Here is a 115,343-nt window from a genome sequence, read left to right on the forward strand (position 1 = left end):
TAGTTTTTGCCATTTATTGGCTGTAGCCCAATGCAAAATTTCTTCTCGTGAATAGTATTTTCTTTCGGAACTGTGTGTTGTTGCCAATAAATAATCTGCTTTATGGGTGGAGTAAGCCGAATATCTTGATTTCATTAACGCCAAAGCACTTGGCGCTTTTTTGGTACCATTTATATAAGGTGCACAACAGCTTTCAAATGAATTCTCAGTACCACAATAACATTTTTTTGGAGTCATCGTTATTAAAGAAACTGTATTTAGTTATAATTGCCCGTCAAGTAAAACGATTCTTTGTTGCAATTGATTCAATAATACTTGGTACTTACTAATTTCAATTAATTCATCATCTTCTTCTGCATAATCTAGTAATTCGTCTAAATCCTCACTAACTTCAACTAATTTGTTATTAGCCGCTCTAGCATTTTTAGCAGTAATAAAATCAATTATTTCTTGAACTCCATTTTTTAATTCACTAAATTTATTCTTATCCATACTATTATAGTTTAATTATTTTCGGAAGACTTGTTGTCTTCATTGAATTTTCTAGTAATTTGTTTTAGCTTTTCTTTACGATCCATAGCTGCTTTTTTGGCTTTGTCTTGCGCTTTGTGCAGTTTGTCGTTGTGTTTCTTGATATTTCCTTCGTTGTTTCTACTCATAGTATTTCTCTTTTATATTGAAGATAACGATCTGGTTTTAAACATATCGCTATTAAAAACGAATGCAAAGTTCGGCTTTATTATTGAAATTATGATTGTTTTTATTAAGCTGAATACACGACTTTGCTCTTTAGTGTTACAATTAGAACAACCATTTCTTACTTTTCTAAATTAGAATTAGTATCTTTAGACGTGCAAAATTCTCTTTTTGGATTATTAAATAATCTTTTGAACTTTTAAGCGTGTATGGAATTTACAAAAAAATGGCTCAAATTAATCCGCTGGTCTTTGATAAATCCAAGGACTGCAGGTTTTTTTATATTTTTATTCCTTAGTAGTGGCATTGTATTTTCTATATTTCAACGGATTCAAATCATTAAAGAAAATGAACATCGTGAAATGGAAATTGCTCTTGAAGCCGTTAAACAAAACGTAAACCAATGTCTCAAAAACTGTTATACAACCACACTCACGTTGGCATTAACAATAAACGACAAAGGGATTCCAGAAAATTTTGATTCTATAAGTTCTCAACTTTTGGCGTCTAATGACTGCTTAGATGCCGTACAGCTAGTGCCAAATGGAGTAATAAAATATATTTACCCACTAAAGGGAAATGAATCTGCTTTAAATTTAAACTTATTCAATACTCCAAACGTTAGTAAAGAAGCCATACAATCCATAACAAATAAAAGTATGTATTTTGCAGGTCCTTTGATTTTAAAGCAAGGCGGACTGGGTATTATAGGCAGGCTGCCAGTTTATAAAAAAAATAAATTTTGGGGGTTTGCTGCAGTTGTAATTAAATTAAATACTTTGCTTAAAATTTCTGGAGTAAATTCAATTGATACCAATAAATATTATTTTCAATTTTCAAAAATAAATCCAAACACAAAAAAAGAAGAGTTTTTTCTCCCTTTTAGAGATGATTTTCAACAAGCCCAACAGATTTCAACAAAAATGCCTGATGGAAATTGGAAATTATATTTAACTAGATTAAAAGGAAATCACGAATACTCATCTCTAATTATTCCTTCAATTTTAAGCATTATCCTCTGTTTATTATTTGGCGCTTTTATAACTATTTTGCTAAATAAACCAAAGCGATTGGAGGAATTAATAACTATTCAGGCCGAAAAGCTTTTGAATAGCGAACTGAAATTTAAAACTATTTTTGATCGTGCACCAATAGGAATTGCACTCGTAGACAATAATACTGGAACTTTTCTAGAAATCAACAATAAATTTTGCCAACTGTTGGAATACTCTGAAAAAGAAATGAAACTCATTAATTATCAATTAATTACTCATCCACAAGATTTAATAATAAATGAATTAAATGCAAAAAATCTCAATGAAGGTATAATAAATGAATACACACTAAAAAAACGTTACATAACTAAAACAGGAAAAAAAGTTTGGGTAAATTTAAATGTAACTTCGCTTTTGAATACAGGTGAAAAAAGAAACACCAACATTGCAATTGTAGAAGACATTACTCTGCAAAAACAAATTTTAGAAAATCTTAGAAAAAGTGAAGCACAGTTCAGGAACCTATTCAAAGAATCCCCTATTCCATTATGGGAAGTTGATTTGTCATACATTAAAAATTACCTCAAGAATCTAAAACTCATTGATAAAGATCCAAAAATTGTTGAAAATTACATTAAGGAGCACCCAGAAGTAGTTCTTAAATGTTTTTCCTTAATTAAAATTGTAGCCTTAAACAATAAATGTTTAGAACTGCTTAATATTAAAGCAAAAGAAGAATTAACCAATAATTTAGAGCAGGTACTTGACAAAGAAACAATAAACGACTTTATCAAGCAATTGGTTGCTATTACGCAAAATAATTTAGAATTGATATATGATTCTCAAATTAAGAATAGTAATGGTGACTCAATTGATATTCATTTTAGATGGAATGTAATACGTGGTTATGAAAAAACATTCGAAAGAATAATAATTTCAACGGAGGATATTACTTCTCGAAAATTAAATGAAAAAGTGATTCTTAATTCACAACAAAAAATAGAATCCATTGTAAACACTATAGACGGGATTGTTTGGGAATGTGACATAACAACTTTTGCCTTTACTTTTGTGAGCAAAAAAGTAAAACAAATTTTGGGTTATACCCCAGAGGAATGGATAGATGAACCCAATTTTTGGGAAAATCACATTCATCCCGATGACAGAGTAGCTGCGATGGAGTATTGTTCTGCAAAAACCAAGGAATTATTAAATCACGATTTAGAATATAGAATGATTTGCAAAAATGGTTCTGCAATTTGGATACGGGACATGGTGAATATTGTTTATGAAAATGATAAAGCTGTAAGCTTACATGGAATAATGATTGATATAACTAAATCAAAAAATATTGAAGCTGATTTGAATAATTCATTCAATTTGGTTACCAAACAAAATGAAAGGTTATTAAATTTTTCCTATATAATATCTCACAATTTACGGTCACACACCAGCAATATTGCCTCAATTGTAGCATTAATAATGTCTGCTGAAACAAAAGAAGAAAGAGCAGATTTGATGAAATTACTAGTTTCGGTTTCCAACTTACTCAACGAAACAATGTTGCATTTAAACGAAGTTATTAATATACGGACTAATATAAGCATATCAACAGAAGATTTGAGCTTAAAAGAATATGCCGATAACGTGATGAAAGTTTTCTCTCAACAGATTATTTCAAAAAAAGTCACCATTTCCAATCAAATTCCTGAAGATTTGATAATCCATTATAATCCTGCCTATTTAGAAAGTGTACTTTACAATATGATTTCAAATGCAATAAAATACAACCATCCCGAACGAAAACTATGTATCGATTTAAAATGGATAACAAAAAAAGATAAAAAATACCTCGAAATATCAGACAATGGTATTGGTATTGATTTGGTAAAAAACGGAAAAAAAATTTTTGGTATGTATAAAACTTTTAGCAATAACCCAAATTCAAAAGGAGTTGGATTATTCATCACAAAAAACCAAATAGAAGCAATGGGGGGGACTATAACTGTAGAAAGCGAACCCAATATAGGTACAACATTTAAAATTGAAATATTATGAATCAAAAAACAATATGGGTAATAGATGATGATCCGATTTATCAAATTATCGTTGATAAAATTATCAAAAAATCAGAATTATTTTCGGCTGTTTCCAGTTTCAAAAACGGAAAGGAAGCAATAGATGCAATAAAAAATGTTTTAGAAAACAAAGAAACTCTTCCTGGTATAATTCTGTTGGATATTAATATGCCAATTATGGATGGTTGGGAATTTATGGAAGAATTGGTTCTACTAAAATCCCAAATCAATGGATCAATACAAATATACATTGTAAGTTCTTCTATTGCATTAGAAGACAAAAGCAAAGCAAAAAATTATCCCGAAATCATTGCTTATTTATCAAAACCTATAAATACTAATGATTTAATATTAATAGCCGCAAACCATTAAACGAACGCTCTTTTTATTTCATCAAGCGTTTTATTGGTAAAAATTAATTCATCGATAATTTCCTTGCGTAATACATCAATATCATCGTAATCAAAATACTTGGCCCACGAAGTAAGATCAAACAAATTCCGAATTTGTTTGATCCTTTTTGTTGTATCAAAACTCGTTCTCAGAATGGCTTTCGAGTCGTAATTCGGATTATTGCGGTGTTGATAATTGACCGTTCTTTTGTTATAATCAGCTTCGAGATAATACAATTCTTCTTCGGCATTATCAGGATAGAATTCGTTCCATGCTGCAAAACCAATTTTAAATTTTGAATCCGTTGCGGGTTGCATCGGCTCCAATCGCCATTTACTATTGGCCAATCGCCCCCAATGATTAGACAAACGGTACATCCCTTCTGGAGTATAAAAATACTTACTTCCCGATTTACTGTCATACTGCACAGGCATACCGTCAATTCTCTCTGGCAATACTTCCTGAAAAACACAAAACGTATTTTTGAATGATTTTGGACTCGGTCGAAATATTTTTTCCATAAAACAAAGGTAAACAGAAATCATACTATAGACCAAATCAAACAATAATTGATTAACTTTGTAGCCAGAATTATTTTAAAATAAACAGATTATGACCAAAGCATCAGAAGAAAGAATGTTACAAAAAGGAGTTTTTACAGGAATAATGGAACAGGATGAAAACAACAATTATTTTTGTGGTATTTATCTTTTAGATTTCAAAATGGCTCAAAAACACAACCTTGGCGATTGGATAACCATAAAAAGTATCATCGAAAACCCAAGCGATATTAGCTATAACAAATATCCAAAAAAATCTAAAAACTTTGACAAAGCCAATAATAAGCCTGAACAATAGGGTTTTATAGTATTTAATTCATTTCAAAAAAATCAAAAAAAACCTTTTTTTGATTTTTTTTTTGCTCGAAACTAAAAAGTTAAAAAAAAGTGTACCTTTGCAAAAAATTGTCGATTTTCGATTAAATAATTTTGATTGATTAGTAAAAGACAAGTAGTTACCTTATTTATGAAAAAAATAGTTGAATACCGCAAACTGCTTAACGTAGAAAAAACAGTAGAGCTAAAAGAGTTAAAAACCATTTATCGCAATGCGATGAAAGATGCACATCCTGATAAATTTCAAGGTGATGACGCAGGTTTAAAAGCTGCCGAAGAAAACAGTAAAAAAATTATTGAAGCGTACCACTTTTTAGTAAGTATCAATCCTGAAACAGTTAAACAGAATTTACCTGAATACACGGAAACAATTTCTACATCAACAATAACTGATTATAAATTTGTTGAAGGTAGATTGATAATCAATTTCTCAAACGGAAGCGTTTATGAATACATCAGTGTTCCTAAAGCAACCTATGTAAAAATGGTCAATGCAGATTCTCCTGGAAGATTTGCAAAAAGACACATCCTTAATGCATTTACTTGGAGAAAAACAATCAATCAAGATTAGTTTTACCACTATTTAATACACAAGCACTCTTTCGAAAGAGTGCTTTTTTTTTGTTTATTTTTTAGCCAAGCGGTTTAATCTCAATTATCAAAAAACTATTTTCTTCATTATTTATAAACGATTTAAAAAAAGACAGTTATCCAAAAAATATTTTTTTATTAACATGATTTTAACAAGTTTATTAATAAATTAGCTTACCAAATCAAAACTAACCAAAACAAAACATTATGAATGAACAGAACGAATCCTACAAACGGCAACATAAAAATGCTCTATTAACCCTTCAAAAGCTGCAAAAAGTAAAGGATGAAATCGATTTTAAATTAAAATCAAATCCTATATGTACACATTTGCACAAAGATTTAAGAAGCATTAATCTTGACATTAAGATAACTGTCAATGAAATTGAGCATATTGAATCTTATATTAATGAATTTGAGATGTAAATCAAAAAACAATTTAATTCTAAGGGTTTCTAATTTTGTAAACCTTTTTTATTAAGACATATTGTTTCCAATACATTCATATACTTTTTTAATGAAATTATAAAAAACCCATTTACCTCATTTTTTTATACTTGTTACAAAATAAGAAAATTATAACATAAATTTAGGGTATAATGTTATTGTTAATTTATAATTTTAAATACTTTTGTAACCTTAAACAATTAACTAATAAAAATGAAAAAAATTATTTTATTTCTTACTGCTACAGTAATGTTAACCTCTTGTAGCAAAGATAAATACACAATTACTGGAACTGCGACAGGATTTGAAAACGGAAAAACTGTAATTCTTGAGACTCAAGACGAAAAAGGAATGGGATTAGTTGCAGTTGATACTGTAAAAATTGAGAATGGTAAATTCGAAATTAAAGGAAAGACTACTGAACCATCTTTCCATACTCTACAAATAGAAGGTGTACAAGGAAAAATTCCATTTATTTTAGAAAACGGAGATATTACAATTGTAGTAAACAAAGATACAATTCAAAAATCTAAAGTTTCTGGTACTTACAATAATGACGAATATGTGAAATTTAATGAAGAAATCACTAAAGTTCAAAAGCCATTAATGGATTTCCAAACAAAAAATATGCAATTGATGCAAACAGCTCAACAAACAAAAGATACAGCTGTTATCAATGGATTGATGAAAGAGTATTCTAAAATTCAAACTGAAATTGGTGTAACATCAAAAGCTAAATATTTAGATTATGCAAACACACATCCAAAATCATTTATAAGTGTATTAATCATTCAAGGAATGAGCAATGACCCTTCTACAGAAGCAAACAAAGTAGAGTCAATGTACAATGCTCTTGATGAGTCTTTGAAAAACTCTAAACCAGGTAAAGCGGTTAAAGAAAAAATAACAGCATTAAAATCTCCATCTGTAGGTGCTACACCAACAGCTCCAGCTGCTGCTCCAGCTAAATGAAGAACAGATTTTTCTGCGCCTAATCCTCAAGGAAAAACTATTTCGCTTAAGGAAAGCTTAGGAAAAGTAACAATCGTTGATTTTTGGGCTTCATGGTGTGGTCCGTGTCGAAAAGAAAATCCAAATGTAGTAGCCATTTATGCCGAATTGCATTCAAAAGGATTAAACATAATTGGTGTTTCTCTAGATGAAGATTCTGCAAAATGGAAAGAAGCTATTGCGAAAGATAAACTAACTTGGACACAAGTTTCTAACCTTAAAGGTTGGGAAGATCCAATTGCAAAGCAATACAACGTCGAATCAATTCCTGCTACTTTTGTCCTTGATCAATCTGGAAATGTAGTAGCACAAGGTTTAAGAGGCGATGAACTAAAAGCAAAAATTATCGAATTATTAGGGAAATAATCCTTTTAAAATATCAAAAATAAAAAATCTCCCTTGTGGAGATTTTTTTATTTTATTCAATACCAATGCGTTAAAAATAATACTAAAATAAAGTGCAAAAAAAGTTTGTAGAACTAAAAACAGTCTCTATATTTGCACCCGGTTAAAGTGATAAGCATTACCAAATATGGCCTGGGGAGATACTCAAGCGGCCAACGAGGGCAGACTGTAAATCTGCTGTGTGAACTTCGCAGGTTCGAATCCTGCTCTCCCCACAAAAAAAAGCTTCAAGAAATTGAAGCTTTTTTTTTTGAATAAATTGTAAAAAAAACAATCCCATCGTATTTCTAAAAAAAGATGGGATTATATAAAATTTATTACAAACTGTTATTCCAATTTAAAACTCACACTCACATTGGCTATGATTTCAATTTCACCAATCGCAAGTGTTTCTGTTGGCGGTGCTCCTGCAACTCCATCCATTGCCATCGTTTTCATTGCATATACCGGCTGAGGATAATAGGTTTGTGAATTATCAGTAATAGTAAACCCTACTCCTACTTTTTGACCTAAAACGGATACATAGTCCTCAGCTTTCATTTTAGCTTCTTTCATAGCTTGTTTTCGTGCGTCGGATTGGTATTGTGCCAATTTTGAGGATTGAAAAGTAACATTGTCAATTCGATTGATTCCTTGGTCAACCAAACCTTCCATTAATTCATCATACTTAGACAAATCTTTCAAAAGGATTTCTATAGTTTGTGTTGCATTATATGAATGTTTCTTTTTTTCATAATCATACTGTGGATTCAAGGATACTCTTTTTGTTTTATAATCGGCTGTCGGTAAGTTCATAGTTTTGACCAATTTTAAAACGGCCTCCATTTGCTGATCATTTTGTTTTTTCACTTCTTTAGCATTCGTTCCTTTAGTTTCGACGGTTGCCAAAATGGTAACCTGATCTGGAACTACTTTAATTTTTCCTTCACCGGAAACATTAATTAGAGGAATTGGTTTAACTTCTTGACTGTGTGCCAAAACTGTAAATAGACAGATAACAAGTAAAATTGATTTTTTCATATTATTGATTTTAAAGATTAAAATTGAGGTTTAAAGTTTTCCCGCTTTTGCCATTCCAAAAAGAATAACAATGGGAATAGACAATAAAACAGTCATTAAAGTATGCTCTTGTATTAATTCTGGATTTCTTAAAAGTGTAATCAAATAACCGCCCATTGCACCTCCAAAATGGGCAGTATGTCCAATGTTATCGTTCTTGGATCGCATCCCATAAATAGAATATAATAAATAGACTATACCAAATATATAAGCCGGTATTGGAATCACAAAAAATAACCCCAACATCATATCAGGTTGCAATAATATAGCTGAATATAAAACTCCTGTAACCGCTCCAGAAGCTCCTACAGCTCTATAACTGTAATCTTCTTTGTGGAATAACATTGTCAATAAACTCCCAAATATCAAACTACCAAAATAGACCAAAATAAATGAAAAGCTGCCTAAATAGCTCAAAACCACAGGGGCGAAAAAAAAAAGCGTTAACATGTTGAATAGCAAATGAGTCATATCAACATGAAGAAAACCAGACGAAATCATGCGGATTTGTTCTCCTGCTCGAATGCTTCCCACGTGAAATTCATATTTTCTAAAAAAGGAAAAGTCATTAAACCCTTTATAACTTATCAGTACATTGGCAACTATTATTCCAATCAAAATGGCATTCATAAAATGTAGGTTTTAAAAATTTTATGTAAATCTAATTAATATTACAGTGTCAATTTATAAAGAAATCATAAACTATTTCAATTTACTGTTTAATAGTTTACATTTGAAAAAATTTAAAATGAAATTCCTAATCTACCTAATTGTTTACCCTTTTTTATGGTGTATTTCAATTCTTCCTTTTCCCCTACTTTATCTTTTATCCGATTTTGTTTTCATATTATTATATAGAATTGTTGGCTATCGAAAAAAAACCGTTCGACAAAATCTTGCTTTAGCATTACCCCATTTATCTGATAAAGAGCGATTGATTATAGAAAAAAAATTCTATCATCATTTATGTGATATCTTTCTCGAAATGATTAAAACCATGAGTATTTCAAAAACGGAAATATCCAAAAGATATGTTTTTAAGAATATAGAAGTTTATGAAGAAATGGAAAAAAAAGAAAAGAGTATTGCTCTTATGTGTGCCCATTATGCTAGTTATGAATGGGCAGTATCATTAAATTTTCATTCCAATTTTAAGAGCTTTGGTATTTACAAAAAAATTAAAAACCCTTATTTTGATAAGTTAGTGCATTCCATTCGTAGTAGGTTTAAAGCAAATCTAATTACTACAAAAGAAACAATACCAACGATAATCAATAATAACGACAACAATATTCTATCAGTATATGGTTTTGCAAGCGATCAGTCGCCTAAAGAAAACAGTGCCTTTCATTGGGCGAAATTTATGGGAATAGAAGTTCCCGTTCATACTGGTGCCGAAATGTTAGCTAAAAGATACAATATGAATGTTGTTTTTCTAAAAACTAAAAAAGTGAAACGTGGTTATTATGAGGCAACCATCGAAGTGCTCTCTGAAAACACAAGTGAAGTTCCCAACTATGAGATTACAGATCAGTTTTTGAAACTTGTTGAAAAACAAATTTACGAAGCTCCAGAATATTATTTGTGGACGCATAAACGATGGAAACACCAAAGATAATTTCAATTTAAAAAATTCAAAAAAGAAGTAAAAGTAATAATCCATAATTTTGAAATATTATAGAAAAAGATTATTTTTTTATATTTGTATAAATTTTGAATAAATGCAATACCTCGTATATTTGTTTGTATATCCAATTATTTGGGTAATTTCGATGCTTCCTTTTCGTTTACTGTATTTGTTTTCTGATTTTGTTTATATTATAGTTTATCGAATTATTCGATATCGTAAAAAAACAGTTCAGGAAAATCTTGCTCTGGCATTGCCTCATTTATCAGATAAAGAGCGATTGATTATAGAGAAAAAATTCTATCATCACATGTGTGACATGTTTTTGGAGATGGTAAAAACAATGAACATTTCCAAAGAAGAAATTTGCAAAAGATTTGTCTTTAAAAATATTGAGATGTACAAAGAGCTTGAAAAGCAAGGAAAAAGCGTTGCAATTATCTGTTCTCATTATGCTAGTTATGAATGGATAATTTCGATGAATTATTATTCCGATTTTGTGGGCTATGGAATTTACAAGCAACTAAAGAATCCTTATTTTGACAAATTAGTACATAAAATTCGTTCAAGATTTAATGCCAAATTGATTACCACAAAACAAACAATACCAACTATAATCAATAATAATAAAAACAATGTATTGTCTTTGTACGGTTTTGCCAGCGACCAATCACCTAGAGCTAAATCTGCTTTTCACTGGACAAAATTTATGGGAATTGAAGTCCCGGTGCATACCGGAGCCGAAATGTTATCCAAGAGATACAACATGAATTTGGTTTATCTCAATACCAAAAAAGTAAAACGAGGTCATTATGAAGCAACATTAGAAATTCTTTCAGACAATCCAAAAGAAATTCCAAATTATGAACTTACCGATCAATATCTAAAACTTTTAGAAAAACAAATTTATGAAGCTCCGGAATATTATTTGTGGACCCATAAAAGATGGAAATACAGACGTTAGAATTTTAGATTGCAGAATTTAGAAATTTGATAAAAAAAAATCACTTAATCAAAAAAAAACTGTTTTGATTAAGTGATTTTTTTTTATCTCTTAATTTTGATCTATAAGATTCTAAGCTTCTCAGAAGCTTAGAATAGTATTTTTATAACGAAAACCAATCTTGTACTAATTTATCTTCAATTACCTTAGCATTTTTGTGTATGAACTCATTGGTATCTTTGTTGTAATCATAATCTAAAGCCCAGGTTTTATGATTTTCGGCCAATGATTTAATGCTATTGCAAACATATTCAATTTCTTGAGTTGTCGTTGTCGGATGTATCGACATTCTGATCCAACCTGGTTTTCTGATCAAATCTCCCAAACTTATTTCGTCTATCAATTTATTCGAGGTTTCCTGATCAACGTGCAATAAAAAATGGCCATAAGTTCCAGCACAACTACAACCGCCACGCGTTTGGATTCCGAATTTATCATTCAATAATTTCACTCCCAAATTAAAATGCAAATCTTCAACAAAAAAAGAAATTACACCCAATCGGTCATGATGTTGTCCCGCAAGAATTTTTATGTTGGGGATGTTTCCTAATGAGTCAAAAACGTATTCTACAATTTCATGTTCGCGTTTGAGGATATTTTCAATACCCATTTGCTCTTTCAACTGAATCGCCAGCGCAGTTTTGATTACTTGAAGAAAACCTGGAGTTCCTCCGTCCTCCCTGTCTTCAATATTGTCTATGTACTTGTGTTCTCCCCATGGATTTGTCCAGGATACAGTTCCGCCGCCTGGACAATCAGGAACCATATTGTGGTATAATTTTTTATTAAATACCAAAACTCCAGAAGTTCCTGGGCCACCCAAAAATTTATGCGGAGAAAAGAAAATCGCATCCAAATACGACTCTGAATCTTCGGGATGCATATCTATTTTTACATAAGGGCCCGAGCATGCAAAATCTACAAAGCAAACACCATTATGCTCATGCATTAGTTTAGCAGCTTGATGATAGGGTGTTTTAATTCCAGTAACATTTGAACAGGAAGTTATCGAAGCAATTTTATAGGTTCTGTCTTTATATTTTTCTAATAATAAGGCAAGGTTTTTTAAGCTAAAAAGTCCTTCTTCACAGGAGGGTATTACCTCTACATCTGCGATTGTCTCAAGCCAAGAAGTTTGATTGGAGTGATGCTCCATATGCGAAATGAAAACAATTGGTTTTTTTTCGGCTGGAATATTGATAAAATCTTTTAGATTTTCGGGTACTTTCAATCCTAAGATTCTTTGGAATTTATTCACAACTCCTGTCATTCCAGTTCCATCAGTTATTAAAACGTCATCTGAATTGGCATTGACATGATGCTTGATAATGTGGCGGGCATGGTGATATGATTTGGTCATCGCTGTCCCGGATACAGTAGTTTCGGTATGGGTATTGGCTACAAAAGGGCCGAAGTCATTCATTAGTTTTTCTTCAATCGGACGATACAAACGTCCACTGGCAGTCCAATCCGTATATATAATTTTTTGCTGACCATACGGAGATTCAAATTCCTGATCAATTCCAATAATATTATTACGAAATTGTTGAAAATACTGCTCTAATTTTGTTGGAGTTACTGTTGTGGTCATTTTATTTTAATTAGGCACCAAATATATTGTTTTTTGTTTAAACAGAAAATATTCGAACTTTTCATTTTTGCAAATGTTTTCAATGAAAATTGTAATTATTATCATTCTTGAGTTGCTTTGATCTTATTTTTTTATCGAATAACTAAAAGCTAAACATAAACCTATCTTGTATAAGTTAAAATATTCAAAAAAATTCATCGATCTTAAAAAAAACAACAGTTCTATTTTATTTTTTTATATAAAAAAATATATTTGCAATCAGAAAAGTTCGGGATGTAGCGCAGCCAGGTAGCGTACTAGCATGGGGTGCTAGGGGTCGCTGGTTCGAATCCAGTCATCCCGACAAAGTATAAAAAAACCGACTTTAGAGTCGGTTTTTAGTTTTATATTCCAGCTACTGCTTTTATTTCGTCAATAATTCGCAGTGCCAAATCATCTGCCAATTTCTGACTGGAGGCCTCGGTATAAATACGAATAATAGGTTCTGTATTCGATTTTCTTAAATGCACCCAATTATCTGCAAAGTCAATCTTCACTCCGTCAATCGTAGTGATGTCTTCATTTTTGTATTTTTCGGTCATCGCGACAAGAATCGCATCAACATCAATTTGTGGAGTCAATTCGATTTTGTTTTTACTCATATAATATTCAGGGTACGAAGCACGCAAAGCCGAAACCGACATTTTTTTGTTGGCCAAGTGAGTCAGGAACAAAGCCACACCTACCATACTGTCACGTCCATAATGTGATTCTGGATAAATAATCCCTCCGTTACCTTCACCTCCTATTATTGCATTGTTTTTCTTCATCAACTCTACCACATTAACTTCGCCTACAGCACTTGCTTCGTAGGTCCCGTTATGTTTGTTCGTCACATCACGTAATGCTCGAGATGAAGACATATTAGAAACCGTATTTCCTGGGGTTTTACTCAAAACATAATCGGCACAAGCGACCAAAGTATATTCTTCTCCAAACATTTCTCCATCTTCACATATAAATGCCAAACGATCTACATCTGGGTCAACCACTACTCCTAAATGCGCTTTTTCTTTGACAACCAACTCTGAAATATCAGTTAAATGTTCTTTTAGAGGTTCAGGATTATGAGGGAAATGTCCGTTAGGTTCACAGTATAACTTTACTACTTCAACGCCCATCAATTCTAATAATTTAGGAATAATAATTCCACCCGATGAATTTACTCCATCAACAACTACCTTAAATTTTGCAGCTTTTACAGCTTCAACATCTACCAATGGTAAATTCAAAACTTCGTCAATATGAATGTCCATATAGGCATCATTTTGAGTAATTTCTCCCAAATTATCCACATCCGAAAAATCGAACGCTTCGTCTTCGGCAATTTGAAGAATTTTTTCTCCTTCAGCTCCATTCAAAAACTCTCCTTTTTCATTCAATAATTTCAAGGCATTCCATTGTTTTGGGTTGTGAGACGCTGTCAGAATAATTCCACCATCAGCTTTTTCCAAAGGAACAGCTACTTCAACAGTTGGAGTTGTAGATAATCCCAAGTCAATTACATCAATTCCTAATCCTATAAGTGTATTGATTACCAAATTATGAATCATTGGTCCCGAAATACGGGCATCACGACCTACTACAACAGTTAGCTTCTCTTTTTTAGAATAATTTTTCAGCCAGGTTCCATAAGCAGAAGCAAATTTCACAGCATCAACTGGGGTCAAATTGTCCCCTACTTTCCCTCCTATTGTTCCTCGAATTCCGGATATTGATTTTATTAAAGTCATTTTTTTGTATTAATGGTTATTTAATACAAATATAAAAAAGTTGCCGAGTTTCTTAGGTGCACAGATGCTAAGTTTTTATAAAAACAGGATCTTGAATCCTTGAGTTTCTGAGAATATGAAAATTATACATTTACTCTGATGTTTTAATTTATGAAATAATCAATAAAAAAGTTTATACATTTACGAATGTAAACTTAGAATCTCATTATCTAAGAACCTTAGCAACTCAATAAAAATGAACTTTCTAGCCCACATTTATTTATCTGGAGATAACGATTTGATAAAAATTGGAAACTTTATGGCGGATGGAATTCGTGGGAAACATTTTGAAACCTATCCTTCGGAGATACAAAAAGGCATTATTTTACATCGTTTTATTGATACGTATACTGATGCTCATCCTGTTTTTAGAGATAGCACCAAACGTTTGCATCAAAACTATCATCACTATGCGGGTGTTATTGTAGATGTTTTTTATGATCATTTTTTGGCCAAAAACTGGAATACTTATTCAGATGAAAATTTGATCGATTTTACAAATAATTTTTATCAATCTTTGCGGGACAATTTTGATTTTTTATCCGAAAGAGCCAAAGGAATGATGCCTTATATGATCGAATACAATTGGCTTGTGAGTTATCAAACAGTTGAGGGAATCAGTAGAATTTTGACCCAAATGGATAGCCGAACCAAAAACGAATCTAAAATGCGATTTTCTCCAAACGAACTCGTTGAATATTATTCCGAATTTGAAAATGAATTTATTGTTTTCTTTGAAGATTTAAGAGTACAATCCCATCAAAAATTAATTTCTCTATGAAAAAAATTACCATTCTATTTTTTATTGTAAGTCTAAATTGTCTGTCACAAACCAAAATTAAAGAAACAACAGGCCTAATTGCTGAGAAAGCAATGGTAGTTTCTGCACGAGAAGAAGCATCCAAAATTGGAGCAGAAATTATGCAAAAAGGCGGAAATGCTTTTGATGCTATGGTGGGCACCGAATTGGCTTTGGCAGTAGCTTATCCGTATGCAGGAAATCTTGGTGGTGGCGGGTTTATGGTATTTCGGAAAGCCAATGGAGAAGTTGGTTCTTTAGATTATCGAGAAAAAGCACCTTTGGCGGCTACCAAAAATATGTATCTGGACAAAGACGGAAATGTTATTAAAGGAAAAAGTACAGAAACTCCTCTTGCGATTGGTGTTCCAGGTACCATTGCCGGAGTTTTTGCCGTTCACCAAAAATATGGTTCTATGCCAATGTCCGAAATTTTGAAACCTGTTATTGCATTGGCCGAAAAAGGCTTAATTGTAACACGAAGACAAGAACACCGACTCGATGACTATAGAGAATCCATCATAAAAGCGAATGGAATAAACACAAAATTTGCCACAGTTTACAAACAAAATGATACTATCAAATATCCTGTTTTGGCTGAAACATTAAAAAGGATTGCCAAGAATGGAAGAAATGAGTTTTACAAAGGACAAACCGCAAAAATTTTGGTTAAATACCTCCAAAAAAATGGTGGAATTATTACAATGAAAGATTTGGCAAAATATGAAGCCAAATGGCGAACTCCCCTATCTTTTACTTATAAAGATTTAAAAGTGATTTCGATGGCTCCTCCAAGTAGCGGTGGCATTTGTTTGGCTCAAATCCTGAAAATGATTGAACCCTACGACTTATCCAAAATGGGACACAATTCAGCCGAATCTATACAGCTAATTGTCGAAGCCGAACGAAGAGCTTATGCAGATAGAAGTTATTTTCTAGGTGACCCTGACTTTGTAAAAATCCCTTTAAAGGCATTGATGGCCGATGATTATCTAAAAGAAAGAATGTCAAGTTTTAATGTAGACAAAGCAACTTTATCGTCTGAAATTAAAGAAGGTAAAATAACTTATAAAGAAAGTACCGAAACGACCCACTACTCTATTATCGATCCTTTCGGTAACGCAATTGCGGCAACGACAACCCTAAATGATGGGTTTGGATCGAAATATTATTGTGATGAATTGGGCTTTTTTCTCAATAACGAAATGGACGATTTCAGTTCAAAACCTGGTGAACCCAATATGTTTGGATTAGTAGGAAACGAAGCCAACAGCATCGCTCCCCAAAAAAGGATGTTAAGCTCAATGACTCCAACTATTGTAGAAAAAAACGGCAAACTATTTATGATGGTGGGATCTCCGGGAGGATCAACTATTATTACTTCGGTTTTGCAAACGATACTAAACGTTTATGAATACAATTTAGGGATGCAGGAAGCTGTGAATGCTTCTAGATTTCATCATCAGTGGTTACCCGATGTCATTACATTTGAACCCAATACTTTCGATACAAATACATTTGATAAATTAAAAGCCAAAGGATATATCATCAACGAAAAAACGACTCCTGTTATCGGAAAAGTGGATGCTATATTAGTCCTTTCTGATGGGAAAATTGAAGGTGGTGCCGATTTTAGGGGTGATGATAAAGCCGTAGGTTTTTAATTTTTATTATAGCTATTGAAATTGCCATTGTTTTTTTATTATATGAATTTTATATCCTCTTTAGAAAAAGCATTTATGGATAATAGTAATAGCCAAAATGCTGTTGCCATGTCAAAATACATGAAAAATAATTTTGTTTTTTTTGGAATTAAAACAGAGGAAAGAAGACGAATTTTTAAAACTATTTGGACAGAAAATCAAAAAGAAGTTTCTACTAGTACAAGAGAAATTGCTTCGTTATTGTTTTCAAAAAAAGAACGGGAATTGCATTATTGTGCGGTAGAAATAGTAATGAAAAATCTCAAAAACAATTACATAAAAGAAGATATTCTGCTTATCGAAAAACTTGTAATCACCAACTCATGGTGGGATACAGTTGATGTTATTGCCAAATTTATTTTAGGGGATTATTTGCTACAATTCCCTTTGGAAACAGATGCTGTTATTGCACGTTTTTCTAATTCAGAGAATATGTGGCTCAATCGAACTGCTATACTTTTTCAATTGGGTTATAAAGAAAAAACAAATTTTGATTTGTTAAAATTCATTTGTGAGAAACATAAAACATCAACCGAATTTTTTATTCAAAAAGCCATTGGCTGGGCATTGCGGGAATATGCAAAAACAAATCCAGAAGCAGTCAAAGATTTTGTTTCTAAATCCAGTTTAAAAAAATTGAGCGAGAAAGAAGCCTTAAAAAATTTATGACAAGGATTCATTTATCATCACAAACGACTGATAAACAATATTTTATTCAAAATAAAGTAAATTATTTCAATTAAATCAAAAGACCTTATATTTAGTACGTTTTGTTTTATTAAATTTGCTTACAAAAATCAAATAAAATGGCGGATAATAGAGCTTCAGAAGAAAATAACCCAAATGCATTTCAAACCAATAACAAAGCAAGAAATAAAAAAATTGCGTTAATAGCCGGAATACTATTTGTTCTCGGTTTAATTGTTATCCCAAGGGTTTGGGCAAAATTCCATAAGAAAGAAGTAGTCTGTCTCAATAATCAAACTGAGATTTATGAAAAATACAAAGATGCAGTTGTGCTTGTAAAACATACTTATGCTTTACAAATTTCCATCAAAGGGTCGGAGCCTTTTCAAATCACAGTAGATGATAGCTCGTTTGAAGATAAAACAATCTCTGGAACCGGATTTTTTGTTTCTGATGATGGAAAAATTGTCACCAATCATCATGTTGCAGAACCTTGGAAATACACTGAACCCAAAAATGACGATTTTAGCGATTTAAAAGACCACATCGCTGCCGTTCTACCCGACTCTATTGACAAAAAAGACTATAAAACCTATCTCGAATCGCATTGGAATGACTATTATCAAAATGAAGGCGAAGAAGATTATTCTGAAGAAGATGCTCCTGTAGCTGAAACTGCACCAGTCGCAAATGTGGATTCTACTAGTGTAAACAGTGAAGTGAATGATTTGATAGCTGACAATCAATCAGAGGAAAAAGCAGTAACAAGCCAAATTACTTATACAAAAATCGAAGACATCGAAATTGTTCCTAAAACCGTTGAAATAAGTGTGGCATTACATGGTTCGAAAGACGATTGGTTAGAATGTAAAGTTTTCAAAATAGCCGATGGTGATGAAGTGGATGTTGCTATTTTACAACTCACAAGTGAAAAATTACCTGATTCAGTATCTGATATTGTGGATTTAGAAAATGCCGTAAAAGATGACGCTACTTTAAAACCGGGTACCAATGCCATTTTGATAGGTTATCCAATGGGTTTACAATTGGCAAATACTCGCAGAGGAATAAAAGTTCAGGTTTATGAAGGTCAAATCAATAAAGAATCTGATGGCGTAAGTGTACAATACAATGTCACATCTACACATGGAGCCAGTGGATCGCCGGTTTTTAATGAATGTGGGCAACTCATTGCAATCAATTATGCCGGATATGACGAAGCTCAGGGATATAATTTTGGTATTGTTGCCAAACATGCCATGTCTCTGATGCAATAAATCACTTTTTTTAAATAAAGCAAGAGGAACCGTTTAAATCTATTCTATGATTTAAACGGTATTCTATTTACTAAAATATTATTTTTCAAAAGATTATAATAATTTTAGATAATCATCAAAATAAAAAAGCTAACTTCATAAGTGAATTTAATTTTTCAAAAAAAATAAATTCTAATACTTTAAATCAACTCCATGTATTCCGATATAAAAAGATTATTCGATATTCCTGTTTATCAACAAAACAATAAAGCTTTGCTCCATGCCTTCAACACAAAAGAAAATGGAGTTTGGCAAAGAGAATCTACAAGCTCCTTTTTAGATAAAGTCCAAATTTTGAGTAAAGCATTATTAGAAATTGGAGTACAAAAAGGTGAAAAAATAGCTATAGTTACACATATAAATTGCACACAATGGCATCTTGTTGATATGGCCGTGCAACAAGTAGGAGCTATTTTGGTGCCAATCTATCCAACTGTCTCGAAAGCTGATTTTGAGTATATTTTGAATCATGCAGAAGTTAAATTTTGTTTTGTATCTGAAGAAGAATTATTTGATAAAATTGAAGAAGTAAAAGTGTTGGTTCCTTCACTACAGGAAATTTTCGGATTTGGCGAATTCAGAAACTGCAGAAGTTTAGCCGTTTTGCATCAAATTGGCGAAAAAAGTTCTCTTGATGTGGTTTTAGAAGATATAAAAAAATCGATTCAAACTGAAGATTTGGTGACCATTATTTATACATCTGGTACTACCGGAAAACCAAAAGGAGTGATGCTATCGCATGGCAATTTGATTTCAAACATTATATTTATTTCGGATTGCATGCCAAAAAATGTACAAAGAGCTTTGAGTTTTTTGCCCATTTGTCATGTTTTTGAGCGAATGGCATTGTACCGTTTTCAACTGGATTCAGTCGAAATTTATTTTGCTGAAGCAATCGATAAAATAGGAGAAAATGCTCAGGATATAAAGCCGGAAATAATGACAGTTGTTCCTAGAATGATTGAAAAAATTTATGACAAAATCCTTTCTAAAGCCAATGAATTAGGAAAAATAAAGCGATTAATTTTTAATTGGTCCTTGCACTTAGCCAACCAATATGAACCTTTTACAGAACAATCATTTTGGTATCATTTTAAATTAAAAATAGCTCGAAAATTAATATTTCAAAGATGGAAAGATGCTCTTGGAGGTGAAATTAAAGCTTTAATTTGTGGCAGTGCGCCATTGCAAACAAAATTAATCCGAATTTTTGATGCTGCTGGTATTCCAATTTTGGAAGGCTATGGAATGACTGAAACATCTCCAATAATTTCCGGACCGCAGTGGAAAAAAGGAGAATATAAAGTGGGTACAGTTGGAAAACCACTTAAGAATATGCAAGTTCAGATTGCCGAAGATGGAGAAATCCTGGTCAAAGGCCAAAATGTAATGTTGGGTTATTATAAAGAAAAAGAATTAACTGCCGAGAACTTTACTGCAGATGGATTTCTTAAAACTGGTGATATCGGACATTTAGATGAAGAAGGCTTCATGAAAATTACCGACAGAAAAAAAGAAATGTTCAAAACTTCTGGAGGAAAGTATGTAGCTCCGCAAGTTATTGAAAACAAACTGAAAGCATCCAATTTTATAGAAGAAGTAATGGTTGTAGGCGTTGGAGAAAAAATGCCATGTGCTTTGATTGTTCCGGATTTTGATTTTATTAAATCATGGATTATTGCAAAAAAAAATCACAATATTGATGTTTCTTCTTTTAAAAGCATTGTTGAGAATAAAATTGTAGAGGAAAGAATTAATGAAGAAATAGAGCAAGTAAACTCAAGTTTAGGAAATTGGGAGCAAATTAAAAAACATACTTTATTACCTCAAGTTTGGTCTATTGATACTGGAGAATTGACACCAACTTTAAAATTAAAAAGAACAGTTATTATGGAAAAGTATAAAGTGGTTTACGAAAAAATGTATGGTCGTTGATTGATTTTATTAGTAACTGTCATTATTGTTTTTTTTATTAAATTTATAAAAGCCTATTTTTGTGTTAAACAATCTTCAAAAATAAAATGTTTAAAAGATATATTTCAAAATTAGAGAACATTATTGCTTTATCACAATCGTTATTATCTCCGAAGCAATTTATATTTTTATCAAGTGTTTTGGTTGGAATATCCTCAGCTATTGCCGTAATTGTTTTAAAGACATTTGCTCACTGGGTATTCCGGTTTGCCACTTATGTTACAATACATGCTAATTTTTTTAAGTTGGGGATCTTAAAAGTAATGTTACCCGTTATTGGAATTGTGTTGACTGTTTTTGTCATAAAAAAATTTCTAGGTGGTTCTATTGAAAAAGGTACTTCACAAATCTTATATGCTGTAGCCAAAAAGGCAAGTATTATTCCAAAAAAGCAGATGTATGCTCAGATTCTCACTAGTTCACTCACGGTAGGTTTGGGAGGTTCTGCTGGTCTTGAAAGTCCAATTGTGATTACTGGAGCTGCGTTTGGATCCAATTATGCCCAAAAATATAAATTGCATTACAAAGACAGAACTTTGCTTATTGGCTGTGGAGTAGCAGCAGGAATAGCAGCTGCTTTCAACGCCCCGATTGCAGGAGTTTTGTTTGCTATTGAAGTTTTATTGGTTGATGTCAGCATTTCGGCTTTTACACCAATAATGATAGCTGCCGCAACTGGGGCTTTAGTTTCGGCAATCGCATTGGACGAAACCATTTTATTAAACTTCACAAGCAGACAAACCTTCAATTATCACAATATTCCTTATTACATACTTCTGGGAATCTTTACTGGATTTACAGCAGTATTTTATGCTCGTAATTTTCAAAAAACTGAACATTTTTTCAGTCATGTTCGTTTATCCCCTTACAAAAAAGCACTTTTTGGAGCATCTATTCTGGCACTTTTAATTTTTATTTTTCCGACACTATTTGGAGAGGGATATGAAAGTATCCGAACATTGTCCGATAAAGACCCGGGTGAATTACTAGAAAATACCCTTTTTAGAGGATTTAGAGATAATAGTTGGGCATTATTGGCTTTCGTTGGATGCTCTTTTATGCTAAAGGCATTTGCTACAGGAATCACTTTGGGAAGTGGCGGTAATGGTGGAAATTTTGCTCCATCACTGTTTTTAGGTTCTTATGTTGGTTTTTTCTTTTCGAAATTATTAAATTTAACAGGCTTGACTAATTTGCCCATCAGTAATTTTACAATGGTTGGTATGGCCGGTATTTTGAGCGGATTGTTTCATGCACCATTGACGGCAATCTTCTTAATTGCAGAAATTACAGGAGGTTACGGTCTGATGATTCCACTTATGATTGTGTCTTCTATCAGCTTTGCTATATCGAAACGATTTGAAGTACATTCATTGGATGTTAAGGGATTAGCAAAAAAAGGACATGTATTTACCAGTAATAAAGATGCCAATGTACTTTCAACTTTAGACACAAACGCCATTATACATAGAGATTATTTAACCATATCACCAGAAGAGAATCTAGAAAAATTAGTCGATCTAATATCGCATTCCAATCAAGTTATTTTTCCTGTAGTTTCAAAAGAAAATCAGCTTTTGGGAATTGTCCATTTCAATGATATTCGAGAAATAATTTTCAATTCGTATCGTGTAAAATATACTTTGGTAAAAGAAATTATGGTTCAGCCCGTTGCCATCATTTATCCATTCAATAATATGGAAGTTGTCATGAATAAATTCGAGTCATCCAAAAAAGCCTTTCTTCCGGTTATAAATGATGATAAATACTATGGTTTTATATCCAAATCCGAAGCTCTTGAAGCCTACAGAACCAAGTTAAAATCGATGACCATTGAATAGCTTATTATCGGATAGATTAAAATTTTAAAGTATCCGATAATAAATGTATCTTTGTGGTCTTATGTGGGATATCAATTTAACATACCGAGAAGAACTTCAATCAACCTTTGATAGATTGTATGAAAAAAGACAAGATTTGCAGTCCAGCAGACCATTGCCTACCATTGCTTTGCATAAAATTCGTGAAAGCCTTTCGATAGAATGGACTTATAATTCGAATAGTATTGAAGGAAATACCATGAGCTTACGGGAAACTCAAATGGTCATACAAGAAGGGATTACTGTAAAAGGAAAATCACTTCGAGAGCATTTTGAAACACATAACCACGATAAAGCCATTGATTATTTGTACTCAATCGTAAATGAAGATTATACTTTACGCAGTATCGATATTTTATCGTTGCATGGATTGGTTTTACGTTCTATCGAAGAGGATTTTGCAGGGCGCATTCGTAATGCGGGTGTCCGAATTACAGGTGCCAATTTTACACCGCCGAACGCCAACAAAGTACCCGATTTATTGGATGAATTGATTGATTTTATAAATACAAATCCTTTAAACCTAAATGAGATTGAGTTGGCTACTGTGTTTCACCATAAATTGGTATGGATTCATCCCTTTTTCGATGGGAATGGTCGCACTGTCCGATTGGCTATGAATCTAATATTAATGCGCTGTGGTTTTCCACCTGCTATTATTCTTAAAAATGACCGAAAGAAATACTACGAAGCATTGAATCAAGCCAATGGTGGTAATTATCAAAAATTAACTTTATTGATGTGCCAAGCACTGGAACGAACCTTAAATATTTACAAAAGGGCGATGCCTGATAATTACACAGAATATAAGGAAATTTCAGATATCATTCAAGAACCTAATTTCCCATACGGTCAGGAATATATTAGTTTATTGGCTCGTCAGGGAAAAATTGACGCATACAAAGAAGGCCGAAACTGGCTTACTACTAAGGAAGCGATTGAAGATTATATGGAAACCCGAAAAAGAAAACGCTAGCTTTAAGTTAGCGTTTTTTTATGCTCTTTTTTAACACAATCTTCCATAGTGTTCTATCAAAAGTAGCAATCAAAATGGTAACTTTGCTTTTTTGCAAAAATTATGCTAGATACAAACAATACGATTGAAGTTCAAGGTGCCCGAGTTCACAATCTGAAAAATATAGACGTTTCCATTCCTAGAGAAAAACTGGTAGTTATTACCGGTCTTTCTGGCTCTGGAAAATCCTCTTTGGCATTTGACACAATCTATGCCGAGGGACAACGCCGTTATGTAGAGACGTTTTCTGCTTATGCGAGACAGTTTCTTGGTGGCTTGGAGCGTCCCGATGTCGATAAAATTGACGGCCTCTCGCCTGTTATAGCTATCGAACAAAAAACAACAAGTAAAAGCCCGCGTTCTACTGTAGGGACCATCACCGAAATATACGATTTCCTGCGTTTGCTTTATGCTCGTGGTGCCGATGCCTACAGCTACAACACAGGAGAAAAAATGGTTTCTTACTCGGATGATCAAATTAAAGATTTAATTATACAGGATTTTACTGGAAAACGAATTAATATTCTAGCACCGGTTATCCGAGCGAGAAAAGGACATTACGCAGAACTTTTTCAGCAAATAACCAAACAGGGATTCCTGAAAGTTCGTGTCAACGGAGATATTTTGGACTTGGTTTCGGGAATGAAATTAGACCGTTACAAAACCCATGATATCGAAATTGTTGTCGACAGAATGGTTATCGAAGATACACCAGACAACGATAAACGTTTATCCGAAAGCATCAATACAGCGATGCATCATGGCGAAAACGTATTGATGGTTCTGGACCAAGACACCAATGAAGTGCGCTATTTCAGTCGAAATTTGATGTGCCCAACTACTGGAATATCTTATCAAAATCCCGAACCGAATTTATTTTCTTTCAATTCCCCAAAAGGAGCTTGCGATAATTGCAACGGACTGGGAACTGTTAATCAAATTAATATTGACAAAATAATTCCTAATCCAAAATTATCTATTAAAGCGGGAGGATTTGCACCTTTGGGTGAATACAAATCGTCTTGGATTTTCAAGCAATTGGAAATTATTGGAGAAAAATATGGTTTTAAACTGACCGATGCTGTCGAAAAAATTTCTGCTGAAGCCATGGAAATGATTTTGAACGGTGGGAAAGAAAAATTCACCATCAATTCTGAAGTTTTAGGCGTTGCTCGAGATTATAAAATTGACTTTGAAGGGATTTCTCATTTTATAAAAAACCAACACGACGAAAGTGGTTCGACAACTATCAAACGTTGGGCAGCAGCCTTTATGGATGAAGTAAAATGTCCCGTTTGTGAAGGTTCGCGTTTGAAAAAAGAAGCGAACTATTTTAGAATAAATGAAAAAAGCATATCCGAATTGTGTGATATGGACATTTCGGATTTGACCGCATGGTTTTTGGAATTAGACCAACATTTATCCGATAAACAAAAACGAATTGCAACTGAAGTAATTAAGGAAATAAAAGACCGATTGGCATTTTTGATGAACGTAGGCTTGGATTATTTGGCTTTGAGCCGAAGTTCCAAATCACTTTCGGGTGGTGAGGCGCAACGTATTCGATTGGCGACGCAAATTGGTTCTCAATTGGTAGGTGTTTTATATATTTTGGACGAGCCAAGTATCGGTTTGCACCAAAGAGACAATGACAAACTGATTCATTCATTAGAACAATTACGCGACATTGGTAATTCAGTAATTGTAGTCGAACACGATAAAGATATGATTGAACGCGCCGATTATGTGATTGATATTGGACCAAAAGCAGGAAAATATGGGGGTGAGATCATCAGCATTGGAACTCCTGCTGAAACGTTGGCATCCAATACGATTACGGCTCAGTATTTGAATGGAAAAATGAAGCTTGAAATTCCTAAAAAACGTCGTGAAGGAAATGGAAAATTCCTAAAACTCACTGGTGCTACAGGTAATAACCTGAAAAATGTTACGATTGATTTGCCTTTGGGTAAAATGATTTGCGTCACAGGTGTTTCGGGAAGTGGGAAATCGACCTTAATCAATGAAACCCTCTACCCTATTTTGAACGCTTATTATTTTAATGGCGTTAAAATTCCGAAACCATATAAAAAAATTGAAGGTTTAGAACATATCGACAAAGTGATTGATATTGACCAAAGTCCGATTGGAAGAACACCGCGCTCGAATCCTGCAACCTATACGGAAGTTTTTACCGAAATCAGAAACTTGTTTACGATGACTTCCGAGAGTATGATTCGAGGTTATAAAGCGGGACGTTTTAGTTTCAATGTAAAAGGCGGGCGTTGCGAAACCTGTGAAGGTTCTGGAGTGCGAACCATAGAAATGAATTTCTTGCCCGATGTATATGTAGAATGTGAAACGTGTCAAGGAAAACGCTTTAACAGAGAAACATTGGAAATTCGATATAAAGGAAAATCCATTTCGGATGTGTTGAATATGACGGTTGATGAAGCGGTTCCTTTCTTTGAAATGATACCAAAGATTTATAGAAAAGTAAAAACGATTCAAGATGTAGGTTTGGGTTATATCACGCTTGGCCAACAAAGCACCACACTTTCGGGTGGTGAGGCACAACGCATCAAACTGGCCGGAGAATTGTCTAAAAAAGATACGGGAAATACATTCTATATTCTGGATGAACCCACAACAGGTTTACATTTTGAAGACATTAGAGTATTGATGGATGTTATAAATAAGTTGGTGGACAAAGGAAATACCATCTTGATTATCGAGCATAATATGGATGTCATTAAACTAGCCGATTACATTATCGACATTGGTCCAGAAGGCGGAAAAGGTGGCGGACAGCTTGTAGCCAAAGGAACTCCCGAAGAAATAGCAAAAAATAAAAAAAGCTATACAGCACAGTTTTTGAAAAAAGAGTTATCTTAGATAAACATCTTTTGAAAAGATTAATTTTAAAACAAAAGTTGAATTGAAAACGGATTCCCTAGCCCCGATAGAAGTGGAAATCCTTTTTATTTTTCCTTTAAAAATAAAAAGATTGAAACGCATAGCGGGAAATAGCTCCAAATAAATACATTAATATGAGATTAGAAGATTTTGACAACGACGAGGACAAAGTAATCCAAGATAAGCTGAAACAGAAAACTTGGAACGAGATACGAAGCAATGATAGTTGGGGGATTTTTAAAATCATGTCCGAATTTGTAAATGGATATGATACGATGGGACGCATTGGCCCTTGTGTGACTATTTTTGGATCGGCTAGGACAAAACCAGAAGATAAATATTATTTGCTGGCCGAGAAAATTGCTTTCAAAATCAGTAAAGCAGGCTATGGAGTAATCACGGGTGGTGGTCCTGGAATTATGGAAGCGGGAAACAAAGGAGCGCATTTGGGAGGTGGAACTTCGGTGGGACTGAATATCGAATTGCCTTTTGAACAGCATTTTAATCCATATATTGACAGAGATAAAAACTTGAATTTTGATTATTTCTTTGTTCGAAAAGTAATGTTTGTAAAATATTCGCAAGGATTTGTAGTAATGCCAGGTGGATTTGGAACTATGGACGAGTTGTTTGAAGCCATAACTTTAATTCAAACTAAAAAGATAGCCAAATTCCCAATTATATTAGTGGGAAGTGCATTTTGGTCTGGTTTGATTGATTGGATAAAAACGGTTTTGGTTGAAAAAGAACATACTATAAGCCCAGGTGATTTGGATTTATTCAAAGTGGTTGATACTGAAGATGAAGTGGTGGCTGTTTTAGATAAATTCTATAAAAAGTACGATTTGAGTCCAAATTTTTAATAATCAGAGCTGTCTTATTTTTTGGGGAACGAGACGGCTCTTTTCATTTGACGTGTTTTGATGCATTTTGACAATTTAATACTGAACTTTTCTTAATTTTTTGTAACTTGTTTTTAGTTTTATACTTTTTCAGTAAACTTATACGTCCCCAAATTGAAAACTTACGGTAAAATTATCCTTTTACTTATTGTTTTGTTGGTTTCCCATAAACAATATGCACAGCATCACTCCAAGATGGCTGTTGAAGTGGATATGGATACCAATAGCCTGACTATTGATCAAGAAATTATCTTTTACAATCAAAGCAATGACACTTTGACTTCGATTATTTTAAACGATTGGAATAATGCTTTTTCAGAAAAAGACAGCCCGCTGGGAAAACGCTTTTCAGACGAGTTTTATAACAAGTTTCACATGGCATTGGAAGAAGATCGCGGGGGAACTTTTAATCTAACCATTGAGGATAAAGAAAAAAATGCTTTTAGTTGGGAAAGAACCAAAAAAAATCCCGACTTCATAAAGGTTCTATTGCATCGAGTATTAATTCCAAACCAAAAAATTAAATTACACCTTACCTATGTTTCCAAAATTCCTAGTGATAAATTTACCAAATATGGCCATTTTGAAAACTATGGTATGCATCTCAAAAATTGGTTTCTTACGCCTGCCCGTTACGAAGATCATCAATTTGTAAAATACAGTAACGAAAATCTTGATGATATAGCCAATGGGGTTTCAGATTTTGATATTGATTTGAAAATCTCAAATAAAAATGCAATAACTTCGGATTTGGCAATTTCTAATTTAGGAAAGACTGAATTTGAAACCCATGTAAACCTTAGCGGTAAAAACCGAACTGATGTTGATTTAATTATAGAAAAAGAATCAACTTATAAAAGTTATAAAATTGGAAATTTGGAAGTCATAACCAACCTAAGATCCAGCGGAAAAGTGAGTGATTCTGTTAGAACGGAACTAATCAATAGAATCGCAAATTTTATAAAGGAAAATATTGGTATTTATCCCTATACTAAAATAATAATTTCCCAAGCCGATTATGACCGAAATCCATTTTACGGACTGAATCAATTGCCCAAATTCATGAGACCGTTTCCGGATGATTTTCTTTTTGAAATTAAATTTCTGAAAACCTATTTGAATGTTTTTCTAAAAAACAGTTTGCAATTGGACTCCAGAAAAGACAATTGGATTTATGACGGGATTCAGGTGTTTACCATGATGGATTATATAGATCAATATCATCCAGAAAGTAAAATGATGGGATCTGCCTCTAAATACTTTTTGCTGAGAGGATTCAAAATGGCACAGACTGATTTTAACGAGCAATACAGTTATTATTATATGCTGATGTCTAGAAAAAATTTGGATCAACCGCTTAACGCTCCAAAAAATTCGCTGATAAAATACAATGTTCAAATTGCAAATAAGTATAGAGCTGGATTGAGTTTAAAATATTTGGACGATTATCTTGGAAATGATTTCGTCACTTCTGGTATTCAGCAGTTTTATATCCTGAATACAGAAGGGCAAACATCCAGAAATGATTTTGAAAAAATATTGAGATCAAAAACTTCAAAAAATATTGACTGGTTTTTTGATTACATTATAGATAGCCGAGAAACCATTGATTATAAATTTGGTGATGTATCAAAAACCAAAGATAGTGTGACTTTTACTGTACAGAACAAAGGAATTCCATTGGTTCCTATGCCGGTATTCGGAATTAAAAACAAACAGATTATTTTTAAAAAATGGCTTGAAATCAATCAAATTGACACTACACTAACATTCGAACGCAAAAATGTAGATAAACTGGTGCTTAATTATAATAATGAAGTACCTGAATTTAATTTGAGAAACAATTGGAAATCATTGAACCCGTTTTCACTAAATCGACCTTTAAAACTCACTTTCTTTGAAGATTTAGAAGATTCTCATCGTTCTCAATTGTTTTATGTTCCTACTCTGTTTTATAACCTTTATGATGGTTTTGCACCGGGAATCAGTTTTTACAATTATAGTTTCTTCGATAAGCCTTTTATTTTTACATTAAATCCGATGTATTCGTTCAACACTAAATCGATTGTAGGCAGTTATTTCTTTGGAATTAACCAATATCTGCGTGAAGGAAGATTGTATAATATTCGTTATTTCTTAAGCGGTTCCTATTTTCATTACGCTCCCGATGCCGCCTATTTGAAATTAAATCCCAGTTTATCCTTTTTCTTTCGGGAGCCCAGCTATCGAGACAACAGAAAACAAGCTATATTTATAAAATACAATATCATAAACAAAGAGCCTTCCTCCATCGTGATTGACAGCACTGACAACTACTCTATTTTGGATCTTAAATATCAAAATATAAAGACAGAAGTTGCCAGCCATGTAAAATTTGTTACCGATGTTCAATTTTCGGAATATTTTGGAAAAGTATCCGCTGAAGTGGAATACCGAAAACTATTCAATGACAAACGTTATTTTAATATTAGAGCATTTGCAGGAACTTTTTTATACAATACCAATAATACCCAAAATTATAATTTTGGAGTTTCGAGAGTAAATGATTATATGTTTGATTATGCCGTTTATGCACGTTCTGAAACAACAGGCATACTAAGTCAGCAATATTTCTTCGCTCAAGGTGGTTTTAAATCTTTTTTAAATCCTCCTCAATCAAATCAGTGGTTGGCTTCAACCAATATGAGTTATACCATTTGGAATTGGATAGACGCTTATGCCGATTTTGGTTTTGTAAAAAATAAAGGATTCCAAAACACCTTTCTTTATGATAGTGGTATTCGGCTCAATTTAGTTCAAGATTATTTTGAATTGTTCTTTCCTGTGTATTCATCAAATGGATTTGAAGTGACTCAAAAAAATTATAACGAAAAAATACGATTTATCTTTGTTTTTAACCCTAAATCATTAATTAATCTTTTTACTAGAAAATGGTTTTAATCCAAAACAAAAACTTTAAATTATTGAATTATTCTCTATAAATAGTCAATAAAAAAATATTTATCATAAAAATACATCTCATTTACTAAAAATTATTTGTTAAAAATTTAGAAAAATAAAGAAATGAATAATGATATATAGATAGTTTTTGATTAAATTTGCCGCATTAAAGCTATACTTTTAAATTATGATAAAAGAGAAAGTCAATACTGATCTAACATTTGAAGATTTTAAAACCGAAGTCTTAAACGATTACAGAATTGCCATAATAAGCAGAGAGTGCAGTTTATTGGGTCGGAAAGAAGTATTAACTGGAAAAGCCAAATTTGGTATTTTTGGAGATGGCAAAGAAGTTCCGCAGCTTGCTATGGCTAAGTTCTTCAAAAATGGAGATTTCCGTTCTGGTTATTATCGCGATCAAACTTTTATGATGGCCATAGGAGAATTGACTGTTCAACAATTTTTTGCGGGTTTATACGGTCATACAGATATTGATATAGAACCGATGTCTGCAGGAAGACAAATGGGTGGTCACTTTGTAACCCACAGTTTGAACGAAGACGGAACTTGGAAAAACTTAACACAACAAAAAAACTCGAGTGCCGATATTTCTCCAACAGCAGGGCAAATGCCTCGTTTGTTGGGATTAGCACAAGCTTCAAAAATATATAGAAATGTTACCGGAATTCCTAATGCAGAAAATTTCTCCATTGATGGAAATGAAATTGCCTGGGGAACAATAGGAAACGCCAGTACCTCTGAAGGATTATTTTTTGAAACAATTAATGCCGCAGGTGTATTACAAGTACCTATGGTAATGAGTGTTTGGGATGATGAATACGGAATTTCGGTTCATGCCAGACATCAGACCACCAAAGAGAGTATATCCGAAATATTAAAAGGATACCAAAGAGAAGAAAATACAAATGGTTTTGAAATCCTAAAAGTAAAAGGTTGGGATTATGTCGATTTGATCGCTACTTATGAAAAGGCTTCTGAAATTGCTCGCGAAAATCACATTCCTGTATTGATTCATGTTAATCAATTGACCCAACCGCAAGGACACTCCAGTTCGGGTTCACATGAAAGATATAAAAATGCGGCTCGATTGGCATGGGAAAAAGACTTTGATTGCATTCGTCAAATGAAATTATGGATGATTGCTATCAATATTGCTTCCCCAGAAGAAATTGACGCGATTGATTTGGAAGCTAAAAAAGAAGTTTTTGAAGGCAAAAAAGCCGCATGGAACGCCTTTATTGGCCCAATCGTGGAAGAACAAAATGAGTTAATCGCTATTTTAGAAAGAATAGCCATAACTAGCATCAAAAAAGATGAAATTCTTAAAACTATTTCTAGTTTAAAAAGCATTAAATCTCCTTTGAAAAAAGAAATATTAGTAGCAGCGCGTAAAACTTTACGTTTAATTATCAATGAGGAAGACAAATTAGAGTTATCTCGTTGGATCACTAATTATATTAAAAAAACACAACCGAAATTCAGCAGTAATTTATTTTCTGAATCTGATAAAAATGTGTTTTCTGTTAAAGAAGTTTTACCTGTTTATTCAGAGAATGCTATAGCAGATACAGATGGTAGAATGATCTTGAGAGATAATTTTGATGCTATTTTTACTAAATATCCTGAAGCATTAATTTTTGGCGAAGACGCCGGAAATATTGGTGATGTAAACCAAGGTCTTGAAGGAATGCAAGAAAAATATGGAGAGCTGCGTGTTGCCGATGTTGGCATTCGTGAAGCTACTATATTAGGACAAGGAATCGGAATGGCATTAAGAGGATTACGCCCAATTGCCGAAATTCAGTATTTGGATTATTTATTGTATGCGATCCAAATTATGAGCGACGATTTGGCAACATTGCAATATAGAACGGTTGGTAAACAAAAAGCCCCCCTTATCATTCGTACTCGTGGGCATCGATTGGAAGGTATTTGGCATTCTGGTTCCCCAATGGGAATGATTATAAATGCCATTCGAGGAATTCATGTTTTGGTACCAAGAAATATGACTCAAGCCGCTGGTTTTTATAATGCTTTATTAGAATGTGATGAGCCTGCTTTGGTTATCGAATGTTTGAACGGTTACCGATTGAAAGAAAAAATGCCTGAGAATTATGGTGACTTCAAAACGCCAATTGGTGTTGTAGAAACATTGAGAAAAGGAACAGATATAACGCTAGTATCTTATGGGTCTACTTTAAGATTAGTAGAACAAGCTGCCAAAGAATTATTTGAAGCTGGTATTGATTGCGAGGTTATCGATTTGCAATCGTTACTCCCATTTGACATTCATAGTGATATTGTAAAAAGTATTTCAAAAACCAATCGATTATTGGTTATTGATGAAGATCTTCCTGGAGGCGCCTCTGCATATATTTTGCAACAAATTGTTGAACAACAAGATGCGTACAACCATCTAGACAGCAAACCTCAAACCTTGACTGCCAAAGCACACAGACCAGCTTATGGAACAGATGGTGATTATTTCTCTAAACCTTCTACTGAAGATATTTACGAGAAAGTATATGAAATGATGCATGAAGTAAATCCTTCAAAATTTCCAAGTTTGTATTAAGCTAAAAAATAATATTCAAAATCCCATTCACTCGTGAATGGGATTTTTTTTTATCTTTATTGAAACTTATCACCGTTCTTGAATGACACCACTAGAAACTTTATTTTTGGATTTAAAAGATATCAAAGTTATCGACAGCGCTATCCCCTATTCGAAATATACTCCGTTAGATTTATCCCCTTCCAATCCAGATTTGAACCAACTGAATATTTCTAGTGCAACAGATTTTGAAAATTACATAGAGCAATTTATACTTAAGAATAAAGCCAGTGTCGCCTACGGCGGTTATAATGAAGTTCGCAATTTGTATAAAAGAAGCACCGTTTTTAATGATTCGAATACAGAGGAACGCAATATTCATATCGGTTTGGATTTATGGATAAAAGCTGGAACGCCTGTTTTGGCTGCACTAGATGGAAAAGTCCACAGTTTTCAATACAACAATAATCTAGGTGATTATGGACCGACCATAATTCTGGAACATCAATTAGGTCACCATGTTTTTTATACTTTATACGGGCATTTATCTTTAGAAAGTATTAATTCTCTCAAAGTAGGTGATTTTTTTGCTAAAGGTCAGCAATTGGCCAAACTAGGAGACATTATAGTAAATGGAGATTATGCGCCACATTTACATTTTCAAATTATAAAAAACATTGAAGAAAACTTCGGAGATTATCCAGGTGTTTGCAACAAAAATAAACTGGCACATTATTTAGAAAATTGTCCAGATCCTAATTTATTATTAAAGATTTAATAATGAATCTCATATTTTTTAAGTTTACTACATCAAAAAACTAAAAAAAATTTGATTAATTCTATAAGCGTCCTTTGTACTATACATCAGCTTTATTATTGTTATTCAACAAAATAACCAAACAATATTCCATACGATTTAAAAAGATAGGTACCATATTAATAGTTATTGGTGTTTGTTATAACTACATTTGATATGGATATATCCTATTTAAAGGGTGTATTAAAAAGAATACTTCTTTTTAATACTACTGTCCAAAGTAAATATTGGTACAATGAAATCAATTTCGACCATAGAACACAATGATTTACTTGATCCTATTGCCGACAATAAATTTAAAACAAAAAAAGAAATCACATTCTCAAAAACGCCTACAAAAAAGCATCATGTTTCAAAAAAGGAAGAGAAAAATAAATCTTTTACTGTCGTAGCTATTGGTGCATCTGCAGGCGGTCTTGAAGCAGTAAGCCAATTATTGAAAAACCTTTCTTCTACAACAGGTATGGCTTTTATTTATGTCCAACACCTAAGTCCAGATCATAAAAGTTTACTAGATGTGCTTCTATCAAAAGTAACTCAAATGGAGGTTCAGGTGATTGACGATATGGAAAAAATGGAACCCAATAATGTTTATGTGATTCCCAATGACAAGGAAATTGAGGTAACAGATGGTCACATCAAACTAATTCCCCGATCCAAACACAGAATTTCAAACTTCTCCATCGATTTACTTTTTTCTTCTTTGGCCGAAACGCACCATGAAAATGTAATTGGAATTATTTTATCGGGATCTGCCAATGATGGCACTCGAGGATTGAAAGAAATAAAACAAGCTGGTGGTATCACTTTTGCCCAAGATGAATCGGCTAAGTTTAGCAGTATGCCCAATTCAGCCATAGCAGAAGGTATTGTTGATTTTGTTTTATCTCCAAAAGAAATTGGAATCGAATTAACGCGCATCAGCCAACATCCTTTACTTATAAGATATCCTATAAAGAAAGCCCCTGAAACAGAAATAGATAATAGCAATCCAGAATTAAAAACTATTCTTCAACTTTTGCATCAACGGAAAAATGTAGATTTCAGCCATTATAAAATGAACACTATAAAAAGGCGAATGCTACGTAGGATGCTAGTTCATAAGATTAAAACTTTAAAAGAATATGCCGAATTGCTTTCCAATCAAAGCAATGAAGTCGATTTACTTTATCAGGATTTGTTGATCAATGTAACTGCTTTTTTTAGAGATGAAGAGGCCTTTTTACATTTAAAAAATATAATTCTGCCCAAATTACTCGAAACCAAATCAACAGGAGAAACACTTCGTTTATGGGTTTCTGCTTGTGCCACTGGCGAAGAAGTGTATTCTATTGCTATGTTAATACTAGAAATACAAGAAAACAATTCAAACAGCACACCTTTCCAAATTTTTGCTTCAGACCTCAGTGGCGAAGCCATCAGAATTGCCCGAATTGGAGAATATACTGCAAGTCAAGTACTAGCAGTTTCTCCGGAAAGACTGCAACGTTTCTTTACAAAATCGAAAGACAACTACAGAATTGTAAAAGAGTTGCGGGACGTCTGTGTCTTTGCAAAACATAACATTTTGCGAGATCCTCCATTTTCAAGAATGGATTTTATCAGTTGCCGCAATATGTTAATTTATTTAGACACAACAGCCCAAAAAAAAGCTATTTCTACTTTTCATTATGCATTAAATGATGGAGGGTGTTTGATGCTTGGTAAATCCGAAACGATTGGAACAACTACACAACTTTTTACAATTCTAGATAAAAAATTTAAAATTTATTCCCGAAAAAAAAATTCAGGATTACGTACTATCCCAGATCTTACTTCACAACTTTCCCATTCTACCATGTCTGATAAAAATAAAATACCAACTTCAACATTCAAAAAAACAGCTACATCAGTAAACGGTACCATTGAGATGGCTTTTGATACCGTTTTGCTCGAAAATCATGTACCTGCCAGTGTCATTATCAATTATGATTTGGAAATCCTTCAATTTAGGGGATCTACTTCTTTATATCTCCAACATTCCCCAGGTAAGGCCAGTTTTAATATTTTGAAAATGGCACATATCGAAATCACATTTGAGTTGCGAAATGCCATCCATCATGCCATAAAAACAAAACTTCCTATTCGAAAAATGGGGATTGAAATGAATCGGAATCCTATAGACAAAACCATTCAGATAGTAAATATTGAAGCCATTCCGTTGAATATTGAAGGAGAAGAACCGCTATTGATCGTCATTTTTACAGGATATGTGCAACACGAAACCGAAGAAGAATCGATAAAAGGACAAGAAAACAATACGATTGCCAAAGACCGGAGAATAAAAAAACTAGAAGAAGAGCTTGCCTCCGCTAGAGCAGATATGGGTTCTATCACACACGATCAGGAAGCTGCCAATGAAGAATTGCAAAGCGCCAACGAAGAGATCGTCTCGAGCAATGAAGAATTGCAAAGCTTGAATGAAGAACTGGAAACATCTAAAGAAGAAATTGAATCGACCAACGAGGAATTGGTTACCAGTAATCAGGAATTGCATTCCAGAATCCAACAAGTTGAAGAATTAAATCAATACAATGAAGCCATACTTTCGACAGTTCATGAGCCTGTGCTTATTCTCGATAAAGATATTAAAATCAAATCGGCCAACAAATCATTCTGCAAAACATTTCACGTAACCGAAGACGAATGCGTCGGAAAATCATTATATAAATTAGGAAATAACCAATGGAACATTCCAAAATTAAGAACACTCATAGAGGAAATAGTTTTAGAAAATAAGCATTTTCATGATTTTGAAGTAGAACATATTTTTCCGACGATTGGCAAAAAAATAATGTTGCTCAACGCACACCGCATCATCCAAGCACGAGAAAACGAAGAATTGATTGTGCTTACAATTATCGACATTACCGATGTTCGAAATCTGGCAATTGAGCTCCAAATCAAAGAGAAAAAAGTACTGGAAGTTCAATTAGAGATAGGAAAAAAAGCACTCCAATCTACAGAAGACAGTAATAAACGTTATAGTATGATGCTGATGAATTCGCCTTTTTCTTTTGTTATATTAAAAGGAAAAGAGATGGTCATCAAACTTGCCAATGATAGTATTAAAGAAATTTGGGGAAAAGGAAATGATATAGAAGGCAAATCAATTCTTACTATTTTACCCGAATTAAAAGGAGGTCCAATCCCAAAAATGCTCGAAGAAGTTTACTCAACAGGTATACCACAAGTAGGATATGAACTTCTAGTACCTTTAAAACGCAATGGTCATTTGGAGGATGTTTATTTTAATTTTGTGTATCAACCTTATCTCGATGCTGATGAAACCATCATGGGAGTTACCATCATTGCTTATGAAGTTACTAATCATATTAATTTAAAAAACGAATTAATTGAAGCCAAACATATTGCAGAAGAAAACACCAAAATTGCCGAAAACGCTTTAAAATCAAAGCAACAATTTTTATCGAATATGAGTCATGAGATCAGGACTCCGATGAATGCCATAATTGGATTTACCAATGTGGCTTTGAAAACCGATTTGAACAAAGAACAACGAGAATTTATTACCGCCATTAAATCTTCCGGAAATGCATTGATTGTATTAATTAATGACATTTTGGACCTTGCCAAAGTAGATGCTGGAAAAATGACATTCGACAAAAAAACATTTAACATATTTGAATCTATTGCCGACATCTTTTATTTATTTGAATCCAAATGTTTGGAAAAAAATTTAAAACTGGAACAACAATATGATACTCGAATTCCAGAATATATTGTAGGTGATTGTATGCGTTTGCGACAAATTATTTTGAATTTAATAAGCAATGCCATCAAGTTTACTGCCAAAGGAAAAATAATTTTGAATGTTCGAATGTTGAATGAAGATTCTGAAAAAACCACAATAGAATTTACCTTGACAGATACAGGCATAGGAATCCCTAAAAATAGACTGACACACATTTTTGACAATTTCGAACAAGCCTCTACCGAAATTTCGAGATTGTATGGAGGAACCGGTTTAGGTCTTGCCATTGTAAAACAATTAGTCGAACACCAAGGTGGTTCATTAATTGTAAAAAGTGAAGAAGGGAAAGGTTCTACTTTTGGATTTGTCATGGATTTTGAAAAATTCTGTACCGAAACTCCATCCGAAACAGAAAATATCATCCATACGATTGAAGGAATAGAAAATATAAAAGTTTTGGTAGCCGAAGACATACCACTGAATCAACTTTTGATAAAAATCATTTTGGAAGAATTTGGTTTTCAATGTGATATTGCCGAAAATGGTAAAGTTGCCATAAAAAAACTAAAAGAAAACAATTATGACATTGTTCTAATGGACATACTGATGCCCGAAATGAATGGGTTTGAAGCTACAGATTACATTAGAAATACTATGAATTCAAAAATTCCAATTATTGCACTTACTGCCGATGTGACTACGGTTGATGTCCAAAAATCTAAAACAATCGGGATGAACGATTATATCTCTAAGCCAATTGACGAAAAGCTTTTGTATAACAAAATCATCAAACAGCTTAAGAAAACACTTCCTAAGAAATAGAGAATGGTGAAGAGAATGGTGAATAGTGAATGGTGAATAGTCTTCATTCACTTCTCACTATTCACCATTCACTACTAACTATTCACTACTAACTATTCACTACTAACTATTCACTACTAACTACTCACTATTCACTTTATATAATCAGTGAATTATACAACAAAATAGCAAAGTTGTATAACATCTATTTTTGACTTCCTGACGACCTTTACTTTATCCATTAAATAATAAACAACTTGAAATTATATATCAAATACATGGTTAGCAATCGCTGCAAAATGGCGGTGAAAGATGAGTTAAAAAAACTTGGTCTGCACTTTATTGTGGTTGATTTGGGCGAAGTAGAAATCATGGAAACTATTTCTATGTACCAACGCGAACAACTCAAATTGGCCTTGTTGGATTCGGGTCTCGAATTGATGGATGACAAAAGAGCCATGCTTATCGAGAAAATCAAAAATGTAATTATTGAACTAGTTCATCATACCGACGAAAACATTAAAATCAATTTTTCGGACTATTTGCATGAAAAATTAAATCACGACTATACCTATATGTCCAACTTATTTTCTGAGGTACAAGGAACAACCATTGAGCAATTTATAATTTCGCATAAGACAGAAAGAATCAAAGAATTGATTATTTATGGTGAACTCAATATTACCGAAATTGCCTGGAAAATGGGATACAGCAGTGTAGCACATTTATCGAGCCAGTTTAAAAAAGTAACTGGATTATCCCCTACTCACTTTAAACAATTGAAAGATAAAAGGCGAAGTCCTATTGAAGAAATTGGGAATTAATAGATTCTCTTTTTGAAAGCACAACCATAAATATCACAAACAATACCACGCCTCCCAATGCAAGAATCACAATACGCCAGAAGTTTAATAGAAGCCAGTTTAGATCCTTTGGTAACCATAAGTACCGAAGGGAAAATTACGGATATGAACGAGGCGCTGACACATATTACTGGAATATCACGTGAAGAATTGACAGGGACTTACTTTGAAAATTATTTTACAGAGCCTGACAAAGCCCATGATGTCTATCTCGAAGCCTTTGCCAATAATTACGTTTCTGATTCTCCACTTACGCTGCGCCACAAAAACGGTAAACTTACCGAAGTCCTGTTTAATGGTTCTGTATATCGCGACAATCATGGTAATATAAAAGGAGTAGTAATTGTAGCTAGAGATATAGCCGAACAAAAATGGGCCCTTGAATTGAGAAAGGCCAACAAAGAATTAGCCTTTCAAAATGATGAAAAAGAAAAAAGAGCCGATGAATTAGGCATCGCCAATAAAGAATTAGCCTTTCAAAATGAAGAAAAAGAAAAACGAGCTGCTGAATTAGGTATTGCCAACAAGGAATTGGCTTTTCAAAATGATGAAAAAGAAAAAAGAGCCGACGAATTAGGTATTGCCAATAAAGAATTAGCTTTTCAAAACGAAGAAAAAGAAAAACGTGCCGCCGAATTGGGTATTGCCAACAAAGAATTGGCTTTTCAAAATGTTGAAAAAGAAAAACGTGCAGACGAATTGGGCATTGCCAATAAAGAACTAGCTTTTCAAAACGAAGAAAAAGAGAAACGTGCAGACGAATTGGGAATTGCCAATAAAGAACTAGCTTTTCAAAACGAAGAAAAAGAGAAACGAGCAGACGAATTGGGAATTGCCAATAAAGAACTAGCTTTTCAAAACGAAGAAAAAGAAAAACGTGCCGATGAGTTGGGTATTGCCAATAAAGAATTGGCTTTTCAAAACAAAGAAAAAGAAAAAAGAGCTGCAGAGTTGATTATTGCCAATGAAGAACTTGCTTATCAAAATATAGTAAAAGAAAAAAGAGCTGCAGAATTGGTTATTGCCAACAAAGAATTGGCTTTTCAAAATGATGAAAAAGAAAAAAGAGCAGACGAATTATACATTGCCAACAAAGAACTTCTTTTTCAAACGGGCGAAAAAGAAAATAGAGCAGCCGAACTAGTAATTGCCGATTTAGAACTCGAATTTCAAAACAAAGAAAAAGAGAAGCGCGAGATTGCCAACAAAGAATTGGAAGCCCATAGTTATTCCCTTAAATTGGCTTCCCAATACTCGTTGAGTTTGATTGAAGCCAGTCGTGATCCTTTATTTACAATATCCCCCAACGGAAAAATTACGGATACTAATGATGCAACGGTTCGTGTTACAGGAGTTTCGAGAGTACAACTAATAGGTTCTGATTTTATTGATTATTTCACAGAGCCTCAAAAAGCTCGTGATGGGTATAAAAAAGTTTTTTCTAAAGGTTTTGTTGTTGATTACCCACTTACTATAATGGACGGAAAATTTACCGATGTTTTGTTTAACGGTTCGGTTTACAAAGATGATTTAGGAAATGTTGTAGGTGCTGTTGTGGTGGCCAGAGATATTACAGAACAAAAAAGAATTGCAACCGAATTATTGGAAGCAAAAGTCTTTGCAGAATTAGCGACAGCTTTAGCAGAAGTAGCAAAAAGTAAAGCAGAGTCTGCAACACAAATTGCCGAAAATGCGGTAAAAGCAAAACAGCAATTTTTGTCGAATATGAGTCATGAAATTCGGACTCCGATGAATGCTATTATTGGTTTTACAAAAGTGGTCCTAAAAACCGAATTATCTGCCAAGCAAAAAGAATATCTGATGGCAATAAAAATGAGTGGCGATGCATTAATTGTACTTATAAATGATATACTAGATTTGGCAAAAGTAGATGCCGGAAAAATGACTTTCGAGAAAACTCCTTTCAAAATGAAAAAATCATTGTCGTCAATGCTTCATCTATTTGAAACCAAAATTCAAGAAAGAAACTTAAAATTAGTTTCAGATTACGATGATAAAATTCCCGAAGTGTTAGTGGGAGATCCGGTTCGTCTGCATCAAATAATTTTAAATTTAGTTAGTAATGCCGTGAAATTCACGACAGAAGGATTAATCACAGTAAGTGTTCATTTGATGTTTGAAGATGATGAGAAAGTTATAATCGAATTTGCCGTTAATGATACAGGAATTGGCATTTCCGAAGATAAAATAGACCGAATTTTTGAAAATTTCCAACAAGCATCAAGTGGCACTTCTAGATTATATGGAGGAACTGGTCTTGGACTTGCCATTGTAAAACAATTAGTAGAATCACAAGGAGGCAGTATTAGAGTCAAAAGTAAAATAAACAAGTATTCCCGTTTTAGTTTTACTTTACCTTTCTTAAAAACAAAAGAGAATGCAGCTTTAGAAAATGAAATAATGGAATTAGATAATGAAATTAAAGGTGTCAGAGTATTGGTAGTCGAAGATATGGCGCTTAATCAATTATTGATGAAAACGGTATTGGATGATTTTGGATTTGAACGCGATATTGCCGAAAACGGAAAAATTGCCATCGAAAAACTCAAAACAAATCAATACGATATTGTGTTGATGGACTTGCAAATGCCAGAAATGAACGGTTTTGAAGCCACAGAATATATTAGAGAAACATTGAATTTGACCATTCCAATTATTGCTCTAACCGCCGATGTTACTACGGTAGATTTAGAAAAGTGCAAAGCTGTTGGCATGAACGATTACATTGCAAAACCTATTGACGAACGAGTATTGTACAGCAAAATCGTAGGTTTAATTAAAAAACCAGAAATTTTGAAATCAAATAAAAAAGTCAAAACGGAAGTTTCTGAGGTTGAAAAAGTGAAATACACTAATCTAGACTATTTGAACCACCGCACCAAATCAAATCCAAAATTGATGATTGAAATGATTGGACTATATCTCGAACAAACACCTCCTTTGATCGATACTTTAAAACAGAGTTTTGTAAATCAAGATTGGAATTTACTCAATGCGGCTATACACAAAATGATTCCCTCGTTTTCAATTGTGGGAATTCATTCTGATTTTGAAAATATGGCAAAAAAAATTCAGGAATTTGTTGTGATACAGCAACAAAATGATGAAATGGAAAATATGGTATTGAAACTTGAAGATGTTTGCTTGCAAGCTTGTAAAGAATTGGAAATAGAGTTAGTAACATTAAAAAAATCCTTAAAATGAATACCACAACCAAAATAAAACTGTTCTTAGTTGACGATGATGCTTTGTTCCTAAAATCTCTTGAAATAGAATTTCTGGATCACGCCGATTTCGAGATAGAAACCTACTCTACCGGTGAACTTTGCTTGGCTAATTTATCCAATACTCCAGATGTAATTATTTTGGATTATCATCTAGATGGTATTGATTTGAATGCCATAAACGGTATTGACACTTTGGATAAAATAAAAGCATTCAATCCCGAAATTGACGTTATCATGTTGTCTTCTCAAGACAAAATAGAGGTTGCAATTGATTGTATGCACCATCAAGCCTATGATTATGTGGTAAAAAGTGAAACGGCATTTGTTCGTTTGCAAAAAATAATATCATCTCTTTTCGAATTTAGAAAAATGAAAAAAGAACTGAATTGGTATATGGAAAGAATGTAACCATAAAAACTTTAAAAATAGTAATGATGGAAAATAAAGATCCAAACGCAAAAGAAAAAAATTTGCACAGAGCAAATGAAAATGATCCATATACACTATCAGATTATCCTGAAAGTGAAGATATTTATAATCAATTGCACAAAGAATCTGATATAAATCCAGAGGATATTTCGAAAATGAAAGAAATCCTTAAAATCCAACCTGTCGAAAAAAGAAACGAAAAAGATTTTGACGATGATAGAACAGGTGGCGATTTAGACATTCCAGGTATAGATAATCAAGAAGAAATTGGCTTGGGAGATGAAGAAAATGACTATTACAGTTTAGGCGGTGATGAGCACAATGATTTGGAAGAAGACATTCCAGAATAAAAGACAAATTACATAACATTATAAATTATTTAAAATAGAAATTATGAATATCAAAAGAATCTTTGGGGCATTACTTACGGCTTTAGGAATAGGAGGCCTTATATACGATGCGGTTATATTTACTAATACTTCAGGCAGTGACAGAGACATTCGATCCCTAGTTATTTATGGAGTTTTGGGTGCGGTTTTCTTTATTGCAGGAATTAGTTTAATACGAACTACAAAAGACGAATCTTAGATTTGTAAATTGTAATCCAAAAGCTATTTCAAAAAAATAGTTACCAATAAAATAGTACTTTTTCTGATTTGCCAGGTTGGCGCAACGGCATCAAGAACATAGAAGTTTTCCAACCTTCCGTCTATGACCAACGAAAAGGTACACGAGCTTGATACCCGTTAATCAGTAAACAGTATTAATTTTTTGAACATTCATCAGTATTTATTTAGACTGCTGTTTACAAATAATTCACACTCTTTATCTTTAGATCACCCTCAAAAACATACTGCCTTGGAGAACCTGTAGGAATTTCAAAACTGACAATTTCTTTTTGGTCAATCCCTTCCAAATACATAACTAGCGCTCGCAGACTATTGCCGTGTGCTACTATCAAAACATTTCGACCCGATTTGAGTTTTGGTTCTATTTCTTTTTTATAATACGGAACTACTCTGTCATAGGTATCGGCTAGACTTTCGCCATCTGGCGGTCGAATATCATAGCTTCTTCTCCAGATTTCTACTTGTTGAGCACCATATTTATTGGTAACCTCGTCTTTGTTTTGCCCTTGTAAATTTCCATATCTTCTTTCATTTAATGCTTTATCAGCAACAATTGGAATTTTGGTTTGCTGTATAACTTGCAAAATTATTTGCAAAGTTTCCTGAGCTCGTTTAAGCATCGAAGTATAAGCAATGTCATATTTATAATTCTTTAACTTGACACCTGCTTTTTCGGCTTCTTCTTTTCCAAACAATGTGAGTTCCACATCTGTATTTCCTGTAAAACGATTTTCAAAATTATAGGTCGACTGTCCGTGTCTGATAAGTGTCAGAATTGCCATATTTCACTTTTTATTCTATTTTTTTTAAATCCGAAACACTAGAGAATCTAATGAAAAATTCAATACTCTAATGTCCGAAAAATTGTGATGTAATGATGCATAAATAAATTTTATTTTTTTTTATAAATTACTGATTTTAAATTAATTAAAAATAAACAACATCTGTAAATTCTATAATTATTTTCAAAAGTTATGTAACCCAATTTAACTCTCATATTGTCACCTTTGTATTATAACGATTTCAGAATTTGGAAAAAACAGATTAGAAAATCAAAACGGATAATTGTAAAAAAACAAAAAATTATGGAACCACAAATTGGAATCAGCAAACAAAATTTACAAAAAAGCATTGCATTTCTATCTTCAGTTTTGGCAGATGAAATGACATTATACATTAAAATAAGAAAATTTCATTGGAACGTTTCGGGTAATAGTTTTATGGAATTACATAAATTATTCGAAAATCAATACAAACAATTGGAGGCTTCAATTGATGAAATTGCAGAGCGTATCAGTAAATTAGGTGGAAAAACAATTGGTACTATGAAAGAGTTTTCAGAGCTAACAAGGCTTAAAGAAAACCCAAATAAATATCCATCGCAAAAAGATATGATTCTTGAGCTCTTAGAAGATCAAGAAACTGTTATTGTACAATTGAGAAAAGACATAACGGTCTGTGCTGAAGAAAATAACGATGCAGGTTCGGCCGATTTTATGACTGGTTTGATGGAAGATCATGAAACAATGGCTTGGATACTTAGGCGATACTTGAGTTAAAAATAAACCCAAAAAAACTATAAGATGTATAAAGTAGCAAAAGAATTAGTATCTAGTTCCAAAAGTCATTGCAAAGTAGGAAAAATAATTTCTCTCAAAAAAGGGGCAGGAGATTCTTGTGCTATTCAAATTGATTTTAAAACAGAAGCTTTTAAAAAATCGAATGTTCTATTTACAGAAAAAGTAAGAAGTCTTTAGGGTTGATTTCAATATAAAATTTCAAAATTAAAGCTATGTATCATATTTCAATTATATCATCTAGCATACGAACGGGTCGAAAAAGTCATAATGTTGCTGTTTACTTGCAAAAGTATATGACCAAAAACAAATTGGCCACAGTCGGAATATTAGATTTGAAAAGCTATAATTTTCCGATTTTTGAAGAACGATTGCAATTTCAAGAAAAACCTACTGCAGCAACACTTGAGTTTGCAGAGAAAATTAAAGCTTCTGATGGAATCATTATCGTCACTCCTGAATATAATGGTGGTTTCCCTGCAAGTTTAAAAAATGTTATTGACCTCTTGTATGCCGAGTGGGAACATAAACCTATTGGAATTTCTACTGTTTCAGAAGGAGGCTATGCAGGATCTCAAGCTTTGATTTTTTTACAATTTATGCTTTGGAAAATAAAAGCATTTACAATTCCAGCTACATTACCAATTGCAAAAGTACAAGAGGAATTTGATGATTTGGGAAATGCAATTCATAAAGAAGAAACAGATAAGTTAGCTTCTGCTTTTATAAAAGAATTACTTTGGTCCATAAAATTAACTAAAAAAGAGTCTTATCCATCGGATGTGATCAGTTTTTAAAGGAAATAATACCAGTAATTCGAGTGTTTTTTTGTTGGACCTTTTCCGCATAAATACACTCGAATTGATATTTTGGGTAACTCTCACTGATAAATTATCTACATAAAAAGCAAAAAATGACGACATCATCTGCAACCGTTATTAAGAAACTAATTCTATTTTTTCTTGTTTTTGCTGGTCTATATTATGGTCAGGTATTTTTTATGCCATTGGTGATAGGAGGAATTTTGGCAACTTTATTTTTACCTTATTGCAATTGGATGGAAAAACATAAAATTCCAAAAGGATTGGCTGTATTTCTTTGTCTTTTTACATTAGCACTTTTTATTTCGGGCCTAATTGCACTATTAAGTTGGAAAATATCCGATGTAGTAAATGACATTACACTGCTGAAAGAAAAAGCGATAGATACTGTTGACTATATTCAAAAATACATTTTTAACCATTTTAATATTTCAATAGAAGAACAATACAAAATATTGAAAGAGGAAAAACCTTCGTACACGAGTATGATGAAAATGGCATTGAGTTCGCTAGCCACCATCTTGACCAACCTTATTTTGGTTACCGCATATTTCTTGTTTTTATTGTATTATCGTTCGCATATCAAACAATTTATTTTAAAACTTACCGCTATTTCAGAGCAAAAAGCTATGGAATTAATTTTGCATAAAATAGCAAATGTATCGCAACAATATTTGGTAGGATTATCTAAAATGATTGCTTGTTTATGGATTATGTACTATGCCGGCTTTAGTTTTATAGGCTTAGAAAATGCATTCTTTTTTGCCATACTTTGCGGATTTCTAGAAATAATTCCTTTTGTTGGGAACATCACCGGAACGGCACTTACCATTTTGATTGCAGCAATGCATGGAGGAAATCTTGCTCTTTTGGGTGGAATCGTTTTAACTTATGGAATTGTTCAATTTATACAAGGTTGGTTGCTAGAACCATTGATGCTGGGACCTCAAGTAAAAATAAATCCCTTGTTTACAGTTATTGCATTGGTGTTGGGAGAACTTCTTTGGGGAATACCAGGAATTATTTTGGCAATACCACTTACTGCTATGCTAAAAATTATTTGTGATCATGTCGAATCATTAAAAGCGTATGGGTTTTTAATTGGTGAAATTGAAGTCAAAGGATCTAAAAATTTTAGTTTTATAAAAAAAATAAAAAGGTTTGTAGGAATTCATTAAAACCACAAAACATAACTAAATTTCATTATATCTAATGAAACTTTTGCAAATAGAGATCACTTATAATGTTGCATTTTTTCATACGTAAAAAAATGTTTATCAGTATTTTGTAAAATTAAAAAAAGTGTGAATCATATAACTTATTGCAAAAGTTATATAACAACTTAACCAAATTTGTTAATCACCTTTGACATAACTGTTAAATAATCACAAAATGAAAAAATTTATATTATTATGTACCTGCTTAGCATTTACATATTGCTACTGCGCAGAAGCCAAAGGTTTTAAAAGGAGTTTTGAAGTGTTTGATAGTATAGTTTGCTATAATGGAGAATTAGGTATAGAATTTTATAAAATGGATACGTCATTTTATGGAATTGAAAGTTTTACAGCATCACTTATAGAATTAAAAAAAGATACCGATAATGATGGCGTAGCCGATAAAAATGATAAATGCCCAGACACACCAGCAGGTGTTGCAGTAGACAAAACAGGTTGTCCGCTTGACAAAGATATTGATGGAGTTGCTGATTATAAGGATGAATGTCCCGATGTATTTGGTTTAGGAACCTTGAATGGATGTCCAGATAGAGATATTGATGGTATTGCTGATGCTAAAGATCGTTGTCCTGATGTTGCAGGAACTCAAGCTTTAATGGGATGTCCTGATGTTGATAATGATGGTGTAGCAGATATTGATGATAAATGTGAAAATACAACTGCAGGATTCAAAGTAGATGCAACCGGATGTCCTTTTGACAATGATAAAGATGGTTTGGCCAATGAAATGGATTTGTGCCCTGATGCATTTGGACCATTGGCTTTAAAAGGCTGTCCAGATTCTGATGGTGATGGTGTTACTGATGATAAAGACCGTTGTCCGACCGAAAAAGGAAATATTGCGGACAAAGGTTGTCCTATAATTAACCCTGCAGATGCAAAAAAAATAACGGATATAGCTGGTAAACTTTTTTTTGAAAATGATAGCGCTACCTTAAAATTTTCTTCTTACCAGCAACTCGATTATTTGGTTGCTATTTTAAACCGTTACAATGGAACCAATATACAAATTGAAGGATATACAGACAGTAATGCCACAAAAGAATACAACATCGACTTATCTCGTGAACGAGCTGTTTCTGTAAAAACTTATTTGATGAACAAAGGTATCGCTGGTGAAAGATTGTTTGCTGTAGGATTTGGAGATGCTAAACCAATTGAAAGTAACAAAACAGCTTCTGGTAGAGCCAAAAACAGAAGGGTCGAATTGAAAACATCTTATTAGAAAAAGTAAATTAATTGGTTGTTAGTTCTCTTTAAAGGAGAGGTTGTTGCAAAAACAACCTCTCCTTTTTTTTTCTAAAATCGAAAAAATATCTCAACAATTTTTAGCATAAAAACTAATTTACTTTTTTCTTTTGTATTTGTAAATCTCAGTATTTAAAAGCAATAAGGTGTGAATGATACAACTATTAACAAAAGTTTTGTAACTCTTAAACTCCATTTGTTAATGACCTTTGACTAAATAATTTAACAAAAAACAAAATGAAAAAATTACTATTCTTATGTACGTGCTTAGCATTTACATTTGTTACGAATGCACAAACCGAAGATCGAAAATGGAATATTGGAATATTTGGAGGTGCAACACAGTATAATGGAGATTTGGGTAACGATTTTTATAAAACAGACATGACGTTTTATGGAGTTGCCGGTCTATCGGTTTCGAGATATTTAGGAAAATATTTTGATTTGAACATGGCGGCAAGCAAAGGAACAGTTGCCTACAACCGAGATAATGGTTATTTCAACAGTGAGTTTTCATCACTTGCCCTGAATTTAAAAATCAATTTTTTAAACCCAGATTACATCGTTAGACCTTATGTCTTTGGTGGATTAGGAGCTATGCTTTTTGACAAAAAATTTGATGTTAACAGCAAAAAAATTGACTATCTTTTGCCAACCGCAGGGGGTGGATTGACTTTTAGACTGAGCCCAGTGGTAGTACTTAATTTGCAAGAGACTTTTATGTTTACAGATGGTGATGACAGAGATGGAGTCACTGGAGGAAGCAAGGACGCCTTCTTAACGCATACTTTGGGTTTGTCCTTTAACTTAGGAGAAAAAAAAGATGCCGATAAAGATGGTGTTTCAGATAGAAATGACAAATGCCCGGATACACCAGCAGGTGTAGCAGTAGACAAAAACGGTTGTCCTCTTGACAAAGACAATGATGGTGTTGCAGATTATCAAGACGAATGTCCAGATGTGGCAGGTTCTCCAGCCCTAAATGGTTGTCCAGATAGAGACAAAGATGGTGTAGCTGATGCAAAAGACCGTTGTCCTGATCTTGCTGGTCCAGTAGCCTTAAAAGGTTGTCCAGATTCTGATAACGATGGTGTTGCAGACATTGATGATAAATGTCCAAATACCATAGCAGGCTATAAAGTTGACGCTTCAGGATGTCCTTTGGATAATGACAAAGATGGAGTAGTAAATAATGAGGATCGTTGTCCTGATGTTGCTGGACCAGTAGCTCTAAAAGGTTGTCCAGATACCGATGGTGATGGTGTTGCCGATATTGATGACCGTTGCCCTACCGTAAAAGGAACAATTGCAAACAAAGGATGTCCAGACATATCTCCACAAGATGTGAAAAGAATTGCTTATATAGCTGGTAAAATTTTCTTCGAAAATGCAAGTGCGAAGTTAAAAGGTTCTTCATTTGTTGAACTAAATGAGTTAGTTCTAATCTTAAACCGTTACAGCGGAACCAATTTGCTAATTGAAGGCCACACTGATAGTAATGGTAGTGATACATACAATTTGAATTTATCTCAAGAACGTATGGAATCTGTAAAAAAATATCTGGAAAGCCAAGGTATTAACAGTACTAGATTGACAGCAATAGGTTATGGCGAAAGCAAACCAATCGCAAATAACAAAACGTCATTGGGTCGTGCCAAAAACAGAAGAGTTGAATTGAAAACAACATACTAAAGAGTTTATTTAATTGGTTTTGATACTCTTTTGAGAAAGAGGTTGTTGCAAAACGACCTCTTTTTTTTTGACTATTGAATTTTAAATTACTGACTCTGGAGTGCCGAAAACATTGATTTTTTTTTTAAACTCAAAACTGTAAATTGTGTAAGTAAAGGATAAAATATTGTAACCCAGTTTGGAACTATAATTCGACCTTTACACAACAAGGAGATACAGAAAATTTAAAATAAAAAATATTCTGAAAGAATATTCAAATGAAAGTAGACATATAAAAAATATAGGTAAATGGTTTGGGTGAAGGGGGGCTGTCGGAAACGACAGCCCTTTTTTTGTGTTTTTATTTGGCACAGGTATAAACTTATTTAGAACACATTAATAAAAATAGTTTTAAAAAAAAAACTGTAACTATCTGAATTTCTGTAAATAATGTAAATTATTCAAAAAGTATTGCAACATTTTTAAGCTTTATAAATTGACCTTTATAGATGTAATTTTTATTAAAAAAAATAAAATACAATACCATGGTGACATTAAAAAAAGAAGGAGTTCTTATTCAAAAAACAGCTCTGGTTTTTGAGAACGAAGGGGTTCTAAATCCAGCTGCAATTAAAGAAGGTGATTATGTTCATCTTTTTTACAGAGCTGTAAGTACAGGTAATTACTCCAGTATTGGATATTGTAAATTGAAAGGGCCTTTAACTGTAAAACACCGTGATCAGGCTCCAATTCTTGTATCCGAATTTGATTATGAATCCCATGGTGTTGAAGATCCCAGAATTGTAAAAATAGAAGACACCTATTATCTATCCTATACTGCCTTTGATGGTGTAAATGCTCTGGGAGCAATGGCAACATCAACCGATTTGGTGCGGTGGAACAAGAAAGGAATAATTGTCCCTCAAATTACCTACGATGAATTTGATGCCATTACAACAAACAATAAAAAAGTAAATGAAAAATACTTTCGCTACAACAATCACGAAGCTGTAACCGAAATACTAGATGAAAAAGTATTGATGTGGGACAAAAACATCATTTTATTTCCAAGAAAAATTGATGATAAATTTGTTTTTCTGCATCGTATTAAACCTGACATTCAAATTGTTGTTTCTGTAAAAAATTTAGAGGAACTGAATTCTCAATTTTGGGCAAACTACTTTACCCATTTTGATGAATGTATTGTAATGAAACCCAAATACGAACATGAAGCCAGTTATATTGGTGGAGGATGCCCCCCTGTCGAAACAAAACTTGGTTGGCTCATTATTTATCATGGTGTCCAGGATACCATAAAAGGATATGTTTATTCTGCTTGTGCAGCTCTATTGGATCTAAAAAACCCCATGAAGGAGATTGCCCGATTGCCCTATCCCCTTTTTAAACCCGAATTAATATGGGAATTAAAAGGCGAAGTCAATAATGTGTGTTTTCCTAGCGGAACCGCCTTATTTGATGACACTCTTTACATCTATTATGGAGCTGCCGATGAACGTATAGGAACTGCCTCTGTGAGTATAACTGAATTATTAAATGAACTAATGCTTAATACTGTTAAAAATGAGAAATAGAATCACCACCCAAAACCCAAATATCTTATCAGCCGGAATATTAAAAACGGAGTTTAATGCTCCTGTTTCCAATCATTTAATTTCTGATACAGCAATAAAACTGCCTGAAATATTGTTTATCACCACTTACCCTCCAAGAGAATGTGGCATTGCAACTTATTCTCAGGATTTGATTAAATCTCTAAATAATAAATTTAAAAATTCGTTTAAAATAAAAATTTGTGCTTTAGAATCAGATACAGAGAAACATCATTATAACGAATCTATAAAATACATTCTCAATACCGATCAACCAAATGGCTTCTATGATTTGTCGGAGAAAATTAACGCCAATAATTCAATTCAGATGGTATTGTTGCAACATGAATTTGGGCTTTTTAGAAAAAATGAAGCCAATTTTATACAGTTTTTATATAAAATTAAAAAACCTATAATTATTGTATTTCACACAGTATTAAAAAATCCTGACAATTCATTTAAAGTAAACGTGCAAGTAATAGCACAGCTCGCACACTCTATAATTGTAATGACTAATTCTTCAGCCAAGATTTTGAAAGACGACTATGGAGTTGATCCAGAAAAAATATCTGTAATTGCCCATGGAACACATCTAGTACCTCATTCTGACAAAGAATTTTTAAAAGAAAAATATAATTTATCCGAAAAAAAAGTGCTCTCAACTTTTGGTTTATTGGGTTCTGGAAAAAGTATCGAAACAACGCTTGATGCCATGCCCAACATTATCAAAGAAAACAAAGATGTTTTGTTTTTAATAATTGGAAAAACACATCCATCAATAGTAAAAGTTGAAGGTGAAAAATACAGAACAATGCTCGAAGCAAAAATTAAAACCTTACAATTACAGAACCATGTTTTGTTTATCAATACTTTTTTACCGCTACCCCAGCTTTTAGACTTTTTGCAACTGACAGATATCTATTTGTTTACTTCAAAAGATCCGAATCAAGCCGTGAGCGGAACATTTTCATATGCCATAAGTTGTGGTTGCCCCATTATCTCCACTCCTATTCCGCATGCTAGCGAAGTGTTGAGTGATGGTGCAGGTATTATAATTGATTTTGGAAATTCAGAACAACTAGCCAAAGAAGTCAATCATTTACTTAAAGACAACCATTTAAGAAAAAATATAAGTTCAAAAGGATTGCATAAGATCGCACCAACTGCATGGGAAAACTCGGCAATTGCTCATGCGCTTTTATTTGAAAAAACCGGTAATAAAAATTTTAATTTGAACTATAAAATTCCAGAAATCAATTTAGATCACATCAAAAAATTGACTACCGATTTTGGGATGATTCAGTTTTCAGTTATCAATAAACCCGATCTAGAATCTGGTTATACTATAGATGACAATGCGCGTGCCATGGTGGCAATGTGCGAACATTTTGAATTAAATAAAGACAAAACCGATTTAGATTTAATCAAAATATACTTAAATTTTATAACAAATTGTTTGCAAGACAATGGCTCGTTTTTAAATTATGTTGATGAGGATGGTGATTTTACCAATCAAAATAACGAAACCAATCTAGAAGATTCTAATGGAAGAGCCATTTGGGCTTTGGGCTATTTAATTTCTTTAGCTTCAATTTTGCCTATAGAAATAGTCGAAAAAGCAAAAATGACTTTGCAAAAGACTACAGTTAATTTACATAAAATTCATTCGACTCGTGCCATGGCATTTATTATAAAAGGGCTCTATTATGCCAATATAAAAGAGAAATCGCCTCAAAATACAGCAATAATAAAAAAACTAGCCAATAGAATACTTCAAATGTACAAACACGAATCAAATCCCAATTGGACTTGGTTTGAAAGTTACTTGACTTACGGCAACAGTATTTTGCCCGAAGCGATGCTTTGTGCATTTTTAAGTACAGGAAATGCAACTTATAAAGCGGTTGCTAAAACGTCATTTGACTTTCTTTTGAGTAAAATTTTCTTAGGCGATAGCATTAAAGTCATATCAAATAAAGGGTGGTTACTCAAAGAAAACGCAACTAAAAGTCGAGAAATTGGAGGCGAACAGCCCATTGATGTTGCCTATACTATTTTGGCTTTAAGCAAATTTTCTATAGCCTTCAAAGATGAGGAATACACCAGAAAAATAAAAATAGCATTCAACTGGTTTTTGGGTAATAATCATCTACATCAAATCATTTATAATCCTTGTACAGGTGGATGTTATGACGGATTGGAAGACACATATGTCAATTTAAATCAAGGAGCAGAATCTACCGTAAGTTATTTAATGGCTCGATTATGCATCGAAAAAAACAGTAGACACTCTTTTAAATTACATGCTACAAATGAAGCAGAAAAAGAATTCTATTTGAAATTAAGTCGCAAAAAAACATTGGTTTAATATGTGAATAATATAAAATTTATATAAAGTTTTGAAACAAATTTTGATTCTACATCATTCACCTTTGCTCGTTGAGTTTTTTACATTTTTAGAAACAATATTAACTTCATTTTAAACCAAATCAAATGGATAGGACAAAATCAATAGATGCCTTAAATAACTTAATCAGCATCAATAATAATCGATTTGAAAGTTACGCAAAAGCTTCAAGACAAACGGATGAATCAGATTTGATAATGCTTTTTATTGAATTTCAAGAAAAAAGTAAAAAATGCAAAACAGAACTAGTTTCTGAAGTTCATAAATTGGGAGGAAAACCAATAAATGATTCAAGTATTTCTCTTCCTTTTATGCAAGTTTGGATAAAAATAAAGTCAAAATTTAAAAGTAATGACAGAGAAGATATTCTTAATCGTTGCGAGCATGACGATGATATTACTATAAAAACATACAAAAATGTTTTAAGTGAAAATTCAGAAAATTTAACAGAAATACAGCAAAACATGTTGACAGCCCAACATCAATCCATAAAAATAGACCATGACATTTTAAAAGATCTTGGAAATGTATTGGTTTCTTGTAGAAAATTCACCTTAGATACTTAATATTTTTTTTGATTCGGTATCTACTTAATTCTCTGTTCAAATCCATATTAAAAATCATGAATAGTTCTGAAAATACTATAAAAGCAACCTTTGATAAATCGTATCTGAAAAATATTTTTGAAGACATCGGCAAAGCTACATTGTTTACAACTCGGTTTTTTAAAGAAGTTATAAAACCTCCCTTTGAATTCAAAGAATTTCTATGGCAGTGCTATGCTATTGGTTATAAATCATTGCCATTGGTAAGTATAACTGGTTTTATAATGGGATTGGTACTTACTATACAATCCCGACCAACAATGGCCAAATTTGGTGCAGAATCCTGGTTACCCAGCATGGTTGGTCTTTCGTTAATTCGAGAAATTGCTCCTGTAATTACGGCCTTGATTTGTGCCGGAAAAATTGCATCTGGAATTGGAGCCGAATTGGGTTCTATGAAAGTAACTGAGCAAATTGACGCCATGGAAGTTTCGGCTATAAATCCTTACAAATACTTGGTGGTTACCCGAATTATGGCAACTACAATTATGATTCCTATTTTAGTTGTTTTTGCCGACTTTATTGGAGTTTTTGGTGGCTACATAGGATACAATATTCATGAAAACATGAATTTTTACCGTTATTTCTCCAATGTGTTAGAACATCTGGAATTTCTGGACATACTGCCCGCTGTACTAAAAACTTTTTTCTTCGGATTTGCTATTGGTTTTGTTGGCTGCTATAAAGGATTTAATGCTGAGAATGGAACCGAAAGTGTTGGGAAAGCGGCAAACACGGCTGTTGTTGCTGCTTCGTTGGCCATCTTTATCATTGATATGATTGCCGTACAGATAACCGACTTATTTTACTAAAATCATGATAAAAACTAAACCATTGAAGGAAAAAAAGACAACAACACTTCCATCAGAAACGATCATAGAGCTAAAAAATGTTTGCAAATCATTTGGTGATAATACCGTTCTAAAGGGCGTTAACCTTTCGGTGAAAAAAGGTGAGAATTTAGTGATTTTAGGACGATCAGGTTCTGGAAAATCAATCACCATAAAATGCGTGGTTGGTTTAATTCATGCTGATGAAGGTGCAATTGCTATTTTTGGCACAGATATCACTAAATTAAATAATGCCGGACTAAATGATATCAGAGTTCGAATAGGTTTTCTTTTTCAAAATGGTGCTTTGTACGATTCCATGACAGTTAGACAAAATTTAGAATTTACTTTAAAACACCATTCGCCACAAGTATCTTCTACTGAAGTTGATGCAGCAATTCTTGATGCCCTTGAAAGTGTAGGATTGGAAGAAGCCATTGACAAAATGCCATCCGAATTGTCTGGAGGAATGAAAAAAAGAATAGGTCTGGCAAGGACGCTTATCATTAAGCCAGAAATCATATTATATGACGAACCAACTACGGGATTAGATACCATAACCTCGAGAGAGATTAGCGAACTGATTTTATTTGTACAAAAAAAATACAAAACAACCTCTATTATTATCACACATGATATGGCTTGTGCCAAACTAACAGGTAACCGAATTATGATTTTGAATGACGGTGTTATCCATGCCGAAGGTACCTATGAAGAATTAGAAAAAAGTAAAGACGAATGGGTTCGTTCTTTTTTCATTTAATAAATATAACACTCAAATTATGTATAAAGAATCAGGGTTTACTTGGAAACTAGGGATGTTCGTAGCAATTGGATTAATTCTCTTTATTGGGACTATATATTTTGTTGGAAAACAGAAAAATTTATTTGGCACCACTTTTACTTTACAATCACAATTCAAAACTGTGACTGGACTAAAAATAGGAAATAATGTTCGTTTTTCAGGAATAAATGTGGGAACCGTAAGTGAGATTGAACTCATTAACGACTCGACTGTCGCAGTAAAATTAGTAATCAAAGACGAAGTAAGAAAGTTTATAAAAACAGATGCCAAAGCAAGTATTGGTTCCGATGGTTTAATGGGAGATAAAGTACTTACCATTTCTCCTGGAACAAAATCAAAAAGTAGCGTAAAAGACAATGCAAGGATTGCTTCAATAAGTGCAATCGAAATAGAAGACATAATGAAGGGCGTAAAAACCACAGTTGACAATGCGTCTGTAATTACAGATCAGCTTGCAGAATTTAGTTATAAAATAAATAATGGAAATGGAACACTGTCCAAACTCTTGATGGATGAAAAAATGGGACAAAAGCTTGATGCCACTTTATCCAATTTAGAGATCGGCACAAAGGGATTTAGCGAAAATATGGACGCCGCAAAACACAACTTTTTACTGAAAGGCTATTTTAATAAAAAAGAAAAAGCAGCAGCCAAAAAGAAAGAAGAGATTCAAAAAGAAAATGAATCAAAAACCAAAGCTGCAGCAAAAAAACAAGAGGAGACTCAAAAAGAAAAAGACAAAAAATCCAAAAATGATAATCAGTAAATTATGAAATCTTTATAATTTATAGTATAACAAAACTAAACAGTTTACGTTTCATCTTTGCTGTATCAAACCTACAGGAGAACAGAAGTACTTTCTCTATTAAGTAATTAATGTTGTATAAAAGCTTCAAAATTAAAAAACAATGAAAACAGTAAAACTAATTGCCCTCGTCCTATTCTTATTTGCTTCAACAACAAATCATGCCCAAGTTTCAATTAATGTAAATTTTGGAACGCCACCACAATGGGGACCAACAGGGTATTCAGAAGTATCCTATTATTACTTGCCAGATGTGGAATCCTATTATGATATACGTCAAGAACAGTTTATATTTCTCAGTAATGGTGTTTGGATAAGATCTCATAATTTACCAAATCGCTATAGAAATTATAATTTATACAATGGGTACAAAGTAGTCTTGAATGATTATCATGGAACCAGACCTTATGGACATTACAAAGAGCATAAAGTAAAATATTACAAAGGTTATAATGGAGGTCATCAGGAAAACTACAGAGGAGCTTCTCAACATAAAAATGATAACCATGAAAATCACAATAATGAAAGTCATGATAATCATGATAATGGAAATCATGATAACGGAAACAAAGGCAATAAAGGTCATAAAAACGGCAAACACTAATAGCTAATGATATGAAAACCGAAAAAGAACTTAACGAAAAAATCCTGAAGACGACTTTGTTAATAAAAACGGAATATCCCGAATTATCAAAATATCTGCTAGAAATGCCAGAAACCATTCCAGACGTAAAAAACCCTGAAATGGATATAAAAGTGCTGAAAGAATATCTGAATTCCTTAAAAGAAATTTTAGATAAATATGCACCAAATCACAAGATTGATATTTCATAAACTTAATAAAAGAAAAATGAAAACAAGAAAAAAATTAGGCATTTGGATGGATAATTCCATAGCTCACATTATCGAATTTACTGATCAATGGGAAGAATTGCAAACTATTGAATCCAATTTTACTCATCAAGACAGAGTTAGCAGCCAAAGTAAAAGTGAAAACATAATGCACAATAAAGAACAGCAATCACAAGCTGAATTCTATAAAAAACTGGAGGACATTATTGTAAAGTATGACACTGTATTGCTTTTTGGTGCAACCAATGCAAAAACAGAACTGTTTAATAAGACGCAAAAAGACCATCGGTTTGAAAATACAAAAATTGAGGTTAAAGAAACTGACAAAATGAGTAAAAGTCAACAAATCAGTTTTTTAACTGACTATTTTGAGACTGCAAAAGCATAAATTTCTTTAAAAAAATTAAATTTAAGGCAACGGGAACGTTTGTTAAAAATTTAGGATAAGCCCTGCTATTAAATTGGTAGGGCTTTTATATTATTTCTAAAAATAAAATCACATGAACAAAATATACAGCCATACCGAAAATCTTTTTGAAAAATTAGTTTCGGTTGCAACAACAATATTAGGTAATTCCATTTCGTTTATAATAGCATTAGCCTTAGTGCTATTTTGGTGGATTAATAGTTTATTCATAAACAATGACATACATCTTCTTATTGGTGATATCATTTTTGGCGTTACTTTCTTGAGTTTATTTATAATCCAAAAATCTTTCAATCGATTCTCAGCTTCTCTACATCTAAAAATAAACGAATTGGTTTCTTCGCACGAACCTGCAAGCAATTCAGTAATGAACGCCGAAATCAAAACAGAAAGGGAAATCACAGAATTATCAAAAGAGTATTCTGATCTGGCTGAACAAATTAAAGAGATTGATGAAGAACTAAAAGGAGGCTTTAATAAAGAACTTGACAAAGCTTTGGATGACGAAGAAAATCACATCAAAGACTGATTAAGTTGATACATTATAATGTAAAAACCGTAAATCATATAACTCTTTACAAGAATTTTGTAACCCTTATATGTCAGAATCAATGCACCTTTGTAATGTTGTGAAAATGATTTCACACTTAATTACATCAAAATGAACACAACAGAACTAAAAGGAAACTGGGAAGAACAAAAAGGGAAATTGAAACAAAAATTTGCTGCCTTAACAGATAATGATTTATTATTTGCCGAAGGAAAGAAAGAAGAAATGATGGGGAAACTTCAAATCAAATTGGGAAAAACCAAAGAAGAACTTCATAAAATTATTCAAGGACTGTAAATAGCAATTAAAGTTGTATCCATTTGATCTCCACATCTGTTTAAATGGATATAATTTTTATCAAAAAAAATTAAAACCATAAATTTATTAGATATGAAAAAATCAATTTTAACCCTTGCTGCAGTAGCTTTTGTAATGGGATCAATCATTACAAGTTGCAAACCAAATACCGAAAAAGTTCAGGATGCTCAAGAAAATGTAGACAGTGCAAAAGTTGCTGTAACAGAAGCCGAAGACAATTTGGACGAAGCCAAAAGAGTGGCTACAGATGAAGAATGGCAACAATTTAAGGAAGATACCAATGCCAAAATAGAGGAAAACAACGCCAAAATTGCTGAGTTGAAATCGAGCATCAAAAAAACCGGAAATGATATTGATAAAACATATCAAAAAAATATCGACGCTATGGAACAAAAAAACAAAGAGCTTAAAATAAAAGTGGATTCCTATAAAAATGATGCCAATAGTGATTGGAAGTCTTTTAAAAGAGAATTCAACCATGATATGGATCAACTTGGCACAAGTTTGAAAGACTTTGCCGTGAACAATAAAAATTAACAAACAACCAAACAAATTTTATTTCAATTAACATTTAAAAACAAAAATCATGAGCAATCTTCTTTATACAATCGCAGTAATACTAGTCATTTTTTGGGCAATCGGATTTTTTGCATACAGTGCAGGATCTATCATACATATACTACTTGTAATTGCATTAATCGCAGTAGTTTTAAGAATAATTCAAGGTAGAAAAGTTTTATAATTAATCATAAAAAATAAAGACATGAAAGCAAATAAAATCGCATTAGGAGTTTTGGGTGGTATTGCCACAGGAGCTATATTAGGAATATTGTTTGCACCTGCTAAAGGGTCAGAAACAAGAAAAAAAATTCAAAAAAAAGGCAATAATTATGCCGATGAATTTAAAGATAAATTAGACAATCTATCTGGAACAATAAAAAGCAATTATGAAAAAATGTTCCAAAATGGTAAAGAATTAATTGCAGATGGCAAATCAAAATATGATGATGTCAAAAATGAAATTAAAAAAGGAAGTATTTAATTTTTGAATATAATGGCAACAATAGGTATAATTTTTTATAAAGATAGGACCTTAATCAAGTAACTTCCCAATCATTTGTATTAAGTACTTTTGATAAATCGCTTGCTTCAGATTTTATTAGACTCTCAAATTATCATGCCTATTGTTGTTGTTTTATTCAATTTATAAATTAGTTTAAACATTTTTTTTATGATTTGAAGTTCATCACTTTTTTACGTATTCAGAGAATGTAGATTAAATTTTAAAAACGCAAATTTGATGGATGCAAATAATAAAAATGATTTGATTATTGCCAACAAACAATTGGCATTTCAAAATCAACAAAAAGATAATAGGATATTGCAATTGGTTACTGATAACAAAAAATTAGTTATTCAAAATGATGAAAATAAAAAGTGCATTACAGAACTAAAAAATAACAATAAAAAATTGACGCTTGATTATCTAAAAAACAAAAAATGCCATGAAGATTTGATTATAGTCCATGAAAATCTTATATCACAAAATAAAAATAAAGAGAAACAGAGTGCAATATTGTCAAAAACGAATGATAAACTCAAGAATGCAAAAGAAACTCAAAATGGATATATAGAAGGACTTGAGTCAATTTTATTTATGACCTCACACAAAATACGTCAACCAATTGCAAATATTCTGGGCTTGTCCTCTTTATTAAATGATGCTAAAAATTCAAATGATGAGACCAAAGTCTTTATCGAATTCATAAAACAATCTGCATTGGTACTCGATGTTTATACGCAAGAATTAACAGCTTACACTTTTGATTTAAAAAAGAAAGTATATTTAGAAAACAATAAATAAAATATTAAAGATTAAAAAAAAACATAGAAATTGCTTCGAAAGAGAACTTCAAAAGCCGAATTGCACAAAAGCAATTTGGCTTTTTTTATGTAGTTCTGTCAATGAAAACATGATTTTATTTGTAAAATATTTTACTGCGAATTATACAACTAATACCTTAAATTATGTAATACACTTTATAAATAATCAATCAACCTTTGTGAATTAAATAATCAAATCTAAAAAAAATGAATACTAAAAACCTATTATCAACAATTGCATTGGCTATCGTTATTGGACTCTCAGGATGTTCAAAAGATGATGTTCAGGAAATTACTGGTGAATCTCCCACCGTAGTATCGGCTAATCCTGAAAATGCAACTATAAATGTTCCTTTGGACAAAACCATTTCTGTAGTTTTCAATCAAGATATGAAAGCATCCACTATAGATGGAACTTCTTTTACTGTGCAGGGAAGAACATTAGTAACCGGAACAGTAAGTTTTAGCGGAAAAACTGCTACTTTCAAGCCAACGACTCCTCTTGCAGCAAATACTACTTATACAGTAACGATAAAAACTACTGTCAAAAACCTATTGGGAAAATCCCTGGATGCTGATTATGTTTGGACATTTAGTACAGGTACTATTCTAAATCCAACAGTAATTTCCTCAGACCCAGTAAATAAATCTACAGATGTATTTCTTAATAAGGTAATCTCAGCCAAATTCAATATGGCAATGACCCAAAGTACCATAAATTCAAACACATTTACGGTAAAACAAGGGACTACAGCTGTTGCTGGAGCAGTAACCTACTCAGAAACAACGGCCTATTTTACACCAAATACTCCATTAGTGGCCAATACTCTCTATACAGCAACAATAACTACAGGAACCGAAAATATTCAAGGAACTCCATTGACTTCTAATTATGTTTGGACTTTCACCACAGGTGCGACTATAGCCCCAAAAGTAATTGCTACTGATCCTTTAGATAATGCAAAAGCAGTACCTTTAAATAAATCTATTTCGGCTAATTTTAGCGTTGCAGTAGATCCGAAAACTATTAGCACAGCAACATTTACTGTAAAAAATGGTACAACAGTATTATTAGGAGTAGTTTCCTACACTGGCACAACAGCCACTTTTAATCCAAGCAGTGACCTTTTGCCAGGAACAATTTATACCGCTACCCTATCCGGAGTAAAAAATGTTGCGGGAATTCCTATTGCCAATGATTATGTTTGGAACTTTAGCACCAGTTCAGCATTAACTGGAAATCTAGTAAATCTGGGTTCTGCTGAACGATTCGGTATTTTATCAGGCGTTGGCGTAAGCAATAATGCCGGTTTTAGCGAAATTAGAAATATGGATGTAGGTATATATCCTGGTGTACGTTCATCGGTTACTGGATTCCCACCTGCAATCATCGTCGGAGGTGCCATTTATGCATCAGATGATATTGCTCCTCCTGGAATAGGCACTATGCTAATAAAAGCCAAACAAGATTTAACAAATGCTTATCTTTTTGCCGAAGGTGCTTCTACGCCAGCTCCTGCAACTGTCTCTGGTGATCAGGGTGGAAAAACACTGGCTCCGGGGATTTACAAGTCGACTTCAACACTTTTAATACAATCTGGAGATTTAACTCTGGATGCACAAGGTGATGCCAATGCAGTTTGGATTTTTCAGGTAGCTTCAGACTTTACAACCGTTGGAGGAGCAGGCGGAAATGTAATCTTGAGCGGTGGTGCTCAAGCAAAAAACATCTTTTGGCAAGTTGGAAGATCTGCAACAATTGGAAATTATACAATTTTTAAAGGAAATATATTGGCCTTAACATCCATTACTCTTAATTCACACGCTACTGTTCAGGGCAGAATGCTTGTCCGAAACGGAGCTATCGTTATGACGGACACGAATATTATTTCAAAACCATAAAAATAAATAGTACAGACAGTATAATAATAAATTAAAAGGATAGGTAAATAAAAGCCTATCCTTTTTTTTATGAAAAAAAATACTATTTTTACTTTCTAACTTCATTAAAATGAATGCAAACGAACAACTAATTCATAAATTCTATACTGCTTTTGCAAATGCTGATGCGAAAACCATGTGTGAATGCTATCATACCAACATACAATTTGAAGACCCAGCTTTTGGAATCCTAAAAGGAAATGATGTTTGTAAAATGTGGAAAATGCTGATCGAAAAAAGTAGAGGCAATCTCAAAATTGAATTTTCTCAAATAAAAGCTGATACATACGCTGGTTCTGCACAATGGATAGCTACCTATAATTTTAGTAAGACCAATAGAAAAGTAATAAATGTTATTCAAGCGCAATTTCAGTTTCAAGATGACTTGATTATAAAACACAGCGATTATTTTGACATTTGGAAATGGTCTAAGCAAGCATTTGGAATCAAAGGATTATTGTTTGGCTGGACTGGCTTTATGCAGAAGAAAATTCAGGAACAAGCATTGTTATCACTCAAAAACTATAAAAAATAAACTCTATAATGTCTTTAGAAATAGTTAAAAACTTATTCAATCGAGATTTGAATAAATTAAAAAAAGAGATCGAATCGTATCAAAACGAAAACAAAATTTGGTGCATTGAAAAAGAAATTTCTAATTCTGCTGGGAATCTTTGTCTGCATTTAATAGGCAACCTAAATACATATATTGGTGCTGAAATAGGCAAAACAAATTATATAAGATATAGAGAATTGGAGTTTTCCCAAAAAGATATCTCTCAAATCGAATTATTAGCCAAAATTGAATCAACAAAGCAAACTGTCAGTGATGCACTTGAATTATTAGCCGATGAAGATTTAAAAAAAGAGTACCCTCTTTTGGTCTTTGAAACTAAAACTTCTACAGAATTTCTATTAATTCATCTTACTACACATCTGGCTTACCATTTAGGTCAAATAAATTACCACAGAAGATTACTAGATAATTAACTTTAAATACTTATTTGCCACAATATCAGATATTTAATATTCAATACTTCCTTTTGGCTGATTTACTATTCCTTTAAAATGAGGAATAAAAAGTATTTCTTTCCACGTTAAATTCCTCTCCTTTCTGATAAATTTGTCAATTCTTAGACGATTATAATTTCAAATACATATTTAATAATACAAAACTTATTAAAAATTTTAATTATTTTAAATTTCTAAAACGTAATAGTTTAAAAATAAATCAGTAAAATTAATAAAAACCTAAAAAACAATTGCTTTTAAAAGGAATATGTAAATAAAATTCAAAACTTTAGCCAAACTTACTATTTATCTTAAAAATTCTTAAATTTACTGATATAAATTATTTTTATAAAACAGTAACAGTTAATTAAATATTTTGAATAAAATGAAAAGTACAACTGAAACAATAAATTTTAAGACAGGAAATTGGAACACATCAATTGATGTTTATGACTTTGTATTGAAAAACATCGTTCCGTATGAAGGAGACGCAAATTTTTTGGTTGGTCCATCTGAAAAGACTAAAACATTGTGGGATATTTGTAAAGAAAATTTACTTCAAGAACAAAAAAATAAAGGATGTCTTGCCATAGATACCAATGTTATTTCAAACATCACCTCTTTTGGTCCAGGATACATTAACAAAGAGAATGAAGTAATTGTTGGTTTACAGACCGATATGCTTTTAAAAAGAGCAATGAAACCTTTTGGAGGTATTAAATTAGTAGAGTCTGCAGTGGCTGAAAGAGGTTTGAAAGTATCTGATGAAGTAGTAAAAATATTCAACTATGCAAAAGATCACAATCAGGCCGTTTTTAATGCATATGATAGCGAAATTAGAACATACCGTTCCAAACACTTATTGACTGGTTTACCAGATAATTATGCCAGAGGCCGTATTATTGGCGATTTTAGAAGAATTGCACTTTATGGAGTAGATCGTTTGATTGAAGCAAAGAGAGCCGATTTTAATGCTACTACTGGTGAAATGAGTGATCACAAAGTACGTTTGAGAGAAGAAATTTCAGATCAGATTAAGGCTTTGCAAGACATGAAAATAATGGCCAATTCTTATGGTCTTGATATTGCCAATCCTGCAACTACTGCGCAAGAAGCAGTGCAGTATACTTATTTGGCTTATTTAAGCGCCGTAAAAGAACAAGACGGAGCAGCTATGTCGCTGGGTAATGTATCTTCATTTTTGGATATTTATATCGAAAATGATTTAAAATCTGGACTTATCACTGAAGAAGAAGCACAAGAATTTATTGATCAGTTTGTAATGAAGTTGCGCTTGGTGCGTCATTTACGTCCTGGAGCATATGACACTATTTTTGGTGGAGATCCAACATGGGTAACCGAAGCCATCGGTGGACAACTTAATGATGGAAGAACAAAAGTGACTAAAACATCTTTTAGATTTTTGCAAACACTATACAATATTGGTCCATCTCCAGAACCGAATTTAACTATTTTATGGTCTCAAAAATTACCAAAGGGATTTAAGGATTTTTGTACTCAAGTATCTATTGATACTTCATCGTTGCAATATGAGAATGATGATTTAATGCGAACTAACAGAGGATCTGACGACTACGGTATTGCATGTTGCGTGTCTTACCAGCATATCGGAAAAACAATTCAGCATTTTGGGGCACGTGCCAATTTACCAAAAGCCCTACTTATGGCTTTAAATGGTGGTAGAGAGGAAGACAAAGGCTCTGTTGTTATAAAAAACATTCAGCAAATAGAAGACACTGTTTTGAATTATGACTCCGTAATGGCGATGTTCAAAATCACATTGGCTGAAGTGGCAAGAGTGTATGCAAAATCAATGTACATCATACATTATATGCATGATAAGTACTATTATGAAAGAGCTCAAATGGCCTTGATAGACAGTGATCCAAACATTGATATCGCTTATGGAGCAGCAGGAATTTCTATTATAGCCGACTCTCTTTCAGCCATAAAATATGCAAAAGTAACTCCGGTAAGAAATGAACTTGGATTGACGGTAGATTTTAATATCGAAGGTGACTTTCCTCAATTTGGAAATGACGACGACAGAGTTGATGGTATTGCAAAAGAAATAACAAGCATCTTTATTGCCGAATTAAGAAAGCACAACACTTATAAAAATGCAACTCCTACCCTTTCATTATTGACCATTACTTCGAACGTTATGTATGGTTCAAATACAGGCGCTACTCCTGATGGACGAAAAAGCGGAGAAGCTTTTGCACCTGGAGCAAATCCAATGCATGGCAGAGATATAAATGGAGCAATTGCTTCACTAAATTCGGTCAGCAAATTAAATTACGAAGATGCTCAAGATGGGATATCCTACACTTTTACAATGGTTCCAAAATCTTTAGGATCTGATAAAGAAGAGCAAGTATCCAATCTGACAACAATTTTAGATAGTTATTTTGGGCGAAATGCACATCACTTGAACGTAAACGTTTTGGATAAAGAAACTTTACTAGATGCATACAATCATCCAGAAAATTATCCTCAATTGACCATTAGAGTTTCTGGATATGCAGTTAATTTTGTTAGATTATCCAAAGCACATCAACTGGAAGTAATAACAAGAACTTTTCATGAAAACTTGTAATAATCAATAACTATAATTTATAATTAAACCACTTTAACCTGTCTAGAAATGTAAAATAATTTTAGACAGGTTTTAATTTTTATACTAATGTATTTTCCACAGCAAAAATCAAAAGCCGATTCAATTGATATATTGAATTCTGACTCATTACGGACTCATTCCATTGAAACATTGGGTACCCATGATGGGCCTGGGATTCGTATGGTCGTTTTTGGCCAAGGATGCCAGTTCCGATGTTTGTATTGTCAAAATCCAGATACACTAGATATAAATGGAGGTACTTTTATTCCAATTGAAGATCTGGTAGAAAAAGCGATGCATCAAAAATCTTATTTCAGTAAAAAAGGAGGTGTTACGGTTTCTGGCGGAGAACCATTACTGCAACGAGACAAATTGATTCAGTTTTTTGATCGATTGCATGAAAATGGAATCCATACTTGTTTGGACTCAAATGGTAGAGTTCTGGACGAAAAAACAAAAATACTTTTAAGCAAAACCGATTTATTGCTATTGGATGTCAAACACATCAACAAAGAATGGCATAAAAAATTGACGGGTTTAAAAAACAAGACAACATTAAGCGTCGCCGAATATCGAGAAAGTACCGGGAAGCCAATGTGGCTAAGATATGTACTCGTTCCGGGTTGGACCGACCAAGAAGAATACCTACACGAATGGGGACAATATTTTACCAATTATCAAACTATCGAAAGAGTAGAAATTATTCCTTTCCATCAATTAGGAAAACACAAATGGGAAATCTTAGGTTTTGACTATCAATTAGAAAACACGCTTCCTCCAACAACAGAAGAAATAAACAAAGCAGCTGATATTTTTAGACTTTACTTCAAAAATGTAAAGATTAAATAATGTCAATGTTTTAATTTTTAAATACAATAACTATTCAATTATGTCAAAAAACAAATATCTGATCGTATTGGCAGGAATGATAATGCAACTGTCGATTGGATCTATTTATGCTTATAGCAAATGGATTGAACCATTATCAAAAGAATTAAACTGGGATGCGCATGATACCAAAACTGCTTTCAGTCTGGCAATCTGCTTTTTAGGATTAACAGCTGCATTCATGGGCAAATTTGTTCAAAAAATCGGACCAACAAAGGCGGGAATGCTTGCCACTCTGTTTTTAACTATCGGATTGTCTGGGAGTGCCTTGGCCGTCAATATGGGTTCAATTTATTTGTTTTACTTATCATTTGGTGTTTTGCAAGGTATCGGCTTAGGTTTTGGGTATATCGTTCCTGTTTACACAGTTGTAAAATGGTTTCCTGATCGCCCAGGATTAGCTTCGGGTATCATTATTATGTCATTTGCTTTAGGTTCTTTACTAGCTTCTTTTTTAATTGGACCATTATATACTTCTATGGGATTATCAGGGGCGTTTCTAACTTTAGGAATTGGTTATGGAATTTGCATGTTATTGAGCGCTTTGTATTTAGCCAACCCCATAAATACTAATGCAAATCAACCAATTCATGTCGATTTGACTTCAAAAGAAATTATAACCGACAAACGTTTTATAGCATTATGGTTGTTGCTGTTTTTTAATGTATGTGGTGGTATTGCCATAATCTCAAAAGCAGCAATTTTAGGAGAAGAAGTAGTAGGAATGACAGCTACTCAAGCAACAATGTTTGTAGCAATTATAGGTTTATTTAATGGATTGGGACGTTTGTTCTGGTCAAGTATATCAGATAAAATTGGCTGTTGGACTACATTTATGATTTTTATTGGCATAAACGCTGTTTGCTTTGCTTTAATTCCAACTTTTTCAACCAATCAAACCTCATTTCAAGCTTTAACTTTTATTATTATTGCGGGTTATGGTGCAGGTTTTGCAACAATGCCTTCCTTTGTAAAAAGCATATTTGGTACTGAAAACTACGGACAGGTACTTGGTTACACATTAACGGCATGGTCTGCCGCAGCATTTGTTGGTCCATTATTGTTAGGCTTAAGTACAGAAATTACTATTTTCTACCTTTTTGCTATCTTACTTGTTTTGGCTTTGTTTGTCGGATTATGGCTAAAGAGAGTATTACTATTAAAACCACATACTATTGCAAAATAGTACAATCCAAATTTTGTCAAACTAGGTGCAATCGAGATGTATAGTTCATTCTCCAGAGCGAAGCCGATTGCATTTAAACTTGTACAATTAGAATACTTTTATAAATTATTGATACAATACCAATTCAAAAATATTTGAGAATTATTAACAAAAAAGCCTGTAAAACTAAATTTACAGGCTTTTCTATTTTATTCTAAATATAGACTAATTAAAATCATTTTCACTTTCCAAACCAAAAAGCTTTCCGGTTTTCCAAAGTTTTAAGTCTTTTTTCAAATTCTTTTTATTGCGATTAGTCAATTCTTTTGAATCTAAATCCTCCAAATTTGGCTTTCCTGCATTTACCCAAGCCGTGTACCAAAAATTGGATGTTGCCACAATGGCTTTTCGCATTTGGCTTTCCACCATTCCATTCATAGCTTCATGTAATTTTGTTGCATATTCTTTGGAATAGATCAAATCACCAAACTTGTTTTTTGCAATATTACCTTTCTCATCCTTTTCAAACATTGTCTCTGCAGTAAAAGTGGCACGTAGATTTCTATCAATCAACAACAGAGGTTCTACTTGACTGTGTGTGTCTTTCAACATGTCCCAAGTTGCTTTTTCAACATTATCCACATACTTAGCTTCTCCTGTATAAAAATTATAATTTTTACCAAACATTTCAGGGAGACGGGATTCCCACAAAGAGTGAATACCTTTTTGATTGGTCAATTGTCCATCGTGATTTGCGGAGGTATGCAAAGGCATGTGTGCATCACCTATGTAATGCGCCAAATCTCCTGCTAGGAACAAAATTTCAGTCTTTCTTTTATCCTTAAATGCTTTGGTCAACTTGGTCATAATTTCCTGAATGTACCAAGGAAGTATTCCATTACTAGACAAAAACTTCTCATCATACTTTTTCTTAGCTTCTTCAAATGGAAGTGGAATAGAATCTACAGCACCAAAATTCTCCATGTCCATAAAATGACGCGGATTTTCGGCTTTATCGCGTAAAGTATATTTACGCAAATCCGGAACCGTTGATTCTTGAGTTATAAAATCAAGATGATTGTAAAAGAAAGTTTGCATAGGTTTTGGCAATGCCATAACTGCAGCATTATTAATATGTTCGTGGCCAAAAATACCCCAAGACAAAGTAATAAAAGCAATACTAATTACCGAAAAAGTAATGAATGTAGGTTTAAATTTAAAATTTTTCATTATATTTATTTAATTGAAGTACAAAAGTATTTTTTTTAAAGATAATTTAAACGATTTGAGTTTAAATTTATGTTAATCCAAAGAAAATAAATTAAAATGTTTAGACATCAAGGGAAAAATAGAACTTCCAAACACAATTTACGTCTTGCCATACTATTATCGTTCGTAGCAGGAATTGTAAATGTAACAGGAGTTTTAGCAGTAAAAACATTAACTACAAATGTTACTGGACATTTTGCCTATTTTGCCGAAGAAGTAACCAAACACGATTACAAAGCAGCTATTGTATTTTTAATTTATACATTATTCTTTTTGGCTGGAGCTTTTACCTCTAATTTTTTAGCAGAGTTGGTATCCGAAAAGAAACAAGAACTTTCGCATTTGCCAGCAATAGCCATTGAATTTCTTATTTTGGTCACTTTAGGTTTTTTGGGAATGAAACCTGATTTAAATTTATTAGATGGAAAGTGGATTGCCTTTGGTCTGCTTTTCGCCATGGGAATCCAAAATGCATTAGTGACGAAAATTTCGCAGTCAACGGTAAGAACAACCCATCTAACAGGACTCTTCACCGATTTGGGGATCGAATTGTCGCAATTGTTTTTTTATAAAAGACCCGAGGAACGAAAAGCCTTAAAGACTAGAATTTACTTAAGATTGTCCATTATTACATTCTTTTTTCTGGGTTGTTTCATTGGTGGATTCATCTACGGTCATTTGGCTCTTAAAACACTATTTGTTGCAGCTGCTTTTCTATTGATTGCATTCTACTACGATTACATCCGACTGCATTTTATTGCCATCAAAAGAAAGCAAAAATCCTTTTTAGAAATATAGAATTGCTAATAAAGTTCCAATCGCGATACTCACCCATAGCAAAACACCTTGTAATAAAGGCAATAAACCCAACGATTTCAAAACAGAACGGTTAAGCCCCGCTCCTATCAAAAATAAGGTAATCGTAAGACCTATTTTCGAAATTGAAACCAAATGCGGTGCAACATTCGCAACAGAAGTAAAATAAGTATTGCAAACCATCGCCAAAATAAACAATCCGATAAAATAAGGAATTTTCACTTTGCTCGTTTTATTTTTAAAAGCGATTGCCGTAATCAAAGCCACAGGAATAATCCATAAAGCTCTTGCTAATTTTACAGTAGTAGCCACTTGCAAAGCTTCTGCTCCATATTTATTGGCTGCCCCAACAACAGAACTCGTATCGTGAATGGCAATGGCGCACCACAACCCAAAATCATTTTGAGACATATTCAATAAATGTCCCACAAAAGGGAATACAAACAAAGCAATCGAATTGAGTATAAAAATCACTCCCAAAGCCACCGAAGTTTGCTTTTCATCTGATTGGATTACGGGAGCAATCGCTGCAATAGCACTTCCTCCACAAATAGCCGTCCCGCAAGAAATGAGATGAGATGTTTTCTTTTCAATTTTAAACCATTTCCCAAATAAAGTTCCCAAAACAATTGTCACAATTATTGAAGCAACAGTAAAGAGAAAACCTTCTTTTCCAGCTGCTACCGCACTATGCACATTCATTCCAAATCCCAATCCCACAACCGAAACCTGTAATAAAATGTTAGTAGCCTTGTGATTCAAATGCAAAAATGGATGCCCAGAAAGATTGGCAACAATTAAACCCAACAACAACGCTATCGGAGGTGAAATAATTGAAAACAAACAAAGAAGCAGAAGCAAAACAAAAATAACCTGTTGTACTGTAGTATTGATGTTAAGGAAATTTGAGGTATTAACGCTTTCAGTTTTCATTTGTTTTGTAGATTTTAACACTACAAAGGTCGATATAAAACCAAGTCGACGCCAATCGTTAAAAACAATCTACTATAACTTTAAATTATAATAACTTGAAATGTTTTTTATAAATAATTCAGAAAGAGAGTCGGATTTTCCTTGTAAAGTAACGATATAGAAATAACGTTCAATCGTCAAATTATCGACGTCTAAAATTTGTAATTCTTTATTTTTCAACTCTTTATCAATAGAATGTATTGATAAAAAAGCAACGCAATTCGAATTCATCAGATACGATTTTATACTTTCTGTGCTTCCTAATTGCATTTCAATTTGTAAGTTCTCCATTTTGATATGGAAAGGTTTCAAAGCATATTCAATAACTTCAAGTGTTCCAGAACCTTGTTCGCGTACAAGAAACCGGAGCGATTTAAGATCGGCAGGAGCGATTTCTTTTTTATGGACTAATGGATTATTAGAATTACAAACCAAAACCAACTCATCTCTAATAAATTGAGTGTATTTTATGGATTGATTTTTAGATTGCCCTTCCACAATTCCAATTTCAATTTCTTTATTCAACAAAGCATTTTCTATTTGTTCTGTATTTCCGTTAAGCAAATTCACTTTTACAGCTTCCAGTTTTTGATGAAAACGGGCCAAAAGTGGCGGAATAATATATTGAGAAATCGTGGTACTCGCTCCCAGTCGCAACAAACCTTTGCGTTCATTGATAAAAGTGCTCATATCAAAGTCGATTTCTCTATAAATTTCAAAGATGTTCTTAGTATGCTTCAACAACACTTCCCCCGCGTTGGTGAGGGCTATTTTTGAGCCGTTTCTTTCAAAAAGTTTGATTTTGTATTCTTCCTCCAATTCTTGAATATGTTTGGAAATAGCGGGCTGTGTTATGAACAACTCGGAAGCCGCTTTGGTAAAGCTCAACCGGGTGGCTACAGTGAAAAACACTTTTAGTCTAAAATCCATAGCTTTATTTTTATCTAAATTACGGTTTACAACATCCCATTATACTTTCGAACAAACCATTCGGTAGAAAGAAATACAGCAATCAAAACCAGCAACCACTTCCAATCAATCAAAGGCGATTTGGTTACCACATCTTTCTGAACGGCTTTGTATTCCTCATTCTCTAACAATGTTTTTATCAAAGCATCGATTTGATTTGGATAAAAAGCTGCCCCTTTCGTTTGCACTGCCAATTGTTCCAATTTTTGAACATCTGGATTTACAAACTGCTTTTCAATATCAAAATCCAGAATCTCAAAATGTCCAGAATACGATGTTTTGGAATTCAGTTCCTTTACAGAGAAATTATAGCTTCCTGCTGCAAGTCCGTCAAGATTAACTTTATACGTATTGTTTCCTTTTAAAAGGTCGAAGTTCTTGGTTTGTTTTGTTTTGATATTGGTCACAGCAATGGTCAAACGTGCTTTTTCATCAAAATCATAATTCTTGTTGAAATATTGAGCTGTAATCTCGATAGCTTCACCTGAGTTGTAAAATCTTTCGTGATTGACAACCAATGATTTTTTGGCATTATTGGAAGCCAAATATTGTATTATCTTATTGATGAAAACATCATATTTTTCAAAGGATTGATTGTCGATATGGCTTTGCAAACTCCATTTCCAACTGTTTTCGCCAAACAAATAAGCCGTTCTCTTTCCTTGATTCTCCGTAAAACACAACAGAGGTGCTTTGGTATCAATGTTTCTGATTTTGGCAGAAAGCAATACATTGACTTCGCCATTAATTGCAATCGTTCCGAAACTATTTTGCAAAGGCGGCAAATTTTCGAATCCTAAATTATCCACCGCAAAAAGATTAAACTGTGAATCAAAGTCAGCCAAATAATCTTCTTCCTGACCACTCATTTTAAAAATGAAAGTATTTTGCTTCTGGTTTAAAAATGAAAAGTCAGTACTCGTTCCCGTTATGATAAACGTATTCAGATTGGCTTTTTGGTTCGCCTCAAAAACCGATTTAAATGCCGCTGTTGGCTGATACAAAATAAGCACATTATAATCCTGTAAAGACTTTATTTCGTTTGGCTTAACTAATACTACTTTATGTTGTAAATTAGATTCAATTGCTCTTTTTAAAACAGCAATATCAGGATGATTTATTGTTGAAACAATTGCAACTGTTGTTTTCTGATCAATAACTTCAACAGCAAAATTCTTGATATTATTAAAGGTATTTTTTTCAATTTCTTTTGAATCTATTTTAGCTTTATAAATCTGCAATCCCACTTTATTGGCAGGCAAAAGCACATTTAGAACAGCTGTTTTTTTTGATGGAGAAAAAGAAACGCTTTCTTTATGCAAAACTTCATTTCCTTGTATAATACTAAAATTTGTGGTTACACTTTTATCTCCGGAATACTGCAAAAACACTTCAACTGGGAATTTATTTTTTAGAAATGCATATTTATTGACATTCAACTGATTAATTTTCAAATCCAACACTTTGGTTGTGTCACCCAAAATCAAAGGATAAACTTTATTGTTTTCGTCAAAACTATACACATAATCATTGCCAGAAGTTTGATTTCCGTCCGTAATAATTACCGTTGGATAAAACGCATTTTTATAAATACTCTTCAAATTTTTGGCAACCAAATCCAGATTGGTTTGAGTTCCCGTAAAAGTTAAACTATCCGATTGTCGAAAATCAGTATCAAAAAGATACGATTGCACTTCAAATTTTTCTTGAAGCGCCTTATTTGACTTTAACTTTTGGGCTAATTCCAAAGCTTTTTCTTTCGCATTCAAAAAAGAAATAGAACTAGAGTTATCAACCACAATAGGCAATGGTGTTTTGATAATTTCGAGCTTACTAGTTGTGATAATGGGATTTATCAGAAGCAACAGTATCGAAAAAACACTAAGAAAACGCAAAAAAGTCAAAAACAAATACACCTTCGATTTGTTTTTGACTTTATATAAATATTGAAAAAACGACAAACCACCCGCTATTAATACAGAAAGTAGTAGTAATAGAATCGTGTTTACAGTCATATTTTTTTATTTTAAATGATGAATTCTGAATTGTTTGCACATTTATAATTCATCATTTATAATTCATAATTATTTTAAGTCAGCATTCCTCCGCAAACATTCAAAACTTGGCCTGTTACATACGCACTCATATTCGATGCAAAGAATAAACAAGCATTGGCAACATCATCCGTAGAACCACCACGTTTCAAAGGAATTCCATCTCTCCAACCTTTTACAACATCCTCGCTTAATTTGGCTGTCATTTCAGTTTCGATAAAACCTGGTGCAATTACATTACAACGTATATTACGAGAACCCAATTCCAACGCTACAGATTTCGAAAAACCAATTACACCTGCTTTTGAAGCCGCATAATTTGTTTGACCCGCATTTCCTTTTACGCCAACCACAGAACTCATATTGATAATAGAACCTGAACGTTGTTTCAAAAATGTTTTCTGAATCGCTTTGGTCATATTAAAAACTGACTTCAGGTTAACATCAATAACTTGGTCAAAATCAGCCTCTGACATACGCATCAATAAATTATCTTTAGTGATACCGGCATTATTTATCAAAATATCAACTGTACCAAAATCGGCTAGAACTGCATCTACAAATTTTTGAGCTTCATTAAAATCGGCAGCATTAGATTGGTAACCTTTGGCTTTTATTCCCAAAGCATTCAATTCATTTTCCAAAGCTTGTGCAGACTCAACAGATGAGCTATAAGTAAAGGCAACATTTGCTCCATTTTTTGCAAAAACTTCGGCTATTCCTTTTCCAATTCCACGACTTGCGCCAGTAATAATGGCTACTTTTCCTTCTAGTAATTTCATATGTAAATATTTATTGCTTATTATTTGTCATATGTAATTAGCATAACTTCTGTTAATCTGTATTACCTATTTACAGAGATGCTCATTTCATATTCTAAAATTAGTTTATTTTTTTTATTAGGAGCTAATCCTGCTATCCGCTGCAATCTTTTGTGTTAAAAAAAAACACAAAAGGATTTCCACTGCTATCAGGGCTAGTTTACAAAGGTCAAATATAATAATAAAATACGGATAGAAAAAAATTACAATTCCAATTTGATTTCACAGAGATACCCAAAGGAAAAAACACAAAGTTGCACAAATAAAAATTTATAAAACTTTTCGAATCTCTGTGCTAGTTTTTGTGACACTTTGCGAAATAGCATAATTTAGAAATTTTAATTTGATTGTGATGCCACAATGAAAACAATAGCAAGCAAAGCCAGACAAAGACCTACAATGTTTAGTTTCGTAACTTTCTCCTTGAAAACAAAAACACCTACAAGACTACCAATCATTATAACTCCCATATTCATGCCTGCAAAAACGGTAGAGGGATTTTGGGCAAATGCCTGATGCGCCTTTAGATAGAATAGGATGTTCCCAAAATTAAAAATCCCAACCAAACCTCCGAAAATAATACTCTTAAAATCTATTTTAGTCTTTCTAAAAAGTATTTCATAGACATTGAAAAATATCATTATTACAAGCGCTACCGAAAAAATCACAAATAACGAAATCGTAAAAGGCAGGCTTGAAGTCAGCGCAATTTGTTTAAAAAGAAGATCGATTACTCCAAAACCAAGCAATACCAAAGCAGGATAAATCCATTTGTTTTCCTTGTTTTCAGCAGGTTTATTCAGAATAAGTAGTATCGCCGGAAATCCAAACAAAAGAGCCGTTAGCTTGAGTGTGCTGAATTGTTCTCCAAAAAACAGCCAAGCTCCTAATATAGAGAAAATCAGTGATAATCGTTGGGCAGCATCGGTTTTTACAATACCCATATATTTTATAGAAGTAGCCAAAAAAAGAAATACTACAGGCAATAAAATTCCTAGTGGAATAAGAATTCCCCAAGGAGATGAAGCATCCAAGGCATTTAAATCAGGGCTAAAAAAGAAATAACAAAAAAATAAAGCAAATACATAATTGTATGCCACAATCTGTGTAGCTGACACCTGATAACGACGAGCTAGTTTAAAAATCACGCCAACAGTCACACTGCAAATAACAGACAGAATAAGAAATAACATAATTCTATTTTTTCATGCAAAAATACTATTTAAACCAAGAATTCACATTAAATTCTTCTTCGAACAACTGCAAATCCGATTTATTACAAATATTTTTAATCAACTTTATACTATTTTTAATATTATTTAAGTTCTATACAACTAAATTGCACTAAAATAAATTGAATATGGAGAACATAAAAATACTTTGGGTCGACGATGAAATCGATTTACTCAAACCACATATATTATTTCTGGAGAAAAAAAATTACAGCGTTACCACTTGCAACAATGGACGCGATGCCATCGATATTTTTGACGAAAACAATTTTGACATTGTTTTTCTTGACGAAAATATGCCCGGAATGAGCGGTCTGGAAACGTTATCGGAGATGAAAGAGAAAAAATCTTCTATCCCGATGATAATGATTACCAAAAGTGAGGAAGAATATATAATGGAGGAGGCGATTGGTTCCAAAATTGCCGATTATCTTATCAAACCCGTAAATCCCAATCAGATTTTGTTGAGTTTGAAGAAAAATCTAGATCATTCCCGATTGATTTCTCAAAAAACGACTTTGGATTACCAAAAAGAGTTTCGAAAAATCACTATGGAAATGGCAATGGTCAACTCCTATGAAGATTGGGTTGAATTGTACAAAAAACTAATATTTTGGGAACTGGAACTCGAAAATATAAATGATCAAGGAATGGTAGAAATTCTGGAATCCCAAAAAGTGGAAGCCAATTCCCAATTTGGTAAATTTATAGAACGCAATTACGAAGATTGGTTTGCTCCAAAAGCGGATAAACCGATACAATCGCATACCTTATTTAAAGAATTGGTTGTGCCAGAAATTCTCAAGAAAGACAAGCCTGTACTTTTTGTTGTGATTGACAATTTGCGCTACGATCAATGGAAAGCCTTTGAAAGCGTGGTGGGTAATTATTATAAATTAGAGAAAGAAGTTCCATATTATGCAATATTACCAACTGCTACACAATATGCAAGAAATGCCATTTTCTCTGGATTAACTCCTCTTGAAATGGAAAAACAATTTCCACAGTATTGGAAAAATGACCCAGAAGAAGGAGGTAAAAACCTATTTGAAGCTGAATTTCTAACGGCTCAAATTAAGCGTTTAAGACTTGATATAAAAGAAGATTATTTTAAGATCACCAATTTGGCAGGAGGGAAAAAATTAGCAGAAAACTTCAAATCACTAAAAGACAACGACTTAGTTACTATTGTTTATAATTTTGTCGATATGCTATCGCACGCCAAGACCGAAATGGATGTCGTAAAAGAATTAGCTTCTGACGATAAAGCGTATCGTTCGCTGACATTGAGTTGGTTCAAAAATTCACCTCTATTGGAAATTATTCAACAAGCACAAAAATTAGGTTTCAAATTAATTTTGACAACCGACCACGGAACCATTAATGTGAAAAATCCATCAAAAGTAGTAGGAGATAAAAATACCAGTTTGAATTTACGTTACAAAACTGGACGTAGTTTGACTTACGAACAAAAAGATGTATATGCTGTAAAAGAGCCTAAACTTATTGGTTTACCAGCCATAAATATGAGCAGCTCGTATATTTTTGCAAAAAATGATTTGTTTTTGGCGTATGTAAACAACTACAATCATTATGTGAGTTATTACAAAAACACGTATCAACATGGCGGAATCTCATTAGAAGAAATGATTATTCCTTTTCTAGTTTTTAATCCAAAGTAGAGAAAAAGAATATAGAAAGCAGTTTTCAGGAATCTGTTATTAAACTGTCAAAAAAAAATAGAAACTGCATTAATACTAGGCACAAAAACAAAAAACGCATAACTGAATAAAAAAATGACGATTACATTTTCTATAAACCAACTTGGAGCAGTTGCTCAACAAATTTTAGACGAAAATCCAAATAAAGTTATCCTTTTTAATGGGGAAATGGGCGTTGGAAAAACAACTTTAATCAAACAACTTTGCAAAACATTGGGTGTACAGGATGCCACCAGCAGCCCAACTTTTTCTCTGGTGAATGAATATCAAACCGATACGAATCAAATTGTGTATCATTTTGATTTTTATAGATTAAACAAGGAAACCGAGGCACTCGATATGGGTGTTGACGATTATTTATACTCTGGAAATTGGTGTTTTATAGAATGGTCAGAAAAAATTGAAAATTTGATTCCAGATCAACATACCATAATTACAATTGAACTTCTTCCCAGCGGTGAGCGTTTATTAGAATTAAAGTAATTTAGAATTATGAGTTTAGACACCAATAAAGTCAAAATCATTCCTTTTTCAATCGAATTGAAGGATGCCATCAAAACATTAAATTTGGAATGGCTTCATAAATATTTTAAGGTTGAGCCTAAAGATGAAAAGGTACTATCTGACCCTCAAGGTGAAATAATTGACAAAGGGGGATTGATTTTTTATGCCCAATACAACAATCAAATTGTTGGTACAGTTTCTTTATTAAAAGTTGACGCAAACACATTTGAATTGACAAAAATGGCAGTATCCGATGAAAATCAAGGACTTGGTATCGGTAAAAAACTGATGGAACATTGTTTGACTGAGGCAAAGCAAAAAGGAATTCAAAAATTGATTTTGTATTCTAATCGCAAATTAAAACCGGCAATACATCTATATGAAAGTTTTGGCTTTATCGAAATCCCAGTTGAAGAGGGCGTTTATGAAAGAGCCGATATCAAAATGGAGAAAGTACTTGTCTAAAACTAATCCTATTAGGTAACATTTAAATAAAAAAAGTTACAAATCTTTTTTGTAAATTGTACCACTTAACACAATTTTCTCAATGTCTATAAGTCCATTTACAAAAGAACAACTACTGCCTCAAGAAGAAAAACTAGAAATAGCTAGACACAAAAGCCAACTTTTTATAGGAATTCCAAAAGAGACCAGTTATCAGGAAAGACGCATTTGTTTAACACCAGATGCGGTGAATTCGCTTACCTATCAAGGACATAGAGTAATGATTGAAGCAGGAGCTGGCGTAAGTTCCAGTTACACTGACAAAGAATACAGCGATGCAGGAGCAGAAATTACTCAAGATACTAAAAAAGTTTTTGGCTGTCCAATGCTTTTAAAAGTAGAGCCTCCAACAATCGCCGAAATTGAAATGATGCATGCCAAAACAATTGTTTTATCAGCCATTCAACTAAAAACTAGAAAAAAATCCTATTTTGAAGCTTTATCTCGAAAAAAAATAACAGCACTTGCTTTTGAATATTTAAAAGATGAAGATGGCTCCTACCCTGCCGTAAAATCATTGAGTGAAATTGCGGGAACAGCTTCCATACTCATTGCTGCTGAATTAATGATTACAAATGAGTTTGGAAAAGGACTCTTATTTGGAAACATTACAGGAGTTCCTCCTACCGAAGTTGTCATTTTAGGCGCCGGAACTGCAGGAGAATTTGCGGCCAAAACTGCAATAGGACTTGGAGCAAGCGTCAAAGTATTCGATAATTCGATAACCAAGCTGCGTCGTCTGCAAAACAACCTAAACCAACGTATTTTTACTTCTACCATTCAACAAAAATCATTACTAAAAGCGTTAAGACGTTGTGACGTTGCTATTGGTGCCATGAGAGGAATAGAACGTTGTCCCGTAGTTGTGACCGAAACAATGGTCGAACACATGAAAAAAGGTGCCGTAATAGTTGATATAAGTATTGATACTGGCGGATGTTTTGAAACTTCCGAAGTGACAACTCACGAAAAACCCACTTTTATAAAAAGTAATGTTTTGCATTATTGTGTACCCAATATTCCTTCCCGATATTCCAAAACGGCCTCGCTTTCCATAAGCAATATTATCACTCCATATTTATTGCAAATTGCAGAAGATGGTGGTATCGAAAGTGCCATCCGTTGCAATGCAGGACTAAAAAACGGTGTTTATTTATACCACGGCATTCTCACCAACAAAGCCATAGGCGATTGGTTTGATTTACCGGATAACGATATTAATTTAATTGTTTTTTAACTAAACTTTCCCATACCTTTGCGCAAAAATTAAAATATGAATTTCGTACAACGTTTTGCATACTACTTAGTAGGTTTGATAATGGGTTTATTTGTGGTAGCAGCAATATTTAGTGGAAAAGATACCCGATGTAATTATTTTCCAAATGCAAGAGTTTTAAATAATTTAAGCACAAAGCCTTTCTCTTATTCTGATAAAGCTTCCTTGATTTTATCACAAAAATGGGTAGACACCACCGATATTAAGAACACTTTAAAATTGGGAGATGTAGATTTTGACAAAAGTAATATACCGTACAAAAAAGGGAAATTATATGTAATTGAAGGCAAAACCAGAAAAAACCAAGAAATCATAATTAAAGTAACTAATTACGAAAACAAAGCAGTACTTGAAGACATAATCAAGAAATAAACATACTAAACTCTTCCTCGCGAAGAGTTTTTTTATTGCTTTTTTTGGAGCAAAAAAAGAGGAATAATCAGGAAACATGGTACCCGCTATTCGTTGCAATCTTTTTATTTTTAAAGAAAAAACAAAAAGGATTTCCACTTCTATCGGGGCTAAAATCAAACATAGTGCCTCTTTGTTATTATTTACAATCAAAACTAAAAGCAAAAAACCATAACTCAAATCAATGAATTATGGTTTTATTTTTAGCAATATTATCCTAATTATCTTTGTGCTAAGTAAGCCAAAACGTTTTTCTCAATTCTTTCATTAATATTCGAAATATCTGCTTTTACAAATTTTTCGCCTAGAATATTTTCGTATAATTCGATATATCTATCCGAAACCGTTTCGATATATTCATCTGTCATATCAGGAATACTTTGCCCTTCCAAGCCTTGAAAACCATTCTGGATCAACCAGCGTCTTACGAATTCTTTTGACAATTGTTTTTGTTCTTCGCCTTTGTCCTGTCTTTCCTGATATCCTTCAGAATAGAAATAACGAGAAGAATCTGGAGTATGAATTTCATCGATCAATACAATAACACCATCTTTTGTTTTTCCAAATTCGTATTTAGTATCGACCAAAATCAAACCACGACTGGCTGCAATCTCTGTTCCTCTTTCAAACAAAGCACGAGTATATTTTTCTAATACTAAATAATCTTCTTCAGTAACTATACCTTTAGCCAAAATGTCTTCATGAGAAATATCTTCATCATGAGAACCATTATCCGCTTTGGTAGTTGGAGTGATTATTGGTTCTGGAAATTTATCATTTTCCTTCAAACCTTCAGCCATTGTTACACCACAAATTTGTCTTTTCCCAAGAGCATATTCACGAGCAGCGTGACCTGAAAGATAGCCACGAATCACCATTTCTACTTTAAAAGGTTCACACAAATGTCCAACAGCAACACTTGGATCCGGAGTAGCAATTAACCAGTTGGGTACAATATCTTGAGTCAATTCCATGAATTTTGTAGCAATCTGATTCAAAATTTGCCCTTTGTATGGAATTCCCTTTGGCAAAACGACATCAAATGCCGAAAGCCTGTCTGTAGCGATCATTACAAGTAAATCGTCATTGATATTGTAAACTTCTCTTACTTTTCCTCTATAAACTGATTTTTGATTGGGAAAATTAAAATTGGTAGTGGTAATTGTATTGCTCATCAGTAGTGTATTGTGTTATTGTTTTTATGAATGCAAATTTAAAACTAATTAATAGAGAACGCAAGTAGTAAGCAAAATAGGAATTAAAAAAAGGAAAAGTAATTCAAAAATACTTATTCATTGAAATCCATTCTTTAGAGATTCAAAATTATAACTGCATAATATTCGATAAATACTTGGCAACCCCATCTTCATCATTGGATGAAATCACTTCCAAATGAGATAATTTATTTTTTAAATTTTCTGGTGCATTCCCCATAATTAATCCTATTCCAGCAGCACCCAACATTTTTTCATCATTAAATCCATCACCAAAAGAAACCGATTCCTCAAAAGAATAACCTTCCATTTCGAGAATTTTAGCAATCGCTACACTTTTATCAACCGATTTGTCCATAAATTCCAAACAAATAGGCAAACTAAAAGCATGACTAAACACATCCGAATGATTTTCAAGAATTTTGTCTTTTAAATCCACTAATTTTTGATGATCATCATGCGTAAAAAATATTTTAATAGCACTAAAATTATCTAATGTTGCAAAATCAACCACTTCGGGTGGATAGGCCAAATCTTTTTGAAAAGCATTTAACTTTTTATTCGTTTTTGAGGTTTGCCAGACCGTTTCTTTAAACAAAACCGTTGTTATTTCTGGGTCGATATCCAATGACAGAATTGATTTGACAGCATCTCCTTCTAAATTAAAAGAATATAAAAGTTCTTTTTGGGGTGAATGAATCCTTGCTCCATTTGAAGTTACCAGATAAACAGGAAGTTCCAGACTGCTGATTATTGCCATGGCATCCATGTGATGACGTCCTGTTGCAACGATAATTAAATAATTTTGTTCATGTAGCTCTTTAAAAACTGATTTGGTATAGGCAGATATTGTATGGTCTGAGTTGAGTAATGTCCCGTCTAGATCGCTAATTACTACTTTAATTTTTCTTTTCGACATTTTTTATTTCAAATTCATTTATAACACATTCCAAATTTATTGCATTTCAAGAAGATACCCAAAAAGTTGATCACTTATAAAACGCTTTTAACTTAATTATATCGATATGTTAACTTTAATTGGCAAATCAAATCCAGAACTGACAATCACCCACTTTTTAAACAAAAAAAAAAGAGAAACTCAGCAATTGAGTTTCTCCTTTGTATTTTTTGCGTTTGAATATAATTGTTAAAAACAGTGATTTTTCAACTTAATAATCATTGTTTTCAATTTGTTTGTAAGCATCAATAACTTTTTTGACCAATCGATGACGTACAATATCTTTGTCATCGAGATAAATAATACCAATTCCGTCAACATCTTTTAAAACCAATATCGCTTCTTTCAGTCCGGAAATGGTTCTTCGCGGCAAATCAACTTGGCCTGGGTCTCCGGTTATCATAAACTTAGCGCTTTTTCCCATGCGGGTCAAAAACATTTTCATTTGCGAATGTGTCGTATTTTGAGCTTCGTCCAAAATCACAAAAGCATGGTCTAGTGTTCGTCCGCGCATAAAAGCCAATGGTGCAATTTGGATAATTCCTTTTAGGATATAGTCTTCCAATTTCTCATTGGGAAGCATATCCCGCAGCGCATCGTATAAAGGTTGCATGTATGGATCCAGCTTTTCTTTCATATCGCCGGGAAGAAAACCAAGGTTTTCGCCAGCTTCAACAGCGGGACGGGTAAGAATAATTCGTTTGACTTGTTTTTCCTTTAGTGCTTTTACGGCCATGGCAACTCCTGTATAGGTTTTCCCTGTTCCGGCAGGACCTACAGCAAAAACCATATCATTTTTCTCCATTGTATCGACCAACAACTGTTGATTGGGAGTCATCGGTTTAATGATTTTTCCTCCTACGCCATGAACCAAAATTTTATCATGACCAAAAGCTTTTTTATCATCCTGGTCGTTGCTTTGAATAACACGTTCTATTACATTATCATCAATTGTATTGTATCTTGTAAAATGCAACATTAATCTCTGAAACCGCTTTTCGAATTCATCTAAAATTTCTTTGTCGCCAAAAGCTTTAAGGGTTGTTCCCCGAGCGACAATTTTTAATTTTGGATAATATTTTTTAATAGACTCCAAATGTGAGTCCTGAGTACCCCAAAAATCTTTTGGAGCAATGTCGATGAGCTCGATGATTCTTTCGTTCAAAATAAGAAGTTTTTAAGTTAATTAATTTAGAAACAAATCAATTCTAATATTTACGCTGTGATACTTTTACATCACAGTTTTAAATTTTTAAATAGGTAAATAATACTAAAAAACATCTTTCTAGAAATTATGGGATTTTTCTAGTTTTAAAATTATACGTTGGCTAACAATTTTTTTAGCATCGATTCATTTAATAAATCAGATACTTTTATGGTACTAAGATCGCAAAGATTACCTGTATAAATCAGTACGATCTCTTTTTCATTTGATTGTTGCACTTTTACAACCTCAATTTTTTCTTTTTTAAGTTCATTTTTAATGCCTGAAAAATCATCGCTATTTATTATTGAATTGGACGATCCTTTCTGACTAAATGAATATAGACTACAAAAGAAAAGAAATAAAATAAAAATTGACTTTGACATACATTTTGTTTTAATTCAAATAAAAAATCTATTCAAATAAAGGTTAAAATACTTTAGCTTTGCATTTCTCAAATTTAGTAAAAAATAAGTTTCGGCACCGATAAACGTCAATAGTTATAAACAATTTTATGTCAATAATTACCCTTACAACCGATTACGGCTTAAAAGACCACTTTGTAGGTGCGTTAAAAGGGAAAATAATATCTGAGTATTCTGACGCCACAATTATTGACATTTCTCACGACATAGACCCATTCAACACTGTCGAAGCAAGTTACATTATTTCGGCATCATATGCAAGTTTTCCAAAAGGGACTGTTCATATTATTGGAGTTGATTTGGAATCCAACAAAGAAAATCAGCATATTGCCATGCAATGGAACGATCATTTCTTTATTGCAGCTGATAATGGCATCTTGAGCATGCTTTCGCAAAAGATAATCCCACAAAAAATAGTCGCAATAACCATCCATGACCGCTTGCATACCGATGCTTCCGATCTGGATGTTTTTGTAACCGTAGCTTGTCATATTGCCAAGGGAGGTGTCCTTAATGTGATTGGAAAGGAAATCAACAACTTAAAACAAGTGACGGATTTGCAAGTAACTTTATCAGATGACGGAAGTCAATTAAAAGGGAATGTAATTTATATCGACCATTTTGGGAATGTCGTAACCAATATTTCCAAAAAACAATTTTTAGAATCTGCCAAAGCGAGGGATTATGAAATTATATTCAAAAACCAAACAATAAAAACAATTCTGCCATATTATTCTGCCATTGCCAATTCAGAAAAATATCCCGTAAAATATTATGAAGGGCAAAAATTGGCGATTTTCAACGAAGCCGGTTTTCTCGAAATTGCTCTTTTTAGAAGCAATCCTTTAACTGTAGGTTCGGCGAGTACATTATTGGGGCTCAATTATAGAGATGTGGTTTCGGTACAATTTAAGAATTAAGATTGCAGATTTCAGAATAAAGATCTTAAAGAAGAATACAGATTTTAAATTGCCATTGATGTTCATATTGCTTTTACATTAAATAAAATATAAAAATGTTTGTACGAATAGTAAAACTGAGTTTTCATGAGGAAAACATTCCTGCTTTTTTGGAAAATTTCGAATTAATGAAAGATAAAATACGGAATGCTCCCGGAAATCGTTTTCTGGAATTGTATCAGGATAAGGACAACAAAAACATTTTCTTTACCTATAGTTATTGGGAAACCGAAGCAGATTTAGAAAATTATCGAAATTCTGAGCTTTTTAATACCGTTTGGACATTTACCAAACAATTATTCAATGCAAAACCTGAGGCTTGGAGCGTTGATAAATTAGTAAGTTTACAGTAAGCCTATTTTAGATTTCAGATAAAAAACTTAGTATATTTGCGCCTTTGTGGCAAATAAAAGATCAAAAAAATCATCTATTAAACAAAAAAATAAATGAAGTCAATCGTATTTCGCGAAATAAAATCCTTTTTTGGTTCACCAATCGGATATTTGGTAATTGCCCTTTTCTTGATTGGAAACGGCTTATTCCTTTGGGTATTCGAAGGGGATTATAATATTCTAAACACTGGTTTTGCCGATTTAACACCCTTTTTCACACTGGCTCCATGGATTTTAATTTTCTTGATTCCTGCAGTAACTATGCGCAGTTTCTCTGATGAAAAAAAACAAGGCACTCTTGAATTATTACTCACAAAACCAATTAGTCTTTGGGAGATTGTAAACGGAAAATTCTTGGGGGCTTTTCTATTAATTGTAATGGCTATTATTCCAACTTTTATTTATGTAGAAGTGATATGGAATTTGGGTGCTCCCGAAGGAAATCTGGATTTAGGAAGTACACTTGGTTCTTATTTTGGATTATTGTTTTTAATTGCGGCATATTCGGCTATTGGAATTTTTACTTCATCTGTTTCCGAAAACCAGATTGTTTCTTTTATCATTGCCGTTTTTCTATGCTTCTTTTTCTATTTTGGATTTCAAGCATTAGCATCTGTTTTGCCAAGCTTTTCCAATTTCATTTCTTATTTCGGAATGCAAGATCATTACAAGAGTATGAGCCGAGGAGTTATAGACACAAGAGACGTTATTTACTTTGCAAGTATTACGGTTTTGTTCCTTTCTTTCACAGTCTTTAATTTAAAATCTATTAAATCGTAATGAGAGCATTCAATATAAAAAACGCCAAATCATTATTGATTACTATTGCAGTAGTATTACTTTTAAATATTGTTAGCAATTTCTTTTTTCATCGTTTTGATTTAACTCAGGATCATCGCTATACGCTATCTCCTACTACTTTAAAGATTCTTAAAGACGTAAAGAATCCACTATCCATAAAAGTCTATCTGCAAGGGGAATTACCTGCAGAATTCAAGCGATTACAACTGGAATCCCAACAACTTTTGGAGGAGTTTCAAGCCTATAATTCTAATATTATCATCGAATTTGTAGATCCGCTGGAGAACAAAGACGAAACTATGGACAATATCAAAGAACTATATAGAAAAGGCTTAACTCCAATAAATATTACTGTTGACGACAAAGGAAAACAGTCCCAATCGATGGTTTTTCCTTGGGCAATTGCTGTTTATAACAACAAGGAAGTAAATATTCCGCTGTTGAAGAATCTGATGGGAGCTTCTACAACACAAAAAGTAATTGGATCTGTTCAACATCTTGAATATTCTATTTCGGATGGAATCAATAAAATATCCAAAGACAAACAAAAGAAAGTTGCTATCATCAAAGGAAATGGAGAACTTCAGGAACGACACATTGCTAAATTCCTAATGCAAGTGCGTGAAAGTTATTTCATCGGGCCTTTTACGTTGGATTCGGTTGTCAAAAATCCAGAAGGAACTTTACAATCATTACAGAATTATGATTTGGCAGTCATTGCCAAACCAACCGAAGCTTTTACCGATGAAGAAAAACTAGTTTTAGATCAATTCATCATAAATGGCGGAAAAACCCTTTGGCTTATTGATCAGGTCAATGCCGAAATGGACAGCCTTTATAATCCATCGGGAGCAACATTAGCATTTCCAAAAGACTTGAATTTAAACGATATGCTCTTCAAATACGGAGTACGTATCAATCCTGACTTGGTCAAAGACGAACAAGGAAGTCCAATAAAACTGGCTAGCGGAGAACAAGGAAGTGCAACACAATACCAGGATTTTAACTGGAAATTTGCACCTCAGGTATATCCTATCAGCAAACATCCCATTGTGAAAAATTTGGGCGGCATCAAATTTGATTTTGCCAATGCGATGGATACTTTGAAAAACGGCATTAAGAAAACAGTATTGTTGCAGTCTTCTCCTTATTCAAAAAAAATAGGAACTCCTGTTGAAATCAACCTGAATATTGTATCGGAACAAACTTCTCCAGCTGATTACCTCAATAAAGGAAATATTCCAATGGCAGTATTATTAGAAGGTAAATTCCATTCTATGTTTGAGAACCGTGTTTTACCTTTTGAAGACAAATCATTCGAAACTACCGGAAAAGAGAGCAAAATGATTGTGATTTCGGATGGAGATATTATAAAAAACCAATTGGACAAAACAGGACAACCGGTTGAATTGGGCTATGACCAACGCTCAGGGAATTTATACGACAACAAAGATTTTATGATGAATTGTGTGAATTATCTACTGGATGATACGGGACTTATTAACATTCGTAGCAAGGATCTAGATTTACCATTGTTGGATAAAGAAAAAGTGTATGAAAATTATACCTTTACACAGTTCCTAACTATCGGACTACCACTTCTAATTTTGTTCTTATTTGGTATCGGATTTACATTCCTTAGAAAAAGAAAGTACAGTAAATAGATGTTAATAAAAAAGTTGGTTTTCTAGAATAGTTTACAATATATTTGTAAAGTGTATTTCAATTTTTAATTCAGAAAAAGCACACCATTAAAAACAAAACAATACAGATGAAATTTATAGTATCGAGTTCGTACTTATTAAAACAATTACAAGTTTTAGGTAGCGTTATCAACAATAACAATACTTTACCAATCTTGGACAACTTCTTGTTTGAATTAAATAATAACGAATTAACGGTTTCTGCATCCGATTTGGAGACTACAATGTCAGCCACATTGGCTATAGACTCTACCAGTAAAGGAAGTGTTGCAGTACCTGCAAAATTATTATTGGAAATTCTTAAAACCTTTCCAGAACAACCCTTAACTTTCACAGTTGAAGAAAACAGCACTATAGAAATCAGTTCAAACTCAGGAAAATATGCTTTGGCGTATGCTCCGGGAGAAGAATTCCCAAAATCAGTAAACTTAGACGAACCATCGGTAACGTTAGTTCCCGCAGATGTTTTAGCAACTGCTATTAGCAAAACCATCTTCGCAGCAGGAAACGACGATTTGCGTCCGGTAATGTCTGGCGTATTCTTCCAGTTTTCGCCAGAAGGTCTGATTTTTGTGGCAACAGACGCTCACAAATTGGTAAAATATGCTCGCACTGATGTAAAAGCATCTCAAGTAGCTGAGTTTATTATGCCAAAGAAACCTTTAAACATTTTAAAAAGTATCTTAGGCACATCAGATGCTGAAGTAAAAATAGAATACAACGATTCAAATGCTACGTTCTCTTTTGACAACTACATTTTATTGTGTCGTTTAATCGATGGAAAATATCCAAATTACGAAGCAGTTATTCCAAAAGAAAATCCAAACAAATTGATGATGGATCGTTCTCAATTCTTGAGTTCTGTGCGTCGTGTTGCGATTTTCTCTAACAAAACAACGCACCAAATTCGTTTGAAAGTCGCTGGAGCAGAATTAAACATTTCTGCCGAAGATATAGACTACTCAAACAAAGCCGAAGAAAGATTGACTTGTGATTACCAAGGAGACGATATGCAAATAGGTTTCAACTCTCGTTTCTTAACCGAAATGTTAAACAACCTGCAATCTGACATGATTATGCTCGAAATGTCATTACCTAACAGAGCTGGAATTCTAACTCCTATAGATGGACTAGAAGAAGGCGAAACCGTAACTATGCTTGTAATGCCAGTCATGCTTAACAGCTAGTAACCTCAAAATACTAAACTAACCAAAACCATTTTTTTATATTTGAAAAAACCAAAATTCCTAACCAGAGTTTTGGTTTTTTTTTGACTTATCCAACATTTATTGTTTATTTCTCGCTAAGTGGCAAAAACGCAAAGTTTAGGGCAACATTTTTTGCGTCTTAGCAACTTTGTGTGAACTTATCTCACTAAACTTAAAAACTTATTTCTAAATAACTCCCATTTTCTTCATCAAGAAAGTAGCGCTTTTGTTTTTGCAAATACCGTCACGAAGTGTGTAATCAAAATGCAATTCGTTATTACTAATCTCAACTTCAAAGCATTTGTTGGTTAAAATATTTGGGTATTCATTTGTAGTTAAACAAACTTCAATATCGTGCGTAGCGATGGCGCCGATTGCTTTTTTGGCAATTACTTTTTTGACCACTTCAATCGTTCCGTTGCGTTTATCATCGGAATTGGTTCCTCTTAGAATTTCGTCCAAAAGCACAAAGGCGGGATTGGCTTCCAATTCATCCATAATTTGCTTTAAGCGCTTGATTTCAGCAAAGAAATAGGATTCACTATCGGATAACGAATCAGAGAGTCGCATCGAGACCAAAACGGGCAATGGATGCACATTGGCCTGACTCGCACACAAAGGTGCACCCATTCCCGAAAGTACCATATTGATTCCTAAACTACGCAAAAAAGTACTTTTGCCCGACATATTCGACCCTGTAAGAATCATAAACGATTGTGGCTGGAACTCTACCTCATTCCCTACTCTAGTTACCGGATTTAATAAAGGATGACTTAGATTAGAAAAAGAAATTTCATAATTCGAATTCAATTCAGGATATACAAACTCCGGATTGTTATACGAGAAATTGGCCAAACTATTGAGCATTTCAAACTCTCCAATAACTTCTAACCATTCTTCTAAAACTTCAGCATGTTCCTTTTTCCAAGCAATCATCGATTTTAGAACGTGAAGGTTAAAAAGAAATGTTCCGTTAAATAATAAAGCAGTAACAAAATTCCCAATAGTTTCCATATTAGAAAATAACTCCGCTAATTTTTGAAGATGAGCGCTAGCCTTTTGGTTTTTAAAGTTGAATTTTTGTTGCAAATCTTTCAGTTTTTCGGACTTAAAACTTTCGTTTTCAATTTTTTGAACCAATAAACTGTATTGACTGATTATTGTATTTATATTTTCGGATTGTGCAATTTCCATTTGAATTCGCTTTGTGAAATTCCCCAAAATACCTAAATTAATTACAAACAAAAAAGATGAATATGTCAAGAAAACCGTGTTTGAAGTCACAAAATAAGCGATAAGACAACATACAAAAAGTGCTGGAAATAAATATGAAATTACCACAGCTGCTTTAGAAAGTGGTTTGCTATTGTATAATCTCCATTGCAACAAGGTTTTATAAAATGATTCATTGTCTTGTCCTACTTTGGCAAGAGCCAAAAACTCCTGACGCCAATTTAACTTTTCTTTTAATTCCTGTACAGCTTTATGATTCTTTAGTATTTCCTCATTTGGCAAAAGTGTCAATAACTGTTTGGCTAAGGTTTTTTTTCCAATAAAAGTGGCTGTTCTATTTAAATTTTGGAACAACGAATGCGCACCGAAAATATCCAAATCATAGGCATACGGATGATGAAAATCGTTGAACTCAGTACCATTTTCAAAAGGGATTGATTTGCGTTCTAAATAAGCGATTTCATTTTCATTGATTTGGATCAATGCAGTTTTTATCTTTTTTTGAAAAGATAATTTCGAATGGATTCGCATCAAAAAAAGAAAACCAGCAAAGAGTATAATTGCTGTTATGACAAATACTGATTCGCTGGTTTTTATGTAATAAAATAGGCTTCCTAAAAAAAGTAAAATACTAATAAACCTCAGAAAACTAATGCTATTGTATTTTGAATTAATTGCTTTTAACTCCCCCGAATAGTTTCGACTATTGCTTTTGTATATTTCCATTGTTCGTTTTAATGATATACAAATGTAGGCAATCACAATTTCAATGGCAATTTCAATGTCAATAGAAAAATCTAAAAAATCAAATTATACATTCGTAAATGCGCAACCTATTCCTCGTGCATGGCCAAAACCGGAACTGTTGATATATTTGAAAATTTTTGGGTTAAACTCGGTTTGAACAACTCAGAGAAAAAATTACGCTTGTGGGTAATCATCGCCAAAATGTCAATATTTTTATGTGATATAAAGTCCAAAATAGTTTCTTTAACAAGATCACTGTTTATTATTGAAAATTGGACGGGTTCGTTTTCGAACTCAGTTTTCCATTCGTTAATTGTTGCTTCTGAAACATCAGATTTACTCGTTTTGACATACAAACATTTTACAACAGCATGCGTTTTTTTGGCTATCTTAATAACTTGTCTTAAAGCTGATTTGTCTTTTTCTCTAAAACGGGTAGTAAAACCAATGATTTCGATTTTGGTAAATTGAGCTTCCAAGGGAATGCTTAGAACTGGAACATCTAATGCTGTGACTACTGCTCCAGTGTTGGAACCTATGAAAAATGATTCCCAACCAGTGGCTCCTGAAGTTCCCATTACGATAAAATCTATTTTTTCTTCTCTGATGGCTTTTTTTATACTGTAAATCAAGTCCCCATCCATCAGTTTGTGGCTAAGTTTGATGTTTTCAAGATGATTTTTTTGTGCGAGTTCACGAAGTTTTGGGATTTCATTTTTGAACATATCAAACTGTGCCAATTGCAGAGAATCAAAAATTGCATAGTAATTGTCGGGAGTGAACTGATTGTCAATAATGGGCAATTCGAAAGTATGTAGTAATATGAGTTCTGCATTCACCACTTTTGCAAAATGTAATGCATGGACAAATGCATTATTGGCGACTTCGGAAAAATCTGTGGGGAATAAAATCTTTTTCATTGTGATAGTTTTTTAATTGATGAATATCATTATTTCATTAGAATGATTACTGAATTGATAAAATTGGAATTTTACTGTGAAATGCGAGTTTTTTGGAAAGACTTACCTCAAATAATTTTTGAAAAAAACTTCTGTGTTGTACGTGAATGGCAATCATATTTATGTTGTTTTTTTCAATAAAATCCAAAATTTCACCCTCAACATCGTTGCTTAATATGGAATGAAAAGCTACATTTTGGTTTTTAAAAACGTTTTTGAAATCGACAATAAAATCGTCTTTGTAAACCGTGTGTGGTGGTTTTACATTCAGGCAATCAATGTGGGAATGAAATATATTGGCTAAAGTTTGTACTTTTTGCAAAGCTTCGATATCTTTTATGTCATATTTTGTGGTAAACAATATTTTTTCAATGGGTTTAAATTCACATTTTTCGGGTATAGCTAGAACGATAGCTTTGGATTCATTCATAATTTTGGTAGCGATAGTTCCCAAAAATATTTCACGCAAATGGGTAGCTCCTTTGGTCCCCATAACGATGAAATCGATGTTTTCTTTTTTGGAAAGTTTGACTACTTCTTCTACCAAAGAACCTTGTAGGAGCACATTACTGATTTTTATATGTTCCAAATTATTGGCTTCGGCTATTTTTCGTAAAACAGGAACCTCGTCTTTGTAATTTTCGAAATTAGTTAATTCTTCATATTCATAAATCTCCTGCAAATAGATAGAAACATCTAAATAAGCGGGTGAGTCCAATTGATAAACGTGCAACGTAATAATTTCAGCATCAATCGCATCGGCTAGCTTTAAAGCGTAAATAAAGGCGTTTTTTGAAACGTCTGAGAAGTCTGTTGGGAACAATATTTTCTTCATAGCTACTAATAATTTACTGTATATCAATATTTTATCTAAAGTTACGAAACTTCTTAAAATAAAGCATGACAATTGTCATTTTGATGCTTTATTTAATAAAAAAATAACACAAAAAGCATTGATTTTGAGAACTTGCAAGGTGGTAAGTTTTGCTTACTTTTGCATAAATTTTTTGTTATGATCCAAAACGATTCTATAGTTGCTTTAGCTACTCCTTCGGGAGCCGGTGCCATTGCCATAATTCGAATTTCTGGCGAAGATGCCATTGCAATTGGTCATACGGTTTTTCGATCTATAAAAAACAAAGATTTAAGACTGCAAAAAACGCATACGTTGCATTTGGGACATATTGTTGATGACAAAAAAACACTGGACGAAGTTTTGGTTTCAGTTTTTAAAGGCCCAAACTCTTATACTGGAGAGAATACAATTGAGATTTCGTGTCACGGTTCTACATATATCCAACAGCAAATTATTCAGTTATTGTTACGAAAAGGCTGTCGAATGGCCGACGCGGGCGAATTTACCCTTAGAGCTTTTCTGAATGGCAAACTCGATTTATCACAAGCCGAAGCTGTTGCTGATTTGATTTCCTCCGATAATGAAGCGTCACACCAAATTGCAATGCAGCAAATGCGTGGAGGTTTTTCGAACGAAATTGCCAAACTGCGTGAGGAACTATTAAATTTCGCCTCGCTTATTGAACTTGAATTGGACTTTGCCGAAGAAGATGTAGAATTTGCCGACAGAACCCAATTTCATGAATTATTGAACCGAATTGAGTTTGTACTGAAAAGATTAATCGATTCATTTGCTGTCGGAAATGTAATAAAAAATGGAATTCCAGTAGCTATTGTAGGCGAACCCAATGTTGGAAAATCAACTTTATTAAATGCTTTGTTGAATGAAGAACGCGCTATTGTTTCTGAAATTGCGGGTACAACCCGTGATACAATTGAAGACGAATTGGTGATTGGCGGAATAGGTTTCCGATTTATTGACACAGCCGGAATACGGGAAACAGCTGATGTAGTGGAAAGTATTGGGATTAAAAAAACATTCGAAAAAATAGAACAAGCACAGGTTGTCGTTTTCCTTTTTGACAGTTCCGAGTTTAAGATTTCTGGTTTAAAATTAAAAGTAGAATTAGAGAAAATTAAAAATCAGTTTCCCCTAAAACCTTTGGTTATAATCGGCAACAAAGCGGATAAACTAACTGAAATTGAAATACAAAATATCAAAGCGGAGATACCAGAAATTCTATTAATTTCGGCAAAAGAGAAACTAGGTGTTGAAGATCTTAAAAGTCAATTGCTATCGTTTGTCAACACAGGTGCTTTGCGCAATAACGAAACCATTGTTACCAACACCAGACATTACGATTCGTTGCTTAAAGCATTAGACGAAATTCAGAAAGTAAAATACGGTCTTGAAACCAATCTTTCTAGTGACCTTATGGCGCTCGATATAAAAGAGGCTTTGTACCAATTTGGGATGATTACTGGTCAGGTTACGAATGATGAATTGTTGGGGAATATCTTTGCAAATTTCTGTATCGGCAAATAAGTTTCACAAAACATCACAAAACAAAACAAAGAATCCCAGTTAAAATGTCATAAAACGGCATTTTAACTGGGATTCTTCTTTCTGTTAATTTAATTTTATTTACAGATAGTTTGTTCCTTTTTGTACCATTATTGTACCACGAAAAAAAAATCTGCATCAAGATTTTTTTTTGGTGAGATGATGACACAATCTGACACACATAGACACAATGGGACACAAAATTAGTCACATTATGAGTTCTAACATTGAGGTTATCAGAATTTGTGAGCACTGCAAAAAACAGTTCACAGCCAGAACAACTCGGACACGATATTGTTCACCCATTTGCAACAGTCGGGGTTATAAAGCACTAGTACGCAGCGGAAAAGTAGAAAAAAGCAATAACGAAACCTTTCAGCTATTAAACACAGATTTGGAAAAAATAAAGCCGCTTGAGTTTCTAAAAATTACTCAAGCCAGCCTTCTTTTCGGGATCAGCAGGAGTACCATTTACAGGTTAGTTAACAATGGATATCTCGACATTGCAAAGTTTGGCAAACGAACTGTTATCCGCAGATGCGACCTAGAAGCTTTCTTTGCTATTCCCATCCAGGATGTTACTTTGAAGACTGGACAGCAATTTCCTGGTTTTGACAATTGCTATACTATCACGCAAATTCAGCAGAAGTACAATATTTCTTCAGGAGCACTCTATCTATTGATTCAACGGCAGGGCATTGTAAAATATTCCGTTGGAAAATTCACCTGTGTAGCCAAACAGGATATTGATATAATTTTTAATGCTGTTGGAAGATGAAAAATATAAATGTTACATTAAGAAAAAGGACGCTGCCAAGTGGAAAGATTACATTATATCTTGATTTTTTCCCTCCAATCTATAACGCTAAAACTCGTGAATTTTCGCGCAGAGAGTATTTAGGTTTATATCTGGTTTCAAAACCAAAAAATAATATTGATAAAGCAATGAATTCAGAAAATTTGCACAAGGCCGAGGTGATTTGTGCAAATAGGCGTAATGAATTGAACAAGCAGCAAATCTATACACCATTTGAACAAGAGCGGCTTCGTCTGCAGGAAATAGGAAAAAAATCATTCCTGCAGTATATAAAACAGACAGCAGAAATCAAGACCGGCAATAACGCTGAAATCTGGAAATATGCAATTATCCATTTTGAAAAGTTTCTTAAGAACGAGGACATATTAATGGAGGAAATTGATGTAACAGTTGTTGAGGATTTCAGGGAATACATTTTGAAGGCAAAATGTTTAAAGAAAAAAGACCAGTTTTTGGCTCAAAACACTGCCCTATCCTATTTTAATAAGATCAAGGCCACCTTGCGAAAAGCTTACAAAAAAGGATTACTACAAACGGATGTTAATGCTGCGGTCGAAAGCATCAAGGAACAGGAGTCCCAAAGGAACTTCCTTACTATGGAAGAAGCTACAAGACTGTTTAGGACACCTTGTAAAAAAGAAATTGTCAAACGCGTCTGCATGTTTTCTCTGCTAACAGGAATACGCTATTCCGATGTTGCAAAACTTACATGGGCAGAAGTGCAGTATAGTAAAAGTGAAGGATATTACATAAGATTTAAGCAACAAAAAACGGACAGACCGGTAACCCTTCCTATTTCTCACGAAGCTTTCGAGCTCCTAGGTGAAAAAGAGGCGCTAAGTAAGAGAGTCTTTTATGATTTAAAAAAATGGGACGTAGACCGACTGCTACCTATTTGGGTTAAAGACGCATCAATTGAAAAACATATTACGTTTCACTGCTTTAGGCATACCTATGCAACATTGCAGATGGCGGCAGGTACCGACATATTTACGGTATCGAAAATGCTGGGACACAAAAGCATAAAGACAACGCAGATATATACAAAAATCATCGACGAGAAAAAAAGAGAAACAACTAATAAAATTTCATTTAAATAAGAAGTTTTCAATACTGGAAAATAGCAATTAAAACAAATAGTCATAAAAGATCGAGCAGCCCTAACTTTAAATATAAAAAAACATAAAAATGTGTGTTATTATGAACATAAATACTAGATTTTGTTCATAATAATGAACGTTTTAAACCATGAGCAGAAGGAAACAAACCATTTTTCCTAAGCATCAAATGACATTAGAGCAGTTGGGAGAAAACATAAAAGTAGCCCGGAAAAGAAGAAAGCTAACTGCTGTTCAGGTAGCAGAAAGAGCAGATATTGTTAGGACTCCTATATCAAATAGAAAAAGGTAATCCTAGCGTTGCTATTGGTGCTAATTTTAATGTGCTAAGAGTATTAGGACTTCAGGATGATTTTTTTAAACTCGCTGCAGATGATGAACTGGGAAGAAAACTCCATGATCTTGAACTCTTAAAATAATAGTATCATAACGAAAACCGTCAATTAAACTCTAAACATCAAAAACCAAAACCATGCCTAATGTCCACCAAAAAAACACGATATAAACCGTTAATTCTTAATATATTTTATTTTTATAATAACAATTGGCACACTCTTTTGAAAATATTTAAAAAATACTATAAATTCTAACTTTTGAAACTTTTCTGGTGTTTTAAAAAGAATAAAAGTTATATTTTACGTAAAAAGGTATTGCGAATAATATTTTTATATATTTGTTCACTATTTATTAAAACAAAAGCTCAAAAATAAGAATATCCTTATTATAAGCCCAAAAAATTAAAGGGTTAATAAATAAATGTCAACAGCAAACGTCCATAGCGAAAAATTATTGGTAAGTGAACTCAAAAATGGCAACGAAAAAGCTTTTCGTAAACTATACGATTTCTATTACCAAGATATCTATGGTTATAGCATCAGTCTTTTAAAATCAAAAGAACTTGCCGAAGAAAATGTTCAGGATGTTTTTTTGAAGGTGTGGTTGCATCGGGAAAATCTAAATCTAGATCAATCGTTTAAATCCTATCTTTTTACCATTGCCAGAAACCAGGCTTTTAATCTTTTGAATAAAGCCGCAAATGATGCGCTTTTGAAAGAGGAAGTTTTCTATACCAGTCAAAAATCACATGTTGAAGGAGATTATTCCATTCGGGAAGCCGATTGCAAAAAACTAAAAAAACAAGCCATAAAACAATTGCCACCCAAACGCAAACGCATTTTTAAAATGTCTAGAAAACAGGGAAAAACATACGAGGAAATAAGTCTCGAACTCGGAATTTCTGTCAGTACCGTCAAAACTCAAATGAGCAAAGCACTCGAATCCATGCGGCTATTTTTTGAGGTTCATGATGAATTTACTTAAATTTAGAAATCCATTCACAACATAATCACTCCTAGCGGGTGATTTTTTTTGCTTTTAATTCAAAAATATTTTTATATGTAAAATATTGAAAATCAAATATTTGTATTATTTTTTATTTTTTATTATGTTAAAATTAAAAAAATTACAACGTTTGAGTAGTACTCAACTGCCTTTCAACTGTATTATATAAAGAGCAAACAAAAATCGATTCACAATGAATGACAATTCGGAAATACAAGCATTACTTCATAAGTTTATTTTAAACCAATGTTCCGCCGAGGAAATCAATGAAGTAATTGACTATTGTCTAAAAAACAAGCTCACCACCGATTTTCCAACGGTTGAAGAAGTAAAAGCTTTATTGGACGAAGTTCCAGCAATGGACATCGCTACTGCCGACAAAATTTTCTCCAAAATTTTAGTTCAGGCCCAAGACATTGAAGAAACAGAGATGGAACCAAGAAAATTCCCATTCAAGAAATACATGGCTATTGCAGCCTCCATTATTGTATTGTTATCGATAGGTCTTACTTATAAAAACAGTTTAAATACTCCAAAAACAAATCCCGTTATCAACAGTAATGACATTACCCTGCAACTGGAAAATGGGGAAATTCAAGTTATTTCGGAAGGTAAAAAAAGTCAGGTTACCGATGCTGAAGGTCATGTGGTAGGAAACCAAGACGGAAACAAAATTGCTTACGATACGGAAACATCTATCGAAAAGCTAGTATACAATACTTTGAAAATCCCGAATGGCAAACGATTTGAATTGCAATTATCCGACGGAACTATTGTGCATTTAAATTCGGGTACTACTTTGAAATATCCTGTAAAATTCATCGCTGGCGAAAACCGACAAGTATTTCTGGACGGAGAAGCCTTTTTTGATGTGTCAAAAGACAAAAAACATCCTTTTGTTGTCAATGCCGACAAATTGAATGTTCGCGTTTTGGGAACTCACTTTAACGTTTCCAGCTATCCCGAAGATGATTTAACCGATGTGGTTCTGGTAGAAGGTTCTGTAGGTTTATATACTGCAAACGAAAAATTTGACGCTGATAAAAATACCATTCTAAAACCAGGTTATAAAGGAAGTTTCAATAAGTACAACAACCAGATCGATACCAAAGAAGTAAATACCGACATGTATACTTCCTGGATGAATGGAGGGCTAATGTTCCGTGATATGAGTTTTAATAATATCTGTAAAAAATTAGAGAGACGCTATGATGTAAGTATCATCATCAAAAACAACAAATTGGCCAATGAAAAATTCAATGCCAGTTTTGGAGACAAACCTTTAGAAAAAGTGTTAACCTATTTTCAAGATGTGTATGGATTCGAGTACACCACCAAAAACGATATAATAACTATTAAATAATCTTTAAAACCAAATAAAAAAATGAAAACCTGAATGCCCAAGAATAAAAAAATCGGAAAGAGCTGCGAACAATTTCCGATTGAATAAGTGATTGAACCTAACAGATTAAATACAATCAATTAACAAAATTATGAAAAAAAAATTAAAGAATGACGGAATGCAATTTTCGTTGTTCAAAATTGACCTAAAATTGAAACTAACTACGCTATTACTTTTAGTTGCTATTTTTAATTCCCGAGCCGATACTTATGCCCAAAAGACAAAAGTAAGCTTGGAATTGAACAATACCACCGTTGAAAAGGTTATTGAAACCATTGAACAAAAAACAGACTTCAAGTTTATTTACAAATTAAACGACATCGATTTAGATCGTGTGGTTTCTATTCATGTAAAAAATCAAAACATAACGGTCGTCTTAGATCAACTTTTTAAAGGTGTCCCAACAGAGATTATTGTCAGGGACACCCAAATTATGCTCAAAAAGCCAGTATTCATCCCATCCGAAAATTTACCTTTTCTGCAACAATCCATAAAAGGAAAAGTAATTGACGAAAATCGTATGCCAATGTCTGGCGCAACAGTTACTGAAAAAGACACCAAAAACAGTGTGCTTACAGGTTATGATGGAAGCTTTCAAATTACTGTACAAAGCAATACAGCCATGCTGGTTGTAACCTATATGGGTTATTTCTCAAAAACAGTTTCGGCAAGCCAAGAAAATATTACCATACAAATGGTACCAGAAACTACATCTCTAAAAGAAGTAGTGTTAGTGGGATACGGTTCTTTGGCCAAAAAAGATGTAACCGGTGCGGTATCTTCTATCGCTGCAAAAGACATGAACCAAGGTCCTATTGTAAATCCCTTGCAACTGATTACGGGTAAAATGGCTGGGGTAAGCATCAATCAAATAGGAAGCGAACCCGGATCTACACCAAGTGTTAGGATTCGAGGATTAACTTCTTTAATTGGAGGAAATGATCCACTGGTAGTAATCGATGGTGTACAAGGGAATCTTGATTTATTAAACCAGATACCACCGAGCGAAATTGCTTCTATGGACGTATTGAAAGATGCATCGGCTTCGGCAGTGTATGGATCCAGAGGTGCTGCAGGGGTAATTATTGTAAGTACCAAAAAGAGTAAGGCAGGCAAAACAACAGTAGAATATACAGGAACAACAGCTGTAGATTACATCCCAAATCCGCTTGAAGTTCTTAATGCAGATCAATGGTGGCAACAAGCCCAATTGGTTGGTGTACCGGCTTCGGCAAATCATGGTTCAAGCACCGACTGGTTTAATATTTTGACACAAAGAGGACTTACCCAAACACATGCTTTGGCCTTTGGTGGTGCAACAGATAAATTTAATTATAGAGCTTCTATCACTGCTATTTTACAACAAGGTGTGGTAATAAATTCGAGCAGTAATAAATACATTGGACGTATTCAAGCCACTCAATTGGCGATGGACGACAAGTTAAAATTGACTTTTAATCTGAATAGTGGCGTTATCAATACAGAGAATAGTATTCAAAGCATAGGAAGAGCAGCTTTTACTTCTAATTTGATTACGAATTCTTATTTTGTAAGCCCGACAAATCCTGTTTACAATACAGATGGCACTTACTTTACCGATCCAAATGTATTTCATTATTTAAATCCCTATGCTGCTGCAGAAACCGTTACCAATCAAACTGAAAATGACAATTTATTTGGCAGCTTAAGAGCCGATTTGGACATCATTAGTGGTCTTACTGCGGGTTGGTTTGGAAGCTGGAGAAACACCAATACTTCTAATGGTTTTTATCTTCCGGTAGAATCAACCGATGCAGGTGCTATTGACCAAAAAGGTTTTGCTGACATCTATAATAACAAACAAAACGAAAGATTGATGGACATAAGTCTTACTTACAAAAAAGTAATTGGCGACCATAGTCTTAATGCATTGGCATTGTACGAATGGCAAAATCAAACGTATCAAGGAAATGAAGCACATGCAAGAGGTTTTATAAATGATATTGCTACCTACAATGCATTGCAATTGGGCGACTTTTCGAATGCTAAACCAGGTGATGTTAAATCTTATAAAAATGACAGAACATTAATTTCCTTTTTAGGACGTGTGAATTACACCTATTTGAACCGTTATTTGGTTACAGGTAGTTTTAGGAGAGATGGTTCTTCTGTATTTGGAGAAAATAATAAATGGGGAAATTTCCCATCTGTATCTTTGGGATGGTCCATCGACAAAGAACCTTTTATGGCCAATCAAACTGTTTTCAATGAATTGAAATTGCGCGGAGGATATGGAGTAACAGGTAACCAACAAGGATTAGGACCACAAAATTCTCTTTCATTAGTAGGTGGTTCTGGAGTTACCTATTTTGGTGGTTCTCAAATTACCAATTATGGCATCATCCAAAATGCCAATCCAGATTTGCAATGGGAGACCAAAAAACAAACGGATATTGGTCTTGATTTTGCTCTTTTAGACCATAGACTTAGAGGTACTATTGATGCATACACAGCAACCACAGATAATTTATTGTTTAACTATACCGTTCCACAACCTCCTTATCCATTCGGAACCGTTATGGCCAATGTTGGAAGTATCTTGAACAAAGGTATAGAAGGCTCACTTAGTTATGATTTAATAAGTACCGAAAACACTACCCTTACTTTGGCCGGGAATGTTTCGTTTATGAGAAATGAGGTTTTAAATTTGAGCGGAAGCATAGACGGAGTACCATTGAACACAAATTATGTTGGATGGGGTGCACCAAATGCTTATTTAGTAAAAGGAAAACCCGTAGGTGCTTTTTATATCTTGGAACATACTGGGAAAGACAATGTCAATGCTGAGACAGTATTGGATCGTGATGGAAATGGAATTATCGATCAAGGGGCAACAAGTCCTGACAGAGCTTACGAAGGATCTGCGTTGCCTACCTATACATTTGCTTTCAATCCAACTTTTAGATATAAAAAGCTTGACGTTTCTATGCTTTGGAAGGGTTCTGGAGGAAATAAAATCTATAATAGTTTGAACAAAAGTTTAAGCTATCAAGAAAGTATTGGTAAATCAAATGTATTGACAAGTTCTATTCCACTAGGAATGTACACTACACAATATGTTTCAGACTTATGGCTTGAAGATGGTTCTTTTATACGATTTGATAATTTTACCTTGGGCTATAACTTTTTATTTACAGACGTTAAATACATAGAATCACTTCGTCTTACCCTTACCGGAAATAACTTAATGTTGTTTACTAAATATTCAGGAATGGATCCAGAAATCAATTTAAGTGGAGAAGGCACCAATTTTGGAAATGATATAGGTATATATCCTCGTACCAGAAGTTTTGGCCTAGGTTTAAGTGTTAAATTTAAATAGTAAATGAAAATGAAAATCAAAAATATAGTATTGATAGGAAGTTTAAGCCTCTTATCTTTTGCAAGCTGCACCAATTTAGATGAAAATGTATACGATAAATACCAATCCGAAGACTTTTATGGTACACCAGAAGGTGCAGATGTAGCGCTAGCAGGTGTTTATGCCCAAATTGGCGGTAACTGGGGTGGTGTTGGTTATGCCGGTGCAGATAATGGTTGGTATGACCTGAATGCGATGAGCAGCGATGAGCAAGTGATTCCACATAGAAATACAGGTGACTGGCAATTGGATTTTGCACAATTGTATAAACACGAATGGTTACCAACAAGTTTTATAGTAGGAAACACATGGAATTGGTTGTACAAATCGATCTTTAATGCCAACTTGGCTGTAGATCAATTGGAAAAAGCAAAAGCAGATCCTTCAAAAATTGCCGAAGCCAAAGTTTTGAGAGCTTTTTTCTACTATCTGTTAATAGACGATTATGGAAGTGTTCCTTTTTATACCCAAAACAATATCACTGTTGACAAAATTCCGCAGGCAAGTCGTACCGAAGTGTATAACTTTATTGTTGGAGAATTGAATGACAATGTTGAATTGCTTTCGGGTACAAAAGGAGGTAACTATTATGGCAGATTCAACAAATGGGCTGGTTATATGTTATTGGCCAAAGTTTATTTGAATGCTGGTGTGTACACAGGTACTCCTAAATGGGCAGAATGTCTTGCCACTTGCGAAAAAATAACACAAGGCGGTTTCTCTCTACATTCTGGAAGCGACAATGCTTCTAGTCCACTGGGCAATAAATATTATGAATTGTTTGGAGATGTACTTCCAGATGATGAAACTATTTTTGCTATTTATGCCACAGTAGATGTAGTTTCCCGTAATATTTTCACAGTTCGTAGTCTTGGAGGAGCCAACGCATTTGCTTTGTTTGGGTACAATGGATGGAATGGAACTATTGTTCCTTCAGATTATTTCTTGAAATATGCCGATGCCGATGTTCGTAAAAAACAATTTCTTGTGGGTGAACAAGCCGGAGGCATTAATTACACGCTTGAAGTTAGTTCTTTGGACAATCCTGGAGCGCCTCCGCAAGCTGGAGTTCGTGACACCAAGTTTTTTCCTGCTGGATTGAATAATGGAGGTGGAGCTTCTAATGATTTCCCGATTTACAGATATGCCGACGTACTCTTGATGACTGCCGAATGTAATGTTCGTCTTGGAAATGCCGGAGCTGCAAAACCATTTGTTGACGCTGTAAGACAACGTGCGGGACTAACTGCTCTTACTGCAGACCCAACACTTGTTGATGTGTACAATGAAAGAGCACTTGAATTGAACTGGGAAGGACACAGAAGACAAGACATGATTCGTTTTGATACTTTCTTATTGCCAAATCAATTTAAAGCGGCTTCTCAATCGTACAGAAAACTGTTCCCGATACCTACTTCTGCATTAGATGCAAATCCAGGTTTAAAACAAAATCCAGGTTACTAAAAAAGAACTATCATGAAAAAACATATATATAAGTTACTCGTACTTTGCGCTGTTGCTCTGTTTGGCGCATCCTGTGAAGACACTGCTGAACTAACCACTTTACAAGCCGTTAGTTTTACATCGGCTGTAGAAGCTTCACCAAGCACTATAGTGATTTCTGATGATAATGCATCAGAATCCGTGGTTACCCTTTCTTGGCCAGCGGTGGTATACCCTATTCAAGCTCCAGTTACCTATGCTTTGCAATTTGATATTCCTGCTGATACCACTGGAGAAAAAGCTTGGAATAAAGCCATCCGAATTATAGTTGGCGAAGACGTATTGAGCAAATCAATATTAGGAATAGACCTTAATAAAATGGCAATTACACTGGGTTTACCTATTGATGTAGCAGGGAAAATTGCTGTTCGTGTAGAGTCTACTATGGATCGCACCATTTATTCTGCGCCTGTAGTTTTGACCGTTACTCCTTATGAAAAACCCGTTGTTTTTGGTGCAATCTATATGCCTGGTAGCTATCAAGGAGAATGGAATGTAGATACAGCCGCAGCTCTTTCGGCCATAGACGCAGGAGTATACCAAGGATATGTGACCATTCCTGTCGGAACCGGTTTAGGATTCAAATTGAATCAGGAAAGAAATTGGGCTCAATTTTACGGGGCAGGAGCTTCCAATTTTGATTTGAAAAACATGAGCGACACTGATTTCCAAATGCCTGGAGCAGGTTCGTATCAGATTACAGCAAACCTTAAAACCTTAAAATGGAGTTCAGTCCCATACGCTTGGGGAATTGTAGGTGATGCTACACATGCCGCAACACCTGAAGATGCCAATTATGGATGGAATAATTCTATACCTATGAGTTATGACCATGTAAATAAGGTTTGGAAAATTACAGCCGATTTAATTCCCGGAAATGTAAAATTCAGACTTAATAATGCCTGGACAATAAACTACGGAGCAAAAAACAATACCGATGGAATAATGTACCTGGATAATTCAGGAGCTTATTATGTTGGAGAAGCGGGTACTTATGAAATCACATTCACGATAAATGATGTTAACCCGGCTGTTAATGGATATCCGGTAACTGCAACTTACACCGTTACAAAACTCTAATAAATAAATAGTCACGTCAAAATAAAAATGGTTTAATTGGTTAATTAATGTGCATTCCTCTTTATTGAAGGAAGAGGGATGCAACCATTTTTGAAGTGATCCTGATTATTATTTAAAAATCAAACAAATGAAATCGCCATAACAAATAGTTGGTGCAAACACCAATGAAGATCTGGCGATACAATATTCATTAAAAATAAATATTATCTACGTATGAAATTATATATCAACATCGTTTTTGCACTTATCTTTTCTTCGGTGCTAGCAGCCTGCAGTTCCTCTGATAATGAGTCAACTCCAGTATCGCCTTATCCACAATATGGAACACGGTTTGAAAAAATGCCTAAAAAAGAAGATGCCGTAATTTATCAAGTAAACATTCGTGCATTTAGTCAGGCAGGAAACTTAAAAGGAGTTCAGGATAAACTAACATATATTCAGGAACTTGGAGTAAATGTTATTTATTTAATGCCTATTTATCCAATAGGTGTTGTAAAAGGGGTAGGTTCTCCATATTGCGTTAAGGATTACAAAGCGGTGAATGCCGAATTTGGCACATTGGAAGATCTTCGCGTTTTGGTAGACGAAGCCCACAAAAAAAATATGGGGGTTGTCTTGGATTGGGTTGCCAACCATACCTCTTGGGATAATGCCTGGATAACTGCTCACCCAGAATATTATCAAAAAGATTCCAAAGGAAATATTATTATACCTCCCGGAACAAATTATAATGATGTAGCGCAATTGGATTTTACCAATCAGGACATGAGAACTGCCATGATTGACGCTATGTCTTACTGGGTTTACAATGCAAACATTGATGGTTTCCGTTGTGATTATGCCGATGCCGTTCCTAAAAGTTTTTGGTCTGATGCCATTACTTCATTACGAAAAATTAAAAACCAAAATTTCCTAATGCTTGCCGAAGGATCAAAAGTGAATCAGTTCTCAGCTGGTTTTGATTATACATTTGGCTTTGGTTATTTTGGTGCTTTGAAAAAAGTATTCAGCGAAGGAAAAGCGGCAACTACAATTCAAGATGCAAATGCGACAGAATATGCTACCAATTATGACAACTCACAACGAATTGTGAGATACACTACAAACCATGACGTCAATTTATCTGATGGTACGCCACTAGAATTGTTTGGCGGGAAAAAAGGATCTATAGCCACTTTTGTCGTAGCAGCTTATATGAAATCGGTTCCAATGATTTACAACGCTCAAGAAGTTGGTTACGCAAAAAGAATTGATTATTTCTCTCATACTCCTATTGATTGGAGTACAGCTGATCTGGATATGTTAGCAGAATACAAGAAAATTGTTGCTTTCAGAAATTCAAGTAATGCGATAAAAAGAGGAAATTTCAAAGGATACAGTAGCGATGCCGTAAGTGTATTCACTATGGAAACCGATACCGAAAAAGTGTTAGTTCTATCTAATTTAACCAGTAGTCCAGCAAAATATATTGTCCCTATACCTCTTAAAATTGCTTGGAAAAATGCTTTTGGTGGTGCTGCGGTAACTCTAACTTCAGAAATCACCTTACAACCGTATCAATATATGGTTTTGAAAAATTAGTCCCAAATTAGTTTTCCTATAGTTATTCAGAGTAGTAACTATACATAATTATGTCCAATCCAGCTCCACCTTCCAGATGTAAATCCGGATCGAAATGGAGCTCGATTGAGGCTATCTGTATCATTATATTTAGTACAGCAAAGCCACAAAGGCATCAAAGATTTAGTTCATATAACTTCTTGTTTACAAGTAATTGTATGGGTTTGTTTAAATTTTTAATACTTCGAAACTATTTGTCTTTGTGCGTCTTTGCTTTATTATTTTAATTCAAAAAAAACAAAAAAATGATTTTTAAATTTAATAAAAAACATCTCTATGCGTTATATCTATTTATTTGCCTTGTGCCCTTTTTGGTACAAGCGCAAGAAATAAATTCACCCAATAAAAATCTTATTTTAAAATTTGAGCTTGCCACAAATGGTGCGCCAACCTATCAATTATCCTATAAAGGTAAAGCGGTAATCAAGCCAAGTACTTTGGGATTGGAAGCAACAGATGTTCCTTCGTTTATGGATGGATTTTCGATCACAAATACCGAACAAAAATTGGTAGATGAATCCTGGAATCCTGTTTTGGGCGAAGAAAAAACCATTCGAAACAATTACAACGAGCTGGTAGTTACTTTGGCACAGGCCAAAAACAACAACCGTTACATCCGCATTCGTTTCCGTTTATTCAACGACGGATTGGGTTTTCGATATGAATTTCCAAAACAGGATGGTCTGAAATATTTTATAATCAAGGAAGAACACACCGAATTCCAATTGGCCGGAAATCATAAAATTTTCTGGATTCCAGGCGATTATGATACTAATGAATATGCGTACACCACTTCGAAAATCTCGGAAATTCCGTTGCTGATAAAAAAAGCCACGCCTTTTATGAATGCGCAACAACCCATCAAAGAATTGGCGGTGCAAACCCCTTCGATGATGAAATCCGATGATGGTCTTTATATCAATATTCACGAAGCTGCCTTGATCAATTATCCCTCCATGTCCTTGAATGTGGATGCTACAACTTTCAAAATGAGCAGTCATCTGACTCCCGATGCTGTTGGCAATAAAGGCTATATGCAAACGGATGCCCAAACGCCTTGGAGAACCATAGTCGTGAGTGATAAAGCAACTGAAATCTTAGCTTCCAAATTAATCCTAAACCTCAACGAACCTACTTCATACAAAGATGTTTCCTGGATAAAACCCGTGAAATACATCGGAATTTGGTGGGAATATTTTGTGGCAGGAAAAAGCACTTGGGCTTACGGAGTGGAGAATAACGTAAAATTAAACCAAGATTTTACCAAGCTTACGCCAAACGGAAAACACGGAGCGACGACTGAACATGCCAAAGAATATATTGATTTTGCTTTCGCAAATGGTTTTGACGCCATCCTTATTGAAGGTTGGAACATTGGTTGGGAAGATTGGATTGGCAATTGGAAAGAAGAAGTTTTTGATTTCACAACCGCTTATCCCGATTTTGATGTCAAAGCCGTTCAGGAGCACGCCGCCGCCAAAGGGGTAAAAATCATCATGCACCACGAGACTTCTGGTGCTGCCACCAATTACGAACGCCGTCTGGATCGCGCTTTTGAGTTCATGAATGCCAATGGATACGATGCTGTAAAAACAGGTTATGTGGGACAAATCATTCCGCGTGGCGAGCATCATGACGGGCAATGGATGGTCAATCATTACATACACGTAGCCGAGCGCGCCGCCGATTATAAAATCATGATTGACAGTCACGAAGCAGTTCGTCCTACCGGTTTAAATCGTACCTATCCTAACTGGGTCGCACAGGAATCTGCCAGAGGAACCGAGTTTGAAGCGATGGGTGGTTTAGCTCCTGAGCATACAACCATTTTGCCATTTACCCGATTGATGGGCGGACCAATGGATTTTACTCCAGGGATTTTCCAGACCGATCTTACCTATTACAAAACGGGTGGGAATCAAAGAGTAAATACCACTTTGGTCAAACAACTGGCGTATTATGTAACTATGTACAGCCCACTACAAATGGCGGCTGATATTCCAGATAATTACAACCGTTTCCCCGATGCTTTTCAGTTCATCAAAGACGTGGCGGTAGATTGGGACAACAGCTACATTCTAGAAGCAGAACCAGGAGATTATATTACTATTGCTCGTAAAGCCAAAGGAAAAGAGGCTTGGTTCGTAGGTGGCATCACCGATGAAAACTCCAGAACGGCAACTATTGCTTTCAATTATTTGCCTGCCGGAAAAAAATACATCGCCACTATTTATGGCGATGCCAAAGATGCTAGTTGGAACGAAAAGCCTCAAAGCTATGTTATTTCTAAAGTGATTGTAACTTCTAAAACCGTGCTCAAACAATACATTGCTCCCGGTGGAGGTATTGCCATTAGCATCAAAGAAGCAACCGACTCAGAAATGAAAGGATTGAAGAAAATATAAAACAAACCTTATTACAAAACAACTGTGTTTATAAAAGGGTTCATTAAACAGAAAAACAAACATTAATATTAACTAAAAAACCAAAAACTATGAAAAAGAAAATACTCTTTTTTATTCTTTGCCTTTTGACAATTAATTTTGCAAATGCAACAAAGCCGCCACTGACTTCAGTGGAATACAGAAATTCAGCTTTTCTAACAGTAAGTATCTTTGGGGATGCCACTCCTGGAGGTTGGGTTACCGATACAGATATGACAACCACTGATGGAACCACTTATACCATTAATGCCGTTGCATTGGTTCCTGGTGCATTAAAATTTAGAGGGAATCATTCTTGGGATTTGCCTTATAACTGGGGAGGGACAGCCTTTCCCTCAGGAACAGCAGTAGTTGATGCCAATGGAATTCCGGTACCAACTGCGGGTAATTATGATATTACTTTTAATATAACTACAGGGGTTTATTCTTTTGTGGTTTCCCAAGTAATAAGTATATTCGGAGATGCAACACCGGGAGGTTGGGTAACCGATACGGACATGAAAACCACAGACGGCACTATCTATACCCTTAAAAACATAGCATTAATTCCAGGGGCATTAAAATTTAGAGGGAACCATTCTTGGGATCTCCCATACAATTGGGGCGGAACTGCTTTCCCATCAGGAACTGCGGTAGTTGACGCCAATGGAATTCCTGTACCGACTGCGGGTAATTATGATATTACTTTTAACAAAATAACTGGAGCTTACTCCTTTACAGTTTCTCAAATAATTAGCATCTTTGGCGATGCCACTCCGGGAGGATGGGTGACTGATACCGATATGACCACTGCAGACGGTACAAATTATTCCCTTAAAGGAGTTTCGTTAATCGCTGGAGCATTAAAATTTAGGGGAGATCACGCCTGGACATTACCTTACAACTGGGGCGGAACAGCTTTTCCTTCAGGAACTGCAATAGTTGATGCGGGTGGTATTCCCGTTCCGACCGCTGGAAAATATGATATCTCTTTTAATAAAACATCTGCAGTTTATTCTTTTACTCCAACTGTTGTAACGTATCAGGTAATTAGTATAATTGGTGATGCAACACCGGGTTCTTGGGATACAGATACTGACATGGTCACAACTGATGGAATTATTTATACGTTAAATGCCGTTTCGTTAAAAGCTGGCGGATTAAAATTTAGAGGAGATCATGCTTGGACATTACCTTATAACTGGGGAGGAACGGCTTTCCCATCAGGAACAGTTGTTATTGATGCTGGTGGAATTCCTATTCCAAGTGATGGTATTTACAATATCACTTTTAATAAAACAACCGGGGTTTACAGTTTTACATTTCAAACCATCAGTATATTTGGAGATGCAACTCCTGGAGGTTGGGTAACTGATACCGATATGCTTACTTCGGATGGTATTCATTACCGTCTTAAAAATGTTTCATTAGTACCTGGCGCATTAAAATTTAGAGGTGATCACGCTTGGACATTGCCCTACAATTGGGGAGGAATAGACTTTCCAGCTGGAATAGCGGTAGTTGATGCCAATGGTATTCCGGTGCCAACTGCAGGAATTTACAATGTTACATTTAATAAAATAACTGCAGCTTATAGCATTCTTGTGCCATCTGCACCAAGTGATTTAAATTATACTACTCCTAATGTTTTTGTTGCCAATACAGCTATTACAAGCTTAGTACCAACTGTAGATGCAGGTCTTGGAAATATTGTTTATACTGTAAATCCAGTACTGCCACAAGGCCTGCAAATCGACGCTGTTACGGGTATTATCAGTGGTACGCCTACCAGCATTCAGACAGCAACAGTATATACAGTATCTGCAACGAATAGTTATGGCTTTTCTTCTAAAGCAGTTAGTATTGAAATACAAGGAGTGCCAACAGATTTAATGTATCCAAGTACTCTTAAACTTGAGATTAACCTGGTAATGGAAACGGTAACCCCAACGGTAACTACAAATCCATCGGCTACTTTTAGCATAACTCCTACTTTACCGATCGGAATGGTTTTAAATACTACAACTGGAGCACTGTCCGGAAGACCAGCAGTTGAGACAGCGGCCATAAATTATACCGTAAAAGCTACTAATTCAATTGGTGCAGCAACCAAAAGCATTACTATCGAAATATTTAATGAAGATCATGATTTTGATGGAATTTTGGATATAAATGACAACTGCCCTACAACCTACAATCAAAATCAATCGGATGTTGACCATGACGGTATTGGCGATGTTTGCGATTTGGACGAAATAAATGTATCCGAAGCATTTACTCCGAATGGAGATGGTATAAATGACACTTGGTTTATAAACAATTTAATCAATCATCCTAATTCTTCTGTTCGTGTTATAAACAACACAGGATCTGAAGTGTATTATTCCAACGATTACAAAAATAATTGGAATGGAGAATACAAAAACACAGGTACAACAGTCGCTGTAGGATCATACTTCTATCAAATTGATTTGGGTAATGATGGTTCTATTGACAAACAAGGGTGGATTTACATTACTAAATAATTTATAAATAAAAAGTAACATGAAAAAAATACAGTATATATTGGCAAGCGCACTACTCTTAATTTGTAGTTCAGTTTTTGCTCAACAAGAAGGCTCATTCGCCTTTTATCCCTATCAAATGAGTCTTGTCAATCCCGCTTATGTCGGGGTTGATGGTCAAACGATAATCACAACTTCCGTTCGAAATCAGTGGAGCGGAGTGGCAGATGCACCAAAAACTCAGGCACTTTCTTTTGGAATGCCTTTGGTAAACAACCTTGGATTTGGCGTTGCTGTTGTCAATTCGTCCACTTTTATAGAAAAACAAACCGTTGTAAATATTGATTTATCCTATACAGTAAAAATGAATGAAAACACCGATTTGTATTTTGGCGTAAATGCGGGAGCAAATGCATTTAATGTCAATACGGCAGGATTGGAAATGTATAATATGGAAGTAGATCCTGCTTTGGGTTCAATTCACACTTTTAAACCCAATTTTGGCGCAGGGGCATTATTAAAAAATGAGAAGTTTTATGTGTCTCTGTCGGCTCCGCAATTATTGACTATAGAAAGCGCAAAAAATGATAATGGATATGCAACTGTAGAAGACAACAGGCCTAGTTTTTACTTAGGCGGCGGCTATAATTTCAATTTAAATACAGAAGGAACATTGATTTTAAAACCTTCTCTATTGGCCAGATATGTTACTGATGCTCCTTTTACAACCGCTTTCAGTGCGCAGTTGCAAATACATAATAATTTTGAAGTGGGCGCATTATACAGAACAGACAATGCCTATGCTGCAACAGCAAATTTTATTCTTAAAGAAAAATTCATCATTGGATATGCGTATGAAATCAGCACCGTTCCAACAATGGCAAGTGTAAAAAACACCAATGAAATTTTATTACAATATAAATTTTAAAAAATCAATATTATCAGGCTGTCTATTCATTTTAGACAGCCTTTTTTTTAAAATCATTAATACCTACAATTACTATTGACAAAAACTACTATTAACGATGTAATCAAATAACCAAACTATAAATATTATGAATAAAACTACCAAATTACTAAACCGATGGTGTAGCCAAATTAATGATCGGCTACTTTCGATGAGCCAGACCATCATGCTGCTGCTGGTATTGTTTGCCAGTTCCCTTTATGCACAAGACCCTGCTCAGTATGGAACTCCATATACAGGAGTACCCGACCCAAGAGATGCCAATATTTATCAGGTGCATATTCGTCCGCACAGTGCAGCAGGGAATCTTGCTTCAGTCACTGCCGATTTAGACCGAATCAAATCACTCGGTATTAATGTTTTGTATCTGATGCCTATTTATCCGTATGGCACTGATCCACGAAGCACCAATTCCCCTTATTGTATAAAGGATTACAAATCGGTAGGCTCAGAATACGGAACCCTATCCGATATGCGCAACCTAGTAGATGCAGCTCACGCCAAAGGTATGGCCGTAATGTTGGACATTGCCGTAAACGGAACTTCGTGGGATCATCCTTGGACTATTTCTCATCCGGACTATTATATGAGAACGGGTACAACAATCAATCAATTGGCCAATTTTGGTGATATTGCAGCACTCGATCTTAACAATGCGGGGCTTCGTGCAGCGATGAAAGACGCCATGCGCTATTGGATTTTTGCAGCCAATATTGATGGATACCGTTGTGATTTTGCCAACAATCCGCCTCTTGATTTCTGGACAGAAATCATTGGAAATTTAAGAGGGATTACTTCTCATAATTTATTGATGCTTGCCGAAGGAGATCGTTTACAAAATTTCCAAGCCGGATTTGATTTGAATTTTGGAGATAAATGGTTTTATGACGCCTTAAAAAATGTGGCTGGTGGAGGACCTGTTTCTACACGATTCCAGACTACCAACGACATGGAATATACGTATGCCACAGGAAGCCAGCAAGAAGTAAGATGGACAGCAAACCACGACTCCGAAAACAATTCGGATACAGCGCCTTTTACCGTTTTCAAAAGTAACGCAGGTGTTGTTGCCAATTTCTTGGTTTCGGGATATATGAAAGGGGTTCCATTCTTGACCAGCGGACAGGAAGTAGCCTTCAACCAAGTTATTCCATGGCCTTATACAGGAGTAAAAATCAACTGGAGCAATACTGGTGCGACACCCGAATTTGCAAAAATACTTAACTATAGAAATAGCAGTACGGCCATTAGA

At 33.8% G+C, this 115,343-nt stretch carries 101 protein-coding genes and 2 tRNA genes (2 of these 103 only partly in view); 81 read left to right on the forward strand and 22 right to left on the reverse strand.

What is annotated here, in order from left to right:
- The 3 genes in view from OLM57_RS13630 to OLM57_RS13640 are tightly spaced (at most 24 nt apart) and all read right to left on the reverse strand, a layout consistent with a single transcriptional unit that may run on beyond the window.
- Positions 1 to 237, reverse strand: the 5' portion of a protein-coding gene (locus OLM57_RS13630) for a YchJ family protein (protein WP_264564243.1). 144 nt of this gene lie to the left of the window's left edge; the window shows 237 of its 381 coding nt (coding positions 1–237); the start codon lies at positions 235 to 237; its stop codon lies off the left edge, out of view.
- Between the two features lie 24 nt (positions 238 to 261).
- Complete coding sequence (locus OLM57_RS13635; protein ID WP_264564244.1) at positions 262 to 492, reverse strand: hypothetical protein; 231 nt, start codon at positions 490 to 492, stop codon at positions 262 to 264.
- A gap of 11 nt (positions 493 to 503) precedes the next feature.
- The gene (locus tag OLM57_RS13640; protein ID WP_264564245.1) at positions 504 to 659 is read right to left on the reverse strand and encodes a hypothetical protein; all 156 of its coding nucleotides are present in this window, start codon (positions 657 to 659) and stop codon (positions 504 to 506) included.
- Positions 660 to 905: 246 nt separating this feature from the next.
- On the opposite strand from OLM57_RS13640, the gene OLM57_RS13645 reads away from it, so the two are divergent.
- Together OLM57_RS13645 and OLM57_RS13650 are read left to right on the forward strand one after the other, a co-directional pair.
- On the forward strand, positions 906 to 3,749 hold the full coding sequence (locus OLM57_RS13645; RefSeq protein ID WP_264564246.1) for a PAS domain S-box protein: 2,844 nt from the start codon (positions 906 to 908) through the stop codon (positions 3,747 to 3,749).
- Positions 3,746 to 4,141: a response regulator gene (locus OLM57_RS13650; protein ID WP_264564247.1), complete on the forward strand. Its 396-nt coding sequence runs from the start codon at positions 3,746 to 3,748 to the stop codon at positions 4,139 to 4,141. The genes OLM57_RS13645 and OLM57_RS13650 overlap by 4 nt, the downstream gene beginning before the upstream one ends.
- Here OLM57_RS13650 and OLM57_RS13655 read toward each other — a convergent pair.
- A complete protein-coding gene (locus OLM57_RS13655) occupies positions 4,138 to 4,683 on the reverse strand; it encodes a hypothetical protein (protein ID WP_264564248.1) in 546 nt (181 codons plus the stop codon). The two genes, OLM57_RS13650 and OLM57_RS13655, sit on opposite strands and share 4 nt — an antisense overlap.
- Positions 4,684 to 4,774: 91 nt before the next feature.
- Here OLM57_RS13655 and OLM57_RS13660 point away from each other — a divergent pair, with 91 nt between their 5' ends.
- From OLM57_RS13660 to OLM57_RS13685, 6 genes are all read left to right on the forward strand, one after another.
- Positions 4,775 to 5,020: a hypothetical protein gene (locus OLM57_RS13660; protein WP_264564249.1), complete on the forward strand. Its 246-nt coding sequence runs from the start codon at positions 4,775 to 4,777 to the stop codon at positions 5,018 to 5,020.
- 168 nt (positions 5,021 to 5,188) lie between these two features.
- Positions 5,189 to 5,629 carry a KTSC domain-containing protein gene (locus OLM57_RS13665; RefSeq protein WP_264564250.1) on the forward strand — a complete coding sequence of 147 codons (441 nt, stop codon included), beginning with the start codon at positions 5,189 to 5,191 and terminating at the stop codon, positions 5,627 to 5,629.
- Between the two features lie 227 nt (positions 5,630 to 5,856).
- On the forward strand, positions 5,857 to 6,075 hold the full coding sequence (locus OLM57_RS13670; RefSeq protein ID WP_264564251.1) for a hypothetical protein: 219 nt from the start codon (positions 5,857 to 5,859) through the stop codon (positions 6,073 to 6,075).
- Positions 6,076 to 6,309: 234 nt separating this feature from the next.
- The gene (locus tag OLM57_RS13675) at positions 6,310 to 7,068 is read left to right on the forward strand and encodes a DUF4369 domain-containing protein (RefSeq protein WP_264564252.1); all 759 of its coding nucleotides are present in this window, start codon (positions 6,310 to 6,312) and stop codon (positions 7,066 to 7,068) included.
- Between the two features lie 39 nt (positions 7,069 to 7,107).
- A complete protein-coding gene (locus OLM57_RS13680) occupies positions 7,108 to 7,473 on the forward strand; it encodes a TlpA family protein disulfide reductase (RefSeq protein WP_264566909.1) in 366 nt (121 codons plus the stop codon).
- 173 nt (positions 7,474 to 7,646) lie between these two features.
- Positions 7,647 to 7,727, forward strand: a tRNA-Tyr gene (locus OLM57_RS13685).
- Positions 7,728 to 7,839: 112 nt separating this feature from the next.
- Here the strand turns inward: OLM57_RS13685 and OLM57_RS13690 are convergent.
- Positions 7,840 to 8,532, reverse strand: a complete 693-nt coding sequence (locus OLM57_RS13690) for an SIMPL domain-containing protein (RefSeq protein WP_264564253.1) — start codon at positions 8,530 to 8,532, stop codon at positions 7,840 to 7,842.
- Between the two features lie 30 nt (positions 8,533 to 8,562).
- A complete protein-coding gene (locus OLM57_RS13695) occupies positions 8,563 to 9,201 on the reverse strand; it encodes a rhomboid family intramembrane serine protease (protein WP_264564254.1) in 639 nt (212 codons plus the stop codon).
- 118 nt (positions 9,202 to 9,319) lie between these two features.
- Here OLM57_RS13695 and OLM57_RS13700 point away from each other — a divergent pair, with 118 nt between their 5' ends.
- On the forward strand, positions 9,320 to 10,189 hold the full coding sequence (locus tag OLM57_RS13700) for a lysophospholipid acyltransferase family protein (RefSeq protein ID WP_264564255.1): 870 nt from the start codon (positions 9,320 to 9,322) through the stop codon (positions 10,187 to 10,189).
- 103 nt (positions 10,190 to 10,292) lie between these two features.
- Positions 10,293 to 11,162, forward strand: a complete 870-nt coding sequence (locus OLM57_RS13705) for a lysophospholipid acyltransferase family protein (RefSeq protein WP_264564256.1) — start codon at positions 10,293 to 10,295, stop codon at positions 11,160 to 11,162.
- A gap of 142 nt (positions 11,163 to 11,304) precedes the next feature.
- Here OLM57_RS13705 and OLM57_RS13710 read toward each other — a convergent pair whose 3' ends face one another.
- Positions 11,305 to 12,792, reverse strand: coding sequence for an aminotransferase class V-fold PLP-dependent enzyme (locus OLM57_RS13710; protein ID WP_264564257.1), 1,488 nt, complete (start codon positions 12,790 to 12,792; stop codon positions 11,305 to 11,307).
- A gap of 269 nt (positions 12,793 to 13,061) precedes the next feature.
- On the opposite strand from OLM57_RS13710, the gene OLM57_RS13715 reads away from it, so the two are divergent.
- Positions 13,062 to 13,135 (forward strand) — tRNA-Pro (locus tag OLM57_RS13715).
- Positions 13,136 to 13,175: 40 nt separating this feature from the next.
- Here the strand turns inward: OLM57_RS13715 and glmM are convergent.
- Complete coding sequence (gene glmM, locus OLM57_RS13720) at positions 13,176 to 14,564, reverse strand: phosphoglucosamine mutase (protein ID WP_264564258.1); 1,389 nt, start codon at positions 14,562 to 14,564, stop codon at positions 13,176 to 13,178.
- 235 nt (positions 14,565 to 14,799) lie between these two features.
- Here glmM and OLM57_RS13725 point away from each other — a divergent pair, with 235 nt between their 5' ends.
- From OLM57_RS13725 to OLM57_RS13810, 18 genes are all read left to right on the forward strand, one after another.
- Complete coding sequence (locus OLM57_RS13725; RefSeq protein WP_264564259.1) at positions 14,800 to 15,384, forward strand: acyl carrier protein phosphodiesterase; 585 nt, start codon at positions 14,800 to 14,802, stop codon at positions 15,382 to 15,384.
- Positions 15,381 to 17,066, forward strand: a complete 1,686-nt coding sequence (gene ggt / locus OLM57_RS13730; protein ID WP_264564260.1) for a gamma-glutamyltransferase — start codon at positions 15,381 to 15,383, stop codon at positions 17,064 to 17,066. The genes OLM57_RS13725 and ggt overlap by 4 nt, the downstream gene beginning before the upstream one ends.
- 75 nt (positions 17,067 to 17,141) lie before the next feature.
- Entirely contained in the window at positions 17,142 to 17,774 is a 633-nt protein-coding gene (locus OLM57_RS13735) for a DNA alkylation repair protein (RefSeq protein WP_264564261.1), read from the forward strand.
- Between the two features lie 137 nt (positions 17,775 to 17,911).
- Positions 17,912 to 19,069, forward strand: a complete 1,158-nt coding sequence (locus OLM57_RS13740; RefSeq protein ID WP_264564262.1) for a S1 family peptidase — start codon at positions 17,912 to 17,914, stop codon at positions 19,067 to 19,069.
- Between the two features lie 192 nt (positions 19,070 to 19,261).
- Positions 19,262 to 21,043, forward strand: coding sequence for an AMP-dependent synthetase/ligase (locus OLM57_RS13745; RefSeq protein WP_264564263.1), 1,782 nt, complete (start codon positions 19,262 to 19,264; stop codon positions 21,041 to 21,043).
- Positions 21,044 to 21,129: 86 nt separating this feature from the next.
- Entirely contained in the window at positions 21,130 to 22,923 is a 1,794-nt protein-coding gene (locus OLM57_RS13750) for a chloride channel protein (RefSeq protein WP_264564264.1), read from the forward strand.
- A 61-nt stretch (positions 22,924 to 22,984) separates the two neighbouring features.
- Positions 22,985 to 23,938 (forward strand): Fic family protein, encoded by a 954-nt coding sequence (locus OLM57_RS13755; protein WP_264566910.1) that lies wholly within the window; start codon positions 22,985 to 22,987, stop codon positions 23,936 to 23,938.
- Positions 23,939 to 24,040: 102 nt separating this feature from the next.
- Positions 24,041 to 26,872: an excinuclease ABC subunit UvrA gene (uvrA, locus tag OLM57_RS13760; protein ID WP_264564265.1), complete on the forward strand. Its 2,832-nt coding sequence runs from the start codon at positions 24,041 to 24,043 to the stop codon at positions 26,870 to 26,872.
- A 155-nt stretch (positions 26,873 to 27,027) separates the two neighbouring features.
- Positions 27,028 to 27,756, forward strand: a complete 729-nt coding sequence (locus OLM57_RS13765; RefSeq protein ID WP_264564266.1) for a TIGR00730 family Rossman fold protein — start codon at positions 27,028 to 27,030, stop codon at positions 27,754 to 27,756.
- A 153-nt stretch (positions 27,757 to 27,909) separates the two neighbouring features.
- Positions 27,910 to 30,735, forward strand: a complete 2,826-nt coding sequence (locus OLM57_RS13770) for an aminopeptidase (RefSeq protein WP_319800249.1) — start codon at positions 27,910 to 27,912, stop codon at positions 30,733 to 30,735.
- A 187-nt stretch (positions 30,736 to 30,922) separates the two neighbouring features.
- The gene (locus OLM57_RS13775; protein ID WP_264564267.1) at positions 30,923 to 33,331 is read left to right on the forward strand and encodes a thiamine pyrophosphate-dependent enzyme; all 2,409 of its coding nucleotides are present in this window, start codon (positions 30,923 to 30,925) and stop codon (positions 33,329 to 33,331) included.
- Positions 33,332 to 33,413: 82 nt separating this feature from the next.
- Positions 33,414 to 34,088: a peptidoglycan DD-metalloendopeptidase family protein gene (locus OLM57_RS13780; RefSeq protein WP_264564268.1), complete on the forward strand. Its 675-nt coding sequence runs from the start codon at positions 33,414 to 33,416 to the stop codon at positions 34,086 to 34,088.
- Positions 34,089 to 34,362: 274 nt separating this feature from the next.
- Positions 34,363 to 38,703: a chemotaxis protein CheB gene (locus OLM57_RS13785; protein ID WP_264564269.1), complete on the forward strand. Its 4,341-nt coding sequence runs from the start codon at positions 34,363 to 34,365 to the stop codon at positions 38,701 to 38,703.
- 257 nt (positions 38,704 to 38,960) lie between these two features.
- Positions 38,961 to 39,506, forward strand: coding sequence for a helix-turn-helix domain-containing protein (locus OLM57_RS13790; RefSeq protein WP_264566912.1), 546 nt, complete (start codon positions 38,961 to 38,963; stop codon positions 39,504 to 39,506).
- A gap of 57 nt (positions 39,507 to 39,563) precedes the next feature.
- Complete coding sequence (locus tag OLM57_RS13795; protein ID WP_264564270.1) at positions 39,564 to 42,770, forward strand: PAS domain S-box protein; 3,207 nt, start codon at positions 39,564 to 39,566, stop codon at positions 42,768 to 42,770.
- Positions 42,767 to 43,201 carry a response regulator gene (locus OLM57_RS13800; protein ID WP_264564271.1) on the forward strand — a complete coding sequence of 145 codons (435 nt, stop codon included), beginning with the start codon at positions 42,767 to 42,769 and terminating at the stop codon, positions 43,199 to 43,201. Before OLM57_RS13795 ends, OLM57_RS13800 begins: the two co-directional genes overlap by 4 nt.
- A 23-nt stretch (positions 43,202 to 43,224) precedes the next feature.
- Positions 43,225 to 43,572, forward strand: coding sequence for a hypothetical protein (locus tag OLM57_RS13805; RefSeq protein WP_264564272.1), 348 nt, complete (start codon positions 43,225 to 43,227; stop codon positions 43,570 to 43,572).
- A gap of 43 nt (positions 43,573 to 43,615) precedes the next feature.
- Positions 43,616 to 43,810 carry a hypothetical protein gene (locus tag OLM57_RS13810; protein ID WP_264564273.1) on the forward strand — a complete coding sequence of 65 codons (195 nt, stop codon included), beginning with the start codon at positions 43,616 to 43,618 and terminating at the stop codon, positions 43,808 to 43,810.
- Between the two features lie 217 nt (positions 43,811 to 44,027).
- On the opposite strand, the gene OLM57_RS13815 is transcribed toward OLM57_RS13810, so the two are convergent.
- Positions 44,028 to 44,633 (reverse strand): 2,3-bisphosphoglycerate-dependent phosphoglycerate mutase, encoded by a 606-nt coding sequence (locus OLM57_RS13815; protein WP_264564274.1) that lies wholly within the window; start codon positions 44,631 to 44,633, stop codon positions 44,028 to 44,030.
- Positions 44,634 to 44,936: 303 nt separating this feature from the next.
- Here OLM57_RS13815 and OLM57_RS13820 point away from each other — a divergent pair, with 303 nt between their 5' ends.
- From OLM57_RS13820 to OLM57_RS13965, 27 genes are all read left to right on the forward strand, one after another.
- Positions 44,937 to 45,410 carry a Dps family protein gene (locus OLM57_RS13820; protein WP_264564275.1) on the forward strand — a complete coding sequence of 158 codons (474 nt, stop codon included), beginning with the start codon at positions 44,937 to 44,939 and terminating at the stop codon, positions 45,408 to 45,410.
- Positions 45,411 to 45,434: 24 nt separating this feature from the next.
- Positions 45,435 to 45,608: a hypothetical protein gene (locus tag OLM57_RS13825; RefSeq protein ID WP_264564276.1), complete on the forward strand. Its 174-nt coding sequence runs from the start codon at positions 45,435 to 45,437 to the stop codon at positions 45,606 to 45,608.
- A 35-nt stretch (positions 45,609 to 45,643) separates the two neighbouring features.
- The gene (locus OLM57_RS13830) at positions 45,644 to 46,225 is read left to right on the forward strand and encodes an NADPH-dependent FMN reductase (RefSeq protein WP_264564277.1); all 582 of its coding nucleotides are present in this window, start codon (positions 45,644 to 45,646) and stop codon (positions 46,223 to 46,225) included.
- Positions 46,226 to 46,341: 116 nt separating this feature from the next.
- Entirely contained in the window at positions 46,342 to 47,427 is a 1,086-nt protein-coding gene (locus OLM57_RS13835) for an AI-2E family transporter (protein ID WP_264564278.1), read from the forward strand.
- A gap of 214 nt (positions 47,428 to 47,641) precedes the next feature.
- Positions 47,642 to 48,712 (forward strand): OmpA family protein, encoded by a 1,071-nt coding sequence (locus OLM57_RS18690; protein ID WP_319800250.1) that lies wholly within the window; start codon positions 47,642 to 47,644, stop codon positions 48,710 to 48,712.
- Positions 48,713 to 48,972: 260 nt separating this feature from the next.
- Complete coding sequence (locus tag OLM57_RS18695) at positions 48,973 to 50,427, forward strand: OmpA family protein (RefSeq protein WP_319800251.1); 1,455 nt, start codon at positions 48,973 to 48,975, stop codon at positions 50,425 to 50,427.
- A 524-nt stretch (positions 50,428 to 50,951) separates the two neighbouring features.
- Positions 50,952 to 51,998: a pesticidal protein Cry7Aa gene (locus tag OLM57_RS13865; RefSeq protein WP_264564279.1), complete on the forward strand. Its 1,047-nt coding sequence runs from the start codon at positions 50,952 to 50,954 to the stop codon at positions 51,996 to 51,998.
- A complete protein-coding gene (locus OLM57_RS13870) occupies positions 51,988 to 54,384 on the forward strand; it encodes a glycosyltransferase (protein ID WP_264564280.1) in 2,397 nt (798 codons plus the stop codon). Before OLM57_RS13865 ends, OLM57_RS13870 begins: the two co-directional genes overlap by 11 nt.
- 125 nt (positions 54,385 to 54,509) lie before the next feature.
- Positions 54,510 to 54,989 (forward strand): PA2169 family four-helix-bundle protein, encoded by a 480-nt coding sequence (locus OLM57_RS13875; protein ID WP_264564281.1) that lies wholly within the window; start codon positions 54,510 to 54,512, stop codon positions 54,987 to 54,989.
- Positions 54,990 to 55,045: 56 nt separating this feature from the next.
- On the forward strand, positions 55,046 to 55,840 hold the full coding sequence (locus OLM57_RS13880) for an MlaE family ABC transporter permease (RefSeq protein ID WP_264564282.1): 795 nt from the start codon (positions 55,046 to 55,048) through the stop codon (positions 55,838 to 55,840).
- 4 nt (positions 55,841 to 55,844) lie between these two features.
- The gene (locus OLM57_RS13885; protein WP_264564283.1) at positions 55,845 to 56,621 is read left to right on the forward strand and encodes an ABC transporter ATP-binding protein; all 777 of its coding nucleotides are present in this window, start codon (positions 55,845 to 55,847) and stop codon (positions 56,619 to 56,621) included.
- Between the two features lie 19 nt (positions 56,622 to 56,640).
- A complete protein-coding gene (locus OLM57_RS13890) occupies positions 56,641 to 57,429 on the forward strand; it encodes an MlaD family protein (RefSeq protein ID WP_264564284.1) in 789 nt (262 codons plus the stop codon).
- Positions 57,430 to 57,571: 142 nt separating this feature from the next.
- Positions 57,572 to 58,072 carry a hypothetical protein gene (locus OLM57_RS13895; protein ID WP_264564285.1) on the forward strand — a complete coding sequence of 167 codons (501 nt, stop codon included), beginning with the start codon at positions 57,572 to 57,574 and terminating at the stop codon, positions 58,070 to 58,072.
- 11 nt (positions 58,073 to 58,083) lie between these two features.
- Positions 58,084 to 58,302, forward strand: a complete 219-nt coding sequence (locus OLM57_RS13900) for a hypothetical protein (RefSeq protein WP_264564286.1) — start codon at positions 58,084 to 58,086, stop codon at positions 58,300 to 58,302.
- 16 nt (positions 58,303 to 58,318) lie between these two features.
- Positions 58,319 to 58,708, forward strand: a complete 390-nt coding sequence (locus OLM57_RS13905) for a hypothetical protein (RefSeq protein WP_264564287.1) — start codon at positions 58,319 to 58,321, stop codon at positions 58,706 to 58,708.
- Between the two features lie 112 nt (positions 58,709 to 58,820).
- Positions 58,821 to 59,276, forward strand: coding sequence for a low affinity iron permease family protein (locus tag OLM57_RS13910; protein ID WP_264564288.1), 456 nt, complete (start codon positions 58,821 to 58,823; stop codon positions 59,274 to 59,276).
- A gap of 132 nt (positions 59,277 to 59,408) precedes the next feature.
- Complete coding sequence (locus tag OLM57_RS13915; protein ID WP_264564289.1) at positions 59,409 to 59,594, forward strand: CsbD family protein; 186 nt, start codon at positions 59,409 to 59,411, stop codon at positions 59,592 to 59,594.
- Positions 59,595 to 59,687: 93 nt separating this feature from the next.
- On the forward strand, positions 59,688 to 60,152 hold the full coding sequence (locus OLM57_RS13920) for a hypothetical protein (RefSeq protein ID WP_264564290.1): 465 nt from the start codon (positions 59,688 to 59,690) through the stop codon (positions 60,150 to 60,152).
- Positions 60,153 to 60,201: 49 nt separating this feature from the next.
- Positions 60,202 to 60,357 (forward strand): lmo0937 family membrane protein, encoded by a 156-nt coding sequence (locus tag OLM57_RS13925; RefSeq protein WP_264564291.1) that lies wholly within the window; start codon positions 60,202 to 60,204, stop codon positions 60,355 to 60,357.
- Positions 60,358 to 60,378: 21 nt separating this feature from the next.
- On the forward strand, positions 60,379 to 60,657 hold the full coding sequence (locus OLM57_RS13930) for a YtxH domain-containing protein (protein WP_264564292.1): 279 nt from the start codon (positions 60,379 to 60,381) through the stop codon (positions 60,655 to 60,657).
- A 258-nt stretch (positions 60,658 to 60,915) separates the two neighbouring features.
- The gene (locus OLM57_RS13935) at positions 60,916 to 61,479 is read left to right on the forward strand and encodes a hypothetical protein (protein ID WP_264564293.1); all 564 of its coding nucleotides are present in this window, start codon (positions 60,916 to 60,918) and stop codon (positions 61,477 to 61,479) included.
- A gap of 227 nt (positions 61,480 to 61,706) precedes the next feature.
- Positions 61,707 to 63,401: an Ig-like domain-containing protein gene (locus tag OLM57_RS13940; RefSeq protein WP_264564294.1), complete on the forward strand. Its 1,695-nt coding sequence runs from the start codon at positions 61,707 to 61,709 to the stop codon at positions 63,399 to 63,401.
- A 109-nt stretch (positions 63,402 to 63,510) separates the two neighbouring features.
- Entirely contained in the window at positions 63,511 to 63,975 is a 465-nt protein-coding gene (locus OLM57_RS13945; protein ID WP_264564295.1) for a nuclear transport factor 2 family protein, read from the forward strand.
- Positions 63,976 to 63,983: 8 nt separating this feature from the next.
- Positions 63,984 to 64,430 carry a DinB family protein gene (locus OLM57_RS13950; RefSeq protein WP_264564296.1) on the forward strand — a complete coding sequence of 149 codons (447 nt, stop codon included), beginning with the start codon at positions 63,984 to 63,986 and terminating at the stop codon, positions 64,428 to 64,430.
- Positions 64,431 to 64,836: 406 nt separating this feature from the next.
- Complete coding sequence (gene pflB / locus OLM57_RS13955) at positions 64,837 to 67,071, forward strand: formate C-acetyltransferase (RefSeq protein ID WP_264564297.1); 2,235 nt, start codon at positions 64,837 to 64,839, stop codon at positions 67,069 to 67,071.
- Between the two features lie 87 nt (positions 67,072 to 67,158).
- Positions 67,159 to 67,941: a pyruvate formate-lyase-activating protein gene (pflA, locus tag OLM57_RS13960; RefSeq protein WP_264564298.1), complete on the forward strand. Its 783-nt coding sequence runs from the start codon at positions 67,159 to 67,161 to the stop codon at positions 67,939 to 67,941.
- Positions 67,942 to 67,981: 40 nt separating this feature from the next.
- Complete coding sequence (locus OLM57_RS13965) at positions 67,982 to 69,166, forward strand: OFA family MFS transporter (RefSeq protein WP_264564299.1); 1,185 nt, start codon at positions 67,982 to 67,984, stop codon at positions 69,164 to 69,166.
- A gap of 204 nt (positions 69,167 to 69,370) precedes the next feature.
- Here OLM57_RS13965 and OLM57_RS13970 read toward each other — a convergent pair whose 3' ends face one another.
- Positions 69,371 to 70,375 (reverse strand): zinc dependent phospholipase C family protein, encoded by a 1,005-nt coding sequence (locus tag OLM57_RS13970; RefSeq protein WP_264564300.1) that lies wholly within the window; start codon positions 70,373 to 70,375, stop codon positions 69,371 to 69,373.
- Positions 70,376 to 70,471: 96 nt separating this feature from the next.
- Here OLM57_RS13970 and OLM57_RS13975 point away from each other — a divergent pair, with 96 nt between their 5' ends.
- Positions 70,472 to 71,212, forward strand: coding sequence for a YoaK family protein (locus OLM57_RS13975; protein WP_264564301.1), 741 nt, complete (start codon positions 70,472 to 70,474; stop codon positions 71,210 to 71,212).
- Here the strand turns inward: OLM57_RS13975 and OLM57_RS13980 are convergent.
- The 5 genes from OLM57_RS13980 to OLM57_RS14000 form a co-directional block, all read right to left on the reverse strand.
- The gene (locus OLM57_RS13980; protein WP_264564302.1) at positions 71,201 to 72,163 is read right to left on the reverse strand and encodes a YeiH family protein; all 963 of its coding nucleotides are present in this window, start codon (positions 72,161 to 72,163) and stop codon (positions 71,201 to 71,203) included. The two genes, OLM57_RS13975 and OLM57_RS13980, sit on opposite strands and share 12 nt — an antisense overlap.
- A gap of 72 nt (positions 72,164 to 72,235) precedes the next feature.
- Positions 72,236 to 73,132 (reverse strand): LysR family transcriptional regulator, encoded by an 897-nt coding sequence (locus OLM57_RS13985; RefSeq protein WP_264564303.1) that lies wholly within the window; start codon positions 73,130 to 73,132, stop codon positions 72,236 to 72,238.
- A 26-nt stretch (positions 73,133 to 73,158) separates the two neighbouring features.
- Positions 73,159 to 75,186, reverse strand: a complete 2,028-nt coding sequence (locus OLM57_RS13990; protein ID WP_264564304.1) for a hypothetical protein — start codon at positions 75,184 to 75,186, stop codon at positions 73,159 to 73,161.
- A 74-nt stretch (positions 75,187 to 75,260) separates the two neighbouring features.
- Entirely contained in the window at positions 75,261 to 76,007 is a 747-nt protein-coding gene (fabG, locus tag OLM57_RS13995; protein ID WP_264564305.1) for a 3-oxoacyl-[acyl-carrier-protein] reductase, read from the reverse strand.
- Positions 76,008 to 76,384: 377 nt separating this feature from the next.
- Entirely contained in the window at positions 76,385 to 77,239 is an 855-nt protein-coding gene (locus OLM57_RS14000) for an EamA family transporter (RefSeq protein ID WP_264564306.1), read from the reverse strand.
- A 167-nt stretch (positions 77,240 to 77,406) separates the two neighbouring features.
- Between OLM57_RS14000 and OLM57_RS14005 the strand changes: the two genes are divergently transcribed.
- The 5 genes from OLM57_RS14005 to OLM57_RS14025 all read left to right on the forward strand — a co-directional run bounded on the left by OLM57_RS14005 (position 77,407) and on the right by OLM57_RS14025 (position 81,655).
- The gene (locus tag OLM57_RS14005) at positions 77,407 to 78,960 is read left to right on the forward strand and encodes a bifunctional response regulator/alkaline phosphatase family protein (RefSeq protein WP_264564307.1); all 1,554 of its coding nucleotides are present in this window, start codon (positions 77,407 to 77,409) and stop codon (positions 78,958 to 78,960) included.
- A 114-nt stretch (positions 78,961 to 79,074) separates the two neighbouring features.
- Positions 79,075 to 79,482 (forward strand): tRNA (adenosine(37)-N6)-threonylcarbamoyltransferase complex ATPase subunit type 1 TsaE, encoded by a 408-nt coding sequence (gene tsaE, locus OLM57_RS14010; RefSeq protein ID WP_264564308.1) that lies wholly within the window; start codon positions 79,075 to 79,077, stop codon positions 79,480 to 79,482.
- Positions 79,483 to 79,491: 9 nt separating this feature from the next.
- The gene (locus tag OLM57_RS14015) at positions 79,492 to 79,968 is read left to right on the forward strand and encodes a GNAT family N-acetyltransferase (RefSeq protein ID WP_264564309.1); all 477 of its coding nucleotides are present in this window, start codon (positions 79,492 to 79,494) and stop codon (positions 79,966 to 79,968) included.
- A gap of 82 nt (positions 79,969 to 80,050) precedes the next feature.
- On the forward strand, positions 80,051 to 81,244 hold the full coding sequence (locus OLM57_RS14020; protein WP_264564310.1) for an alanine dehydrogenase: 1,194 nt from the start codon (positions 80,051 to 80,053) through the stop codon (positions 81,242 to 81,244).
- Between the two features lie 36 nt (positions 81,245 to 81,280).
- Positions 81,281 to 81,655: a DUF4258 domain-containing protein gene (locus tag OLM57_RS14025; protein WP_264564311.1), complete on the forward strand. Its 375-nt coding sequence runs from the start codon at positions 81,281 to 81,283 to the stop codon at positions 81,653 to 81,655.
- A 260-nt stretch (positions 81,656 to 81,915) separates the two neighbouring features.
- Here OLM57_RS14025 and OLM57_RS14030 read toward each other — a convergent pair whose 3' ends face one another.
- From OLM57_RS14030 to OLM57_RS14045, 4 genes are all read right to left on the reverse strand, one after another.
- Positions 81,916 to 82,869, reverse strand: coding sequence for a phosphoribosylaminoimidazolesuccinocarboxamide synthase (locus tag OLM57_RS14030; RefSeq protein WP_264564312.1), 954 nt, complete (start codon positions 82,867 to 82,869; stop codon positions 81,916 to 81,918).
- Between the two features lie 148 nt (positions 82,870 to 83,017).
- A complete protein-coding gene (locus tag OLM57_RS14035) occupies positions 83,018 to 83,827 on the reverse strand; it encodes a Cof-type HAD-IIB family hydrolase (protein ID WP_264564313.1) in 810 nt (269 codons plus the stop codon).
- 250 nt (positions 83,828 to 84,077) lie between these two features.
- The gene (locus OLM57_RS14040; RefSeq protein ID WP_264564314.1) at positions 84,078 to 85,031 is read right to left on the reverse strand and encodes a PhoH family protein; all 954 of its coding nucleotides are present in this window, start codon (positions 85,029 to 85,031) and stop codon (positions 84,078 to 84,080) included.
- Between the two features lie 152 nt (positions 85,032 to 85,183).
- The gene (locus OLM57_RS14045) at positions 85,184 to 85,456 is read right to left on the reverse strand and encodes a hypothetical protein (protein WP_264564315.1); all 273 of its coding nucleotides are present in this window, start codon (positions 85,454 to 85,456) and stop codon (positions 85,184 to 85,186) included.
- Positions 85,457 to 85,584: 128 nt separating this feature from the next.
- On the opposite strand from OLM57_RS14045, the gene OLM57_RS14050 reads away from it, so the two are divergent.
- The 5 genes from OLM57_RS14050 (at position 85,585) to dnaN (ending at position 90,537) form a co-directional block, all read left to right on the forward strand.
- Positions 85,585 to 86,415: an S-adenosyl-l-methionine hydroxide adenosyltransferase family protein gene (locus OLM57_RS14050; RefSeq protein WP_264564316.1), complete on the forward strand. Its 831-nt coding sequence runs from the start codon at positions 85,585 to 85,587 to the stop codon at positions 86,413 to 86,415.
- 95 nt (positions 86,416 to 86,510) lie between these two features.
- A complete protein-coding gene (locus OLM57_RS14055) occupies positions 86,511 to 86,807 on the forward strand; it encodes a putative quinol monooxygenase (RefSeq protein WP_264564317.1) in 297 nt (98 codons plus the stop codon).
- Between the two features lie 93 nt (positions 86,808 to 86,900).
- A complete protein-coding gene (gene gldF / locus OLM57_RS14060) occupies positions 86,901 to 87,626 on the forward strand; it encodes a gliding motility-associated ABC transporter permease subunit GldF (protein ID WP_264564318.1) in 726 nt (241 codons plus the stop codon).
- Positions 87,626 to 89,311, forward strand: coding sequence for a gliding motility-associated ABC transporter substrate-binding protein GldG (gene gldG / locus OLM57_RS14065; RefSeq protein WP_264564319.1), 1,686 nt, complete (start codon positions 87,626 to 87,628; stop codon positions 89,309 to 89,311). Before gldF ends, gldG begins: the two co-directional genes overlap by 1 nt.
- A gap of 107 nt (positions 89,312 to 89,418) precedes the next feature.
- Entirely contained in the window at positions 89,419 to 90,537 is a 1,119-nt protein-coding gene (gene dnaN, locus OLM57_RS14070; RefSeq protein WP_264564320.1) for a DNA polymerase III subunit beta, read from the forward strand.
- Between the two features lie 207 nt (positions 90,538 to 90,744).
- On the opposite strand, the gene OLM57_RS14075 is transcribed toward dnaN, so the two are convergent.
- From OLM57_RS14075 to OLM57_RS14085, 3 genes are all read right to left on the reverse strand, one after another.
- Positions 90,745 to 92,517 carry a MutS-related protein gene (locus OLM57_RS14075; RefSeq protein ID WP_264564321.1) on the reverse strand — a complete coding sequence of 591 codons (1,773 nt, stop codon included), beginning with the start codon at positions 92,515 to 92,517 and terminating at the stop codon, positions 90,745 to 90,747.
- A 107-nt stretch (positions 92,518 to 92,624) separates the two neighbouring features.
- The gene (locus OLM57_RS14080) at positions 92,625 to 93,458 is read right to left on the reverse strand and encodes a universal stress protein (RefSeq protein WP_264564322.1); all 834 of its coding nucleotides are present in this window, start codon (positions 93,456 to 93,458) and stop codon (positions 92,625 to 92,627) included.
- Positions 93,459 to 93,504: 46 nt separating this feature from the next.
- Positions 93,505 to 94,332 carry a universal stress protein gene (locus OLM57_RS14085; RefSeq protein WP_264564323.1) on the reverse strand — a complete coding sequence of 276 codons (828 nt, stop codon included), beginning with the start codon at positions 94,330 to 94,332 and terminating at the stop codon, positions 93,505 to 93,507.
- A gap of 177 nt (positions 94,333 to 94,509) precedes the next feature.
- Here OLM57_RS14085 and mnmE point away from each other — a divergent pair, with 177 nt between their 5' ends.
- From mnmE to OLM57_RS14155, 14 genes are all read left to right on the forward strand, one after another.
- On the forward strand, positions 94,510 to 95,898 hold the full coding sequence (mnmE, locus tag OLM57_RS14090; protein ID WP_264564324.1) for a tRNA uridine-5-carboxymethylaminomethyl(34) synthesis GTPase MnmE: 1,389 nt from the start codon (positions 94,510 to 94,512) through the stop codon (positions 95,896 to 95,898).
- A gap of 232 nt (positions 95,899 to 96,130) precedes the next feature.
- Positions 96,131 to 96,694, forward strand: coding sequence for a helix-turn-helix domain-containing protein (locus tag OLM57_RS14095; RefSeq protein ID WP_264564325.1), 564 nt, complete (start codon positions 96,131 to 96,133; stop codon positions 96,692 to 96,694).
- A complete protein-coding gene (locus tag OLM57_RS14100; RefSeq protein WP_264564326.1) occupies positions 96,691 to 97,833 on the forward strand; it encodes a tyrosine-type recombinase/integrase in 1,143 nt (380 codons plus the stop codon). Before OLM57_RS14095 ends, OLM57_RS14100 begins: the two co-directional genes overlap by 4 nt.
- Before the next feature lie 148 nt (positions 97,834 to 97,981).
- A complete protein-coding gene (locus OLM57_RS14105; protein WP_264564327.1) occupies positions 97,982 to 98,143 on the forward strand; it encodes a hypothetical protein in 162 nt (53 codons plus the stop codon).
- A 464-nt stretch (positions 98,144 to 98,607) separates the two neighbouring features.
- Positions 98,608 to 99,171 (forward strand): RNA polymerase sigma factor, encoded by a 564-nt coding sequence (locus tag OLM57_RS14110; protein WP_264564328.1) that lies wholly within the window; start codon positions 98,608 to 98,610, stop codon positions 99,169 to 99,171.
- A gap of 214 nt (positions 99,172 to 99,385) precedes the next feature.
- The gene (locus OLM57_RS14115; protein ID WP_264564329.1) at positions 99,386 to 100,555 is read left to right on the forward strand and encodes a FecR family protein; all 1,170 of its coding nucleotides are present in this window, start codon (positions 99,386 to 99,388) and stop codon (positions 100,553 to 100,555) included.
- Positions 100,556 to 100,685: 130 nt separating this feature from the next.
- Positions 100,686 to 103,955: a SusC/RagA family TonB-linked outer membrane protein gene (locus tag OLM57_RS14120; protein ID WP_264564330.1), complete on the forward strand. Its 3,270-nt coding sequence runs from the start codon at positions 100,686 to 100,688 to the stop codon at positions 103,953 to 103,955.
- Positions 103,956 to 103,964: 9 nt separating this feature from the next.
- Positions 103,965 to 105,458, forward strand: a complete 1,494-nt coding sequence (locus OLM57_RS14125) for a RagB/SusD family nutrient uptake outer membrane protein (protein WP_264564331.1) — start codon at positions 103,965 to 103,967, stop codon at positions 105,456 to 105,458.
- A 12-nt stretch (positions 105,459 to 105,470) separates the two neighbouring features.
- The gene (locus OLM57_RS14130; protein WP_264564332.1) at positions 105,471 to 106,577 is read left to right on the forward strand and encodes a SusE domain-containing protein; all 1,107 of its coding nucleotides are present in this window, start codon (positions 105,471 to 105,473) and stop codon (positions 106,575 to 106,577) included.
- 213 nt (positions 106,578 to 106,790) lie between these two features.
- Positions 106,791 to 108,158, forward strand: coding sequence for an alpha-amylase family glycosyl hydrolase (locus OLM57_RS14135; RefSeq protein ID WP_264564333.1), 1,368 nt, complete (start codon positions 106,791 to 106,793; stop codon positions 108,156 to 108,158).
- Between the two features lie 284 nt (positions 108,159 to 108,442).
- Entirely contained in the window at positions 108,443 to 110,602 is a 2,160-nt protein-coding gene (locus OLM57_RS14140) for a glycoside hydrolase family 97 protein (RefSeq protein ID WP_264564334.1), read from the forward strand.
- Between the two features lie 89 nt (positions 110,603 to 110,691).
- A complete protein-coding gene (locus tag OLM57_RS14145; protein WP_264564335.1) occupies positions 110,692 to 113,145 on the forward strand; it encodes a gliding motility-associated C-terminal domain-containing protein in 2,454 nt (817 codons plus the stop codon).
- A gap of 19 nt (positions 113,146 to 113,164) precedes the next feature.
- A complete protein-coding gene (locus OLM57_RS14150; RefSeq protein ID WP_264564336.1) occupies positions 113,165 to 114,052 on the forward strand; it encodes a PorP/SprF family type IX secretion system membrane protein in 888 nt (295 codons plus the stop codon).
- Between the two features lie 127 nt (positions 114,053 to 114,179).
- On the forward strand, positions 114,180 to 115,343 hold the beginning of the coding sequence (locus OLM57_RS14155; RefSeq protein ID WP_264564337.1) for an Ig-like domain-containing protein. It continues 2,484 nt past the right edge of the window; 1,164 of the gene's 3,648 nt are visible here — the first part of the coding sequence; its start codon is at positions 114,180 to 114,182; its stop codon lies beyond the right edge, outside the window.

Origin of the sequence: Flavobacterium sp. N3904 (genome assembly GCF_025947305.1) — a bacterium.
In the GTDB taxonomy this organism is placed as follows: Bacteria; Bacteroidota; Bacteroidia; order Flavobacteriales; family Flavobacteriaceae; genus Flavobacterium.

What these genes read in the sequence shown, in the direction of transcription:
- gldF (WP_264564318.1), top strand. Translation starts at nt 86,901, where the DNA reads ATGAAGTCAATCGTATTTCGCGAAATAAAATCCTTTTTTGGTTCACCA.
- OLM57_RS13900 (WP_264564286.1), top strand. Translation starts at nt 58,084, where the DNA reads ATGAAAACCGAAAAAGAACTTAACGAAAAAATCCTGAAGACGACTTTG.
- OLM57_RS13710 (WP_264564257.1), bottom strand. Translation starts at nt 12,792, where the DNA reads ATGACCACAACAGTAACTCCAACAAAATTAGAGCAGTATTTTCAACAA.
- OLM57_RS13930 (WP_264564292.1), top strand. Translation starts at nt 60,379, where the DNA reads ATGAAAGCAAATAAAATCGCATTAGGAGTTTTGGGTGGTATTGCCACA.
- OLM57_RS14035 (WP_264564313.1), bottom strand. Translation starts at nt 83,827, where the DNA reads ATGTCGAAAAGAAAAATTAAAGTAGTAATTAGCGATCTAGACGGGACA.
- OLM57_RS13675 (WP_264564252.1), top strand. Translation starts at nt 6,310, where the DNA reads ATGAAAAAAATTATTTTATTTCTTACTGCTACAGTAATGTTAACCTCT.
- fabG (WP_264564305.1), bottom strand. Translation starts at nt 76,007, where the DNA reads ATGAAATTACTAGAAGGAAAAGTAGCCATTATTACTGGCGCAAGTCGT.
- OLM57_RS14145 (WP_264564335.1), top strand. Translation starts at nt 110,692, where the DNA reads ATGAAAAAGAAAATACTCTTTTTTATTCTTTGCCTTTTGACAATTAAT.
- OLM57_RS13910 (WP_264564288.1), top strand. Translation starts at nt 58,821, where the DNA reads ATGAACAAAATATACAGCCATACCGAAAATCTTTTTGAAAAATTAGTT.
- OLM57_RS13740 (WP_264564262.1), top strand. Translation starts at nt 17,912, where the DNA reads ATGGCGGATAATAGAGCTTCAGAAGAAAATAACCCAAATGCATTTCAA.
- OLM57_RS13895 (WP_264564285.1), top strand. Translation starts at nt 57,572, where the DNA reads ATGAAAACAGTAAAACTAATTGCCCTCGTCCTATTCTTATTTGCTTCA.
- OLM57_RS13800 (WP_264564271.1), top strand. Translation starts at nt 42,767, where the DNA reads ATGAATACCACAACCAAAATAAAACTGTTCTTAGTTGACGATGATGCT.
- OLM57_RS13950 (WP_264564296.1), top strand. Translation starts at nt 63,984, where the DNA reads ATGTCTTTAGAAATAGTTAAAAACTTATTCAATCGAGATTTGAATAAA.
- OLM57_RS14120 (WP_264564330.1), top strand. Translation starts at nt 100,686, where the DNA reads ATGAAAAAAAAATTAAAGAATGACGGAATGCAATTTTCGTTGTTCAAA.
- OLM57_RS13970 (WP_264564300.1), bottom strand. Translation starts at nt 70,375, where the DNA reads ATGAAAAATTTTAAATTTAAACCTACATTCATTACTTTTTCGGTAATT.
- mnmE (WP_264564324.1), top strand. Translation starts at nt 94,510, where the DNA reads ATGATCCAAAACGATTCTATAGTTGCTTTAGCTACTCCTTCGGGAGCC.
- OLM57_RS14050 (WP_264564316.1), top strand. Translation starts at nt 85,585, where the DNA reads ATGTCAATAATTACCCTTACAACCGATTACGGCTTAAAAGACCACTTT.
- OLM57_RS13735 (WP_264564261.1), top strand. Translation starts at nt 17,142, where the DNA reads ATGGATAATAGTAATAGCCAAAATGCTGTTGCCATGTCAAAATACATG.
- OLM57_RS13695 (WP_264564254.1), bottom strand. Translation starts at nt 9,201, where the DNA reads ATGAATGCCATTTTGATTGGAATAATAGTTGCCAATGTACTGATAAGT.
- OLM57_RS13795 (WP_264564270.1), top strand. Translation starts at nt 39,564, where the DNA reads ATGCAAGAATCACAATACGCCAGAAGTTTAATAGAAGCCAGTTTAGAT.
- OLM57_RS13810 (WP_264564273.1), top strand. Translation starts at nt 43,616, where the DNA reads ATGAATATCAAAAGAATCTTTGGGGCATTACTTACGGCTTTAGGAATA.
- OLM57_RS13880 (WP_264564282.1), top strand. Translation starts at nt 55,046, where the DNA reads ATGAATAGTTCTGAAAATACTATAAAAGCAACCTTTGATAAATCGTAT.
- OLM57_RS13775 (WP_264564267.1), top strand. Translation starts at nt 30,923, where the DNA reads ATGATAAAAGAGAAAGTCAATACTGATCTAACATTTGAAGATTTTAAA.
- OLM57_RS13750 (WP_264564264.1), top strand. Translation starts at nt 21,130, where the DNA reads ATGTTTAAAAGATATATTTCAAAATTAGAGAACATTATTGCTTTATCA.
- OLM57_RS14105 (WP_264564327.1), top strand. Translation starts at nt 97,982, where the DNA reads ATGAGCAGAAGGAAACAAACCATTTTTCCTAAGCATCAAATGACATTA.
- OLM57_RS14080 (WP_264564322.1), bottom strand. Translation starts at nt 93,458, where the DNA reads ATGAAAAAGATTTTATTCCCCACAGATTTTTCCGAAGTCGCCAATAAT.
- OLM57_RS13640 (WP_264564245.1), bottom strand. Translation starts at nt 659, where the DNA reads ATGAGTAGAAACAACGAAGGAAATATCAAGAAACACAACGACAAACTG.
- OLM57_RS18690 (WP_319800250.1), top strand. Translation starts at nt 47,642, where the DNA reads ATGAAAAAATTTATATTATTATGTACCTGCTTAGCATTTACATATTGC.
- OLM57_RS14030 (WP_264564312.1), bottom strand. Translation starts at nt 82,869, where the DNA reads ATGAGCAATACAATTACCACTACCAATTTTAATTTTCCCAATCAAAAA.
- OLM57_RS14110 (WP_264564328.1), top strand. Translation starts at nt 98,608, where the DNA reads ATGTCAACAGCAAACGTCCATAGCGAAAAATTATTGGTAAGTGAACTC.
- OLM57_RS14095 (WP_264564325.1), top strand. Translation starts at nt 96,131, where the DNA reads ATGAGTTCTAACATTGAGGTTATCAGAATTTGTGAGCACTGCAAAAAA.
- OLM57_RS13985 (WP_264564303.1), bottom strand. Translation starts at nt 73,132, where the DNA reads ATGGATTTTAGACTAAAAGTGTTTTTCACTGTAGCCACCCGGTTGAGC.
- OLM57_RS13785 (WP_264564269.1), top strand. Translation starts at nt 34,363, where the DNA reads ATGAAATCAATTTCGACCATAGAACACAATGATTTACTTGATCCTATT.
- OLM57_RS13765 (WP_264564266.1), top strand. Translation starts at nt 27,028, where the DNA reads ATGAGATTAGAAGATTTTGACAACGACGAGGACAAAGTAATCCAAGAT.
- OLM57_RS13835 (WP_264564278.1), top strand. Translation starts at nt 46,342, where the DNA reads ATGACGACATCATCTGCAACCGTTATTAAGAAACTAATTCTATTTTTT.
- OLM57_RS13945 (WP_264564295.1), top strand. Translation starts at nt 63,511, where the DNA reads ATGAATGCAAACGAACAACTAATTCATAAATTCTATACTGCTTTTGCA.
- OLM57_RS13700 (WP_264564255.1), top strand. Translation starts at nt 9,320, where the DNA reads ATGAAATTCCTAATCTACCTAATTGTTTACCCTTTTTTATGGTGTATT.
- uvrA (WP_264564265.1), top strand. Translation starts at nt 24,041, where the DNA reads ATGCTAGATACAAACAATACGATTGAAGTTCAAGGTGCCCGAGTTCAC.
- glmM (WP_264564258.1), bottom strand. Translation starts at nt 14,564, where the DNA reads ATGACTTTAATAAAATCAATATCCGGAATTCGAGGAACAATAGGAGGG.
- OLM57_RS13885 (WP_264564283.1), top strand. Translation starts at nt 55,845, where the DNA reads ATGATAAAAACTAAACCATTGAAGGAAAAAAAGACAACAACACTTCCA.
- OLM57_RS13980 (WP_264564302.1), bottom strand. Translation starts at nt 72,163, where the DNA reads ATGAAAACTGAAAGCGTTAATACCTCAAATTTCCTTAACATCAATACT.
- OLM57_RS14055 (WP_264564317.1), top strand. Translation starts at nt 86,511, where the DNA reads ATGTTTGTACGAATAGTAAAACTGAGTTTTCATGAGGAAAACATTCCT.
- pflB (WP_264564297.1), top strand. Translation starts at nt 64,837, where the DNA reads ATGAAAAGTACAACTGAAACAATAAATTTTAAGACAGGAAATTGGAAC.
- OLM57_RS13830 (WP_264564277.1), top strand. Translation starts at nt 45,644, where the DNA reads ATGTATCATATTTCAATTATATCATCTAGCATACGAACGGGTCGAAAA.
- OLM57_RS14020 (WP_264564310.1), top strand. Translation starts at nt 80,051, where the DNA reads ATGTCTATAAGTCCATTTACAAAAGAACAACTACTGCCTCAAGAAGAA.
- OLM57_RS14140 (WP_264564334.1), top strand. Translation starts at nt 108,443, where the DNA reads ATGATTTTTAAATTTAATAAAAAACATCTCTATGCGTTATATCTATTT.
- OLM57_RS13690 (WP_264564253.1), bottom strand. Translation starts at nt 8,532, where the DNA reads ATGAAAAAATCAATTTTACTTGTTATCTGTCTATTTACAGTTTTGGCA.
- OLM57_RS13650 (WP_264564247.1), top strand. Translation starts at nt 3,746, where the DNA reads ATGAATCAAAAAACAATATGGGTAATAGATGATGATCCGATTTATCAA.
- OLM57_RS13890 (WP_264564284.1), top strand. Translation starts at nt 56,641, where the DNA reads ATGTATAAAGAATCAGGGTTTACTTGGAAACTAGGGATGTTCGTAGCA.
- OLM57_RS13875 (WP_264564281.1), top strand. Translation starts at nt 54,510, where the DNA reads ATGGATAGGACAAAATCAATAGATGCCTTAAATAACTTAATCAGCATC.
- OLM57_RS14135 (WP_264564333.1), top strand. Translation starts at nt 106,791, where the DNA reads ATGAAATTATATATCAACATCGTTTTTGCACTTATCTTTTCTTCGGTG.
- OLM57_RS13905 (WP_264564287.1), top strand. Translation starts at nt 58,319, where the DNA reads ATGAAAACAAGAAAAAAATTAGGCATTTGGATGGATAATTCCATAGCT.
- OLM57_RS13925 (WP_264564291.1), top strand. Translation starts at nt 60,202, where the DNA reads ATGAGCAATCTTCTTTATACAATCGCAGTAATACTAGTCATTTTTTGG.
- OLM57_RS13965 (WP_264564299.1), top strand. Translation starts at nt 67,982, where the DNA reads ATGTCAAAAAACAAATATCTGATCGTATTGGCAGGAATGATAATGCAA.
- OLM57_RS14150 (WP_264564336.1), top strand. Translation starts at nt 113,165, where the DNA reads ATGAAAAAAATACAGTATATATTGGCAAGCGCACTACTCTTAATTTGT.
- OLM57_RS14100 (WP_264564326.1), top strand. Translation starts at nt 96,691, where the DNA reads ATGAAAAATATAAATGTTACATTAAGAAAAAGGACGCTGCCAAGTGGA.
- ggt (WP_264564260.1), top strand. Translation starts at nt 15,381, where the DNA reads ATGAAAAAAATTACCATTCTATTTTTTATTGTAAGTCTAAATTGTCTG.
- OLM57_RS13940 (WP_264564294.1), top strand. Translation starts at nt 61,707, where the DNA reads ATGAATACTAAAAACCTATTATCAACAATTGCATTGGCTATCGTTATT.
- pflA (WP_264564298.1), top strand. Translation starts at nt 67,159, where the DNA reads ATGTATTTTCCACAGCAAAAATCAAAAGCCGATTCAATTGATATATTG.
- OLM57_RS14075 (WP_264564321.1), bottom strand. Translation starts at nt 92,517, where the DNA reads ATGGAAATATACAAAAGCAATAGTCGAAACTATTCGGGGGAGTTAAAA.
- OLM57_RS14015 (WP_264564309.1), top strand. Translation starts at nt 79,492, where the DNA reads ATGAGTTTAGACACCAATAAAGTCAAAATCATTCCTTTTTCAATCGAA.
- OLM57_RS13635 (WP_264564244.1), bottom strand. Translation starts at nt 492, where the DNA reads ATGGATAAGAATAAATTTAGTGAATTAAAAAATGGAGTTCAAGAAATA.
- OLM57_RS14000 (WP_264564306.1), bottom strand. Translation starts at nt 77,239, where the DNA reads ATGTTATTTCTTATTCTGTCTGTTATTTGCAGTGTGACTGTTGGCGTG.
- OLM57_RS13755 (WP_264566910.1), top strand. Translation starts at nt 22,985, where the DNA reads ATGTGGGATATCAATTTAACATACCGAGAAGAACTTCAATCAACCTTT.
- OLM57_RS13665 (WP_264564250.1), top strand. Translation starts at nt 5,189, where the DNA reads ATGAAAAAAATAGTTGAATACCGCAAACTGCTTAACGTAGAAAAAACA.
- OLM57_RS14130 (WP_264564332.1), top strand. Translation starts at nt 105,471, where the DNA reads ATGAAAAAACATATATATAAGTTACTCGTACTTTGCGCTGTTGCTCTG.
- OLM57_RS13815 (WP_264564274.1), bottom strand. Translation starts at nt 44,633, where the DNA reads ATGGCAATTCTGACACTTATCAGACACGGACAGTCGACCTATAATTTT.
- gldG (WP_264564319.1), top strand. Translation starts at nt 87,626, where the DNA reads ATGAGAGCATTCAATATAAAAAACGCCAAATCATTATTGATTACTATT.
- OLM57_RS13645 (WP_264564246.1), top strand. Translation starts at nt 906, where the DNA reads ATGGAATTTACAAAAAAATGGCTCAAATTAATCCGCTGGTCTTTGATA.
- OLM57_RS14125 (WP_264564331.1), top strand. Translation starts at nt 103,965, where the DNA reads ATGAAAATCAAAAATATAGTATTGATAGGAAGTTTAAGCCTCTTATCT.
- OLM57_RS14085 (WP_264564323.1), bottom strand. Translation starts at nt 94,332, where the DNA reads ATGAAGAAAATATTGTTCCCAACAGACTTCTCAGACGTTTCAAAAAAC.
- OLM57_RS13705 (WP_264564256.1), top strand. Translation starts at nt 10,293, where the DNA reads ATGCAATACCTCGTATATTTGTTTGTATATCCAATTATTTGGGTAATT.
- OLM57_RS13915 (WP_264564289.1), top strand. Translation starts at nt 59,409, where the DNA reads ATGAACACAACAGAACTAAAAGGAAACTGGGAAGAACAAAAAGGGAAA.
- OLM57_RS13790 (WP_264566912.1), top strand. Translation starts at nt 38,961, where the DNA reads ATGGTTAGCAATCGCTGCAAAATGGCGGTGAAAGATGAGTTAAAAAAA.
- OLM57_RS18695 (WP_319800251.1), top strand. Translation starts at nt 48,973, where the DNA reads ATGAAAAAATTACTATTCTTATGTACGTGCTTAGCATTTACATTTGTT.
- OLM57_RS13725 (WP_264564259.1), top strand. Translation starts at nt 14,800, where the DNA reads ATGAACTTTCTAGCCCACATTTATTTATCTGGAGATAACGATTTGATA.
- OLM57_RS13935 (WP_264564293.1), top strand. Translation starts at nt 60,916, where the DNA reads ATGGATGCAAATAATAAAAATGATTTGATTATTGCCAACAAACAATTG.
- OLM57_RS13870 (WP_264564280.1), top strand. Translation starts at nt 51,988, where the DNA reads ATGAGAAATAGAATCACCACCCAAAACCCAAATATCTTATCAGCCGGA.
- OLM57_RS13865 (WP_264564279.1), top strand. Translation starts at nt 50,952, where the DNA reads ATGGTGACATTAAAAAAAGAAGGAGTTCTTATTCAAAAAACAGCTCTG.
- dnaN (WP_264564320.1), top strand. Translation starts at nt 89,419, where the DNA reads ATGAAATTTATAGTATCGAGTTCGTACTTATTAAAACAATTACAAGTT.
- OLM57_RS13780 (WP_264564268.1), top strand. Translation starts at nt 33,414, where the DNA reads ATGACACCACTAGAAACTTTATTTTTGGATTTAAAAGATATCAAAGTT.
- OLM57_RS13745 (WP_264564263.1), top strand. Translation starts at nt 19,262, where the DNA reads ATGTATTCCGATATAAAAAGATTATTCGATATTCCTGTTTATCAACAA.
- OLM57_RS13920 (WP_264564290.1), top strand. Translation starts at nt 59,688, where the DNA reads ATGAAAAAATCAATTTTAACCCTTGCTGCAGTAGCTTTTGTAATGGGA.
- OLM57_RS13825 (WP_264564276.1), top strand. Translation starts at nt 45,435, where the DNA reads ATGTATAAAGTAGCAAAAGAATTAGTATCTAGTTCCAAAAGTCATTGC.
- OLM57_RS14115 (WP_264564329.1), top strand. Translation starts at nt 99,386, where the DNA reads ATGAATGACAATTCGGAAATACAAGCATTACTTCATAAGTTTATTTTA.
- OLM57_RS13990 (WP_264564304.1), bottom strand. Translation starts at nt 75,186, where the DNA reads ATGACTGTAAACACGATTCTATTACTACTACTTTCTGTATTAATAGCG.
- OLM57_RS13655 (WP_264564248.1), bottom strand. Translation starts at nt 4,683, where the DNA reads ATGGAAAAAATATTTCGACCGAGTCCAAAATCATTCAAAAATACGTTT.
- tsaE (WP_264564308.1), top strand. Translation starts at nt 79,075, where the DNA reads ATGACGATTACATTTTCTATAAACCAACTTGGAGCAGTTGCTCAACAA.
- OLM57_RS13820 (WP_264564275.1), top strand. Translation starts at nt 44,937, where the DNA reads ATGGAACCACAAATTGGAATCAGCAAACAAAATTTACAAAAAAGCATT.
- OLM57_RS13660 (WP_264564249.1), top strand. Translation starts at nt 4,775, where the DNA reads ATGACCAAAGCATCAGAAGAAAGAATGTTACAAAAAGGAGTTTTTACA.
- OLM57_RS13805 (WP_264564272.1), top strand. Translation starts at nt 43,225, where the DNA reads ATGATGGAAAATAAAGATCCAAACGCAAAAGAAAAAAATTTGCACAGA.
- OLM57_RS13670 (WP_264564251.1), top strand. Translation starts at nt 5,857, where the DNA reads ATGAATGAACAGAACGAATCCTACAAACGGCAACATAAAAATGCTCTA.
- OLM57_RS13975 (WP_264564301.1), top strand. Translation starts at nt 70,472, where the DNA reads ATGTTTAGACATCAAGGGAAAAATAGAACTTCCAAACACAATTTACGT.
- OLM57_RS14025 (WP_264564311.1), top strand. Translation starts at nt 81,281, where the DNA reads ATGAATTTCGTACAACGTTTTGCATACTACTTAGTAGGTTTGATAATG.
- OLM57_RS14005 (WP_264564307.1), top strand. Translation starts at nt 77,407, where the DNA reads ATGGAGAACATAAAAATACTTTGGGTCGACGATGAAATCGATTTACTC.
- OLM57_RS14045 (WP_264564315.1), bottom strand. Translation starts at nt 85,456, where the DNA reads ATGTCAAAGTCAATTTTTATTTTATTTCTTTTCTTTTGTAGTCTATAT.